Annotated in this window: 91 protein-coding genes, 7 tRNA genes, 2 pseudogenes and 1 riboswitch (2 of these 101 only partly in view); of the genes and pseudogenes, 38 read left to right on the plus strand and 62 right to left on the minus strand. The window is 67.4% G+C overall.

Going from position 1 to position 115,343, the window contains the following annotated elements; genetic code table 11:
• The 4 genes and pseudogenes from GXK59_RS09450 to GXK59_RS09470 all read right to left on the minus strand — a co-directional run.
• Positions 1-4,039 carry the 5' portion of a hypothetical protein gene (locus tag GXK59_RS09450; RefSeq protein ID WP_160666254.1) on the minus strand. Its footprint begins 371 nt before the window's first position, so 4,039 of the gene's 4,410 nt are visible here — the first part of the coding sequence; its start codon is at positions 4,037-4,039; the stop codon falls past the left edge of the window.
• A 123-nt stretch (positions 4,040-4,162) separates the two neighbouring features.
• The gene (locus GXK59_RS09455) at positions 4,163-7,519 is read right to left on the minus strand and encodes a hypothetical protein (protein ID WP_160666256.1); all 3,357 of its coding nucleotides are present in this window, start codon (positions 7,517-7,519) and stop codon (positions 4,163-4,165) included.
• Between the two features lie 4 nt (positions 7,520-7,523).
• Complete coding sequence (locus tag GXK59_RS09460) at positions 7,524-10,613, minus strand: DUF6603 domain-containing protein (RefSeq protein ID WP_160666258.1); 3,090 nt, start codon at positions 10,611-10,613, stop codon at positions 7,524-7,526.
• Between the two features lie 676 nt (positions 10,614-11,289).
• Positions 11,290-12,324: pseudogene (locus GXK59_RS09470) on the minus strand (IS256 family transposase); the annotation flags it as partial.
• A gap of 220 nt (positions 12,325-12,544) precedes the next feature.
• On the opposite strand from GXK59_RS09470, the gene GXK59_RS09475 reads away from it, so the two are divergent.
• From GXK59_RS09475 to GXK59_RS09485, 3 genes are read left to right on the plus strand one after another with little or no spacing between them, the layout of a single operon-like run.
• A complete protein-coding gene (locus tag GXK59_RS09475) occupies positions 12,545-13,096 on the plus strand; it encodes a hypothetical protein (protein WP_160666260.1) in 552 nt (183 codons plus the stop codon).
• Positions 13,093-14,124: a tyrosine-type recombinase/integrase gene (locus tag GXK59_RS09480; protein ID WP_160666262.1), complete on the plus strand. Its 1,032-nt coding sequence runs from the start codon at positions 13,093-13,095 to the stop codon at positions 14,122-14,124. Before GXK59_RS09475 ends, GXK59_RS09480 begins: the two co-directional genes overlap by 4 nt.
• A gap of 29 nt (positions 14,125-14,153) precedes the next feature.
• Positions 14,154-14,693 (plus strand): DUF6262 family protein, encoded by a 540-nt coding sequence (locus GXK59_RS09485; RefSeq protein ID WP_237393849.1) that lies wholly within the window; start codon positions 14,154-14,156, stop codon positions 14,691-14,693.
• 88 nt (positions 14,694-14,781) lie between these two features.
• On the opposite strand, the gene ctaD is transcribed toward GXK59_RS09485, so the two are convergent.
• The 4 genes from ctaD to GXK59_RS20455 form a co-directional block, all read right to left on the minus strand.
• Positions 14,782-16,527, minus strand: a complete 1,746-nt coding sequence (gene ctaD, locus GXK59_RS09490; protein ID WP_160666266.1) for an aa3-type cytochrome oxidase subunit I — start codon at positions 16,525-16,527, stop codon at positions 14,782-14,784.
• 226 nt (positions 16,528-16,753) lie between these two features.
• Positions 16,754-17,002: a hypothetical protein gene (locus tag GXK59_RS09495; RefSeq protein WP_160666268.1), complete on the minus strand. Its 249-nt coding sequence runs from the start codon at positions 17,000-17,002 to the stop codon at positions 16,754-16,756.
• A 130-nt stretch (positions 17,003-17,132) separates the two neighbouring features.
• Positions 17,133-17,429 carry a ZIP family metal transporter gene (locus GXK59_RS20450; protein WP_202129099.1) on the minus strand — a complete coding sequence of 99 codons (297 nt, stop codon included), beginning with the start codon at positions 17,427-17,429 and terminating at the stop codon, positions 17,133-17,135.
• Positions 17,405-17,761 (minus strand): ZIP family metal transporter, encoded by a 357-nt coding sequence (locus GXK59_RS20455; RefSeq protein WP_202129100.1) that lies wholly within the window; start codon positions 17,759-17,761, stop codon positions 17,405-17,407. The genes GXK59_RS20450 and GXK59_RS20455 overlap by 25 nt, the downstream gene beginning before the upstream one ends.
• A 204-nt stretch (positions 17,762-17,965) precedes the next feature.
• Here GXK59_RS20455 and GXK59_RS09505 point away from each other — a divergent pair, with 204 nt between their 5' ends.
• Positions 17,966-18,229 carry a hypothetical protein gene (locus GXK59_RS09505; RefSeq protein WP_160666270.1) on the plus strand — a complete coding sequence of 88 codons (264 nt, stop codon included), beginning with the start codon at positions 17,966-17,968 and terminating at the stop codon, positions 18,227-18,229.
• A 789-nt stretch (positions 18,230-19,018) separates the two neighbouring features.
• Here the strand turns inward: GXK59_RS09505 and GXK59_RS09515 are convergent.
• Together GXK59_RS09515 and GXK59_RS09520 are read right to left on the minus strand one after the other, a co-directional pair.
• The gene (locus GXK59_RS09515) at positions 19,019-19,300 is read right to left on the minus strand and encodes a hypothetical protein (protein WP_160666274.1); all 282 of its coding nucleotides are present in this window, start codon (positions 19,298-19,300) and stop codon (positions 19,019-19,021) included.
• Positions 19,301-19,718: 418 nt separating this feature from the next.
• A complete protein-coding gene (locus tag GXK59_RS09520; RefSeq protein WP_160666276.1) occupies positions 19,719-21,020 on the minus strand; it encodes a hemolysin family protein in 1,302 nt (433 codons plus the stop codon).
• 197 nt (positions 21,021-21,217) lie between these two features.
• Between GXK59_RS09520 and GXK59_RS09525 the strand changes: the two genes are divergently transcribed.
• On the plus strand, positions 21,218-23,908 hold the full coding sequence (locus GXK59_RS09525; RefSeq protein ID WP_160666278.1) for a cation-translocating P-type ATPase: 2,691 nt from the start codon (positions 21,218-21,220) through the stop codon (positions 23,906-23,908).
• Entirely contained in the window at positions 23,905-24,384 is a 480-nt protein-coding gene (locus tag GXK59_RS21030) for a hypothetical protein (protein WP_443094276.1), read from the plus strand. Before GXK59_RS09525 ends, GXK59_RS21030 begins: the two co-directional genes overlap by 4 nt.
• A gap of 1,827 nt (positions 24,385-26,211) precedes the next feature.
• On the opposite strand, the gene GXK59_RS09535 is transcribed toward GXK59_RS21030, so the two are convergent.
• Positions 26,212-26,430 (minus strand): hypothetical protein, encoded by a 219-nt coding sequence (locus GXK59_RS09535; RefSeq protein WP_160666280.1) that lies wholly within the window; start codon positions 26,428-26,430, stop codon positions 26,212-26,214.
• Positions 26,418-28,832, minus strand: coding sequence for a LuxR C-terminal-related transcriptional regulator (locus tag GXK59_RS09540; protein WP_202129101.1), 2,415 nt, complete (start codon positions 28,830-28,832; stop codon positions 26,418-26,420). Before GXK59_RS09540 ends, GXK59_RS09535 begins: the two co-directional genes overlap by 13 nt.
• 241 nt (positions 28,833-29,073) lie before the next feature.
• On the opposite strand from GXK59_RS09540, the gene GXK59_RS09545 reads away from it, so the two are divergent.
• From GXK59_RS09545 to GXK59_RS09560, 4 genes are all read left to right on the plus strand, one after another.
• Complete coding sequence (locus GXK59_RS09545; RefSeq protein ID WP_160666282.1) at positions 29,074-30,756, plus strand: flavin-containing monooxygenase; 1,683 nt, start codon at positions 29,074-29,076, stop codon at positions 30,754-30,756.
• Positions 30,757-30,798: 42 nt separating this feature from the next.
• Entirely contained in the window at positions 30,799-31,743 is a 945-nt protein-coding gene (locus GXK59_RS09550; protein ID WP_160666284.1) for an alpha/beta hydrolase, read from the plus strand.
• Between the two features lie 150 nt (positions 31,744-31,893).
• Positions 31,894-32,664, plus strand: a complete 771-nt coding sequence (locus tag GXK59_RS09555; RefSeq protein WP_160666286.1) for an alpha/beta fold hydrolase — start codon at positions 31,894-31,896, stop codon at positions 32,662-32,664.
• An 11-nt stretch (positions 32,665-32,675) separates the two neighbouring features.
• Positions 32,676-32,954: a YciI family protein gene (locus tag GXK59_RS09560; RefSeq protein WP_160666288.1), complete on the plus strand. Its 279-nt coding sequence runs from the start codon at positions 32,676-32,678 to the stop codon at positions 32,952-32,954.
• 120 nt (positions 32,955-33,074) lie between these two features.
• Here the strand turns inward: GXK59_RS09560 and GXK59_RS09565 are convergent.
• A pseudogene (locus GXK59_RS09565) lies at positions 33,075-33,321 on the minus strand (DMP19 family protein); the annotation flags it as partial.
• A gap of 40 nt (positions 33,322-33,361) precedes the next feature.
• Here GXK59_RS09565 and GXK59_RS09570 point away from each other — a divergent pair.
• Entirely contained in the window at positions 33,362-33,751 is a 390-nt protein-coding gene (locus GXK59_RS09570; RefSeq protein WP_160666290.1) for a hypothetical protein, read from the plus strand.
• A 238-nt stretch (positions 33,752-33,989) separates the two neighbouring features.
• On the opposite strand, the gene GXK59_RS09575 is transcribed toward GXK59_RS09570, so the two are convergent.
• A tRNA-Leu gene (locus tag GXK59_RS09575) sits at positions 33,990-34,071 on the minus strand.
• Positions 34,072-34,277: 206 nt separating this feature from the next.
• On the opposite strand from GXK59_RS09575, the gene GXK59_RS09580 reads away from it, so the two are divergent.
• Positions 34,278-34,883, plus strand: a complete 606-nt coding sequence (locus GXK59_RS09580) for an ANTAR domain-containing response regulator (protein WP_024368455.1) — start codon at positions 34,278-34,280, stop codon at positions 34,881-34,883.
• A 90-nt stretch (positions 34,884-34,973) separates the two neighbouring features.
• Here GXK59_RS09580 and pyk read toward each other — a convergent pair whose 3' ends face one another.
• The 11 genes from pyk to hisI all read right to left on the minus strand — a co-directional run bounded on the left by pyk (position 34,974) and on the right by hisI (position 50,503).
• Positions 34,974-36,473, minus strand: coding sequence for a pyruvate kinase (pyk, locus tag GXK59_RS09585; RefSeq protein ID WP_029705114.1), 1,500 nt, complete (start codon positions 36,471-36,473; stop codon positions 34,974-34,976).
• An 81-nt stretch (positions 36,474-36,554) separates the two neighbouring features.
• Positions 36,555-38,012 (minus strand): glutamate synthase subunit beta, encoded by a 1,458-nt coding sequence (locus tag GXK59_RS09590; RefSeq protein WP_160666292.1) that lies wholly within the window; start codon positions 38,010-38,012, stop codon positions 36,555-36,557.
• The gene (gltB, locus tag GXK59_RS09595) at positions 38,005-42,615 is read right to left on the minus strand and encodes a glutamate synthase large subunit (protein WP_160666294.1); all 4,611 of its coding nucleotides are present in this window, start codon (positions 42,613-42,615) and stop codon (positions 38,005-38,007) included. Before gltB ends, GXK59_RS09590 begins: the two co-directional genes overlap by 8 nt.
• Positions 42,616-42,881: 266 nt before the next feature.
• Complete coding sequence (gene lgt, locus GXK59_RS09600) at positions 42,882-44,231, minus strand: prolipoprotein diacylglyceryl transferase (protein WP_160666296.1); 1,350 nt, start codon at positions 44,229-44,231, stop codon at positions 42,882-42,884.
• Between the two features lie 4 nt (positions 44,232-44,235).
• Complete coding sequence (trpA, locus tag GXK59_RS09605; protein ID WP_237393851.1) at positions 44,236-45,069, minus strand: tryptophan synthase subunit alpha; 834 nt, start codon at positions 45,067-45,069, stop codon at positions 44,236-44,238.
• Positions 45,066-46,400 carry a tryptophan synthase subunit beta gene (trpB, locus tag GXK59_RS09610; RefSeq protein ID WP_160666298.1) on the minus strand — a complete coding sequence of 445 codons (1,335 nt, stop codon included), beginning with the start codon at positions 46,398-46,400 and terminating at the stop codon, positions 45,066-45,068. Before trpB ends, trpA begins: the two co-directional genes overlap by 4 nt.
• A gap of 94 nt (positions 46,401-46,494) precedes the next feature.
• Complete coding sequence (trpC, locus tag GXK59_RS09615; RefSeq protein ID WP_160666300.1) at positions 46,495-47,313, minus strand: indole-3-glycerol phosphate synthase TrpC; 819 nt, start codon at positions 47,311-47,313, stop codon at positions 46,495-46,497.
• Positions 47,314-47,315: 2 nt separating this feature from the next.
• Complete coding sequence (locus GXK59_RS09620) at positions 47,316-47,606, minus strand: HGxxPAAW family protein (protein ID WP_160666302.1); 291 nt, start codon at positions 47,604-47,606, stop codon at positions 47,316-47,318.
• A 126-nt stretch (positions 47,607-47,732) separates the two neighbouring features.
• Positions 47,733-48,368, minus strand: coding sequence for a Trp biosynthesis-associated membrane protein (locus GXK59_RS09625; protein WP_160666304.1), 636 nt, complete (start codon positions 48,366-48,368; stop codon positions 47,733-47,735).
• The gene (locus GXK59_RS09630; protein WP_160666306.1) at positions 48,365-49,930 is read right to left on the minus strand and encodes an anthranilate synthase component I; all 1,566 of its coding nucleotides are present in this window, start codon (positions 49,928-49,930) and stop codon (positions 48,365-48,367) included. The genes GXK59_RS09625 and GXK59_RS09630 overlap by 4 nt, the downstream gene beginning before the upstream one ends.
• Positions 49,931-50,044: 114 nt before the next feature.
• Positions 50,045-50,503 (minus strand): phosphoribosyl-AMP cyclohydrolase, encoded by a 459-nt coding sequence (gene hisI, locus GXK59_RS09635; protein WP_160666308.1) that lies wholly within the window; start codon positions 50,501-50,503, stop codon positions 50,045-50,047.
• Between the two features lie 155 nt (positions 50,504-50,658).
• Here hisI and GXK59_RS09640 point away from each other — a divergent pair, with 155 nt between their 5' ends.
• Positions 50,659-51,303, plus strand: coding sequence for a TIGR03085 family metal-binding protein (locus GXK59_RS09640; RefSeq protein ID WP_160666310.1), 645 nt, complete (start codon positions 50,659-50,661; stop codon positions 51,301-51,303).
• 92 nt (positions 51,304-51,395) lie between these two features.
• On the opposite strand, the gene hisF is transcribed toward GXK59_RS09640, so the two are convergent.
• The 12 genes from hisF to def all read right to left on the minus strand — a co-directional run bounded on the left by hisF (position 51,396) and on the right by def (position 61,751).
• A complete protein-coding gene (gene hisF / locus GXK59_RS09645) occupies positions 51,396-52,172 on the minus strand; it encodes an imidazole glycerol phosphate synthase subunit HisF (RefSeq protein ID WP_160666311.1) in 777 nt (258 codons plus the stop codon).
• Positions 52,173-52,216: 44 nt separating this feature from the next.
• Positions 52,217-53,059 carry an ATP phosphoribosyltransferase gene (gene hisG, locus GXK59_RS09650; protein WP_160666313.1) on the minus strand — a complete coding sequence of 281 codons (843 nt, stop codon included), beginning with the start codon at positions 53,057-53,059 and terminating at the stop codon, positions 52,217-52,219.
• Between the two features lie 134 nt (positions 53,060-53,193).
• Positions 53,194-53,457 (minus strand): phosphoribosyl-ATP diphosphatase, encoded by a 264-nt coding sequence (locus GXK59_RS09655; protein WP_160666315.1) that lies wholly within the window; start codon positions 53,455-53,457, stop codon positions 53,194-53,196.
• 135 nt (positions 53,458-53,592) lie between these two features.
• Entirely contained in the window at positions 53,593-54,078 is a 486-nt protein-coding gene (gene ribH / locus GXK59_RS09660) for a 6,7-dimethyl-8-ribityllumazine synthase (RefSeq protein ID WP_160666317.1), read from the minus strand.
• Positions 54,079-54,157: 79 nt separating this feature from the next.
• Positions 54,158-54,856 (minus strand): GTP cyclohydrolase II, encoded by a 699-nt coding sequence (gene ribA / locus GXK59_RS09665; RefSeq protein WP_160666319.1) that lies wholly within the window; start codon positions 54,854-54,856, stop codon positions 54,158-54,160.
• A gap of 13 nt (positions 54,857-54,869) precedes the next feature.
• On the minus strand, positions 54,870-55,547 hold the full coding sequence (gene ribB, locus GXK59_RS09670) for a 3,4-dihydroxy-2-butanone-4-phosphate synthase (protein ID WP_160669082.1): 678 nt from the start codon (positions 55,545-55,547) through the stop codon (positions 54,870-54,872).
• A gap of 59 nt (positions 55,548-55,606) precedes the next feature.
• The gene (locus tag GXK59_RS09675; RefSeq protein WP_160666321.1) at positions 55,607-56,263 is read right to left on the minus strand and encodes a riboflavin synthase; all 657 of its coding nucleotides are present in this window, start codon (positions 56,261-56,263) and stop codon (positions 55,607-55,609) included.
• Positions 56,263-57,375, minus strand: coding sequence for a bifunctional diaminohydroxyphosphoribosylaminopyrimidine deaminase/5-amino-6-(5-phosphoribosylamino)uracil reductase RibD (gene ribD, locus GXK59_RS09680; protein ID WP_237393990.1), 1,113 nt, complete (start codon positions 57,373-57,375; stop codon positions 56,263-56,265). The genes GXK59_RS09675 and ribD overlap by 1 nt, the downstream gene beginning before the upstream one ends.
• Positions 57,376-57,618: 243 nt before the next feature.
• Positions 57,619-57,769, minus strand: a riboswitch (FMN riboswitch).
• A gap of 115 nt (positions 57,770-57,884) precedes the next feature.
• Positions 57,885-58,541 (minus strand): ribulose-phosphate 3-epimerase, encoded by a 657-nt coding sequence (gene rpe / locus GXK59_RS09685; protein ID WP_160666325.1) that lies wholly within the window; start codon positions 58,539-58,541, stop codon positions 57,885-57,887.
• A gap of 92 nt (positions 58,542-58,633) precedes the next feature.
• Entirely contained in the window at positions 58,634-60,241 is a 1,608-nt protein-coding gene (locus GXK59_RS09690) for an RsmB/NOP family class I SAM-dependent RNA methyltransferase (RefSeq protein WP_160666327.1), read from the minus strand.
• The gene (gene fmt, locus GXK59_RS09695) at positions 60,238-61,158 is read right to left on the minus strand and encodes a methionyl-tRNA formyltransferase (RefSeq protein WP_160666329.1); all 921 of its coding nucleotides are present in this window, start codon (positions 61,156-61,158) and stop codon (positions 60,238-60,240) included. Before fmt ends, GXK59_RS09690 begins: the two co-directional genes overlap by 4 nt.
• Positions 61,155-61,751, minus strand: coding sequence for a peptide deformylase (def, locus tag GXK59_RS09700; protein ID WP_160666331.1), 597 nt, complete (start codon positions 61,749-61,751; stop codon positions 61,155-61,157). The genes fmt and def overlap by 4 nt, the downstream gene beginning before the upstream one ends.
• A gap of 157 nt (positions 61,752-61,908) precedes the next feature.
• Here def and GXK59_RS09705 point away from each other — a divergent pair, with 157 nt between their 5' ends.
• Positions 61,909-63,522 carry an HNH endonuclease gene (locus GXK59_RS09705; protein WP_160666333.1) on the plus strand — a complete coding sequence of 538 codons (1,614 nt, stop codon included), beginning with the start codon at positions 61,909-61,911 and terminating at the stop codon, positions 63,520-63,522.
• Between the two features lie 81 nt (positions 63,523-63,603).
• Here GXK59_RS09705 and GXK59_RS09710 read toward each other — a convergent pair whose 3' ends face one another.
• Both GXK59_RS09710 and GXK59_RS09715 read right to left on the minus strand, forming a co-directional pair.
• Positions 63,604-64,452 (minus strand): cytochrome, encoded by an 849-nt coding sequence (locus GXK59_RS09710; protein ID WP_160666335.1) that lies wholly within the window; start codon positions 64,450-64,452, stop codon positions 63,604-63,606.
• An 87-nt stretch (positions 64,453-64,539) separates the two neighbouring features.
• A tRNA-Val gene (locus tag GXK59_RS09715) sits at positions 64,540-64,611 on the minus strand.
• Between the two features lie 316 nt (positions 64,612-64,927).
• Here GXK59_RS09715 and GXK59_RS09720 point away from each other — a divergent pair.
• The 6 genes from GXK59_RS09720 to GXK59_RS09745 all read left to right on the plus strand — a co-directional run bounded on the left by GXK59_RS09720 (position 64,928) and on the right by GXK59_RS09745 (position 65,918).
• Positions 64,928-65,000 (plus strand) — tRNA-Gly (locus GXK59_RS09720).
• A 45-nt stretch (positions 65,001-65,045) separates the two neighbouring features.
• Positions 65,046-65,116: transfer RNA gene (locus GXK59_RS09725), tRNA-Cys, on the plus strand.
• Positions 65,117-65,155: 39 nt separating this feature from the next.
• Positions 65,156-65,230 (plus strand) — tRNA-Val (locus tag GXK59_RS09730).
• Between the two features lie 56 nt (positions 65,231-65,286).
• A tRNA-Gly gene (locus GXK59_RS09735) sits at positions 65,287-65,359 on the plus strand.
• 39 nt (positions 65,360-65,398) lie between these two features.
• Positions 65,399-65,473: transfer RNA gene (locus GXK59_RS09740), tRNA-Val, on the plus strand.
• Between the two features lie 175 nt (positions 65,474-65,648).
• A complete protein-coding gene (locus tag GXK59_RS09745; protein WP_202129103.1) occupies positions 65,649-65,918 on the plus strand; it encodes an antitoxin in 270 nt (89 codons plus the stop codon).
• Positions 65,919-66,115: 197 nt separating this feature from the next.
• On the opposite strand, the gene zapE is transcribed toward GXK59_RS09745, so the two are convergent.
• The gene (gene zapE / locus GXK59_RS09750) at positions 66,116-67,153 is read right to left on the minus strand and encodes a cell division protein ZapE (RefSeq protein ID WP_160666337.1); all 1,038 of its coding nucleotides are present in this window, start codon (positions 67,151-67,153) and stop codon (positions 66,116-66,118) included.
• Positions 67,154-67,383: 230 nt separating this feature from the next.
• Here zapE and GXK59_RS09755 point away from each other — a divergent pair, with 230 nt between their 5' ends.
• The 3 genes from GXK59_RS09755 to ybaK all read left to right on the plus strand — a co-directional run bounded on the left by GXK59_RS09755 (position 67,384) and on the right by ybaK (position 69,352).
• Entirely contained in the window at positions 67,384-68,301 is a 918-nt protein-coding gene (locus GXK59_RS09755; protein ID WP_160666339.1) for a sulfurtransferase, read from the plus strand.
• Between the two features lie 61 nt (positions 68,302-68,362).
• Positions 68,363-68,821 carry a SufE family protein gene (locus GXK59_RS09760; RefSeq protein WP_202129104.1) on the plus strand — a complete coding sequence of 153 codons (459 nt, stop codon included), beginning with the start codon at positions 68,363-68,365 and terminating at the stop codon, positions 68,819-68,821.
• A 33-nt stretch (positions 68,822-68,854) separates the two neighbouring features.
• On the plus strand, positions 68,855-69,352 hold the full coding sequence (ybaK, locus tag GXK59_RS09765; RefSeq protein ID WP_160666343.1) for a Cys-tRNA(Pro) deacylase: 498 nt from the start codon (positions 68,855-68,857) through the stop codon (positions 69,350-69,352).
• On the opposite strand, the gene GXK59_RS09770 is transcribed toward ybaK, so the two are convergent.
• A complete protein-coding gene (locus tag GXK59_RS09770) occupies positions 69,349-70,662 on the minus strand; it encodes an alpha/beta hydrolase family protein (protein WP_160666345.1) in 1,314 nt (437 codons plus the stop codon). The two genes, ybaK and GXK59_RS09770, sit on opposite strands and share 4 nt — an antisense overlap.
• Positions 70,663-70,780: 118 nt before the next feature.
• On the opposite strand from GXK59_RS09770, the gene GXK59_RS09775 reads away from it, so the two are divergent.
• From GXK59_RS09775 to GXK59_RS09815, 9 genes are all read left to right on the plus strand, one after another.
• Complete coding sequence (locus GXK59_RS09775) at positions 70,781-71,269, plus strand: hypothetical protein (protein ID WP_160666347.1); 489 nt, start codon at positions 70,781-70,783, stop codon at positions 71,267-71,269.
• Positions 71,270-71,283: 14 nt separating this feature from the next.
• Positions 71,284-71,784: a peptide-methionine (R)-S-oxide reductase MsrB gene (gene msrB, locus GXK59_RS09780; RefSeq protein WP_160666349.1), complete on the plus strand. Its 501-nt coding sequence runs from the start codon at positions 71,284-71,286 to the stop codon at positions 71,782-71,784.
• Between the two features lie 295 nt (positions 71,785-72,079).
• Positions 72,080-73,477: a DUF6421 family protein gene (locus GXK59_RS09785; RefSeq protein WP_160666351.1), complete on the plus strand. Its 1,398-nt coding sequence runs from the start codon at positions 72,080-72,082 to the stop codon at positions 73,475-73,477.
• Entirely contained in the window at positions 73,474-74,247 is a 774-nt protein-coding gene (locus GXK59_RS09790; RefSeq protein WP_160666353.1) for an SDR family oxidoreductase, read from the plus strand. Before GXK59_RS09785 ends, GXK59_RS09790 begins: the two co-directional genes overlap by 4 nt.
• A gap of 63 nt (positions 74,248-74,310) precedes the next feature.
• Complete coding sequence (locus GXK59_RS09795; protein WP_160669083.1) at positions 74,311-75,399, plus strand: threonine aldolase family protein; 1,089 nt, start codon at positions 74,311-74,313, stop codon at positions 75,397-75,399.
• Positions 75,400-75,496: 97 nt separating this feature from the next.
• The gene (locus GXK59_RS09800; RefSeq protein ID WP_160669084.1) at positions 75,497-76,147 is read left to right on the plus strand and encodes a DUF3000 domain-containing protein; all 651 of its coding nucleotides are present in this window, start codon (positions 75,497-75,499) and stop codon (positions 76,145-76,147) included.
• Positions 76,148-76,245: 98 nt separating this feature from the next.
• Positions 76,246-77,604, plus strand: coding sequence for an HRDC domain-containing protein (locus GXK59_RS09805; protein ID WP_160666355.1), 1,359 nt, complete (start codon positions 76,246-76,248; stop codon positions 77,602-77,604).
• 151 nt (positions 77,605-77,755) lie between these two features.
• The gene (locus GXK59_RS09810; protein WP_160666357.1) at positions 77,756-79,033 is read left to right on the plus strand and encodes a thiolase family protein; all 1,278 of its coding nucleotides are present in this window, start codon (positions 77,756-77,758) and stop codon (positions 79,031-79,033) included.
• Positions 79,030-81,195, plus strand: a complete 2,166-nt coding sequence (locus tag GXK59_RS09815; RefSeq protein WP_160666359.1) for a 3-hydroxyacyl-CoA dehydrogenase NAD-binding domain-containing protein — start codon at positions 79,030-79,032, stop codon at positions 81,193-81,195. Before GXK59_RS09810 ends, GXK59_RS09815 begins: the two co-directional genes overlap by 4 nt.
• Before the next feature lie 72 nt (positions 81,196-81,267).
• Here the strand turns inward: GXK59_RS09815 and GXK59_RS09820 are convergent, their stop codons facing one another.
• The 8 genes from GXK59_RS09820 to GXK59_RS09855 form a co-directional block, all read right to left on the minus strand.
• Positions 81,268-82,299 carry a nucleoside hydrolase gene (locus GXK59_RS09820; RefSeq protein ID WP_160666361.1) on the minus strand — a complete coding sequence of 344 codons (1,032 nt, stop codon included), beginning with the start codon at positions 82,297-82,299 and terminating at the stop codon, positions 81,268-81,270.
• A gap of 72 nt (positions 82,300-82,371) precedes the next feature.
• Positions 82,372-83,349 carry an aldo/keto reductase gene (locus GXK59_RS09825; RefSeq protein WP_160666363.1) on the minus strand — a complete coding sequence of 326 codons (978 nt, stop codon included), beginning with the start codon at positions 83,347-83,349 and terminating at the stop codon, positions 82,372-82,374.
• An 82-nt stretch (positions 83,350-83,431) separates the two neighbouring features.
• Positions 83,432-83,650 (minus strand): hypothetical protein, encoded by a 219-nt coding sequence (locus GXK59_RS09830; RefSeq protein ID WP_056431439.1) that lies wholly within the window; start codon positions 83,648-83,650, stop codon positions 83,432-83,434.
• A gap of 67 nt (positions 83,651-83,717) precedes the next feature.
• Complete coding sequence (locus tag GXK59_RS09835) at positions 83,718-84,275, minus strand: hypothetical protein (protein WP_160666365.1); 558 nt, start codon at positions 84,273-84,275, stop codon at positions 83,718-83,720.
• Positions 84,276-84,369: 94 nt separating this feature from the next.
• Positions 84,370-86,343, minus strand: a complete 1,974-nt coding sequence (gene dxs / locus GXK59_RS09840; protein WP_160666367.1) for a 1-deoxy-D-xylulose-5-phosphate synthase — start codon at positions 86,341-86,343, stop codon at positions 84,370-84,372.
• Between the two features lie 142 nt (positions 86,344-86,485).
• Complete coding sequence (locus tag GXK59_RS09845) at positions 86,486-89,299, minus strand: aconitate hydratase (RefSeq protein WP_160666369.1); 2,814 nt, start codon at positions 89,297-89,299, stop codon at positions 86,486-86,488.
• A 172-nt stretch (positions 89,300-89,471) separates the two neighbouring features.
• Positions 89,472-90,818 carry a class I SAM-dependent RNA methyltransferase gene (locus tag GXK59_RS09850; protein WP_160666371.1) on the minus strand — a complete coding sequence of 449 codons (1,347 nt, stop codon included), beginning with the start codon at positions 90,816-90,818 and terminating at the stop codon, positions 89,472-89,474.
• A complete protein-coding gene (locus GXK59_RS09855; RefSeq protein WP_160669085.1) occupies positions 90,815-92,758 on the minus strand; it encodes an APC family permease in 1,944 nt (647 codons plus the stop codon). Before GXK59_RS09855 ends, GXK59_RS09850 begins: the two co-directional genes overlap by 4 nt.
• Before the next feature lie 200 nt (positions 92,759-92,958).
• On the opposite strand from GXK59_RS09855, the gene GXK59_RS09860 reads away from it, so the two are divergent.
• Both GXK59_RS09860 and GXK59_RS09865 read left to right on the plus strand, forming a co-directional pair.
• Positions 92,959-93,630 (plus strand): potassium channel family protein, encoded by a 672-nt coding sequence (locus GXK59_RS09860; protein WP_160666373.1) that lies wholly within the window; start codon positions 92,959-92,961, stop codon positions 93,628-93,630.
• Positions 93,631-94,356 carry a potassium channel family protein gene (locus tag GXK59_RS09865; RefSeq protein ID WP_160666375.1) on the plus strand — a complete coding sequence of 242 codons (726 nt, stop codon included), beginning with the start codon at positions 93,631-93,633 and terminating at the stop codon, positions 94,354-94,356.
• A gap of 18 nt (positions 94,357-94,374) precedes the next feature.
• Here GXK59_RS09865 and GXK59_RS09870 read toward each other — a convergent pair whose 3' ends face one another.
• From GXK59_RS09870 to dut, 4 genes are all read right to left on the minus strand, one after another.
• Positions 94,375-95,118 carry a DUF3159 domain-containing protein gene (locus tag GXK59_RS09870; RefSeq protein WP_160666377.1) on the minus strand — a complete coding sequence of 248 codons (744 nt, stop codon included), beginning with the start codon at positions 95,116-95,118 and terminating at the stop codon, positions 94,375-94,377.
• Positions 95,115-95,534, minus strand: coding sequence for a hypothetical protein (locus GXK59_RS09875; RefSeq protein ID WP_160666379.1), 420 nt, complete (start codon positions 95,532-95,534; stop codon positions 95,115-95,117). The genes GXK59_RS09870 and GXK59_RS09875 overlap by 4 nt, the downstream gene beginning before the upstream one ends.
• Positions 95,527-96,249: a DUF3710 domain-containing protein gene (locus tag GXK59_RS09880; RefSeq protein WP_160666381.1), complete on the minus strand. Its 723-nt coding sequence runs from the start codon at positions 96,247-96,249 to the stop codon at positions 95,527-95,529. Before GXK59_RS09880 ends, GXK59_RS09875 begins: the two co-directional genes overlap by 8 nt.
• Positions 96,250-96,439: 190 nt before the next feature.
• The gene (gene dut / locus GXK59_RS09885) at positions 96,440-96,979 is read right to left on the minus strand and encodes a dUTP diphosphatase (protein ID WP_443094277.1); all 540 of its coding nucleotides are present in this window, start codon (positions 96,977-96,979) and stop codon (positions 96,440-96,442) included.
• Between the two features lie 120 nt (positions 96,980-97,099).
• Between dut and GXK59_RS09890 the strand changes: the two genes are divergently transcribed.
• Complete coding sequence (locus tag GXK59_RS09890) at positions 97,100-97,585, plus strand: DUF3093 domain-containing protein (protein ID WP_160666382.1); 486 nt, start codon at positions 97,100-97,102, stop codon at positions 97,583-97,585.
• Here the strand turns inward: GXK59_RS09890 and GXK59_RS09895 are convergent.
• Entirely contained in the window at positions 97,582-97,881 is a 300-nt protein-coding gene (locus GXK59_RS09895) for a DUF4193 domain-containing protein (RefSeq protein WP_160666384.1), read from the minus strand. The two genes, GXK59_RS09890 and GXK59_RS09895, sit on opposite strands and share 4 nt — an antisense overlap.
• Before the next feature lie 356 nt (positions 97,882-98,237).
• On the opposite strand from GXK59_RS09895, the gene sepH reads away from it, so the two are divergent.
• Positions 98,238-99,590: a septation protein SepH gene (gene sepH / locus GXK59_RS09900; protein WP_160666385.1), complete on the plus strand. Its 1,353-nt coding sequence runs from the start codon at positions 98,238-98,240 to the stop codon at positions 99,588-99,590.
• Between the two features lie 52 nt (positions 99,591-99,642).
• On the opposite strand, the gene GXK59_RS09905 is transcribed toward sepH, so the two are convergent.
• The 3 genes from GXK59_RS09905 to GXK59_RS09915 form a co-directional block, all read right to left on the minus strand.
• Positions 99,643-100,869, minus strand: a complete 1,227-nt coding sequence (locus GXK59_RS09905) for an alkaline phosphatase family protein (RefSeq protein WP_160669087.1) — start codon at positions 100,867-100,869, stop codon at positions 99,643-99,645.
• A 1-nt stretch (position 100,870) separates the two neighbouring features.
• The gene (locus tag GXK59_RS09910; RefSeq protein WP_160666387.1) at positions 100,871-101,614 is read right to left on the minus strand and encodes a DUF5998 family protein; all 744 of its coding nucleotides are present in this window, start codon (positions 101,612-101,614) and stop codon (positions 100,871-100,873) included.
• 108 nt (positions 101,615-101,722) lie between these two features.
• Positions 101,723-104,413, minus strand: a complete 2,691-nt coding sequence (locus GXK59_RS09915; protein WP_160666389.1) for a bifunctional acetate--CoA ligase family protein/GNAT family N-acetyltransferase — start codon at positions 104,411-104,413, stop codon at positions 101,723-101,725.
• 67 nt (positions 104,414-104,480) lie between these two features.
• On the opposite strand from GXK59_RS09915, the gene GXK59_RS09920 reads away from it, so the two are divergent.
• Positions 104,481-107,000: a DNA gyrase/topoisomerase IV subunit A gene (locus GXK59_RS09920; RefSeq protein ID WP_160666391.1), complete on the plus strand. Its 2,520-nt coding sequence runs from the start codon at positions 104,481-104,483 to the stop codon at positions 106,998-107,000.
• Between the two features lie 395 nt (positions 107,001-107,395).
• Here GXK59_RS09920 and GXK59_RS09925 read toward each other — a convergent pair whose 3' ends face one another.
• Positions 107,396-107,890 (minus strand): hypothetical protein, encoded by a 495-nt coding sequence (locus GXK59_RS09925; protein WP_160666393.1) that lies wholly within the window; start codon positions 107,888-107,890, stop codon positions 107,396-107,398.
• A gap of 151 nt (positions 107,891-108,041) precedes the next feature.
• Here GXK59_RS09925 and GXK59_RS09930 point away from each other — a divergent pair, with 151 nt between their 5' ends.
• Positions 108,042-108,560, plus strand: coding sequence for a DinB family protein (locus tag GXK59_RS09930; protein ID WP_160666395.1), 519 nt, complete (start codon positions 108,042-108,044; stop codon positions 108,558-108,560).
• A 45-nt stretch (positions 108,561-108,605) separates the two neighbouring features.
• On the opposite strand, the gene GXK59_RS09935 is transcribed toward GXK59_RS09930, so the two are convergent.
• The 4 genes in view from GXK59_RS09935 to GXK59_RS09950 are tightly spaced (at most 28 nt apart) and all read right to left on the minus strand, a layout consistent with a single transcriptional unit that may run on beyond the window.
• On the minus strand, positions 108,606-109,598 hold the full coding sequence (locus GXK59_RS09935) for a GNAT family N-acetyltransferase (protein WP_160666397.1): 993 nt from the start codon (positions 109,596-109,598) through the stop codon (positions 108,606-108,608).
• A gap of 21 nt (positions 109,599-109,619) precedes the next feature.
• Positions 109,620-113,141, minus strand: coding sequence for a thiol reductant ABC exporter subunit CydD (gene cydD, locus GXK59_RS09940; protein WP_160666399.1), 3,522 nt, complete (start codon positions 113,139-113,141; stop codon positions 109,620-109,622).
• Between the two features lie 6 nt (positions 113,142-113,147).
• Positions 113,148-114,197, minus strand: a complete 1,050-nt coding sequence (cydB, locus tag GXK59_RS09945) for a cytochrome d ubiquinol oxidase subunit II (RefSeq protein ID WP_160666401.1) — start codon at positions 114,195-114,197, stop codon at positions 113,148-113,150.
• Positions 114,198-114,225: 28 nt separating this feature from the next.
• Positions 114,226-115,343 carry the 3' portion of a cytochrome ubiquinol oxidase subunit I gene (locus GXK59_RS09950; protein ID WP_160666403.1) on the minus strand. It continues 484 nt past the right edge of the window, so 1,118 of the gene's 1,602 nt are visible here — the last part of the coding sequence; the start codon falls outside the window, past its right edge; it ends in the stop codon at positions 114,226-114,228.

Consider the following 115,343-nt stretch of genomic DNA (forward strand, 5'->3'; position numbering starts at 1 on the left):
ACGGCAGGGTCTCGGACCAGCCGTCAATTGCGAGTCCGGCGAATGAGCCGGCGAAGTCGTCATGGCCGCCGACGAGTTCGACGACCAGGTGGCTCGCGGATGCCGCCGGCCAGGGGATGTCGTCGGGCAGTGGTCCGGCCAGCCAGCGCTCCGTGCCCGCAGCCGGGTTTCCGGTGACGTCGTCGTGCTCGGTGAGCTGCACGATGCGCAGCGGGATAGGGATGCCGAGGGCCCCACCGAGCAGCTGCGCCTCGGCGAGGCGCCCGACCCCTGCCCGAACTGTGGCGTGATCACGCACGAAGGCGTTGAGGTGGGCACGCGTCGGCTGCTTCGTCATCGCCGGCATGGTGATGGCTGTGTGGAACGAGTCGATGCCGGCGGGCTTCGCCAGCAGGGGCAGGAGCAGGAAACCGTCGCCGAGAATCCCCTCGGCCACGGCGCGGCAGGCATCGACGATCTCGCCGGTGGTGGCCGGGGTTTCGCGCGCCGGGTCGCGCAGGGCGACGAGCGTCGCCCGTGCCTGCCCCAACCGTGCGAACGCCGCCTGCCACGCGCCGACGGCCCAGGCGACGTTCGCCGGAATCGCGGCATCCGGAACCAAGGGGACGCCGAAGGCCGCGAGCCCGCGCACGGCGTCGATGACGTCAGCCACGGCATCCTCCTCGACGGCCAGGCTGTCGGAGTCGATGGCGGCGATGACCGCCTGGCCGGAGGCGAGCACAGTGGCGAGGGCGTCGAGCACGGCACCGACGCGCGCGAGGAGTTCGTCGGTGTCGATCCGGCGTTCCGGGGCAACGCCGGTGCGCACGAGGGAGTCGGGGCCGAGCGGGGTTCCTCCGGCTGCGAGCGAGCGGAGGCTCCCGGCGAGAGCGGCGGCGCGCAGCAGTCCGGCGGCCAGCGGGGAGTCGTCCAGTGCGGGTATGGCCGCGCGCAGCTCACGGTCGAGTGATGCCGCATCGTCCGCGAAGACCAGGTCGAGGGCAGCCCAGCCGGCCTCGGCGAGGGTGTGACGGTTGGGGGTGTCCGTCACCGCGATGTCGGCGGGATCACCGAGGCGACGCGCCGCCCAGGCTTCCAGCCGTGGTTCGGCGAGGGCACGGGGGCGGGTGTTCGACCAGCCGGTCGCATCGGCTGGGATGGCCGCGAACACGCCGTGGGTGAGGATGCGTCCGGTCTGGCGTACGCCGAGGACGCCCAGGTCGGGGTCGACGGCGGCGCCGCTGGCCATGGCATCCATCGCAGCGGAGGCGCGGGACGGGTTGCCCGAGGAGTACTGCAGGACGCTCTCACTCAGAAGGGCGTCCGAGACGGCGTCGAGTGTGGCCGCGGCTCCGCGCATGGCCGCGGCCAGGAGGTCCCACTCCGCGTTCGACACGGGGTCCCAATTCTCGACGAATGCGTTGTCGGGCTTGAGGGTGAGCCGGGCGCGCAGCGGCGGGTTGGCCGCGGTGAGCGTGTCGAGCGGGAACAGCCGCAGCAGTTCTGCGCCGTCGACGACATCGGCGGCGGCGACGCGTGCTGCCGCGACCTCCTGCGCCTCGTCGTTGCCGAGTTGGTCGGTGGCGGCGGGCGCGATCTGCCGCAGGCTCAGCTGGAACCGGGCCGCCGAGGTTCCGGCGAGGCCGCGTTCGATCTGGTAACCGAGCAGGGCGCCGATCGACTGTCCGGCCGCGACTCCCTCGAGCACGCGCCGGAGTTCGACGCCGCGCCGACTGGACAGGTCGATGGCGAACGGCTGCTTCCCGGGCAGTGCGCCGATGTTGGAGCGGTGGGCGCTCGCCAGGACGCCGGCGGCGACGGCGTGCGAGCTGCTGGGCGCGTGGATCCAGCCATCCGGATCGCTCCGGGCCACTCCGAGGCGGATCTGCTCGACGTAGCCGAATGCGCCAATGGTCATTCCGACGGGGGCGGTTGCCGCGAGGCTGGCACGGCGTGCAGTCGCGACGCCCGTCGCCCACGCGTCGATTCGGTGGGATGCAAGATCCAGCGCAGAGGCGACGGCGATGCGGCGCTCGTCGAGCGGGGCCGCCGCGAGCGCGATCATGGCGGCTCGCACCTCGCCGCCCACGCCGAAGGCGTAGAGCAGTTCGGTGATGGCGCTGCTGCCCAGCCACCTCGCCTGCGCGGTGTCGCCGAGGTCAAGCGCCACCTGCGCCAGAGAGGTGCGGGCCTCGGCCACCGGTTCGATGGCGGCGATGCTCACACGCTCGGTCGGCTGGCCGTCGAAGTGCTGCACGGCGGCAACCCTCTCGGCGGCGGCGAAGAAGCGCTCAGGGGCGGTATCGTCGACGGCGGCATCGGCGGATGCCGCCATCGTGACGACCCTCCTGATCTCGGGGTCGAGCTGCACGAAGTCGAGCAGTGGGCCAACGAACTCCTGGGGCGCGGCGCGGAACCGCAGTCGCTTGGCGCTGTCCCATGCGATGTCGAGCAGGGCCTGAAGTACGCTGTCGACCTTCGGCGTCGTCCCGGCCAGAATCTCGGCCACGACCTCGGCGTCGCGCTCTGAAACGAGGGGCAGGCCGATGGTGCGGGAGTCATCGTGCGGCGCCGGAGTCGACAGGATCTTGGCCGCGTCGACCGAGAACTGCGCTAGTACGGCCGTTCGCAGGTGAGCCTCGGCCAGCAGCTGGGCGGGATCCGCTCCGGTCGCGGCGGCGAATGCGGCGAGCTGCGGGCCATCGACCGCCGGTCGGGCGCGCACGCCGGTGGCCACGGGGCTGGTGCCGAGCATGTCGAGCAGGTCCTGGTCATCGAGCTGTCCGCCGGGACGCACATGGGGAACGACGGGTGATCGGCTCACCCAGCGGGCGAGCGTGCGCCGGATAAGCGGCACGAGCTGGGCCGTGGTCTCGCCGGAGCGCGGTCGCCAGGCATCGAGATCCGTGACCGGCAACACGCCGTAGGGCTGGGCGCCGATGCGCAGCGCGGGGGCAGACCCCGCTCCGCGCACGTGGTCGCGGTGCAGGCGCCGGGCAGACTCGATGCTTCCCGGGGTGACCGCGGGGATGGCGAGGTCATCGAGGCGTTCGAGCACAGGCTCCCAGGTGGCGAACCAGAGTGCGGTATTGGCGGCGGCCTGAGCCTCGTCCTGGGTCGAGACCGGTCCGGCGGGGATGAGATGCTCGACGGATGCGGCGTCGAGGCCGAGGGCTGCCGCGAGCCGGCTGGCGTCCCGCGACGGCGTGCGCGATTCCACAGGCGGGGCGCCCGCGCTCGCGGCCGGGCGATAGGGCGAGCGTTCGGCATCCGCATTGTTGGTGGCGGTTCCGGCGGCCAGCAGCGAGACGCCGTCGCTGAACCTGTGGCTGGTGAGGAGGTCGACGAAGTCGGCGGCGTTGGCCTCTTCCGACACCGAGTTGCGCGTTCCGACCACCACGATGCGGTCGATGAGAGTGGTGCCGCCGGGCAGCTGCACCTCCACCCCCAGGCCCGCGCTCTGTGCCGCCTCGAAGTCGACTGTCCACTCCGAGCCGACCGGCACGGTCAGGCCGGCCACCTGATTCAGTGCGTCGTCGCCGAACGCGATCGGCGACAGCGGCACGTCGGTCGCCACCGGCGAGCCGGTCACCGTGATCGGCGCTGCTCCGTTCGGGAACACCCGCACCACGAACTGGTCGGGAAGGCAACGGGCGACGGTGCCGTGGGCCACCTCCTCCGGCAATGCCGGGAAGGTCGGGACGCCCTGTCCTCGGATGGCGAGGTTGGTGGGCGTCGTGGCCTCGGCCACCCACCCGGCGCGGCGTTCCCCGACGGCCGCGTTGAGTGCCGGCCAGGCGACCGCATCGGCGTCGTCGATCCAGACGGCCGACCAGTAGGCCACGCCGGCGGCGACCTCGGCATCCGTCACCGCGCGCAGCAGGCTGTCGATGTGTGCCTCGTCGGGCGAGATGCGCACCCGAAGCGTCGACGTTCCCGGAGTCAGCTTGCTCTCGATGCGTACGGGCAGCAGCACAAGGGGCACCTCGGGAGATGCATCGCATGGGTCGAGGCGATCCCGCAGCCCGCCGATGATCTCGCGCAGGTCGTCGTCGAGCACGAGAATCTCGCCGCGGCGCCCGTGGTCGGCCGGCCGGCGGATGAGCGTTCGGCGCTTCTCGGCCAGGATGGCGATGCGCTCGCGAACTCTGGCCAGTACGGCTGGGGTCTCGACGGGCATGGTCTACGCCTCTCTCACGATCAGGTCCGTCGCCTGGAACGCGACCCGCACCGGACGGTGCAGGTGCTTCTCGGCATAGGCTGCGGAATGCGGTGCTGTGTCGGTGAGGTGCTTCTGGCCGGCCGGCAGCTGGGTATCGGCCGGTCGCTGGAATCGGGTAGCGCTCGGATGCTCGGCGATGGTGATCCACCACTGCTCCCCGTCGAGTTCGTCGACGGAGAGGTCGACGCCCACGAGCGCGATGTCGGGATCGAGCACCTCGGAGAACAGCACGCTGGCGGTCTGCTGCGGCGAGCCGACCTTCTCGAAAACCGGATCGCGCACGGTGCCCTGGTTCTTCACCGCCTGGATGATGAGATCGGGGAAACGGCGCACAAGCTCGCTCTTGACCACGATCACGGCGCGGCCGTCGCCGCCGCCGAGGAAGATCTGCGACGCCAGGGGCGTCGCCGGAAACAGGTGGATGGGCGTCGCCAGCTCGTCGACTGTTGGGTTCCAGAAGCGGTGGAAGTAGGTGCCGCGCTGATCGGTCGGGTAGCCCCGCCAGAGCAGCTCCCGCCCCATCTCGTCGCTCAGGCCGACGAAGAATGCCGCCATGAACTCACTGTTGGTGGAGAGCACCGTGACGAAGTCGGCGGCCGGCAGCAGGCCGAGCCCGGGAACGAGCCACTCCCGGTCGTACTCCTCGAGTGCGCGGTACATCGGACGGTCGAAACGCGGCGCCGCCATGATCGGCGCGATACGCGGTTGGGCGAACCAGCGATCGGCGAGGCCGGCACTGAGGTGCAGTCGACCGGCGAGGGACGCGCGCACAGTGTGCCGTGGATCGATCGCCGCGGCGATGGCGGCGGATGCGACGGCCAGGGCGTCGCGGTGCGGCACGGCGTCGATCGTGAGCAGGGCCCCGGGATCGATGAGCGACGTCATCTCGGCGCGCAGCACGTCGAGCGGAAGCTCGTTGATGCGGTCGAGGGCGGGGGTGAGCTTCACCTCGGCCAGCTCTGCGAACTGCGCTAGCCCGGCGTCGAGTTCGGCCGCGTCCCTCATGTCGCCGAGCTTCTTGAGGTGCTGCGCGTCGATGACCCTGAGGCCTCGCCAGCCGATGAGCACGTGGCCTTCGACCGGGACGCGACGGAATTCGCCTCCGCCGAGGGGAACCCGCACCGCGCCACCGCCCTGCGGGAGGCGGCCCACCGCGCCGCCGATGGGCGATCGCCTGATGATCGGCGCGCGGGGGTTGAACGGTGCGACGACAGGGCCGACGCCGATGGGGCGCACGTCGACGACGCCAAGGTCGACCAGCACCTGGTCGTTCAGCATCACGGCCGTACCCTTCAGGCGCTCGCGCAGAGGGCCAGCGATCGTCGCCTTCGAGAGCGAGAGTTCGGCGGCGAGCGGGCCGATGCGCTGGGCGCGGATGGACTCGACCGCGGGAACGGATGACGCGCGCAGCAGCCGCTCGCTCCACCGGGTGGCGATGTCCGCGCCCAGGTCGAAGCCGGTGTCGACCGCCTTCCAGCGGCTCGGCTCGGTGAGGTAGGTGGCGAAGCCACCGTTGCCCTCGACGCGTGCGTTCGCCTCCGTCAACAGGCCGCCGATCGTGTCGACCGGAGCGCCGATCGCCGCGCCGACGAGCTTCAGGTCGAGGTGGGCGACGACGTCGGCCGTCAGCCGCCCGATGCCCTCGGGGTTCGTGTACACCCGGGTGAAGTCGCGGAGCCCCGCGTCGGTTCCCACGACGTTGCCGGCGCGTCGGCGGGAGGCGGCATCCGTTCTCCTAATCATCGGTCCGGCCGGGCGGGTGACCCGCCGAAAGGCGCTCCTGGTCGCTGCGACCGGGGTCGCACTCAGAACCACATCGGCGAACAGAGTGCTGCCCGCGGCGACCGAGATACGGGTGGCGAGAGGAGCGGCGACCTGGAGCAGGTGCCCGGCCTGCAGCTCACTGAGCCTGCCGTGAAGCCTGGTGGCGAGCAGTTCTGCCAGCTGTGCCAGCCGGATGGCGCGATTCGCCGCCTCCACCTCGCCGAGCTGGGCCCACGCCGACTGCATCAGCCGCTCCTGGTCCCGCTGCACCACGCGGGTGCCGAGCCCACCCACGATGCGCTTCACCGGAGCGAGATTCAGCTCGGCGAACCAGTCTGAGCCCTCGATGACGGCGCTGCCGCGGTGCAGCTTGGCGTAGATACGCGGGCCGATGATGGGCAGGTCAGGCACGCCATCCGTCTGCTTCTGCGTGCCCTCGATGGCGGCCGGCAGATCGAGTTCGGCGTGCAGGTCGTCGACCATGGCGTCGGGCCAGACAGCCGTCTCCGCGATCTGCTGCTGCGGAGTTGACGGCGCGCTCGGCGAGAACAGGGCGCAGCGCAGCACCTGCTTGCGCCCGACCTCATCGGCGCCGAGGGCCCGCAGCGGCTTGCCGGGCTGCGACGTGTCGATGAACTTGCGCCCGACCTCATAGGGTGCCGCGATGCCCTGCAGCTTGTTCGCGAGCGAGCGGAAGTCGCCGTCGGGACCGGTGCGGAACTCCCAGCTGTCGTAGACCGGGAGGCGCATCGGGTCGGGCGAGGAACTGGTCCATGCAGGGTCGAGGCTGCCGCCGGTGAGGCCGAGGCCTCCGCGCACGCCCACGTCGGTCGTCGGCACGAGGGCCGCGATGTAGTCGGTGTCCTGCTTCAGGATGCGCGGCGAGATGACCCGCGACAGGTTGACGGGAGCGTGGGCAGGTGAGAACCGGGCGGAGAGATCCTGCCCCGTCGTCGTGGCCGGCGCCTGGGCATGCGCCCAGAGGTCGGCGCGGGTGAGCGTCGGCAGTTGCGCGAGCGCCACCTGGAAAACGGGGAGCAGTGCGGTGGACGCCGGTTCGCGTGTGACGGCCGAGCGCTCGAGCACGACGAGGGTGAGCCAGGGGCGCATGACCGGAGTCTGCTTGGCGGCGCTGAATGCCCACGGCAGCTCGGGGCGGTCGAACTCGATGTGGGCCAGCACGGTCTCCTCGGCTGTGCGGGCACCCGGGGCGGGGAAGCGACGCACGATCTGCGCCGGGTCGATGCCGCGCACGTCGCCCGGACCATACAGGGTCACCGAGAGGGCTGCGGATGCCGCTCCTCCGGCGCTGTCGGCCAGTGGCACCTCCACCCGGGAGCTGGAACGCACGCTACCGGCGGGCGGAGCGCTCGCTGCTGCGGCGAGACCGCCGACGACCGTCGACGCGAACTCGAGCGACTCGATCGCCACGGCGCTCTCGTCGAATTCGTCCTCCGGAGCGATCGCCAGGGCGAAGGCGTCGCGCACCACATGGGTGGCTGTACGGGCGAGCGGCGCGACGACGCTCGCTGCGATGGCATCCAGGTCGGCCATCAGGTCACCCCTTCACGATCATGCGCGTCGCTGTTGCGGCGCTCTCGGTGTTGACGGCGGTTGTCACGAGCGCGGCCTGCGTGGCGCTCAGTTCGCCGAGGCCGGCGAGCAGGGCCACACCGGTGGCGGCATCCGCGATCCTCGACGTGCCCTTGTCGGAGACCGTGACTGCGGCATTCGGCGGTGCCGGTTGCACGTACGGATTCCCGACCTCGCTCACAGCCCTGCCCACGTTGGTCTTCGTGGCGTAAGAGCCGGCGAGGGTGGCGAACGTCCCCGCGAACTCGATCATCGCCGACGGCTCGTCTGGGTTGCGCACGTAGGTCTGGTACGCCACCGTCGCCGAGGTCTGGGCGCCGACTTTCGGGGTGGTGGCAGCAGCGATGCGGCACCCGCCGGTCATCTCCTCAAAGCCCGAGCGGGCGAGCAGCGACTCGTCCTCGAGCGCGAAGAACTGCCCGGGCGCGAACGCCGTCTTGAGCTCGCTGACAGCACCGACGAGCCCGGAGTCGGGGGTCGCCGTCGGCGTGCCGATGGCCACCATGTCGGCCTTGACCGCTGCCGAGCCGATGCGCGCGATCTTGACGCCCAGGGGCACCTGGGTCTGCGACACCTCGACGCCGGCCAGCGGATGCGCGATTCGGCCCTGGATGTCGTCGACCTCGACCAGGGTGACGAGTTGCGCGGCGTGGTCGGGCAGCTGCACCTTCCAGGCGTCGGGCTCGTTCATCGCCGCTGCGGCGATCTGGAGGGCATCGACCGTGGCGAGGATCGGCGGCGGCTTCTCACCCCACTCGACGGGCCCGAGGTCCTCGTCGAAGGTGGGGAGGAACCAGACGTCGACCTTGATGTGGCCCGCCAGGCGGAACGGTTTGGTCCCCTCGAGCGAGCCGCGGAAGACGATGGAGCAGAGCGTGAAGCCGAGCAGCTCCACCTCGACGCCAACCTCGATGGTGATCTTGAAGGCGAAGCGCGGCGCCCAGATGAAGATCATGTCGAGTGTGAGCCAGGCCTTCGCCACGATGACTGAGAAGTCCGCGTTGAGGCGCCCGTCGACGCCGAGCATGACCGAGCCGGCCGTGATGGCGAAGTAGGCCTTGATGACGAAGCTGATCGCCTTGGACGGCGAGAGGTCGATGGTGACCCTGTCCATGTCGCCGAGCTTCGGCTTGCCGCCCGTCAGCTTCTCGTACTCGGGGTGAAAGCCGCCGACCGAGAACTCGAACGCTCCGTTGCCCGACCACTGGATGTAGAGGCCGAGGTCACCCGAGATCTTGATGCCGGCCACGGTGGAGTCGCGCATGCTCGCGAACAGCAGCAGGTAGTCGGGGGTGATTGCCACGAAGACGTCAGCGCGGATGTCGGTTATCGGCGCCTCCTTCGTCGGCACTCGCACCCGCAGGGAGCCGAGGATGACGATCATCGGATCGGGAAGCGCGAGCACCACGCCGAGCTTCATCTCCACGAACTTCGCCTGCGAGCCCCAGCCGAGTTCGACGATCGGGCCGAAGACGAAGCCGCCGTCCTTCGGCGGGAACACGTGCGCCACCTTGTCGAGCAGCTTGGGCGCCTCGGCGACAGGGTTGTCGGGGAACAGCATCTTGTCGAGGATGTGCTCCTTCATTCCGGAGCGCAGCTCTTCGAGGTCGAGACCGCGGTTGAGTGCCAGGATGCCGCCGATTCCGTTCAGCGTGAATCCCATGCTGAGGTCGATGGCCACGGGGAAGCGCACGCCGATGACGAGCACGATGGAGAACGGGTCGGGCGAGAGGATGACGATGGCCGACAGGCCGAACTTGAGGATCTGCAACTGGACGACCCCGCCGAACTCGACCCGCTTCACGTCCTGCCCACCGACCTTGTAGGTGCGTTCGACGCGTTGGATGAACCCGCCGCCCGTGACGGGGCCGGCCTTCACTCGCAGGCCGATCGCATCCGGCCAGCGTGGGGAGACGGGGAGGTTGAAGACGGCCTGTTGCTCGGCCACGCCCTCGGGAGTCACGACGAAACCGGAGCCGACGATCTGCAGCCCGATGACAGCGCCCAGCTTCGCTGCGATTGACGTGGTCAGTTCGAATCCAGTGACCTCACGAGCCGGGTTGCGCACCAGCCCGAACGCCACCTCGCGCAGTTCGACCCCGGGGAACGAGAACCGCGTGGGCAGGACCGCCTTCTCATTGCCACGGCCGTCACCGATGTAGAACCCCTGTCCGGTGTCGAGCGAGACCGTCGTGAGGGTCGTCGCCTTCGGATCTTCGGAGCCCGGCATGACCTTCGCCAACAAGGGATCGCTCGTGAGGCCGGGCTGCAGGATGGTGCGGAAGCGCAGACCGAGGATCGCCACGTCGCCGATGAACCACTTGCCGTCGCGCTCCAACAGGCCGGTCTTCTCCTCCGCCGTCGGGTTCACGATCTCGCGGTCGCTGAACTGCAGGAACGCCTCGAACGTCACCTGGTCGAGCGTCATCGCGCCGAGCTTCACCTGGCCGGAGCGGAGGAACGTGGCAGCCAGGATGAACTTTCCGTCGGTGCGGTCCAGGGCGAGGTTGCCGCCGAGTTTCTTCACCAGGTCATCGACGCCGAGCACGTTCTTCCCGAAGCTGTTCAGGAGCTTGCCGGAACCGGCGCCGAGATTCTTGAACGGCTGCGCCCACGGGTTCCAGAAGTCCATCAGGCCGGAACGGATGGCCTCGTCGACGGAGCCGTCCGCCTTCTTGGCCAGCTCCTTGGCGACGATGTTGAACGCCTCGTCCATGGCGGCGAGGGCCATGCCGATGCGCACGGCGACTCGAGCCGCGGTGTCGACGTTGAAGTCGTCCTTGTCGATGTCATCTGCCGACTCCTTCACCATCTTGGCGATGAGCTCGGTCTGCTTCTTGATCTTGTCGGCAATCGGTTTGACCAGGTCAACGGCGGCCTTAATGTCGGCCTTGAGCTTCTCGAAGGTCGGCTTTACGTCGCCGACGACGCCGAAGGTGACAATCGACTCGAGGAACGGCACCGTGTCCTTGAAGGAGGTGCCGCTCATGTCGCCGAGGCGTGAATTGGCGAAGGCTTCGATCCCGTTGAGGAATCCGGTTCCGATGTCCGTCATTGTGTCCCACTTTGTCTTCAGGAACAGAGCTGGCCTGCAACTATGGCCTGTTATCCCAACAGAGAAGTACTAAGGATTTACGATGTAGAAAATCGAAAAATCTGCACCATCCCAATTGAAACGAGCTTCCTTTTCACCCTGTGTATGCTCGCCGCCCCAAACAACCCAGCTGCCCAAGTAGTCGTCGTCATCCCATAGCCCCGAGTCCTGATCGTAAAGGGACAGACGAAGGCTGTTTCTAAAGGGGACGCCCGGTACTTGGGTTAACGGTTCTTAGGCGCCATCGTTCATACTCTGGGAGCCCCACACCTTCCGGCCACCGATTAGAAGATAGGACTCATCAGGGCCTGTCCAATCCTCAGTTCCGTGACATTGAATCGACTGCAGTTGAAGAGTCGGCATTTTGTCTCCTTGGATTGCCGGCTGGGTGAGTAATTTTGCTAGCGCGACACTGGCTACGGCTCAGTGAACCAATAGGAGCGTTACTGTGGCGTTACTGTGGCGTTACTGCGGGTCAACTGCACGGATAGTGACATCTGATCTGGCTTGCCGGAAGGCTGGCCTGGAAGGATGCTGGCCATGCCGTGCGAAATGTTTCTGGTGATCTGTACCTGGTCAAGTCCATTTGCGTGGTGTAGCAGGGTAGCTGCGCGATTCTTGGGACGGGTTGGGCGCTGAGCACCAGTTCTGGGTTGGTGTCCTCCTGTTCTGCAGTAGCTGGGGTGGCGCCGACGGTCTGTGATTGTTGGATGAGGTCCAAACCGAGGTAGCGGCGGGATTCGATCCATTCATCAAGCTGTTCGGCCAGCACGGCGCCGGCGAGCCGGATCACCGCGGCGCGGTCGGGGAAGATCCCGACGACATCGGTGCAGCGGCGGATTTCCCGGTTAAGGCGTTCCTGCGGGTTGTTGGATCAGGCCCGACGCCAGAGTCCTTTGGGAAAGGGCGTGAACGCGAGGATGTCGTCCCGGGCGGCTTCGAGGTGGTCCGCGACGCCGGGCAGCTTCTGGGCCAGGGCATCGAGGACGCGGTCGAACTGGGCCTGGACGCCGGCGGCGTCGGGCTGGTCGTAGACCGAGTGCAGGAGGGTTTTCACCCACGGCCAGGACGCCTTCAGGGTAGCCGCCATGAGGTTCGCCGCGTAGTGCGTTCGGCAGCGCTGCCAGGCGGCCCCGGGCAGGGTCCCGCCGATCGCGGCGACCAGCCCGGCGTGCGCGTCGGAGGTTACCAGCTTCACGCCGGTCAGGCCGCGGGCGGTCGGGTCCCGGAAGAAGCCCAGCCAGCCGGCCCCGTCCTCCGCGGAGGAGGCCTGGATGCCCAGGACTTCGCGGTGGCCGTCGGCGTTGACGCCGGTGGCGACCATGGCATGGACGTTGACCACGCGCCCGCCTTCCCGGACTTTCAGGACGAGGGCGTCGGCGGCGACGAATGCGTAGGGACCGGCGTCCAGCGGGCGGGTGCGGAACGCTTCGACCTGGGCGTCCAGGTCCTGCGCCATGACCGAGACCTGGGACTTCGAGAGCCGGGTAATGCCGAGGGTTTCGACGCGTTTTTCCATCCGCCGGGTGGAGACCCCGAGGAGGTAGCAGGTTGCGACCACCGTGGTCAGGGCGGCCTCGGCGCGGCAGCGGCGCTCCAGCAGCCAGTCCGGGAAATACGAGCCCTGGCGGAGCTTGGGGATGGCGACGTCCAGGGTGCCGGTGCGGGTGTTGAGCAGTCCGCACCGGTCCGCCGTCTCGATCAGGCCGGTGAGGTCGGCCAAGGGACGGATCCTCCGTTCCGTAAACGCCTGGTCAATGTTCCGGGTGGTTCGCGCAAGACTGCTGGAACGCTACGTGCCATGGTCCACCCGGGGGGATCTGCTCCAGTCGGACCTCATCCCCTTCGGGCTGCTGACGACCTCGTCGAACAGGCGCGCGTCCGCGCGATCCATGTCTACTCTCGATTTCCGGCCGATCCCGCTGGACTGGGCCCGGCACATGACCAAGCTCTGGATCCTGGAGCGGTCCACCACCGAGACCTCCCCGACGACGCTCATCACCCACACCGCACGGCTGTGCACCGACTTCATCGTCCAATGCGCGGCGCGGCAGCTTTCCCCGCCGACCAGCGCATCCGACCTGACCCGCGAACACGGAAAGGTGCTCGCACAGGCCCTCGCCGGCATGACACGCCTCGACGGGAAACCCCTGGCCAACTCCTACAAACGGTTCCTCGGGTCGACCGTGACAGGCATGATCGACTACGCCCGGAAGAACTCGGACCTGTTCGAAAACACCACCCTGTCCTTCTCCCTGGACTACGACCTGCGGATTCCCTCGAAGACGCCCCGGGCACAGACGCAGACGACGAGACAGGACGGGCAATCCCCGAACCGGTCATCGAGTACCTCTTCGAACAGTTGCCCACGGCGCGAATCACCAGCCCGGCCTCGGCCGCGGCCCCCAATGACGTCTACAAGGCAGCGTTCAGCTGCTATATGACCCTCCTTCGCGACGCCGGAAGGCGGCCCAATGAGACGGCCGGGCTCACCCGTGAATGCCTCAGCTACGACAGCGCCGGCCAAGCCACCCTGCTGTGGAACAACGACAAAGGCAGACGCAGAGGCCGGCGCCTGCCCATCTGGGCAGAAACGGCCCAGGCACTGGAGTCGTGGTTCACCATCCGGGACCGGCATATCGCGGAGATGCCGGCCGGACAGCAGGAATGGCTCTTTCCCACCTTCCGCCCCCGGTCCCGGGACAAACACCTCAAAACAGCCTGGTTCAACCACCGTCTCCGTGACTGGATCGACAACAGACTCCCTGACCTTCCCGGACCGGACAACGGCCCCGGAGCCGGGATCCCGTTCACCAAATCCGCCGTATTCGCCTACGCGTTCCGTCACTCCTACTGCCAGCGGCTGGCCGACGCCGGCGTCGCCCAGGAAACCCTCCGCCGCCTCATGGACCACCGATCCGCGGACACCACCGCCAAGTACTACACCGTGACCAACGCACGAAAACGCAAAGCCATCGAATCCGTCAAAAGGCTCTCCTTCGACACACACGGCAACCACGCCCCCGTCGGTGAAGACCTGTACTCCATGGCCGCCGTCGCCGTGCCGTTCGGCAACTGCACCGAACCAACGAACATCAAAGCAGGAGGCAAGGCCTGCCCCGCCCGCTTCCAATGCGGCGGATGCACGTTCTTCAGATCGGACCCCTCCCACCTGCCGGACCTCACGGCACATCTGGAACGCATGAAAGAAGACCTCGCCTGGCAGATCGCCCAAAACCTGTGCCCCTCGCTGATTACGGACACACAGAATGAAATCGAGGCCTTCACAACCCTCGTTCAGGCACAGGAATCGCGCCTTGCCGACCTCCCCGCCAACGAACAGGACTCCCTCCGGGAAGCCTCCGCCGTACTCCGCAGGCTCCGCACCGGGATACCGACCGCCATCGAAAAACCCTTCATCCCGGTCGGAAGCCTGAGGATCCGACCAGAAACCAACGAGGACGGCACATGAGTTCCACTCGGCTAACCAAGGCAGCGGCAATGGTCCAACAACGAAGGAACGACAGCAAAGTAAAGCGACAAGCCGTCCTCGCCGCAATCGACGCAATGACGCGCACAGGAACTCCCATCACGGTCGCGGAAGTCGCCCGCCGCGCCCGCGTCAGCCCATGGCTGGTGCGGCAGGAACCTCTGATCTCGGAGATCCGGAAAGCCCAAGCCAGCGTCGCAGAGCAAACCACGTCATACGGAGCCGCAAAACACTCGACCGCTTCGGTTCAGGTGGAACGCGATCTCCTGCGCCAGGAAAACCAGCGGCTCCGCCACGAGATCAGACGAAGCCAGCACCGGATCTCCGAACTGCTCGGGGACCAGGTCGACGGCACCGACGCCCACTCACAGTCCATCCGCGTCCAGGAGCTGACAACCCAGAACACCGCCCTGTCACGGCAGGCAAGCGACGCACTCCACAACCTCCACCAAATGGAACAGAAAGTCACCTCACTCACCGAGGACCTCCAAGCCGCACACACTGTGAACCGGGCACTGATGGCCCAACTCAACCGGCCAGGATCCCGATAACGCTCCCCGGCCGTTGCCCCCGACCCATCAGGGCAGATGGCGCCGGTGTCCGTGTAGAACCAAATTCGGGCGGCCCGGAGCCGGGATCTCAGTCGTTGGGATCCGGCGACCGCAGATCCCGTTCGCCGATGTCTGCTGCGCCGAGTCCTGCGGCGGCCGGGCTGTGTGACTCGTCATGGGAGCGGAGGGCCAGTTCCGGGTGGTGCAGGTCCAGGGCGGGACGCTCCGAGCGGATCCGTGGCAGTGAGGTGAAGTTGTGGCGCGGCGGCGGGCAGGACGTTGCCCATTCCAGCGAGGCGCCGAAGCCCCACGGGTCATCCACTTCGACCCGCTCGTTGCTGCGCCAGGTGATGTAGACATTCCAGAAGAACGGGATCATGGAGGCGCCCAGCAGGAAGGAAGAGTAGGTGGAGAACTGGTTCATCCACATGAAATTGTCTTGCGGCATGTAGTCCGCGTAGCGCCGGGGCATCCCCTCGACACCCAGCCAGTGCTGGATCAGGAACGTGCCGTGGAAACCAAGGAACAGCATCCAGAAGTGGATCTTGCCGAGCCGTTCGTTGAGCATCTTGCCGGTGAATTTCGGCCACCAGAAGTAGAAGCCGGCGAACATCGCAAATACCACGGTGCCGAAGACGACGTAGTGGAAGTGGGCCACCACGAAGTAGGAGTCGGTGACGTGGAAGTCCAGCGGCGGGGAGGCCAGGATGACACCGGTCAGACCGCCGAAGAGGAACGTCGCCAGGAAGCCGATGCTCCAGAGCATGGGTGTTTCAAAGGTGATCGATCCGCCCCACATCGTACCGATCCAGTTGAAGAACTTCACCCCGGTGGGCACCGCGATCATCATCGTCATGAAGGAAAAGAACGGCAGCATGACCGAGCCTGTGACGTACATGTGGTGCGCCCACACGGTCACGGACAGCGCGGCGATCGCAATGGTTGCGTAGACCAGGCCCTTGTAGCCGAAGATCGGCTTGCGGCTGAAGACCGGGAAAATTTCGGAGACGATGCCGAAGAACGGCAACGCGATGATGTACACCTCGGGGTGTCCGAAGAACCAGAACAGGTGCTGCCAGAGGACGGCGCCGCCGTTCTCCGGGTCGAAGATATGCGCTCCGAATCTCCGGTCCGCTCCGAGGGCGAGCAGGGCGGCGGCCAGCGGCGGGAACGCCATGAGCACCAGGATCGCGGTGACCAGGGTGTTCCAGGTGAAGATCGGCATCCGCCACATGGTCAATCCGGGGGCGCGCATGCAGATGATCGTGGTGATGAAGTTGACCGCGCCAAGGATGGTGCCGAAGCCGGAGAGCGCCAGGCCGAAGACCCAGAGGTCACCGCCCACGCCGGGGCTGAACGTGGTGTTGGACAGCGGCGCGTATCCGGTCCATCCGAAGGATGCGGCGCCCTGCGGCGTGATGAAGCCGGAGACGGCGATGGTGGAGCCGAACAGGAAGAACCAGAAGGCCAGCGCGTTCAGCCGCGGGAAGGCAACGTCGGGGGCCCCGATCTGGAGCGGCATGATGACGTTGGCGAAGCCGGCGAACAGCGGGGTCGCGAACATCAGCAGCATCACGGTGCCGTGCATGGTGAACAGCTGGTTGTACTGCTCCTTGGTCTGCAGGATCTGCATCCCGGGCTCGAACAGCTCGGCCCGGATAGCCAGTGCCATGACTCCGCCCAGGCAGAAAAAGGTAAAGGAGGCTATCAGATACATGTAGCCGATGATCTTGTGGTCGGTCGAGGTGATCCAGGTGACAACAAGCCGGCCCTTGGACCGGGGCACCGGCGGTGAACCGGCGATCGTAGCAACGTCGATGTGGTTCACAGCCATGACGATCTCCTGACGGCCCGGATGCGGCGGTTAGAGCAGTACTGAAATACACACGAGGGCACCCTTTTCGACCATATTGACGACAGGCGCACGGCACTAGGGCCTTAACACCCTGCCCGCACCGGCACTCCTCTGGACAGTAGGGTCCGGCCCCGAAGGGGAGCAACGGAACGTCACGCAATTTCGCCAGCCGGCGCTTGTCCTTCCTCCTGAGGAGTTGCCGTGTTCAGCGCGGACGCCGGGGGCCGGCTGCCATCCATCCGGCGACGCCGCCGAGCACGGTGAGGCCGGGAACGAGATTCCAGGACAGACCCTGCAGCTCCCGGAGCAGCCCGGGGCTGGCTTCCAGCACCGGGGTGATCAACAGGTACGCGACGGATGCCAGCACGAAGCCGGCGGCGGCCCCGCCGAGCGCTCCCCACAGCCTCCGACGATGTTCCCGCCGGCCCGGCGCCGGGGACTGTGGCTGCTTCATGGCGCTCCTGGGTTGGTTTTCGTTTACGCAAAAGTGACAGCGAGCAGAAACAGCCCGCCGAGGCCCAGAACAAAGCTGAGGGTATGGGCGAGCTTGGCTGCGGCACTTTCGTCGGCGGTGAACTGTGGGATCAGGTCTGCTGCCGCAATGTAGATGAAATGCCGGCAGCGAAAGGGACAAGGAATGCCACATTCACGCTGCCGGAGAGCCCGTAGGCCGCGACACCGCCGATCAGGAACGTCAAGGCCGAGGCGACGTTGAACATCAGTGCGTGACGCCGGCTCCACCCGCTGTGGACGAGGAGCCCGAAATCGCCAAGTTCCTGGGGTATCTCGTGTGCGGCCGCGACGAGCCACGTGATGATCCCGAGCCTGATATCCAGGACGAACGCACTGCCAACCGCTAAGCCCCCGATGAAGTTATGCACCCATCGGCCATGAGAATCAGATATCCGACCGGACGGTGTGCACTTTTGCTGCGGTGGCAGTGATGCCAGTGCAGGAACTGCTCCAACACCAGAAACGACACGAACCCCAGAGCGAGCGACCCGTAGACGGCCAGGACATTCCCTAAAGCCTCCACCGCTTCCGGGAGCATATGGAACAGCGCGCCGCCGAGCAGGGAGCCGGCGGCCAACGCCACCAACGGAAGAACAACCCGCCCAAAATACTTCTCAGGCAGCAGGAGCGTCACACTGCCAACAAGAGCAATGGCACTCATCAGCACACCGCTGAGCACAATCCAGGCCAGGGTCGGCACGATCGCTCTCCTGCCGCAGAGGGGTGAAACTGCCCCCAGTATTGCACGCACCACGGATACAGCTTCGGGCAGCCGTCCGCAGCGGCCGGCCGTCAATAAACCTGCCTCCCAACAACCTCGGAGCGGGATACTGAAGCCTCTTGCTCCGGCCACGGAGCCGATGTAGAACGTAGGCATCCGCCCAGCAACAAAAGGAGACCAGCCATGTCCTGCCATCACCGCCACGGCCCATGGTGCTGCGACGACTACTACTACGCACCCGCGGGATATGCCACGCAAAGCTACGCCGCTCCGCCCCTCCCGTACCCGCCACCGGGCTACGCTCCAATGCCTCCGGCATCCCGCCGCCCCAACCGCCGCAGGGACCAGGAGGACCTCAGCACCTACCTCGAGTTCCTCGAAGGCGAACTCGCGCAAGTACGCGAACAAATCGCCGCCATGAATCCCGACGCCGAAACGAAAAACTAAGTCCTCAACGAATGCCGGTGGTCCACCGGAAAAGCCTTCGCCCACGGACCCGCCCACGCCAACCATGTCGCACTCGGGAAACCTGGACCCTGCAATGGCTTTGCCCTGGTCAACGGACGTTCCGTTGACGAGTAGCCCGAAGCGCGGATCGTGCTGGCCCGCCAGCAAAGCAGTAGGTGGCAGTACGAGCTCCTTCAGCTAGGCTTCGTGTTTCTTGTCCTCCACCCAGGTGTGGCCCTGCGCGTCGCGTTCCACTTCCATGTCAGCGATTTGTTCGTCCGACGCAGCTTCCGCATCGTCGTGCCTGTGAACCACAGGCGTACCTGGGTCGCTCCTGTCGGCCGGCCCGAACACGGCCCTGAAACGGCTCGTCGCATGCATGAATTTATCGACGAACCGTGGCTTACTCACCATTCAAAAACACCTCCATGTCAATGTCACTCAGATCTCAGTGAGCGTATGGTGGCCCGGCAACATCTGCATAGAGTCCAACGACCGTCCCGGCAACTACACCCAAGGCAAAATCGAACGGGACACTCTTCATACCGCTGCCGGAGCGCGAAGACGCCAAACCAGTACGCGGCGGCACTAACCCAGTTCCATATGTGGGCCACGCGCAGTGATCTGATCAGTGAGAAGACGGCCACGGGTTTCTACGAGACCAGAATCGCCTACGGCTATTCCGGTGACGGACTCCTGCCGGGCCAAATGGTGAGGTCCCGGGCCGTGCGGGTGAAGGACGTTGAGGAAGCCCCAAAACGGGGAGTTCCGAGACGACCCGGCCGAGCGTCAAGACGCGTGTCGTGCACTCATCTCGGTAAGTTCCTGGATGTGGCGGTCGGCAAGTTCCCGATGCTGAGCCAGGTGCCGCGCGCTCATGGCGGCTCTGTCGGTCCCACCGATCTCCTCGCCAGTGGAGAAGGTGCGGTGCTCGGTCAGATTCCGCTCACTGAGTTCGGAATGTTCAACCATATGGCGGTCTGCGAGTTGCTTGTGCTCCTTCATGTGGCGAAGGACCAAGCTCTCATGCTCAGCAAGATCGCTGTCCGGAACGTGCGGATCTGTTGACATGACTTCAAAATATCAGGAATGGATGAGAACGACAGTCCCCTTTGGCCCTACTGTTTTCGCATCAGCAGAGCGTGACGCGCGGGCAACCGACCGACCTCGCCACGCGGCGCTCGGAGTGCCATACGCCGCCCGAGTACCTCGCATACTCTCGGTAAGCCCTTGGAAAAACTGGACAGACTGGTTCCGGCCAGCATCAACAGACATGTCTCGGCCCGCCTGCCACTCCGGCAAGCGCTGCAGTCCACCAAGGGTGGGGTCGATGCTGCAGGGCCGGCGGAATGTGAAGTGCCGTCGGCGGCTGTACACACCCCTCAGACCCTGGCCTGATCGACACCGGGATCCTCACCGTCGCTCGGGACTCTTGTCGTGGGATCCAGCCGGCGGCGATGCCGGTGGGATTGGCGCTGCCTGGAGAAGCTCAAGGTTCCTCCAGGTGGTCGTTCACGGGCGTCACCCGGATCCGTGCAATGCGCAAGCCGTCCATCGCGATTACTCTCAGCACGTGGCCTGGAACTTCCACCCGGTCCCCGATCCGGGGCAGGCGGCCGAGACGGTCCATAACGAATCCGGCGACTGTTTCGTAGTGCCCGTCGGGCAGTGCTATGCCGGTCACTGACCCGAACTCCTGCAGAATCAGGCCGCCGTCGACGTCGACGGAGCCGTTGGCTACGCTAACGCGGTCCTCGTGGTCGGCCCCGGTGTCGTATTCGTCGCAGATTTCACCGACCAGCTCCTCGACCAGATCCTCCAGGGTGACGATGCCGTCCGTGCCCCCATACTCGTCAACCACCAGCGCTATGTGGTGACCCAGTTTGCGCATTCTGGCCAGCGAAGGCAGCACCCTGTTCGTTCCCGGCAAAGGCAGGATCTCACGAACAATTTCCTTCACAGCCATCTCGTCATACTCCGCGTCCCGGGGCATCAGGTCACGAATGTGGATGTAACCGAGGACGTCATCCGCGGTCCGGCCAATCACGGAAAAGCGCGAGAACGGGCCCTCCCTGACCATGCCGCGGGCGGCCGCAATACTCAGGGCGCCGTCGATGAAAGCAACCTCAGTGCGGGGGCGCATGACTTCCTGCAGCGAACGGTCTCCCGCCCCAAACACGTCACTCAGGATGTCTCGGCTGTGTTCCTCCAGCATGTCGCTCTCCGCGATCATGTCCCAAAGCTCCTCGGAACTGACGCTCTGCTGTTTGGCGTGGGGATCGCCGCCCAATAGCTTGACCAATGCATTGGTTGAGACGGACAGCATCCAGATGACAGGTCGCATGATTTCCGAAAGGATGATCAGCGGAGGGGCCAGAACCTTCGTGAAGCCGACCGCGTTCTGCATCGCCAACCGTTTGGGCACCAGTTCCCCCAGCATCAGGGATAGATAGGCGACCAGGAAGGTCATGCCGATGAAGGACACCGGCTCTGCCGCGGGGCCCAACCCCAGATCTTCGAGGAGGGGTTCTATATCGGGTGCGATCGTGGACGCACCATAGGCGGCTGAGAAAAAGCCGGAAAGGGTCACACCAATCTGGACAGTTGAGAGGAACCGGTTCGGATTCCGGGCCAAAGCGGCAGCCTTGGCCCCGCCCTTCCCCGCCTTCTCTATCTGACGCACCTGGCTCTCGCGGAGGGACACCAACGCCATTTCCGTACCGGCGAAGACCCCTCCCAACAGCACAAAAAAGAGAACCAACAAGAAATTAACCAACGTGCCGCTGTCCATGAACCGACACTACCGAACCCCCGCAGTTAACTGGCCGGGAGCCGGATGCGCAAACCAGGAGGGAGTGCCTTGGTAGCGCTGGGCTCGGCGCCGGGCGGCCTGCCGGGAGTGGGGACAGTCCCGGCCACAGCGTGGACGGCAGTTTCCTTTCTCCGAGGTTCCTTGCCCGAACGCCCGTGCAAGTGAAGAGTGGGGCTATGGCAGCCCCTGTGACGACATCCGCCTCGAGTCCAGAGAATCCTACTCTTTGGCACGCTCTGAGTACCGTGGCCGTCTTCGCCGGGTTGTCGTCGGGTCCGGGGGGACTCAGCGGCGCGGAGGCTGCCCGGCGGCTGGCGGACGCCGGCCCGAATGAGCTGAGTATCGCCGGCGCGACTCCCTGGTGGCGGGTGCTACTGCGGCAGTTCATCAGCCCGCTGATCGGGATCCTTCTCGTGGCCGCCGTGGTGACCCTGGTCCAGCAGCACTGGGTGGACGCCGCCGCGATCTTCCTTATCCTGTGCATCAATGCCGCCCTGGGCTTCTTTCAGGAGCGCAAGGCGGAGGCGGCCGTGCTTGCCCTCCAATCGCTCTCCACCCCGTCGTGCCGGGTGCTGCGGGACGGCACCGAACAGGTGGTTCCGGGACGCGACGTCGTCCCGGGCGACGTGGTGCTGCTGGAGAGCGGTGAACGGGTGCCGGCGGATCTGCGGCTTTTCGAAGCCAACGCCCTGCAGGTGGACGAGTCGATGCTGACGGGCGAATCTTTCGCCGCGTCCAAACACACCGCTCCCCTGCCGGAAGACGTTGGCGATGCCGATAAGGCGAACGTGGCGTTCAGCGGAACATTTGTCGGCAGCGGCCGCGGCAGTGGTGTTGTGATTGCGACCGGCGCCGGCACTGCCCTGGGGGAAATCAATGCCCTCGTCCAGGGGCCGGCCGGGAAATCACCGCTGCAGCTGCTCACCCACACCCTGGAACGGCGCATCGGCCTGATCGTCCTCGCCGCCATCGTCTTCATCTTCATTGCCGGGCTGGTTCTCGGCCATGACGTCTCCCTCATGTTCCGCACCGCCGTGGGCCTGGCGGTGGCCGCCATTCCCGAATCGCTCCCGATCGTCCTGACGGTCGCGCTGAGCCTGGGGGTGTCCCGGATGGCCCGGCGGAACGCGATCGTCCGCACCCTGCCCGCGGTCGAGACGCTGGGGTCCACCAACGTCATTGGCTCGGACAAGACCGGGACGCTGACCGAGAACCGGCTTACCGTGGAGAGAATCTGGACCACCGCAGGGACGCTGGACATTGCCGACGGGGACGACGACAGCGGCGCAACGGACCCGCCGCTGGTCCGCGCGGTCCTGCGCGCCGGCGCGCTGACCAACGAGGCAACCCTCTCCGCCGAGGACGAGGACCTGGCGTACTCCGGCGACGCGGTCGACGCCGCGATGGCCAAGACCGCCGTCGTCCGGGCCGCCATCAGCGAAGCCGAACGCACGGCCGAACCACTGGCCCATCAACCCTATGAACCCCACGTGCGCTATTCGCAGACCATCCAACAGGACGCCGGCGGGCGCCGGACCCTGTACGTCAAGGGGTCCCCGGAAGCGGTGCTGGCTGCCGCCGTGGACATGGCGGGCCCCGGCAGGACCCTGCCCCTGGACGAGGCGCGGATCCACGCCGCCAACGAGGCGATGGGCCGGGACGGGCTGCGGGTCATTGCCGCCGGGTCCCGGATACTGGCCGAGAACGAGGAACTTCGCTCACCGCTGCCGCCGCCGTCGGGCCTGACGTTCCTGGGTATGGAAGGCATGACCGATCCTCCGCGGGCCGGAGTAGCCGACGCCATCGCGGACTGCAGGCGGGCCGGGATCAAGGTCATGATGATCACCCGAGACCATCCGGTGACCGCGACGGCCATCGCCGGCCGGCTCGGCCTCTCGACGAACAAACCCGCACTGACCGGCGCCGAAATGGCGGACCTCGATGACCATATGCTCACCGCCCGCCTCGAACAGACGTCCGTCGCGGCACGGGTCTCCCCGGTCGAGAAGCTCCGGATCGTGCACGCACTGCAGGCCGCGGGGAAAATCGTCGCCGTCACCGGTGACGGTGTCAACGACGCCCCGGCCCTCAAGGCGGCCGCGATCGGCGTGGCGATGGGTAGATCCGGGACGGATGTCGCCCGCGAATCCTCCGATGTTGTGCTGACCGATGACAATTTCGTCACCATCGTGCACGCCGTGGAAGAAGGCCGGGTCACGTTCTCCGCCGTCCGCAAGACCACCTACTTCCTGCTCTCCACCGGGGCGGCCGCCCTGGTGGCCGTGACCTTGAGCGTCTTCGCCGAGACGCCCTTGCTGTTCCTGCCCGTGCAGATGCTGTGGATGAACGTGGTGACCAACGGGGTCCAGGACATCGCCCTGACCTTCGAACCGGCGGAAGGCGATGAACTCAGCCGCCCGCCGCGCCCGCCCTCCGAGGGCATCCTCTCGCGTACGCTGTGGTTCCGGGCCGGAATCACCGGGGCCTGGATGGCCCTGGCCGTGATCCTGAGCTTCATCGTGGCCCTGCACAACGGCTACCCCGAAACCCACGCACGGACGCTGGCGCTGACGATGTTCGTCATGCTCAGTTTCTTCCAGGTCTTCAGCTCCCGGGCCGAGAACAAATCCCTCTTCCAGCTCCGACTGCTCGCCAACCAGCCGCTGCTCTACACCTCACTGGCTGCCTTGGCCCTGCACTGGGCCGTGATGACCTGGCCGGTCTCCGCAGACCTGCTGGGGCTCACGCCCCTGCGTCCGTGGGAGTGGCTTCTCTGCATCGCCGTCGGCTCAACGGTGCTGATCATCGTCGAGGCCGAAAGGGCCGTCCGGCGCTGGGCACACCGCAACGACGTCCCGGCGGCATGACCAGCGCTCCGAACCCCGGCGAGGCTGTTCCCGGGATTCCGGCGTCCGGCCTCGACTCCACACCTTCCGGGTGGGCCGGCGCCGAGTCCGGCAGCAGCCCGTGGCTGCTGGGCTACGACGGCTATGATCCGGCGGTCGAAGGCCTGCGCGAGGCCCTCTGCACGCTCGGCAATGGCGATTGGGCCACCCGGGGAGCCGCGCCCGAAGCCGACGCGGACGTCGTGCACTACCCGGGAACTTACCTGGCCGGCGTCTACAACCGGGTGCGCCAGCTCTGCCACGGTGTCCCTTTTGCCCAGCCGGGGGAAGACCGTCGTAAGTTTGGGCGGCTAAGTACAGCTCGATCAGCTGGTGTTGATAGTCCGCAGAGCCTTGATTCGTGCGGCTCTGAACCTGTCCTTGGGCTTGCCCGAGGAGATCGGTGTAGCCGGTGGGGAGGGCGAGGTCGCACGGTTCACTCATGGCTTCCATCTTAAGGAGCGGCCACGGCTTGGTACGCTGGCGGCAGGGTTCTTAGCCGAAGATTCCGGCTCCAGGTAGGACGTGCGGCAGCATTGCCTTCTACGCCGCACTGGTCCCGGGTCGAGTGGGCCGAGCAGCTGCTACCCGCTTACACACGCAGCAGCACCAGACACTCCCCCCGTCCTGACCGCCACCGCCTTCATCAATTGGTGGAAAGGCCATGGCAGCAAAGCCCAGCAGCTCCTGGAACTCGCACTCGAGGCCACCGCCTACCGACTGGCCAGGCTCAGCAAGCTCATGATCAGCTCCGGGTCAGTGGCCATGTCATGCCGTTCCCCCGCAGTCCTGCATGAACAGGTATCAGAGCGAAAAATCCGGACCAGCCGCAACCCCAGGTCAATCAAAAAGACTAATGAGCGAATCATGTTGTACGCGGTTCTAGCCACCATGAAGAGGTGAACGCGAAAACCCAACGGAAGGAATAACAAGGATGAACACCCAGAAGAGGCTTCGCAGGGCGGTACGCGGTCCGCCGTAGGCAGCCGCTCCCCCACACACAACCGAATAGGCCGTTTCCGGGACCCCACACACCCGGAACATCAGATCAGAGGCGAGAGTGTGGACACTGTCCACACGAAGAAACACCAAAAAGCCCCTGACCTGGGAAAACACGTGCCCGAGGTGGGACTCGAACCGGGTTCCAGCCCTTGAATTTCCGCCACTCCCCCGAAAACATCCACAATCCGGGCCAGTCTGGCCCCGGTACGGCCCGATCCGAAGCCCAGGGTGTGCACATTGTGCACACCCACTTTCTCGCGCACTTCGCCGCCCCCAACCACGCTGCTTAAACGGCCGTTTGGGCGTGGCGGTTGTGTATTGCGCGCGATTTCGCTCCGATAAGAAAAGCAGCCCTCCGGAGCCGGACCGGCTGCAAACAAGCACCGCGCAACAGGGCGGCGCTCATGCTGGAAATCAACGAACATCAGGGCGGCGGTTCCTCCTCTCCGAACATCTCATGGAGAAACGAACCGCAAACTAAATGACAAACCGACAGGTCGGCCCTCCACGAAGTGGGCACGGACCACGAACGGCGCAGCCGAGCCCGCCTCCAAGACCACAAGTGAGCGCCCTCGGAGGGGGACCACCCTCAGCAGATGTAACCAACATGCTTGGCTGGGTACAGCTAGCGCGCCCGTTGTACTAGGACTCCTCGGGGCGCCCGCCAAAGATCATCGAGGCCAGCGCCATTACCCCGCTGACGGTGAATACTGCCGGCCACGCGCCGATCTTCTTCGCCAGGGGGTGGGACGCGCCAAAGGCCGCAACATACGTGCCCGTGAGGGCGGCAGCCCGGCCCGCGCCGGCGTCGTTTTTCCAAACCGCGAAGCGGGGGCAGCTTGGGTTGACATAGTCATTGGAATGTCATTGTTCTTCTTGAGGCCCAATAGCGAGGACCTAAACTAGGCTCCATACAACAAGATCACTCTTTCTGTTGCAGCGACGCGGCACATTGAATCTCGATTTAGCTAGAAGGTCCCAACCCCACGGAATCCATCCCTCCCAACAGCGTCGTTGCCGGCGGTCCGGACGGGTCACCGCACGACCAGATCAGACGCTAGGAAAAATTCGAACATTGGCGGAGCTGTTACGGCAGCGCCATTGACGCTCCCGGTCGGCTGGAAAAACAGAAAAGCTAGTGCGACCGGGTTTCAATCCAACAGCCCTGAGCCTCGACGGTCAGGGAGGCACTTCGGATCCTCTTGGCCGCCCGGCGCCCGGTGGAGACCAGCGGGCCCTCGATCTGGGAATCGACGCACGCTCGCCGCTGACTCCTGCCCAAGTCATGACAGCCCGGGCTGGCGGGCCAGGGACGGCGACGGCGCAGCCGCCGCTGTCGCACGCGCCGAGGCACGCCGGCTCGCATCCGCCGTCATATCGCCCTCCGCGCGGAGCTGGAGGCCAACCAGCGGGCCTTGGCTGAGCATGTTGACCGCATGGCCCCGGGAGCCCTGGACATCCACGGGGTCGGCGCGGGTGACCGCGGCGATCATCCTCGCCACGTACGCGCACCATGGCCGGTTTCATTCGGAGCGGCGCCCGTCAGATGCCTGCTGCCGGGCTGTGAGCTGGCGACCGGTTCAGGCCTGCCGGAAGTCCCCTGCTCGTTTGCCATCCAAGCCACAATCTGGACGCGCGAGGTGAACCCCAGCTTGGCGAGAATGCTCTCGACATGACCTCCGACAGTTCGGGTGGAGATTACCAGCGACTCCGCGATGGCGCGGTTACTGAGCCCCTTGGACACCTGCTCGGCAATTTCTTGCTCGCGTCTGGTGAGCGGCGACGTTTTCGCCGCTGCAACCGGGCGCGAATTTGAGCCTAGCGCCAAGGCTATGGCCTCATCCTTGCCTAAATCTCCTTGTTCGGCGGCCAGTTGCATAAAACGCTGCCTGCCAAGCTCGCTCACAACAGTTTCGTTGGAGTGCTCAGAGTCCCACCGGATGTGCGGGCCGAAGGCTCCCACTTTAGTGCCCAGACCAGCCCAGACTGAGCCCGCGGCGTTGGCTAACTCCGCGGCCCTTTCAAACTGAAGTGTGGAAGCTGCGATCCAGGACATGAGTTCGATGCTCAGGGCAGTGCAAATACTGTCTTTGAACTCCCGCTGTATCTTCAAGGCTTCGGTCGCCGCTTTCTTGGCCGCGACCATCTCGCCCAGATGCCACCGGCACAGTCCGGTAATCCACAGCGAATATGCATGAGTCCACCGTTCGCCGTGGGTGCTGCTCAGTTGCAGCACGTGGCTGCACGTGTCCAAGGCGGCCTCGAGCTGACCGTCATAGGCTTGTGCCATCGCCAACTGGAAGAGCCCGGTGAGCGCTGAAGCGGTGTCTCCGGCCTTCATTTGAACGCCGATAGATTGGCGGTAAAGCTCCATTGCCTCACGCGGATTTCCCGAGAAAAGCTGGTGGAGTGCGGACCCGTGGGCTGCGTGCGCTTCCAGAATGCGATCACCAAGCGCCTCGGCCATCTCATGGCACGCCGTGAGATAGACGGCTGCCGCCTCACGATCGCCCTGAATAAGGCATACCCAAGCCGCGACCCACAGCGCACCCCCGTGTTCAGGTCCGGGCCCGTCCTGCAGGTCCAAAATTCGATCCAGCCAGCGCCGACCGTCGCTAAGGAATCCCCCTGCAATCCAGTGATAGCGCAGCAGCGAGGCCAGTTCGGCTGCGGCGTGGACTTCCCCAGGCGTGTTCACCGACCATTCCAGCGCCGAGAGCAGGTTGGCGTGATCCGCCCGCATGGCGGCGAGTGATACCGCCTGCCCTGGGCCACACCAGCGGTCCACCATACCGGCGGCCCGGCTGAGATAGTGGTCTCGGTGACGCGCCTTAAGCACCCCGTGTTCCCCCACTTTTTCCAGCAGCTGGACCCCGTACTCGCGCACCGTCATCAACTGCCGGTAGCGGACCTGTTCGCCGGACCGCTCCGTCAGGATGATGGATTTGGCCACCAGACGGTCCAACAGATCGACAATTTGGTCTGCCTCCAGCTCGCCGAAACCGCATACATCCTCGGCAGCGGTGAGGTCGAAGCTACCGGGGAACACCGAAAGTCTGGCCCACAGCAGTTGCTCGGCGACCGTGCACAGTTCATAGCTCCAATCAATCAGCGCGCGCAAGGTCTGCTGCCTTGGGAGCGCAACCCGGTTGCCACGGGTGAGTAACTCGAAACGGTGGTCCAGCCGTGCCCCGATCTGCGTGACGGAAAGCGCCCGCATCCGGGTGGCCGCCAGCTCAATCGCCAGCGGAATGCCGTCGAGCCTGGAGCAGAGTTGAATCACTGCATCACGGTTCTCATCAGTTACTGAGAAGTCCGGGACGATGCTCCGCGCACGGTCAATCAGCAGGCGGACCGCCTCAAAATGGTCTAGCCCCTGCGTTTCGTAAACCCCGTCGGTCGACGGTGTAGACAGGGGCGGAATCAGGCAAATATGTTCACCGGAAATGCCCAACGGCTCACGGCTCGTGGCAAGGATCCGCAGCCCCGGCGCCTTGTCGAGCAGCTCCGCGACGAGTTTTGCTGCCCCGTCCAGCAGATGCTCGCAGTTGTCGACAACCAGCAGCGCCTGCCGGGGCCGCAGAAAGTTGACCAGCTGATCCGTCGCCGAACGGTTGGACTGGTCGGGAACTGCCAGAGCAGACGCAATGGTCGAGGCCAAACCGGATTCGTCCTCCAGGCTAGCGAGCTCGGCCACCCAGACGCCGTCGCGGAAAGCCTTGCGGGATCTGTCGGCAAGCTCGACGGCGAGTCTGGTTTTGCCCACGCCTCCGGGACCCGCAAGGGTGACGAGGCGGGACTCTGTCATCCGCCTTTTCGCCTCATCAAGTTCCCTGCGTCGTCCCACGAAACTTGTCAGCGAATAATGCGCGGCAACGGTGGCGCGCATTTGCGTTTCACTCATGTGGCAACAGTCCGTTCTAGGGGCGGGCAAGGCCAAAGCCTCTGCTTGCACTATCCGCTCCCGAGGGTCCACTTTACGTGATGTGCGCCACAACACGGGTACACGGTCAGGTAATTATCCCCGTGCCTGGGACCAGCGGGGTGAGCCATGCTCGGTAGCACCAAGCTGGCTGCTGACGGAACTGAAGGCACGCCCAGCCGGGACATGCGATGAACCGCTATAGGAACAAGAGGAGCACCCTATGCCGAATTCAAAGACAAACAGCACGGTTGACGGCAGCCGACAATTCGAGCGGGAAGAATACGACGCGATCGTCATTGGTGCCGGCTTTGCCGGCCTTTACGCAGTCCATAAGCTGCGGGACCAGTTGGGACTGTCCGTGCGTGCCTTCGACGTCGCGTCCGACGTCGGCGGCACCTGGTTCTGGAACCGTTACCCGGGCGCCCGGTGCGATATTGAGAGCTTTCACTACTCCTACTCGTTCTCCGAGGAGCTCCAGCAAGAATGGAAATGGAGCGAACGCTTCGCGGGGCAACCGGAAATCCTGAAGTACCTCAACCATGTGGCCGACCGCTTCGATCTGCGCCGGAACATCCAGTTCAACGCGCACATCGTCTCGGCCGTTTTCGATGAGACCGCCAGCAGATGGGACGTCACCACGGATACCGGCGTCCAGGCCAGGGCCCAGTTCATCATCTCCGGTGCCGGCAACCTTTCCGTCGCCAAGGACCTCGAGTTCCCCGGGCGCGAAACCTTCACCGGCGAGGTGCACTCCACCGGCGCATGGCCCCATGAGGGATTGGATTTCACCGGTAAGCGCGTCGGAGTCATCGGCACCGGTGCCAGCGGCATCCAGGTGATCCCCGAAATCGCCAAGCAGGCAGCGCACCTCACCGTGTTCCAGCGCACGCCCAACTACGCCACCCCAATTGGCAACGCGCCTATGGACGACGAGTTCGAGCACGAGGTCAAGAGCAATTACCGGGAATACCGAACCCGCTCCCGGAACCATTTCCTAGGAGTTCCCTACAACGACGTCCAGCCCTCTGCCCTGGCCGTTTCCGAGGAGGACCGCCGCCGCACATACGAGGAGCGTTGGAAGCAGGGCGGCTTCCGCCTGTTCACAGACAGCTTCGGCGACCTCCTGGTCAACAAGGACGCCAACGACACCGTCGCCGAGTTCGTCCGAATGAAGATCCACGAGCGGGTCCGCGATCCGAAGGTCGCAGACCTGCTGGCGCCGAAGGACTACCCCTACGGCACCAAACGACCTCCCCTGGAGACGGACTACTACGAGGCGTACAACCGGGACAACGTCACCCTCGTGGACATCAAGGGTTCCCCCATCACGGAGATCACCCCAACAGGGATCAAGACCGCTGACGGCGGAGCCTTCGAGCTGGACGTCATCGTGTTGGCTGTGGGCTTTGATGCCATGACCGGGCCCTTGCTGAACATGGGCATCGTGGGACGCAAGGGGCTGAAGCTCACCGACAAATGGGAAGACGGCCCGCTTACCTACCTCGGCCTGACCATCAACGGCTTTCCCAATCTATTCCTGATCACCGGGCCGCAGAGCCCTTCCGTGCTCTACAACATGCCCCTGGCCATCGAGGACCATGTGGATTTCTCCACGGACGCGATCAGGTACATGCGCGAGCGCGGCATGGAAACCATCGAACCGACGGCTGAGGCTGAACAGGCGTGGGTGGAAGGTTCGAACGCCATCGCCGAGGCCACCCTTTTGCCCGGCACCGATTCCTGGTACATGGGAGCAAATATCCCCGGGAAGCCACGCAAGTGCCTGGTCTACCTCGGCGGCGCACCCACGTACCGCGGAATTTGCGACGAGGTCGTCGCGAAGGATTACGACGGATTCGTGCTAGCTGGCGCCGAATCGAACACGCCGCTTCCCGTCGCCTAGGCGAATCCCCCACCACCTACACACTATTCAAGGAGAAATTGCATGACCGTAGACGCAGCAGTACAGGGAATCATCGACGCTCTGGACGCACAGGGCCTGAAGTCTTTCGAACAGATGAGCATCGAGGAAGCACGTGGGGTTGTGGATTCCTTCGTCGGCCTCCAGAAGCCGCGCCGTGAAGTGGCCAAGGTCATCGACACCGCATACCAGGGACCCGCCGGGCCGCAGGACGTTCGAATCTATATCCCGGACGAAGAAACAGAAGGGCCGTTGCCTGTCGTGGTTTACTTCCACGGCGGAGGCTTTATCGGGGGCGGGCTGTCGGTTGCCGAGGAACCCAACCGTGCAGTAGCGAACGACGCGGGGGTGATCGTAGTGGCTGCCAGTTACCGCTTGGCTCCGGAGCATAAGTTCCCGGCGGCAACCGACGACACTTTCGCCGCGCTGAAGTGGGCCGCAGAGCATATCGCCGACTACGGCGGAGACCCCTCCCGGATCGCCGTGATGGGTGACAGCGCCGGGGGCTCGCTGGCCGCCGTCGCGGCCCAGCGGGCCCGAAATGAGGGCGGCCCGAAGCTGCGGGGCCAGGTTCTGGTTTACCCCGTGATCGACTCAACGGCTGAGCTGCCGTCGAAGTCAGAATTCAAGGAGGGCTACATCATTACCTCCGCGGGGCTGGACTGGTTCTGGGAACAGTATCTCTCGTCGCCCGCGGACGCGGAGAATCCCTTGGCCTCGCCATCCAAAGCCGCTTCCCTGGCGGGGTTGCCGCCGGCACTGGTCGTCAGTATGGAGTACGAAGCCGCCCGTGACGAGGCTGAGGCCTACGGAAAGCAGCTGGCCGACGCCGGCGTCGAGACCGTGGCAACACGGTTCGACGGCTTGGTCCACGGCACGTACTGGATGTCTGGCGCCGTTCCCCGCAGTGCGGAGATCCACGACGCCGTCGTGAACTTCCTCCGTGAGCGGCTGGCAGTAGAGCAGTAAACGCCAAAGTTCTAAAAGGCCAGCCATTGGCCGTCGACCTGATCCGCGCGAACGGCGGCCCGAGAAGGGTCGCCGTTCGTCCGGAGCTAACAGCAGAGGACCGGAAGAACGGGATCTGCCAAGCGCATCTCGCAGATTTAGGAGTACGAAGTGAATAATTTTGCCGCGGTTGAGGGTTCAGGATCCCATAAAGTCCTCGCGCTACACGGCTGGGCCCTTGACAGCTCCGTCTGGCTCGCCACACGGGCCCTAAGCAACCAGAGAGAGCTAACGTATGCCTACTACGACTTCCCGGGCTACGGCGTAAACCAAAACGAACCGCCTGCCAGCGGGATGGAGGGAATGGTGAAGGCCGCCATGGACGCGGTCGGCAGTCTGGGCTGGGAAAGGTTCTCTGTCCTAGGCCATTCAATGGGCGGGGCGGCAGCGCTCCGCCTCGCGACGCTGATGCCGGATCAGGTGCTTTCCGTGGCAGCCCTTACACCCGTTTCGCCCGCGGGCACAGCACTGAACGCAGAAACATATGACGCTTTCCGCCGTGCCTGGGCCGATCCCGCTGCAGCCATCAAAGGCTCATTGTCGCCGAATATCGATCCGGAAGACCTGCGCCGTCTGGTGGACCGGAACCGCGCGACCATGAACGAAGAGGTCTGGTCGGCTTACCTCGCCAACTGGACCGGACCGGACTTCATGGATGAGCTGGGCTCCCACGAGATCCCAACAACGCTGCTCTACGGAGAGTCTGATCCATTCGTAACGGCGGATTACCTGGCGGAAACGGTGGCAAAGCTGCGCAAGGGTACGATCCGGCAGCTTCCCAAGGCAGGGCACTACCCCATGATCGAAAACCCCGGTGCCTCGGTGGCGGCGTGGGAGGCCGCCCTCACCGGGACCGCAACAAGCCAGGCCCAAACCATCTAGAGGAGCATTTCATGACAACGCATGTAGTCCACTGGTCCTATACCCCCGACAAGTCAGTGATGGAGGCTTCCCGCGCTGAGCATCTCGCATACGTCAAGCAGCTGGTCTCCGACGGCAAACTTCTGGAGGCCGGGCCTTTCGAAGACGAAACCGGCGCCCTGCTGATTTTCCGGCTCGAGTCGGCCGCTGAATTGATTGAGCTGCTGCAGCGGGACCCCTATACCAGCGGCGGGGTCGTCACCGACACCCGCATCTACGACTGGCGCCCAGTGCTCGGACCCCTTTCCTGAAAGCGGAGGACGGCGTCCGCTAAAAGGCCGCAGCCGGCCTCGCCGCGGGAAGACCCGCGGCGAGGCCGGCTCCGAAGGACGATACGACTTCTGGCGAGCACACCAGTAGGACACCGAGGGCTAGGCGTAAGCCAGTTCGTCGTCAGCCTCTTCGAACTCGACGGCCGCGACGATCTTCATGGTCACCGGGTCGATCTTGAAAGCCTCGTTGTCCTCTTCCACCATGAGGAACTCGCCTTGGTCCGTGGTGAAATGCCAGGCCAGGGCGGGCTCGCCGTTGTGGTCGTAGTTGGGGTCGTCGCTGGTGATCTTCACCAGCGACCGCCTCGCACAGCTCGCGGATGATCAGCTCGAACTCCGGAGCAGAGGCCGGCCGCGCCAGATCTCACGCAGCAACCATCGCAGCCTTGACAGGCGCCCTCGCCGAACGCGGAATGTCCATCCGCGACGGGCTCCTCGTCGGAGACGATGCAGTCTCACAATACGACGGCGATCCAATGGGCGGACTCTCACTGCCCCTTACCTCGACTGAGTCCAGCCAGATCAACGCCGAGTTCGTCTACCGCGGCAGCAGCGTCGCCACCACAAACCGCATCACCCTGCCGGCTTCGACCAAAGAGACCCAGACTGCGGACGCCGTCGAAAGTTGCGTGGAATCAATGCAGAGCCTGAACGTCCGAGTTGCCATGCAGTGCCCGGACGCTGTGGACGCAAATGCTGGACGCAAAGTCCAGAAATCCCGGACCGGCCGCAACCCCAGGTCGATCCAAAAGAATAATCCGCAAATCACGTTGTAGGCGTCTCCGGCCACCATGAAGTGGTGAACGCGAAAACCCAACGGAAGGAGGAACCAGGATGAACACCGAGAAGAGGCCCCACGGGGCGGGACGCGGTCCGCCTAGAGAGCCGCTCCCCTACACAACCGAATAGGCCGATTCCGGGACCCCACACACCCGGAACATCAGATCAGAGGCGAGAGTGTGCACAATGTGCACACGAAAAACATCCAAAAGCCGCTGACCTGCGGAAACACTGTGCCCGAGGTGGGACTCGAACCCACACACCTTTCGATACCGCATTTTGAGTGCGGCGCGTCTGCCAATTCCGCCACTCGGGCGCGGAGTACACCGGTGTAATAATCTCGCCACCACAGTGCTGTGAGCAACGCGATCGCTTCCAGTGCGCGAAATTACTCTACATGCAGATAGGCTGAATTCCAGAATCGCGCCAGTGACGCCGCATCGAACATAACCGGTCCCAGTACAGCAGCGGTGACAACCTAAGACGGTCCAGTCCCCGCCGTACCCTTTCCAAGGAGTTCCCGTGTCAGAACAGACGGAGTCAAACCCCACGTCCAAGCCGGCGCGCCGCGTGGTTGTCGCCGAGGACGAGACCCTTATCCGGCTCGACATCATTGAGATCCTGCGGGGCGAAGGCTATGACGTTGTCGGCGAAGCGGACAACGGCGAGAAGGCCGTGCAGCTCGCCGAGGAACTCAAGCCTGACCTGGTCCTGATGGACGTCAAGATGCCGGTCATGGACGGCATCTCCGCCGCCGAGAAGATCGTCAAGGCCCGGATCGCCCCCGTGGTCCTGCTCACCGCGTTCAGCCAGAAGGAACTCGTCGAGCGCGCCCGCGACGCCGGCGCCATGGCCTACGTGGTCAAGCCGTTCACGCCCGCAGACCTCATCCCCGCACTGGAGATCGCGCTCTCCCGGCACGAGGAAATCAAGGCCCTCGAAAGCGAAGTGACCGACCTGCAGGAGCAGTTCGCCACCCGCAAGCTCGTGGAGCGCGCCAAGAGCCTCCTGACCACCAAGATGGGCCTGACGGAGCCCGAGGCGTTCCGCTGGATCCAGAAGACGTCCATGGACCGCCGCCTGAGCATGCGTGAGGTTGCCGAGACCATCATCAACCAGGTCAACTAGTCCGGCCGGCAAAAAAAAGACATAAAGGGTGGGTCCCCGCCGCGTTTCACACGCGGCCGGGACCCTCCCTTTATGTCTAGAGCAGCAGAACTAGATCTTGCTGTTCCGCTTCTTCCGTTCCGGCCAGGGGCCGACCTTGTCCTTGGTGACTTCGGTCCCGCCATGGCTGCCCGCGTCGGCGAGGTCGCCCACCTTGTGGACCTTCAGCATGTTCGTGGAACCGGCCTTTCCGGGAGGCGAACCGGCGGCGATGACCACCATGTCCCCGTCCTCGACGAGGTCCATGTTCAACAGGCTGCGGTCAACCTGTGCGGTCATCTCGTCGGTGTGGCCCACCATCGGGACCAGGACCGGCTGGATGCCCCAGGTCAGCGCAAGCTGGTTCCAGACGTGCTCCACCGGGGTGAAGGCGAACACGGGTCGGATCGGACGCAGCCGCGACAAACGCCGCGCTGAGTCACCGGACTGGGTGAAGGTACAGATGTACTTCGCATCCAGCTGGTCGGCGATTTCGACGGCGGCACGGGTGATGGCGCCGCCGCGGGTCTTCGGCTTGGTGCCCAGCGGGGGGACGCGCTCCAGGCCGTGGACCTCGGTGGATTCGATGATCCGAGCCATGGTCTTGACGGTCTCGATCGGGAACTTGCCCACGCTGGTCTCGCCCGAGAGCATGACTGCATCGGCGCCGTCGAGGACGGCGTTGGCGCAGTCGGAGGCCTCGGCGCGGGTCGGCCGCGGGTTGTCGATCATGGATTCGAGCACCTGGGTTGCCACGATGACCGGCTTGGCCCAGCGGCGCGCGAGTTCGACGGCGCGCTTCTGCACGATCGGCACTTCCTCGAGGGGAAGTTCCACGCCGAGGTCGCCACGGGCCACCATGATGGCGTCGAAGGCGTCGATGATTTCGGGGAGCTGCTCAACAGCCTGCGGCTTCTCGATCTTGGCGATCACCGGGACGCGGCGGCCTTCTTCGTCCATGATCTCGTGGACGCGCTTGATGTCCGAGGCGTCGCGGACGAAGGACAGGGCCACCATGTCCACACCGCGGCGCATCGCCCAGCGCAGATCGTCCTCGTCCTTTTCACTCAGTGCGGGGACGTTGACGGCAACGCCGGGCAGGTTGATGCCCTTGTTGTTCGACACGTAGCCGCCAACGATCACCTGGGCGACCACCTTGACGTCGTCGACGTCGATGGCCCGGAGGGCCACCTTGCCGTCGTCGATCAGGAGCGCGTCGCCGGGATTGACGTCCTCGGTGAGGCTCTTGAGCGTCGTGGAGCAGATGTCCTTGGTGCCCGGGACGTCCTCGGTGGTGATGGTGAACGTGTCGCCGACGGCCAGCAGGTGCGGTCCGTCGACGAACCGGCCGAGGCGGATTTTCGGCCCCTGCAGGTCGGCCATGATGGCCACGGCCTTGCCGAGCTGGCCGGCGGCCTTGCGGACGTTCTCATACGTGGCGTCGTGTACGGCGTAGTCGCCGTGGCTCATGTTCATGCGGGCAACGTCAACCCCGGCCTCCAGCACGGCGAGAGTGTTCTCAAAGCTCGCGATTGCCGGTCCGAACGTGGCCACTATTTTAGCGCGTCTCATATACCTACCCTAGTAGTCGATTGCATGGATGAAGTTGTTGGCGGTATCGGCCGGGGCCGGCCGCCGGGAAACAACTGCGACTTACAGGACGGCCATGGCCCGGTCGGTCGGGGCCACGGGGGCCGGAAGGATGGTGCTGCCCATCAGGAACTTGTCCACCGCGGCGGCGCAGGCGCGTCCCTCGGCGATGGCCCAGACGATGAGCGACTGGCCGCGGCCGGCGTCACCGGCCACGAAGATGCCTTCCGTGTTGGTCATATAGTAGCCGTCACGGGCCACGTTGCCGCGGCCGTCGAACTCGGCGCTGACCTGCTCGGTGATCCCTGCCGGCTCCGGGCCGGTGAAGCCCAGGGACAGGAAGACCAGGTCCGCCGGGATGATCCGCTCGGTGCCGGCCTTCGGGAGGCGCTTGCCATCGACGAATTCGGTTTCTGCGACCTTCACCCCGGTCAGTTTGCCGTTCTCGCCGACGAACTCCACGGTGGAGGCGAGGTAGGTGCGTTCGCCGCCTTCCTCGTGGGCGCTGGCAACTTCAAACAGGGTGGGGAACGTCGGCCACGGCTGGTGGCTGGCGCGCTCCGCCGGCGGCTGCTTGCCGATCGCGAGGGTGGTGACGGACGCAGCCTGGTGCCGGTGTGCGGTGCCGAGGCAGTCCGCGCCGGTATCGCCGCCGCCAAGGATGATCACGTGCTTGCCGGCGGCGTTGATCTGGTTTTCCACCGTCTCCCCCGCCACCACGCGGTTGGCCGGAACGAGGTAGTCCATCGCGAAGTGCACGCCCTCGAGCTCGCGACCCGGGATCGGCAGGTCACGCGGGACGGTGGCGCCGGTGGCCACCACGACGGCGTCGTACCGGCGGCGGAGCTGCTCCCACGTCACGTCGGTGCCGACGGCGACGCCGGTCCGGAAGCGGGTGCCTTCGGCCTTCATCTGCTCCAGGCGGCGGTCCACGTGCTCTTTTTCCATCTTGAAATCGGGGATCCCGTACCGCAGGAGGCCGCCGATCTTGTCATCGCGCTCGTAAACGGCGACCGTGTGGCCCACCCGGGTCAGCTGTTGGGCGACGGCGAGTCCGGCGGGACCGGAGCCGACGACGGCGACCGTCTTGCCGCTGAGGCGGGCCGGCGGCAGCGGGTTGACCCAGCCGTTCTCGAACGCCTGGTCCACGATCGAGACCTCCACCTGCTTGATGGTCACGGCAGGCTGGTTGATGCCCAGCACGCAGGACGCCTCGCAGGGTGCCGGGCAGAGCCGGCCGGTGAATTCGGGGAAGTTGTTGGTGGCGTGGAGCCGCTCCATCGCTTCCTCGCCCTTGTCCCGCCAGATGAGGTCATTCCACTCCGGGATGAGGTTGCCCAGCGGGCAGCCCTGGTGGCAGAACGGCACACCGCAGTCCATGCAGCGGCCGGCCTGGGCCTTGAGGACACCCTTTTCCTGGGCCTCATAGACTTCCTTCCAGTCCATGATGCGGACCGGAACGGGACGGCGGGGCTGGGTTTCGCGCTGACGTACTTTCAGAAATCCGCGTGGATCAGCCACCGGTCACCTCCAGGATTCGAGACCAAACTTCTTCGCCGTCGGGGTCAAGGCCCTCTTCGATGGCGTCAAGGCGGGTTTGCAGTACGGCCGCGTAGTCGCGCGGCAGCACCTTGGTTATGCGGGCTGCGGTGTCGTCGAAGTTCTCCAGAAGCCGTGCCGCAAGCAGCGATTCGGTCTCCTCGGAGTGCTTCAGCAGCAGTCCATGGACAATGTCGCGGTCCTCGGCGTCCAGTTCGCGCAGCTGCAGCTCACCGGATTCCAGGGCCTGCTTGTTGACGCGTTCGGTCTGCAGGTCCAGAACGTAGGCCGTGCCGCCGGACATGCCGGCACCGAAGTTGCGGCCGGTGCGCCCGATGATGAGCGTCTGGCCGCCGGTCATGTACTCGCAGCCGTGGTCACCGATTCCTTCGACCACCGCGGTGGCGCCGGAGTTTCGGACCATAAAGCGTTCGCCAACCTGGCCGCGCAGGTACATCTCGCCGCTCGTCGCGCCGTAGCCGATGACGTTGCCGGCAATCACGTTGCGCTCCGCCGGGAACACGTTGGTGCGGTCCGGCCGGACGATGATGCGCCCGCCGGAAAGGCCCTTGCCGACGTAGTCGTTCGAGTCACCGAACATCCGCAGGGTGATGCCTGCCGGCAGGAAGGCACCAAGCGACTGCCCGGCAGTGCCGGTCAGCGTGATGTCGATGGTGTCCGTGGCGAGCACGTCCGTGCTGAAGGTCTTGGTGACCTCGTGGCCCAGCATCGTGCCCACGGAGCGGTCCGTGTTGATGACGTCGACGGCGATCTTGACCGGGGTCCGGTCACTCAGGGCTTCCGCGGCCATCGCGATCAGGCGCTGGTCGAAGTGCTTGTCCAGCTCATGGTTCTGGCCCGTGAGGTTGCGCAGCGGGGCGTCGTCGTCGAACTCGAGCCCGTGCAGGATCGGGTCCAGGTCCAGACCCTCGGCCTTCCAGTGGTTGATCGCCTCGCGGGTGTCGAGCATCTCGGCGTGGCCGATCGCTTCCTCGATGGTGCGGAAGCCAAGTTCGGCCAGGATCTCGCGGACCTCCTCGGCAAGGAATTCGAAGAAGTTCACCACGAATTCCGGCTTGCCGCTGAACCGGGAGCGCAGCTCGGGGTTCTGCGTCGCGACGCCCACCGGACAGGTATCCAGGTGGCAGACGCGCATCATGATGCAGCCGGACACCACCAGCGGGGCGGTGGCGAAACCGAATTCCTCGCCGCCGAGCAGCGCGGCGATCACGACGTCTCGGCCGGTCTTGAGCTGGCCGTCCACCTGCACCACCACGCGGTCGCGCAGGCCGTTGAGCATCAGGGTCTGCTGGGTCTCGGCAAGGCCCAGCTCCCACGGCACACCGGCATGCTTGAGCGAGTTCAGCGGCGAGGCGCCGGTTCCGCCGTCGTGCCCGGAAACCAGGACGACGTCGGCCTTGGCCTTCGTGACGCCGGCCGCCACCGTGCCGATCCCGACCTCGGAGACCAGCTTGACGTGGACGCGCGCCGAGGGGTTTGCCCGCTTCGCATCGTAGATCAGCTGGGCGAGGTCCTCGATCGAGTAGATGTCGTGGTGCGGGGGCGGGGAGATGAGTCCGACGCCGGGCGTCGAGTGCCGTGTCCGGGCCACCCAGGGGTAGACCTTCTGCGCCATCAGCTGGCCGCCTTCGCCGGGCTTGGCACCCTGCGCCATCTTGATCTGGATGTCATCGGCGTTGGTCAGGTACAGGCTGGTCACGCCGAACCGGCCGGAAGCGATCTGCTTGACCGCCGAACGGCGGGTCGGATCGAGCAGCCGGTCCACGTCCTCGCCGCCTTCACCGGTGTTGGACTTGCCGCCCAGCCGGTTCATGGCGATCGCGAGGGTTTCGTGGGCCTCCTGCGAGATGGAGCCGTAGCTCATCGCACCGGTGGAGAACCGCTTGACGATGCTGGAGACGGACTCCACTTCCTCGAGCGGGACGGCGGGGCGCAGCCCGGCCTTGAACTTCAGGAGCCCGCGCAGGGTCATGAGGTTCTCGGACTGGTCGTCCACACCGCGCGTGTAGGCCTTGAAGATGTCGTAGCGGCGCTCACGCGTGGCGTGCTGCAGCCGGAACACGGTTTCCGGGTTGAACAGGTGCGGCTCGCCGTCGCGGCGCCACTGGTACTCGCCGCCGCCCATCAGAGCCTGGTGCGGCTGCTCGATGCCGTTCTCCGGGTACGCCATCCGGTGGCGTGCCGCGACCTCGGCCGCGATGACCTCGAGGCCGACGCCGCCCAGCTGCGAGTGCGTGCCGGAGAAGTACTCGTCCACGAGGTCCTGGCCAAGGCCAAGGGCTTCGAAGGTCTGGGCCCCGGTGTAGGAGGCCACGGTGGAGATGCCCATCTTGGACATGATCTTCAGGACACCCTTGCCGAGGCCCTTGATCAGGTTGTAGACACCGTCCTGCGCGGTCACCCCGACGACGTCGCCGGTGGAGATGAGTTGCTCCACCGATTCCATTGCCAGGTACGGGTTCACGGCGGAGGCGCCGTAGCCGATCAGCACGGCCACGTGGTGCGTCTCGCGGACATCGCCTGCCTCGACGACGAGGGCGGTCTTGGTGCGGTTGGCGCTGCGCAGCAGGTGGTGGTGCACGGCGCTGACCAGCAGCAGGGACGGGATCGGCGCCCACTGGGCGTTCGAGTCACGGTCCGAGAGCACAACGTACTGCACCCCGCGGTTGATGGCCCCGGAAACCTGCTCGCAGATTTCGGTCAGCCGTGCGCGCAGCGCGTTTTCGCCGCCTTCGGGGCGGTAGAGGCCCCGGACTTTCATGGCGACGCGGTCGCCGTCGGCGTTCTCGATGTTCGCGATCTTGGCGAGCTGGTCGTTGTTGATCACGGGGAACGGCAGCGAAACCTGCGGCTGGCGGACCTGTTTGGTGTCCAGGAGGTTGCCGTTGGGGCCGATGGCACAGGTCAGCGAGGTGACAAGTTCCTCCCGGATGGCGTCCAGCGGCGGGTTGGTGACCTGCGCGAAGGACTGCACAAAGTAGTCGAACAGCAGCCGCGGCCGCTTGGAGAGCACGGCCACGGGAGTGTCGGATCCCATGGCTCCGAGCGGCTCGGCGCCCGTGCGGGCCATCGGGCCGAGCAGGATCTTCAGTTCCTCGGTGGTGTAGCCGAAGGTGCGCTGGCGGATGTTCACCGAGGCCGCGGTGTGCACCACGTGCTCGCGTTCGGGCAGGTCCTTCAGGTCGATCAGGTTTTCCTTGACCCAATCGGCCCACGGGTTGGCTGCCGCCACCTCGGCCTTGACCTCGGCGTCGTCGATGATCCTGCCGGCGTCCGTGTCGACAAGGAACATCTTGCCGGGTGAGACGCGGCCCTTCTTGACCACCTTGGAGGGTTCGACGTCGATCACGCCGACCTCGGAGGCAAAGATGATCAGGCCGTCCTCGGTGATCCAGAACCGGCCAGGGCGCAACCCGTTGCGGTCCAGTGTGGCGCCGACGAGGTTTCCGTCGGTGAAGGAAACGGCGGCGGGGCCGTCCCACGGTTCCATCAGCATGGAGTGGTACTCGTAGAATGCGCGGCGGGCAGGATCCATCGTGGCGTGGTTTTCCCAGGCCTCGGGGATCATCATCATGATCGAGTGGGTGATCGGCCGGCCGGAGAGCCAGAGCAGTTCCGCGACCTCGTCGAAGGAGGCCGAGTCGGAAGCGCCCGGGGTGCAGATCGGGTACAGCTCCTCGGGTGAATCCCCCAGCAGCGGGTTGGCCAGCTGCGACTGGCGGGCACGCATCCAGTTGCGGTTTCCCTTGACCGTGTTGATTTCGCCGTTGTGGGCGATGGTCCGGAACGGCTGGGCCAGCGGCCAGGACGGGAAGGTGTTGGTGGAGAAGCGCGAGTGGACGATCGCGAGCTTGGTCTTGAAGCGCTTGTCCGAGAGGTCCGGGTAGAACGGCTCGAGCTGGGCCGTGGTCAGCATGCCCTTGTAGACGATGGTCCGGGAGGACAGCGACGGGAAGTACACGCCGAACTTGTTCTGCGCCCGCTTCCGGATCCGCCACGCACGGGAGTCGAGTTCGTTGCGCTCCAGCACTTCCCCGGTGCTGGAGGCAAAGAACGGCTGGGAGAAGTACGGCATGCAGGCCCGGGCCATCGCCCCGACGAGGTCAGCGACGATCGGCACCTCACGCCAGCCGAGGACCGTCATGCCCTCGTCGGCGGCAAGGCTTTCGATGCCCGCCTTGGCGGCGTCGGATTCGCGCTTCTCGGCCGGCAGGAAGGCCGTGCCCACCACGAACTGACCGGGGGCGGGAAGCTCGAAGTCGGTGACTGCACGGAAGAACTCGTCCGGGACCTGCATAAGCAGTCCCGCGCCGTCGCCGGTGCCTTCGTCGGCGCCCACGGCGCCGCGGTGCTCGAGGTTGCGCAGGGCGGTCAGGGCGGCGTCAACGATGTCATAGCCCGGCTCCCCCCGCAGCGTGGCGATAATGGCGAGGCCGCAGGCGTCCTTCTCCTGCTCGGGGTTGTAGAGCCCGGCCGCTTCGGGAAGTGCCGCGAAGCGCTTGAAAGGTGACATGGCGGCCTCTTGAGGCTCGGACCAACTGGGGCTGTGCAGGGTTTGGGTCATGGGAGACGTCCTTCCTCCTGATCGTGCGTATGGGAGGGACAACATTGGCCCGCATCGGTGCGCCGGCCGTGACGGGCACAACAAAGTGTTTTCTTATTCGAATTGTAGGTCAGCGCCGCTTCCTGCACTAACAGTTACGCGGCCGCCTGCCTGGGCTTGCGCGAAACAGCCACTGTCTGCTGTCCGCTGCCTTCCCTTTTGCCACGACGCTGTGGAAACGGACTCTGCGAGGGGTGACTCCGCGGCCCGGTTTGCCAGGGGCTGAGCTATTTGGTGCCCTCAGCATCCGGCGCGGTTCCAGTGGCCTGGTGGCCGGGTGTTCCGGCCGCCGGTGTTCCAGTGGCGGGCTTGGTGCCGCCAGTGGATTCCTTGGACGTTTCAGCTGGGGCGGAAACGTGGCCTGGACCGCTTTGGTTCTCAGGGAGATTATCACGCGATTCACTATCTGAGACAGCAGAATCCGAACGGCGGACAGTGCCGCTGTAAGCAGGGACGGTGGCCGGCACCTTGTGTTCCGCGTCGTTCCCGGCGTCGTCGCGCTCCTCAGCCGCCTCGTCATCTTCGCCTTGTGGCACGTCACGGTCGACGGCGGCGGCTGGCTTAACGTCCGTGTCCGCCGTCGTCCCAGCACTGTCAGCCTTCCCCGCGGCGGCGTCAGCGTCAGTGTCGGCGTCTGTTTCCCGGTCCGTGTCCGTGTCCGTCTCCGTGTCAGACGGCTCGCGGCCTGGCAGGTAGACGGTGTCCGGCTCCGTACGCCTGCGCAGGCCCAGGATGATGAACGCGGCCAGCGCGCCCAGCAGCACGAAGATGGACGTCCACACGTTCAGGCGGGTGGTGATGCCGAACAGGTTGATCTGCTCGGCGTCGTCGATCCGCATCGCTTCGATCCAGACCCGGCCCAGCGTGTAATAGACCGCGTACAGGCAGAAGAGCCGGCCCCGGCGGAAGCGGAACTTGCGGTCGAGCAGCAACAGAATGCCGACGCCGGCCAGGTTCCAGAGGGATTCGTAGAGGAACGTCGGGTGGAAGAGTGTGTCCGCGGCCATGCCGGGAGGGAAGTTCGGGTTGTCAGCGTCGATCTGCAGGCCCCACGGGAGTGTGGTGGGGCCACCGAACAGTTCCTGGTTGAAGTAGTTGCCCCAGCGGCCGATCGCCTGGGCCAGCAGCAGTCCGGGCGCCGCGGCGTCCATGAAGGCGCTCAGCTTGACCCCCGCCTTGCGGCAGCCGATCCACGCACCCACGGCGCCCAGCAGCACGGCGCCCCAGATCCCCAGACCCCCGCGCTGGAGCTGCGGGATCAGGGACAGGTCGCCGGTGCCGTCGAAGCCGGGGCCGAAGTACGCGTCCGGTGAGGACACCACGTGGTAGAGCCGGCCGCCGATGATACCGAACGGGATGGCCCAGATGGCGATGTCCCAGACGCTGCCCTCCGGGGCGCCGCGCTTGGCCCAACGGACGGAGGTGAGCCACAGGCCGACGATGATGCCGAGCAGGATGCACAGGGCGTAGGCGTGGATGCGCAGTGACCCCCATGGCAGCGGGATGTCGAAGCCGGACCAGTCCGGGCTCGGAATGCTCGCGGGGATCATCGCTGCCGCGTGGAGGACTGACTGCATGTGTTTAAGCTTCTTCCCTGGTGAGGCCGGTGCTGAGGTCTTTCGTCAAGGACGCTACCGCATCCACGCCGCCGTCGCCGATGGCCACGACCAGCGCGGTACCGACGATCACGCCGTCCGCGTAGGCGGCGATCTCGCGGACCTGCTCCGCGTTGGACACGCCCAGACCGACGCAAACATGTTCGGCGCCGGCGGCGCGCGCGGCGGCCACAACATCCTTGGCTGCGGAGCTGACCGAGGTACGGGCGCCGGTGACGCCCATGATCGAGACCGCATAGACGAAGCCGCGGCTCGCCTCGACGGTGCGCTTCATGCGCTCCGGCGAGGAGGACGGCGCCACGAGGAACACCCGGTCCAGGCCGTACTTGTCCGAGGCCGCCATCCATTCGGACGCTTCATCGGGGATCAGGTCCGGGGTGATGAGCCCTGCTCCCCCGGCGTCGGCGAGCTGGCGGGAGAATTCATCGACGCCCGTCCGGACAACAGGGTTCCAGTAGGTCATGACCAGCACGGCGGCGTCGGTCTTGCTCGTGATGCCGCGGACAACGTCGAAGACCTGCTTGACGTGGAAGCCCTTGGCGAGGGCCTCCGTGGTGGCGGCCTGGATAACAAGGCCGTCCATCACCGGGTCGGAGTACGGGATGCCGATTTCGATCAGGTCCGCGCCGTTTTCCGCGAGGGCGATGCCGGCCGCGATGGTGTCCTCGACGCTCGGGTAGCCGGCGGGCAGGTAGCCGATGAGGGCGGCGCGGCCCTGGGCCTTGGCGCGGTCAATGGCCGCAGCCGATTTGCTGGCGGCGGTCAGGCTGCCTCCGGCGCTGGCTTCGACGTGGTTCACAGCTGCTCCCCCTCCGTGGCGATCTCGTGCTCGGGTGAATCCTTGTCCAGCAGGTCGAACCATTCAGCGGCAGTGGCCACGTCCTTGTCGCCGCGGCCGGAGAGGTTCACGATCACGATCTTCTCTGATGCATTGCTGGAGCCTGCGGCCCCAGCTTCGGCGGCCAGCCGCTGGCCGACCTTGATGGCACCGGCCAGTGCATGCGCCGACTCGATGGCCGGGATGATGCCCTCGGTGCGGCAGAGCAGCCGAAACGCGTCCATGGCCTCGCTGTCCGTGATGGGCTCGTAGCTGACGCGTCCGATGTCCGCGAGGTAGGCGTGTTCCGGCCCGACGCCGGGGTAGTCCAGGCCTGCGGAAATGGAGTGCGATTCGATGGTCTGGCCGTCGTCGTCCTGCATCAGGTAGGAGCGGGCGCCGTGCAGCACCCCGGGCTTGCCGAGCGTGATGGTGGCGGAATGGCGTCCGGTTTCGACACCCTCGCCGCCGGCTTCGAAGCCATAGATCCTAACCGAGGGATCGTCCAGGAAGCCGTGGAAGATGCCGATGGCGTTGGAGCCGCCGCCGACGCAGGCGCAGACGGCGTCGGGCAGGCGGCCGGTCTGCTCCAGGATCTGGGCGCGGGCCTCCTCGCCAATAACCTCGTGGAAGTACCGGACCATGGCCGGGAACGGGTGCGCCCCGGCAGCGGTGCCCAGCAGGTAGTGCGTGGTGTCCACGTTGGCGACCCAGTCGCGGAGCGCCTCGTTGATGGCGTCCTTGAGCGTCTGGGAGCCGTTGGTCACCGGAATGACGGTGGCTCCGAGGAGCTCCATCCGGGCAACGTTGAGGGCCTGCCGGCGGCAGTCTTCGGCGCCCATGTAAACGACGCATTCCAGGCCCATCAGGGCGGCCGCGGTGGCGCTGGCGACACCGTGCTGCCCGGCGCCGGTTTCGGCGATGATACGGGTCTTGCCCATGCGCTTGGCCAGGAGTGCCTGGCCCAGCACGTTGTTGATCTTGTGCGACCCGGTGTGGTTCAGGTCCTCGCGCTTGAGGAAGATCCGGACCCCTCCGGCGTGCTGCGCGAAGCGGTTCGCCTCGGTCAGCAGCGAGGGCCGGCCGGAGTAGTTCTTATTCAGATCGGCGATCTGCGCGGTGAACTCGGGATCGGCTTTGGCCTTCTCGAAAGTGTCTTCGAGCTCATCCAGGGCGGCGATGAGGGACTCGGGCATCCACCGGCCGCCGTATGACCCGAAGTAGGGTCCGGGGGCATGCCGCAGGGATTCTCCACCCTGCAGGAACGCGTCCACGGCGCTTTCGTCTGAGCTGGCTGCTGGCGCATCGACCATCAGTCTCACCATCCTGTTCCACTGCTAATTAGGTCTGGGTGCTGCACGGAGGCGCCGCATGCTCCCGCCGGGCGTTGCCCGTCCGGAGCACGGGTCAGGATCGTGCGGCGATTTCTTCTGCTCCGGCGGCCATGAATTCGGCGATCCGCTCCCGCGGGGTCGCGTCGCTGACCAGGGCTTCGCCCACGAGGACGGCGTTGGCGCCGTTCGCCGCGAAGTGCCGGACGTCGTCGACGCCGCGGACGCCCGATTCGGCGACGACGAGCGCGCCGGCGGGGATGCCTCCGGCGAGTGCGGCGAAGACGGAACGGTCGACGTCGAGCGTCTTGAGGTTGCGGACGTTGACGCCGATGATCCGGGCTTCGGCAGCAACAGCCCGCTCGATTTCTTCGGCGGTGTGCGTCTCGACGAGCACGTTCATGCCGAGTTCGCGGCTGAGGGCACTGAACTCGCGCAGTTGCGCATCGGAAAGGGACGCCACGATCAGCAGGACGAGGTCGGCCCCGTGTGCCCTGGCCTCCCAGATCTGGTACTCGTCGATCATGAAGTCCTTGCGCAGCAGCGGGATGTCCACGGCTGCCCGGACGGCGTCGAAATCGGCGAGTGAACCGTTGAAGCGGCGCTGTTCAGTCAGGACGCTGATCGCGGCGGCGCCGCCGTCGGCGTACTGCACGGCGAGGGAGGCAGGGTCCGCGATGCTCGCGAGGTCCCCCTTGGACGGGCTCCGGCGCTTGATCTCGGCGACGACCTTCAGCTGCGCGCGTGTTGCCGAGGCGCCGCCGAGTGCGGTCCACGCATCGCGTGCGGGCGGGGCGGCGGCGGCGCGCTCCTTTAGCTCGGCGAGCGTCACGAGGCGCCGGCGGGACTCCATATCCTCCCTGACACCGGCATTGATGTCATCGAGAACGCTCACCCTTAGTGGCCGGAGTTCTTCAGCTTGCTGCCGCCCACACCGTATCCGGCCTTGCGCATGGCGAAGCCGATGATCAGGCCGATCGCCATAACAACGCCGCCCGCGATGAAGATCGTGGTGTTGGCGATGACAAAGGCGATGGACATGATGAGCGCGCCGACGAGCATGACCAGGACGGTGGTCCAGGCTGCCGGGCTGTTGCCGTGGCCGGTCGGTTCGCTGTGATCGACGTCGTCGTACGAGTAGCCGGTGCCGGCAGCGGGCTTGGGTGCGGAAACAGGGGCATTGCTCATTGGAATCTCCTCAGGGTGAATACTGCTTACATTCTGCCATTTATTGGCGGTGTTGTTGGCCGCGTTACCGGCGGCGTTGCCGGCAGCGTTACTGCACGTGGTGACGATCGTGTCCGCGGCATCGGCTCAGGTGGGATCGTCACCGCGTGACAACCGGTCCCAGCTGTCGATCTCATCCGGCGGTCCGGCCGGCGCCACGGATCCGCCGGCGGCGGCACCCGACGCTGCGGTGTCATATTTCGTGCGCGACTTCCAGTAACGGCCCGCGGGGATGACCAGCAGGGCGCTGAGTCCCAGCAGCGCGCCGGCGGCGACGGCGAGGGCCGGGAAGACGGTTACGTCCACCTGCACGTCGCTGCCCGTGATTCCGGTGGCGGCGGCGATGGAGCCCTGGGCTGCGGCCACCGGGTCGGCGATGACGATCGCGGCGGCGCTGACGATGCCGGCGGCGGCCAGCAGGATAAGCGCCGTGATGATCCAGCGGGCGATCCGGCCGGCGATCGAGGCGGCCAGACCGCCGGCCAGGGCAACGAGGGCAAGCGCCGTCACCGTGGTGGCGGCCTTGCTGCCCTGGACGTGCAGGCCGTCCTGGCTGTTGACGGCCGCCCCGAGCTGGGCCGGGTCGAGGTGGACGATGAGCCAGGTCTGTGTCGTGGTGCCAAAGACGGCCAGCGCCAGGGCGGCGATGGCCAGGACCAGGGTGGATTTCCGCGCCCAGCGGGGCACGACCGGGCTGGTGCTCTTGACCGTGGTGCCGCTCATGACTGCGCCCCGGCGTCGGAAATCGAATCGGCCGTGATGTTGCGCAGCGACTGGGCCGTGTGGACGGCCCGCATCGGTGCGGCAGCTTTGTTGACGGTTTCGATCGCCTCGGTGGCGTTGACGGAGTCGGCCACAATGCCGCCGCCGGCCTGCACGTAGGCGCGTCCTTCCCGCAGCAGCGCCGAGCGGATGGCGATGGCCATGTCCATGTCGCCGGCGAAGTCGAGGTAGCCCACCACTCCCCCGTAGATCCCGCGGCGGTGCGGCTCGAGCTCGTCGAGCAGGCGCAGCGCCCGCGGCTTGGGGGCCCCGGACAGCGTTCCGGCCGGGAAGGTCGCCTTCAGCACGTCGTAGGCTGTGGCGTTGGGCGCCAGTTTGCCGACCACGGTGGAGACCAGGTGCATGATGTGGCTGAAGCGCTCGACTTCCATGAACTGGGTGACGTCGACGGAGCCGGCCACGCAGACCTTTGACAGGTCGTTGCGGGACAGGTCCACCAGCATCAGGTGTTCGGCGCGTTCCTTCTCGTCGGCGAGGAGTTCCTCGGCCAGGGCTTTGTCCGCCTCGACTGTTTTGCCACGCGGCCGGGAGCCGGCGATGGGGTGGGTGATGACTTCCTCGCCGGTCACGGTCACGAGTGCTTCCGGTGAGGAACCGACGATCGAGTATTGCCGGCCGGCGGCGTCCTCGAGGCTGAAGATGTACATGTACGGGCTGGGGTTGGTGTTCCGCAGTACCCGGTAGACGTCGAGCGGGTCTGCGCCGCATTCCATTTCGAAGCGGCGGGAGATGACCACCTGGAAGACTTCGCCGTCGACGATCGCCTCCTTGCTGCGGTCCAGCGCGGCGAGGTAGTCCGTCTCGTCCCAGCGTTCCTGCACGCTGGAGGCGAAGTCGAGAGCGGCGGCGTCGAGCACGGAGACCGGCTGCTGGACGGGGGTGCTCACCTGGGCCAGCAGGGCCTTGACCCGGGCGACGGCGTCGTGCCAGGCGTCGTCGACCCGTTCGGAGCTGTTGTCGAAGTTGATCGCGTTGGCAATCAGCAGCACGGTGCCGTCCATGTTGTCATGCACGGCCATGTCCGTGACGAGGTTCAGCGCCATTTCCGGCAGCTCGAGATCGTCCTCAGGCGGGCTGGTCAGCTTTTCCCAGTGCCGGACGGTTTCCCAGCCGAGGAATCCGACCAGGCCGGAGGTGAACGGGGGCAGGCCTTCGAACCGGTCGGTGCGGAGGGCCTCGACGGTGTCGCGGATCGCGTCCACCGGGCTGCCGCCGAGCGGCACGCCCACCGGGGGTTCACCGAGCCAGTGCGCCTGCCCGTCCTTGGTGGTCAGGGTGGCCCGGGAGCGGGCGCCGATGAAGGAGTAGCGGGCCCAGGAACCGCCCACAGCCGCGGATTCCATCAGGAACGTACCCGGCTGGCCCTGGGCGAGTTTGCGGTACAGCCCGATCGGAGTTTCGGCGTCAGCGAGCACCTTCAGCCGGACGGGGATGACACGGCTGTGGCCTGCGAGTTCACGGAACTCCTCCAGGCCCGGGCTGATGATTCCAAGGTCCTGCATGGCTGTGGTTTCCGCCTGTTCTTTCAGTGGTCCAAAGGTTGGTTGGGTGGGGCGGCGCCGCGGGCGGCCGCCTGCGCGGCTGTGCGCCGCCGGCAGCTGCCGAGTGCTGCCGGGTCAGTCGGCGGGGCTGGTGACGACGTCGAGCCCGCGGCCGTCGAAGCAGGTCCGGGTCCCGGTGTGGCAGGCCGCGCCGACCTGGTCCACCCGGACCAGCAGCGCGTCGCCGTCGCAGTCCATGGCGAGGGATTTGACCCACTGCACGTGGCCGGAGGTGTCCCCCTTGCGCCAGTACTCCTGGCGGGAGCGGGAGTAGAACGTCACCCGCCCGCTGGTCATGGTCCGGTGCAGGGCCTCGTCGTCCATCCACCCCAGCATGAGCACCTCGTTGGTGTCGAATTGCTGCACGACCGCCGCGACCAGGCCGGCACTGTCCCGCTTCAGGGCTGCGGCGAGCCCCTCGGGGAGCGGGCTTGCGGGCGCGGCGGCGCCGGCGGTGCTGACAGGGTTTCCCGTGACGGGGTTTCCATCAACAGGGTTTCCATCAATTGGGGCGGGGGCGGGCTGCTCAGACATCAGCTCAAGTCTAGTGCCTTGACGCGGGGCACCGCCCAGTTGCCCGGCGCCCCGCTTAACATCGGCGTCACCACGGCGTGAATCGATTCCCGGCGGCCATAACGACGGCGATTCAGGTGCACACGCGCGGCCGTCTCGTGCTAGTTTCACAAGTGATGCATTTCGTCGATCCCTCCCGAGAAGTTCTGGCCGAAACCCTACTGGCGGCCGGTCCTGACTCCCCCACGCTCTGCAAGGGCTGGCGTACCCGGGACCTCGCCGCCCACCTGTACCTGCGCGAGCGGAAAGCCGCCGTCGGGCTCGGCCTGCTGATCAAGCGCCTGGCCAAGGCATCGGACCATGCCACCGCAGAGCTGGCGGCCAAGCTCACGACGCCGGAGGAGTACAACAAGCTGGTCAACTCCTTCCGGGCCGGTCCGTCCGCGTTCTCGCCGATGAAGATCAAGGCCCTGGACGAGAGCGCCAACCTGATCGAATACTTCGTCCACACCGAGGACGTCCGCCGTGCCGTGGACCGCTGGGCGCCCCGTGCCCTGGACGAGGAGTATTCGGACGCCCTCTGGGACGAGCTGGTGAAGCGGGCGGCCATCCTGTACCGCGGCGTGGATCTCGGGATCGTGCTGGTGCGCCCCTCCGGCCCACGGCACGTCGCCAAGCGCGCTCCGGTGTCGGTTGCGATCGTCGGTGAGCCGGGCGAACTCCTCATGCACGCCCACGGCCGCACCCGCCACGCCCTCGTAACCTTCGAAGGCCAGCCCGACGCCGTCGCGCTCCTGCAGTCCGCCGAAGTCGGCCTCTAGCACCTCCCTTAATCAAGCAACGCGGGGTCACCTACCGCCCAAAATCCCCTCCGGGATGGGCGCCAGGTGACCCCGCGTTTCTGTCTGTTCTGCTAGCGGACTTCGAAGCCTGCTTCACGGATCGCGGCCTTGACCTGGGCGATCATGTCCAGCGGACCGAAGTGGAAGACGGACGCGGCGAGCACCGCGTCGGCGCCGGCCGCCACGGCCGGCGGGAAATGCTCCGGTTTGCCGGCGCCGCCGGAGGCGATGAGGGGTACCTTAACAGCCGCCCGCGCGAGGCGGATCAGCTCCAGGTCGAAGCCGTCCTTGGTGCCGTCGGCGTCGATCGAGTTCAGCAGGATTTCCCCCACACCGCGGTCGGCCGCTTCGCGGGCCCAGGCGAGGGCGTCGATTCCGGTGCCCTGTCGTCCGCCGTGCGTGGTGACTTCGAAGCCGGACGGGGTGGGCTGCGAGCCCGGACGGGTCCGGCGTGCGTCGAGGGACAGCACCAGCACCTGGGACCCGAAGTGCCGGGTGATCTCGTCGATCACCTCGGGACGGGCGACGGCGGCGGTGTTGATGGCTGCCTTGTCCGCGCCGCAGCGCAGCAGCTTGTCCACCTCGGCCACGCCGCGGACGCCGCCGCCGACGGTCAGCGGGATGAAGATTTCCTCGGCGGTGCGCCGGACGACGTCGAAGGTGGTCTCCCGGTTGCCCGAGGAAGCCGTGACGTCGAGGAAGGTCAGCTCATCGGCGCCGCCGTTGTCGTAACGGTGCGCCAGCTCGACGGGGTCGCCGGCGTCGCGGAGGCCTTCGAAGTTGATGCCTTTGACCACGCGGCCGGCATCAACGTCCAGGCACGGGATAACGCGGACAGCTACAGCCATGACTTCTCCTGGTACTCACTCACGGAAGGAACACGCACGCCGGGTCAGATGCGGCAGGCGTGGATGGTGCTGACCAGGATGGCGCGGGCGCCCAGGTCGTAGAGCTCGTCCATGATCCGGTTGGTCTGCTTCTTCGGCACCATCGAGCGGACGGCCACCCAGTCCGAATCGCGCAGCGGCGAGACCGTGGGCGATTCCAGGCCGGGCGTGAGGGCCGCGGCCGCTTCGACGAGTTCCTTGCGGATGTCGTAGTCCATCATGACGTACTGGTGCGCCACGAGGACGCCCTGCAGCCGCCGGATCAGGACCTCGGCGGCGGGGTTCTGCTCGCCCTTGCGGCCGATCAGGACGGCTTCGGAGTGCAGGATGGGCTGGCCGAAGATCTCCATGCCGGCAGCCTTGAGGGTGTTCCCGGTTTCGACGACGTCGGCGATCGCGTCCGCGACGCCGAGGCGTACGGAGGATTCCACGGCGCCGTCGAGGCGTACGACTTTGGCCTTGATGCCGCGCTCCGCGAGGTAGCCGCGGAGCAGTCCGTCGTAGCTGGTGGCGAGGCGCTTGCCGTCGAGCTGTTCGACGGCGGTGAAGTCGCCCACCGGGCCGGCGAAGCGGAAGGTGGAGGCCGCGAAGCCCAGCGGGAGCAGTTCTTCGGCTTCAACCTCGGCGTCGAGGAGCAGGTCGCGGCCGGTAATGCCGACGTCGAGCGTTCCCTGGCCGACGTAGACGGCGATGTCGCGCGGGCGGAGGAAGAAGAATTCAATGTCGTTGTCCGGGTCCACCATGACCAGTTCGCGGGTGTCGCGGCGCTGGCGGTAACCGGCCTCGGCAAGCATGGCGGAGGCGGCTTCGGACAGGGATCCCTTGTTCGGGACGGCAACTCTCAGCATGGGGAGGTCTTTCTTGGTTGGGACGAAGTCCGTTCAGAAACGGCCCGTCCAGGAATTGTCGGTTCAGGCACAGCGGGCCACGCTATACACCGGATCCGCAGGGCAGGCCCTGGCGGGTTCCGGCGCGGACGTGGCTAGAGATGCTTGTAGACGTCTTCCAGGCTGAGTCCTTTGGCGAGCATCAGAACCTGCAGGTGATAGAGCAACTGCGAGATTTCCTCGGCGGCGGCGTCATCGGATTCGTACTCGGCAGCCATCCAGACCTCGGCTGCTTCCTCCACGACTTTCTTGCCGATGCCGTGGACTCCGGAATCCAGTTCGGCGACGGTGCGGGAGCCCTCCGGACGGACGGCTGCCTTCTCACTCAGTTCTGCGAACAGCGATTCGAAATTCTTCACGCCCTCCAGCCTACTTGCTCGCGGGCGGAGGGCGCCTGCCGGGCCGTTCCATGACGGCTGGGATGTGAGCGATTACACAGCCCATCGGGTCCGGCCGTGCGCCGTTCGGGCACGGCCGGACCCGGTGTCCAGGGCCTAGCCGAACTGCTTGAGCGTCACAGCGGTGGCGAGGGCCGCGGTGACGGCCTCGTGGCCCTTGTCCTCGGTGGAGCCCGGCAGCCCGGCACGGTCAATCCCCTGCTGTTCCGTGTCGCAGGTCAGGACGCCGAAGCCCACGGGGACACCGGTGCGGACGGAGACCTCGGTGAGGCCCAGCGTTGCCGCCTCGCAGACGTATTCGAAGTGCGGGGTTCCGCCGCGGATCACGACGCCGAGCGCCACGACGGCGTCGAAGTGCGGTGCCAGCCGGGCGGCGGCGACGGGGAGTTCGAAGGTGCCGGGGACGCGGAGGACGGTCGGGTCGCTGATGCCGGCGTCTTTCGCCGCGCGCAGGGCGCCGTCCAGGAGCCCGTCCATGATCTGGGTGTGCCAGCTCGCGGCCACGATGGCCAGTTTCAGCTGGGAGGTTTCCTCCGGCCTGAAGGTGCTGAGGTCAATCTGTGGTGCGCCGTGTCCGCTCATGTGGAAATCCTTGTTCTGCTCAGTCGTTGTGTGCGTGTCTCATCGTCGTGCGGCCCGGTGCGGACCGTCTGACGGTCGTTTAGTCTTGGTCGTGGTCGAAACCGCGCGGACCGGCAGCCGGTGCTGCCGGCTCCATGTCCAGGACCAGGCGGTGGTCCATCCGGTCCTTCTTGGTCTGCAGGTACCGGATGTTCTGCTCGCGGGAGGGAACCTCGGTGGGCACCATCTCCACGACGCGGACGCCGGCCTGGGCCAGCCGGTCCTGCTTGTCCGGGTTGTTGCTCAGCAGGCGGACCTCGTGGAGGCCCATGTCCGCGAGGATCTGGGCCGCGGCCTTGTAGCAGCGCGCGTCCACGGGAAGGCCCAGCTGTTCGTTGGCCTCCACCGTGTCGAAACCGGCCTCCTGCAGGGCGTAGGCCTTCATCTTGTTTGCCAGCCCGATCCCCCGGCCCTCCTGGCCGCGCAGGTACAGCAGCGTCCCGCCGAACTCGTTGATCATCTCGAGGGCATAGGCCAGCTGCTCACCGCAGTCGCAGCGGTAGGAGCCGAACACGTCTCCGGTGAGGCACTCCGAATGCAGGCGGACCAGCGGGGCCATCCCGTCGACCGGAGGCAGTGGGGAACTGACAGCCAGGTGCTCCGCACCGGTGGCCAGGTCGGTCCAGGCCTGGGCCACGAAGTCGCCGAAGGCGGTGGGCAGCTGCACGATCGGGCCTGCGCTTACCGGATGCGGCCGGCGTTCGGCGGCGCGCTGTTCTTGGGCTTCCGACGTCGTCATCGTTTCTCCTCCATTACACGGGGTCAGTTGCGTGACCGGCGGGCTGTCCGGCCTCAAGGTAAGCCACCAGGTCCGCAATCGAGATCAGCGGGCAGCCGTGCTCGAGGGCGAAGCCGCGAAGTCCGTCCAGCCGCATCATTTCTCCGTTGTCGTACACCACTTCTGCGATCACACCCACGGGCTCGAGTCCGGCCAGCTGGCACAATTCCACAGCAGCTTCGGTGTGGCCGGGACGTTCCCGCACTCCCCCCTTAACGGCGCGGAGCGGAAAAACATGCCCGGGACGTGTCAGTGCCGCAGGTTGGCTCCCGGGATCGGCCAAAATCCGTGCCGTCAGGGCGCGGTCCGTGGCCGAGATTCCGGTGCTCACGCCCAGTGCGGCGTCGCAGGACACCGTGTAGGCGGTGCCTTTGGCATCCTCGTTGATTTCGACCATCGGCGGCAGCGCGAGGGCATCGGCCCGGCCGCCGTCGAGCGGAACGCAGATGACGCCGGAGCTGTACCGGATGGTCCAGCCCATCAGGGCCGGGGTGGCGTGCTGCGCGGCGAAGATGATGTCGCCTTCGTTTTCGCGGTCCTCGTTGTCCACCACCAGGACGGGACGGCCGGCGGCGATGGCGCGGACGGCGTCCTCAATGAGGTCGAGCCCGGCCGGCGGAATGACGGGCGCGGAGACGAGCTCCGCGGGCAGGGCAGCGTCGGCGGAGTTGGTGAGGAGGGGCTGACGGGCAGGGATGTCCTTGACGTTGTTCACGCTGTTGCCCCCTCCGCGCCTACTGCTGCTCCCCCGGCTGCCGCACCTGAAAATGCGAGCAGGCGCTCAGTGTACTTCGCGAGGACGTCCACTTCGAGGTTTACGTGGCTGCCAAGGGCTTTCGCGCCCAGTCCGGTGTCGGCCAGTGTGGTGGGGATCAGCCCCACTTCGAACCATGGCGCCGGTTCAGGGGCCGGGCTCACGGCGGTCACGGTCAGCGATACGCCGTCGACGGCGATGGACCCCTTCTCCGCGATGTAGCGTGCCAGCCCGGCGGGAATGCCGAAGCGGAGCCGGTCCCAGTTGCCCAGCGCCTCACGCTCGAGCAGCTGCCCGACGCCGTCGACGTGGCCCTGGACGACGTGCCCGTCAAGCCGGCCGCCGGCCGGAACACAGCGTTCCAGGTTGACAGGGTCCCCGGCGGCGAGTTCGCCGATGGTGCTGCGGGTGAGGGTCTCGCCCATCACGTCGACGCTGAAGTCCTTGCCGTCGATCTCGGTGGCTGTGAGGCAGACGCCGTTGACGGCGATGGAGCCGCCGAGGGCCAGTCCCTCGGTGCTGCCGGGCGCGTGGAGCCGGACGGTGGCGCTGATGTCGCCGTTGCGTTCAACGGACAACACCTTTCCCTGCTCGGCGATAATTCCGGTAAACATCAATTGCCTCCTGCGGCGGTTTCCGCGGCTGTGCGGAGCGGGGTTGAATCGGCTGAAGTGTTGCTGGCGGCCGGCGGGCGTGTCAGGGCGGGGTGTGTCAGGGTGGGGCGCAGATGCAGCCGCAGGTCCCGGCCGAGCAGCTGGACCGCCCCGCCGGACGCGGCATCCCATTCCCACTGCTGGGCATCGGCCAGGGTGGTGATGCCGAGGTCCTCCAGTGCCGGGGTTCCGGACCCAAGCAGGGTCGGGGCGAGGTAGACGATGAGTTCGTCCACCAGCCCGGCGGCGAGGAACGCGCTCAGGATCCGGGAGCCGCCTTCGACCATGAGGTGGCGGACTCCGGCAGAGAACAGCTCCTCCAGCGCTTCCCGCGGATCACGCGTGGGCAGGTGGAGGACTTTGCCGTCGTCGCCGTTGATCGCGGCGCCTTCGGGGATCCCCCGGTAGCCCATCACGACGCGCAACGGCTGGCGGGCGGCCGGTTCGCCGTCGGCACCGCGGGCCGTGAGGCGCGGATTGTCGACCAGGACGGTCTGGGTGCCGACGAGGATGGCGTCGATCCGACCGCGCAGGGCGTGGTTGTCGGCGAGCGATTCGGGGCTGGAGATCCATTGGCTGGTGCCGTCGCTGGCTGCGATTCGGCTGTCGAGGGTCTGGGCGATATGCAGGGTGACGAAAGGCCGCGAGTCCGCAACGGCGTCGAACCAGCGCCGGTTCAGGTCCAGCGCGGCTTCGGCGCCGAGTCCGGACCGGACGCGGACTCCTGCGGCGCGCAGGGTGGCCGCGCCGCCGGCCGCCGGATCGTGCGGATCGTGCGGATCGTCAACCGCGTAGACGACGTCCGCAATGCCGGCCTCGATGATCGCCTGCGCGCAGGGACCCGTGCGTCCACAGTGGTTGCACGGTTCCAGCGTGACCACCATGGTGGTGCCGTTGAGGTCCTGGCCGGCGGCCCTGGCCTGGTCAATGGCGTCGGCTTCCGCGTGGGCGGTGCCGGCTCCGCGGTGGAAGCCCGTGATGATCGGGGTGCCGTGAGCGTCGATGACGACGGCGCCAACCAGCGGGTTCGCGCCGCGCGGCCCCTGCAGGGCTGCTGCGAGGGCGGAGTCCATGGCGGCGACCTCGGCTGTGCTGAAACCGGCCGCTGTCAGGGCTGCGGCGTCATCTGCCGTCGCGTGGGGGGAGTGTCTGAGGCTCATCAACCTGCCACCGGGCTTTCGAAGACCGTGGTGGTGGTGAAGAGCCATCGCAGAGAGTTCATGTGTGTGTCGTTCCTTCCCTCAAAAGCCGCGATGGCTCCGGGGGTATACGACAGCGAACTTCCGCGGCGCCGTAAGGGCGCCGCAGTAACAGCTGTACGTGCTTCTCTCATCCAGACTTTAACTGTCGGTACCGGAGTTCCACCGGTTCAACCGTCTGCCGGCATTCTTCCCGAGGGAAGCGCCGGCGCGCGGGTCGCGGACTATAACCGCCGGTTCGGACTTACACCGACCCCGGAGCACGTATGTGTCTTGCTATTCTGGCACAACCGCCGGGTAGCTTTGGCTATTCCCGGGGGCTGGATGTTACGGAGTGCGTCATTTTCGCCCTGCCGTGCCGGCCGCCCGGCCCTCCAGCGCGACTAGCGCTGGCCGGCCGCGCGAAGCCGTTCGATGGCCTCGGCCGGATCCTCCGCACCGTAGACGGCGGACCCGGCCACGAAGACGTTGGCCCCGGCGTCGGCGGCACGCCAGATGGTGTCCTCGGTGATGCCGCCGTCGACCTGCAGTGCCACGTCCAGCCCGGAGGCGTCGATAGCGGCGCGGGCCCGGCGGATCTTGGGAAGCGTGAGGTCGAGGAATTCCTGGCCGCCGAAGCCCGGCTCCACCGTCATGATCAGCAACATGTCGATCTCGCCGAGCATGTCCAGGAAGGGTTCCACGCCGCTGCCCGGCCGCAGCGCCAGCCCCGCTTTGGCCCCGAGTGCGCGCAGCTCGCGCGCGAGCTTGATCGGCGCGATCGATGCCTCGGCGTGGAACGTCACGGAGGCCAAACCCGCCTCGGCGTAGGCCGGCGCCCACCGGTCCGCGTGCTCGATCATCAGGTGGGCGTCCAACGGCACCGGGCTGATCTCCTGCAGCCGTGCGACGACCGGCAGCCCCAGCGAGAGGTTGGGGACGAAGTGGTTGTCCATGACGTCGACGTGGACCGCATCGGCGGTGCTGATTCTTTGCAGTTCGGCTTCGAGGTTGGCGAAGTCGGCGGAGAGAATGCTCGGGTTGATACAGCACTTGGCCATGTGGAATTCCTTGTCGTTCTGCTGAGATGTCCTGTTGAAGGCACAGTCTTCTTGGAGGCTCGGGCGTCCAGTGACCCAGTATTCCCTGCTGGTCAGGCCTTTTTGTGGATGAGCGCCAGGAACATGGCGTCTGTGCGGTGAACATGCGGCCAGAGCTGGGCGGTGAGTTCGTGTCCCGCGTCGAGGTGGCCGGTGAGGCTGACACTGTCCAGCACCGCACCGGCGTCGAGCAGCTCAAGGTCGTCGCGCTTGCGCAGCACATCGCTCACGACGGCGGTTGTCTCCGCCGGGTGCGGCGAGCAGGTCACGTAGGCCACCACGCCGCCGGGCTTGACGGCTGCCAGCGCGGACTTGAGCAACTCGCGCTGGAGCGGGCCGAGGTCCGTGAGGTCCTTGGGGGTGCGGCGCCAGCGTGACTCCGGACGGCGGCGCAGGGCGCCGAGCCCGGTGCACGGCGCATCGACGAGAACCCGGTCGAAACTCTCCGGCATCTCGGTGCCCACCTCGCGGCCGTCGCCGGTCCGCACATGCCAGACCTCGTGCGGCACCGCGGCGAGGGCCTGCCGGACAAGTTTGGCGCGGTGCGGTGCTGGTTCGTTGGCCAGCAGGGTGGCGCCGTGTTCCCGGGCGAGGGCTCCGAGCAGGGCCGCCTTGCCGCCGGGGCCGGCGCACATATCCAGCCAGCGTTCGGCTGCCTGTTCCTTGCCGCTGACGCCGCCAGTCACCTTAGTGCCGCCGCCAAGGTCGACGGCGGCCAGGGCACGGGCGACGAGCTGGGAGCCGACGTCCTGGACGCGGGTGGTGCCTTCGCGGACGGAAGCGAGCCGGCCGAGGTCACCGCCGCTGGAGAGTGCCGAGCCTTCGACGAGTTCGCCGGGCGTGGCACCGCCTTCCAGGGCCTCGTCCAGGCTGCCAAGCCCGGGCAGGGCCACGAGGTTGACCACGGGTGCGGCGTTGTCCGCTTCGAGGAGGTCACTGATTTCGCTGACCGGACGCCCGTGGGCCACGAGGGACTGCCGGAGGGCTCGGACAATCCACTCAGGGTGGGCGTAGCGGATGGCGGCTTTTTTGGTTTCGTCGGTCTCGTCGCTGAGCAGGAGTTCCAGCCACTCCTCGAGGGTGCGGGCGGACACCTTGCGCAGCACGGCGTTGATGAGCGTGGACGGCCCGGCGCCAATCACGGCCCGGGCCAGGCCGACGGTCTGGTCCAGGGCGGCGTGGGCGGGGACGCGCATGGCCAGTAACTGGTGGGCGCCGATTCTCAGCGCGTCGAGGATGGCCGGGTCGAGCTGGTCCAGGGGCCGGTCCACGCAGCGGGCCAGGATCGCGTCGTAGGTGCCCTGGCCGCGCAGTGCCCCGTAGCTGAGCTCCGTGGCGAAGCCGGCGTCGCGCTTGTCCAGGCCGTGGTGGCGGATCCGGGCGGGCAGGACGAGGTTGGCGTACGCGTCCTCGGCCGCGACGGCGCGCAGGACTTCGAAAGCAACGAGACGGGCAGGGTCGGCCCGACGGGTGCGCTGGGAAGGCGCGTTCTCGGTGAAACCGCGCTGCGGCCCGCGGTTGCGCTCCCGGCCCTGCGCGTTCCGGTTGCTTCCGTCCCGGCCGCGGCCACTCTGGCTGCCGCCCTGTCCGGCGCCGCGCTGGCCGCCTGATCCGCCGCGCTGGGGGCCGTTGCCCCGGCCGCTCGTCCCGGACTCACTCATTCGAATACCACGCTTTCAAGTGTTGCCTGTCCGCGCGCCCAGTCGGCGGCGGTCATCATTTTTTTGCCCGAAGGCTGGATCCGGGTGAGTTCGACCGGGTGTGAGCCGGTTCCCGCCAGCACGCTCTTGCCCTCCAGTGCCACGTGACCGGGGGGCAGCGCCGGTCCCCCGGGCCGCAGGATCACCGGTTCCAGCTTGATCCGCTGGCCGTCAAGGGTGGTCCAGGCGCCGGGCTCGGGGGTGACCCCGCGGGCCCGCCGCCCAATTGCCAGGGCGGGCTGCTGCCAGTCGAGCCGGCCGTCCTCGAGGGTGAGTTTGGGGGCAATGCTGACATCGCCCTGCTGCGGTACGGCGGCGGCCCGGCCGGCGTCGACCGCGGACAGGGTCTGGGTCAGGAGGAGGGCGCCGCTGTGCGACAGCCGCTCGAGCAGGGCACCGGCGGTGTCATCGGGCCGGACGGCCTCGGTCAGGGTGCCGAACACCGGGCCGGTGTCCAGTCCCTCCTCGAGCAGGAAGGTGACAGCCCCGGTGACGTCGTCGCCGGCGATCAGGGACCGTTGCACGGGCGCCGCGCCGCGCCAGGCCGGCAGCAGCGAGAAGTGCAGGTTGATCCAGCCATGGCGGGGAACGTCCAGGGCCGGCCGGGGAATGAGCCCGCCGTACGCCACGATTGCGGCGACGTCGGGGGCGGCGGCCGCGATCTGCTCTGTCACCGAGGCATCCACCTTGGAGGCGTGGATGACGTTGATGCCCAGTTCCTCGGCGCGGGCAGCAACGGGCGACGGTGTCAGCACTCGTTTGCGTCCGAGCGGCGCGTCCGGTCGGGTAAGGACGGCGACGACGTCGAATCCTGCCGCCACGAGCGCGTCGAGCGACGGCACTGCTACAGCCGGCGTTCCTGCGAAGAGAACCCTCACTGGGAGTTACCGAAGGAGCCGAAGCTTCCCGAACCTGCGCTGCCGGAACCGAAACTGGTGCCGACCGTCCGGGCGCGCTTCGCCGTCGTCTGCTCGGTAATGGAGCCGTAATTGGCGTTCCGGATGGCGCGCAGCGCGGTCTTCCGGTCGTCGCCTTCCAGCCGGTCGGTGAAAAGGATGCCGTCGAGGTGGTCGGTCTCGTGCTGGAAGGCCCGCGCCAGCATGCCCTCGCCCTCTACCTCTACGGGGTTGCCGTGCAGGTCGACGCCGGTGACGCGGGTGCGCCGGTGCCGGCGGACCGGGAAGCCGAGGCCGGGGATGGAGAGGCAGCCCTCGACTTCGTCGGGCTGGAAGTCCTCGCTGTTCTCCAGCACAGGGTTGATGATGTGTCCCTCGATGCCGCCGATCCTGTACGTGAAGACGCGCTGGCTGACGCCGACCTGGGGTGCGGCCAGGCCTGCCCCGTCCACGTCCTCCATGGTTTCGGTCATGTCGGCAACGAGCTTCGCCAGCTCAGGCCCGAATTCCGTCACGGGATCGGCAACTGTGCGCAGCACAGGATCCCCGATGATGCGGATATTCAAAATGGCCATGTGCAATCGGTCCTTACAGTGGGCGGCGACGGGATCCAGTCCAGTTTAGTTGCACACCGGACCCGGGGCCGGACGGTTTCGGATTCCCGTGCCGGGGCCGGGGCGGAGGGAGTCCGGCCGTGCGTTTAATGTCGTAGCCGGTCACTAGTGTGGGTTTATGGAAACCGTCAGGGATTTCATTGCTTTCCAGGACACAGACCGGGGCGTTGCGCCGGCCGGGCGGTCTGGTGTGGATGATGCTCTGGCCGCGCTCCGGGAGGTGGCTTTGACGGCGGCCGGGGACGCCGCACTCTGGGGATTCCGGGAGGCCTCGGATTTCGCCGGCACGGTGGAGGAGTTCTCGCGGATCGCGGAGTATCTGCAGCTCGTCGCGGCCGGCGCCGTGGACCGGACCCGGAAGCAGGCCACGGCCGCCGGCCCGAAGGCGGGCACCTCGTGGACCACGGGCTGGCGGGAGAACCCCGGCGGCACTGACGACCCGGCCGCTGCGGATGAGCCTGCTGGTGCTGTTGATGACGGGTACCGGAACACTCCGGAGTTCCTGCGGGCGCGGCTGCGGATCGGCTCCGCGGAGGCCCGGCGCCGGTTGTCCCTCGCTGAAGGCCTGCTGCCCCGCCGGGGATTCACCGGAGAAGAGTTGCCTGCCGTGCACGGGGAGCTGGGGGCCGCCGTTGCCTCCGGCGCGGTCGGGTCCCGGTCCGCGACCATCGTCAGCCTCGCCCTGGACCGTGTCCGGCACGTCTGCGACACCGAGACCGCCGCAAGGATGGAGCACGCCCTGACCCGCACCGCCGCGGAGAACGACCCGGACTTCCTGGCCCGGGTGGCCCGGAGCTGGACCGACGCGATCGACCAGGACGGGGCCGAGCCCTCCGAAGAGCTCCTGCGCCAGCTCCAGGGCGCGTTCCTCCGCAAGCCCCGGCACGGGCTGCAGCACCTGGAGATCTTCGCGACCGCCGAACAGTTCGAACACCTCCTGACCGTTATGAACACCGCCACCAACCCCCGCACGCCAGCCCCGGACGCCGGGGTGGACGCTGCCGCCAGCCCCGATTCCGCAGCGGACGGTTCCGAGGCGGGCGTGGACGTCCCGCTGGACCTGCGCTCGCGGCCGCAGAAACTCCTCGACGGCCTCATCGGTGCCTGCAAAGCAGCCCTCGCCGCCGGGACCCTGCCCGTTACGGGAGGGCTGCGCCCGCAGGTCATGGTCACCATCGACTACCGCGCCCTCCTCGCCCGGCTCAACACGCCCGGCGGAAGCCGCGACGCTCACGACGGCGCCCGGGAATGGGGTTCCGGAGATTCCTTCCACCGCGGGCAGGTCACGGCGCAGACCGGGTCGCTGCTGTTCACCGGCCCCGTCACGGCCTCGACGGTCCGGAAGATCGCCTGCGACGCGGACATCATCCCGGTCCTCCTCGGCAGCGCAGGCCAGGTCCTGGACATCGGCCGGGCCACCCGGGTCTTCCCGCCCCACATCCGCAAAGCCCTCAGCGCCCGGGACGGCGGCTGCGCGTTTCCCGGCTGCACCATCCCCGCGCCCTGGTGCGAAGCCCACCACATCACCTACTGGTCCCGCGGCGGAACAACGGGCACGGACAACGGTGTGCTGCTCTGTTCACACCATCACCACGTGATCCACAAGGAACACTGGACCATCCAGGTCCATACCGGCATCCCGTGGTTCATCCCGCCACCACACCTTGACCCCCGCCAAAAACCCCGACGCAACCACTACTTCCGCCCCGCCAACCTCGACACCCCCGGCTGACTTTGGGCCGAAAAGTCGCAAGCGTGCGGGGACCCGCATGACAGGCGAGAGGTGCGTCGCTGATCCCGGCCAGTGTTGGGGCTACCGCGTGAGTGGCGGCGGGAGGAGCGGGAGCAGGGCCGTTCCGGCTGCCGTGGTGTCGGCGGACATCTCCCAGACGCGGCGCAGCGCGCAGAACTTCCACCAGTGGTGCTTCAGGACCTCGGGGTTGGCACGCAGCGGACGGACTTCCGTCTGCCCGATCGCGACCGCCAGCAGGATCGGGGATTCGCCGTGCTGCCAGGCTTCCCACTCCCCTGCCACCGGATCCACCAGGCTTTCCTCCGCCTTCATGCCGGCCACGAGCTGCATGACCACCTTGTCATCCAGCGGTTTGACGGTGCCATCACGGCTGGTGCCCTTGGTCTTGTAGTCGATGAGGCAGGTCCGGCCGTTGATCCTGGCGACGAGGTCCAGGGTGCCGGCGTAGCCGACGGTCTTGTTCCAGACCGTGATTTCCGGGGCGATCGGCTCCACCTGGAAGAGTTCCCACCACTCGTCGAACCGTGCCGCAAAGCCTTCTTCACCATTGGCGGCGAGGGCCTCGCGGGTTTCCTTCATCTGGTGCGGACGGCCCAGAGCCCGCAGGGCCACCTGCTCGCAGTAGTTGTGCACCCGGTCCCCGCGCTTCGCAGCGTCGTCGCGGTAGGTCTCCGCCGCCTTGGCAGCACGGCTCACCGCCTGGCGCATCTTGGCCGGACTGCCGAGGATGCCTGGCAGGGTGGGGTCCTGGGCGAGGCTGTTGGCGCCCATGTACCCGAACCAGCCGTCCAGGCCGTGGGGCTGCTGGCCAATAACGGTGGTGATAGAGGGCACGGAGAACTGCTCCGAGGTGGAGCGTGCATACATCCGGCCGTAATCCGTGGCGTGGGCAAGAAGTGGGGCGGTCATGGCAAGACTCTTTCACGGGGGTGTGACAGTGGGCATCAACAAGAAAGGTCCGCCCCGCTGTGTGAGCGGAACGGACCATTCATTGGGTGGGCGATACTGGGTTCGAACCAGTGACCTCTTCGGTGTGAACGAAGCGCGCTACCACTGCGCCAATCGCCCCAATGCCATTGAATGCTAGCCCACCCCGGCGGAATTCAGAAATCGGCCGGCCTGGATGCGCTCGAGACCCTCAATACGTCGTCCGCGGCGGCCCCGCCGAAGTCCGGCCGCGCACGGGGCCGCCGGGGCGGCGTTGTGAAAACGGCGCCTAATTACATGGCTGTAATTAGTAAAAACCCCTGGAACACAAGGATGCAGCGGTCCCGGCGTCCGCCGTCGTCGTCCCGATTTGTAAGTTCCCTGAACCTCCTATAGAGTTCTTACTCGTTGGAACGCGAGGAAATGCCGATTGCGGCAGGGAATTGCAGACTAAAATGCGGACGTAGCTCAGCTGGTAGAGCACCACCTTGCCAAGGTGGATGTCGCGAGTTCGAATCTCGTCGTCCGCTCGCAGGACACTGTCACGGTAAGGTTCTTCGGAATCCTATCTACACGGTGGGTTGGCCGAGAGGCGAGGCAGCGGCCTGCAAAGCCGTATACACGGGTTCGAATCCCGTACCCACCTCGGTGAAAACCCTGGTTTCCGGTTTAGATCGGATGCAAGGGGCGATTGGCGCAGCGGTAGCGCGCTTCCCTGACACGGAAGAGGTCACTGGTTCGATCCCAGTATCGCCCACCAAAGCAAGGCAACTTGCTTGATGCAGTACCACCGGCCCAGCCGGCATGGAATAAAATGCGGACGTAGCTCAGCTGGTAGAGCACCACCTTGCCAAGGTGGATGTCGCGAGTTCGAATCTCGTCGTCCGCTCTCTTCATTACAACTCCACTCCGGATCCTTCCGGGTTGCGGGCGATTGGCGCAGCGGTAGCGCGCTTCCCTGACACGGAAGAGGTCACTGGTTCGATCCCAGTATCGCCCACCACAAGAGCAGCTCCCCCGGGGCTGCTCTTTTTTCGTGCACTGCAGGTCCTTCTACCCTGTGCACCTGGTCCTCCAGTCTTTACTCTGTGGGCGGACACCCTTGGCACCCCCGCGGCCTCCCGCTAGGGTAGAAAACGCAAGGAGCGATCTGGCTCCGCGACCGAAGGGAGGTGCCCGTGGGTTTACTTGACGATCTAAAGGGCAAGGCTCAGCACATTATTGGTGGCAACGAACAAGCCATCAAGGACGGCATCGAAAAGGCCGGCGATTTCGTCGACTCAAAGACCGGCGGAAAGCACGCCGACAAGATTGATGCCGTGCAGCGGGGCGCTTCCGACTTCGTGGACAAGGCGAACGACCAGCCGAACACGGCCCCGGCCGCCGATCAGGCTCCCGTAGCCGGTGAACCCCCCGCAGCCGGGGAACCCCGCCAGCCAGGCCTCTGACCCCAGATACGTCAGCGAGGTGCCGGTCCCGCCGAGAGGCGGCGCCGGCACCTCCGGCATTTAAGGGCACCAACGCTCCCTTGGCGCCGCCTCGCTTGAGGGTTTTTAACGAAGAAACGCGGGGTCCCTTGCGGCCCGTCCGGTGCATCCGGATGGGCTGTAGGTGACCCCGCGTTGCTGTGGTTGGTGCGGGACCGCTAGGAGGGTTCGTGGTTCTGGCCCTCGCGGGCCAGCGCGGTGAGCCTCGAAACAGCCCGGAAGTACTTTTTCGTGTATCCGCCGGTCATCATTTCCTCGGTGAAGAGCTGGTCGAACGGCACGCCGCTGGCCAGGATGGGCACATCCTTGTCGTACAGCCGGTCCGCGAGCACCACGAAGCGCAGCGCCACTGCCTGCTCCGTGATGGTGTGGACGTTCTTCCAGACCACGCCCTCTATCCCGTCCAGCAACTGCCGGTAGCGGCTCGGGTGGACGCCGGCCAGGTGGTTGATCAGCGTGCTGAACTCATCGCGCGCCACCGTCTTGCCGTGGAACTCATTCTGCATGTGGTGGGTCAACTGATCGTTCGGCAGCGGCTGCGGCGCGGCGGGCAGACCGCGGTGGCGGAAGTCCTCGCCGTCGATCCGTACGACGTCGAACTGGTCCGCCAGCACCTGGATCTCCCGGGCGAAGTCGACGGCGGCAAAGCGGCCGTCGCCCAGGGAACCCGGCAGGGTGTTGGAGGTGGCCGCAAGCTTGACGCCGGCGTCGGCCAGTTCGCGCATGAGCCGGGACATCAGCACGGTGTCGCCCGGATCATCGAGCTCGAATTCGTCAATGCAGACCAGCTTGTAGTGGCTCAGGGCCTCGACGGTCTTGCGGAAGGAGAGAGCCCCGACCAGGTTGGTGTATTCGACGAAGGTGCCGAACGCCTTCGGACCGGGCGCGGCGTGCCAGAGCGAGGCGAGCAGGTGGGTTTTGCCGACGCCGAAGCCGCCGTCGAGATAGATCCCTGCGCGGGACATGTCCTTCTTGCCGAAGAGGCGCTTGAAGAGCCCGTCGCCATCGCGTGCGCCGACGTTGGCCGCAAAACCTTCCAGCGCCCTGACCGCGGCGGCCTGGCTGGGCTGGGCCGGATCCGGCCGGTAGCTGGAAAACGAAACCTCGCCAAAGCGCGGCGACGGATAAAACCCGTTCAGGAGTTCATCCACTGAAACTGCCGGGGTGCGGGCGGCGAGCTGTTCGATCTGTACCAAGGTGGTCCGTTCTGCTGGTCTCTTGTCCCCAGAAAGAATACCGGCAAAGCGTCGGCCCTCTGGCGGCACACGGGCCAGGGGCGGACAGCACGTGACGAAGGCCATATTTCCGAGTGCGAACCGGGAGGGGCAATCCCGCCCGGTCGTGGCTAGTGTTGAAGGAGGCCCGGCGCCGCGTTCGATCCTTCCATGGCCCGGCCTCCTGACCGTTTCAGTGAAAGGCCATCCCCATGCCCTACCCCGTTGAGCAGAACGAGAAGTTCGCCGCGTACGCCCACCCCGAGCGCCTCGTGTCCACCGAATGGCTGGCCGCCGCGATCGACTCCGGCGCCCTCACCGACGGCAAGCTCGTGGTGGTGGAATCCGACGAGGACGTGCTGCTCTACGAGGTCGGCCACATCCCGGGCGCAGTGAAGGTCGACTGGCACACCGACCTGAATGACGAGGTCACCCGCGACTACGTCGACGGCGCAGCGTTCGCCGCCCTCGCCGCGGCCAAGGGAATCTCCCGCGACAGCACCGTGGTCATCTACGGCGACAAGTCCAATTGGTGGGCAACGTACGCCCTGTGGGTCTTTGAACTCTTCGGCCACGAGGACGTCCGGCTGCTCGACGGCGGCCGGGACAAGTGGATCGCCGAGGGCCGTGCCATCACCACGGACAAGCCCGCCATCACCCCCGGCGAGTACCCCGTCGTCGAACGTAACGACGCCCCGATCCGCGCCTTCAAAGAAGACGTCCTGGCCCACTTCGGCAAGCCGCTGATCGACGTCCGCTCCACCGAGGAGTACACCGGCCAGCGCACCCACATGCCCGCCTACCCCGAGGAAGGCGCCCTGCGCGGCGGGCACATCCCCACCGCGGCCTCCATCCCCTGGGCCCGGGCGGCTGCCGAGGACGGCACCTACCGGACCCGCCCCGAACTCGAGGCGCTGTACCTCGGCGAGGCCGGCCTCAAGGAGGGCGACGACGTCGTCGCGTACTGCCGCATCGGCGAACGTTCCAGCCACACCTGGTTCGCGCTCAAGTATCTGTTGGGCTTCGACTCGGTCCGCAACTACGACGGATCCTGGACCGAATGGGGCAACGCCGTCCGCGTCCCGATCGTCAAGGGTGCCGACCGCGGCACGGTACCGGCCGCCAGGTAGGCCAGCGCGTCAGCGGACGCCGATCGGGACACAAGCGGCGCGCGTGCGTAAGCTGGAAGAGATGAATACTCCTGCCCTCCCCACCGCACTGGCGGAAATTGTTGATGACTTCCAGGCCGTCACCGAGCCCGAACGGCTCCAGCTGCTGCTTGAGTTCTCCCGGGAGCTCCCGGAGCTCCCGGACCGGCTCAAGGACCACCCTGAACTGATGGAGCAGGTGGTGGAGTGCCAGTCACCGCTGTTCCTGACCATTGAAACGGAACAGTCCGACGGCGGCACGGCCGACACCGTCCGGCTCTTCTTCAAGGCACCCCCCGAAGCCCCCACCACCCGCGGCTTCGCGGGCGTGCTGCACGAGGGCCTCGACGGTCTGAGCCCGGCCGAAATCCTGGCCGTCCCGGACGACATGCCGGAGCTGCTGGGCCTCACCCGGGCCATCACCCCGCTCCGGATGCGCGGGATGACCGCCATGCTGGGCCGGATCAAACGCAAGGTTGCCGCCCTCCCCCAGCAGCCCTGACAGGCGCCCGGACACCCCGAGTATCGGAACAGAATGGCACGCAAGCAGGCGTCACAGGGAACCCCGGCCACCGCAGCACTGGCGGCCGCCGGGGTTCCCTTCGTCGCGCACCCCTACAGCCATGACCCGGCGGCCGCCAGCTACGGGCTGGAAGCTGCGGAGGTGCTCGGCATCGATCCGGCCCGGGTGTTCAAAACCCTGATGGTCGACGTCGACGGCCGGCTTGCCGTCGGCGTCGTGCCGGTGAGCGGCAACCTGGACCTCAAGGCGATGGCGGCGGCGCTGGGGGGCAAAAAGGCGGCGATGGCGGACCCGGCGGTGGCACAGCGCCGCACCGGCTATGTGCTTGGTGGCATCTCACCGCTCGGGCAGCGCCAGCCCTCCCCCACGGTTGTGGATGACAGCGCACTGGGCCTGGACACGATTCTGGTGTCGGGCGGGCGGCGCGGCCTGGACCTCGAGCTGAGCCCGGCCGAACTGATCCGGCTCACCGACGCCCGCACGGCACGGATCGGCACCGGCAGGAACTAGACGGGCTCCGGATTCGGCTGGCCCGGGTTCGGGCGGGGCGCGAGCTGCTGCCCCAGCCAGGCCGTGACCAGCCGCTCCCAGCGCTCTGGATCCACGTTCCATTCCTTGGTGTGCCGGGCGCGGCCGAAGGTCTCGAAGGTGACCATCTCCGGGTTCTTCTCGGCCAGGGCAGCGGACGGGCCGTAGGGGACATATTCGTCGTCCACGCTGTGGATGATCAGCGTCGGCGTCCGCAGCTCCACCGCGCGGGAAACCCAGTCCATCGCTTTCAGGTCCACCGGCGCGGCGAGGCCGGTCAGCCGGCGCCCCAGCTTGTGGCTCATCATCAGCTGCCCGTACCGGCCCACCGCGGAGGGGATCCGGTTGAGTTCGGCGTGGTGTGCCAGCACGTTCACCCAGTTGATGACCGGGGCGTCCAGCACCATGGCCCGGATCAGGGGGTGGTAGCGGGACAAGTCCGCGGTCTGGAGGCAGATGGCCCCGCCCATGGACCAGCCAAGAAGCACCACTTCGCGGGCGCCGTGTTCCAGGGCAAAGCCGATGGCCGCCTCGACGTCGAGCCACTCGGTGGAGCCCAGGCCGTAACGCCCGTCCTGTGCCGAGGGGGCCATGCCGTCATTGCGGTAGGAGATCAGCAGGCTGGACATGCCCAGTTCCAGGGAGGTCCGGACCGCCCGGAGGCATTCCTGCCGGCTCGCTCCCCTGCCGTGCACCATGATGGCCCAGATGCCCGACTCCTGCGGGGCCCGGACCAGCCACGCTGGAGCGGTCCCGCCGTCGACGTCGATGTCCACGTCTTCCGCGGGCAGGCCGATGCTGGCCGGGTCCGGGTAGGCGGCGCCGCTCCAGTAGCCCCGGCGCGCCGTGCTGAGGTCGCCGCTGTAGACGGCCTCGACCTCCCGCTGCACGGTGCGCTCCGCCGGCGAATACGACACGATCCGGCCGATCCGGGCGTGTCCCCGGCCGCCGTCGAAGAACAATCCATAGACGCCCTCGACCGTGGCCTCCGGTGTGGCGGCCAGGATGACCTCCAGCCCGTGCCCGCCCCGGATGACGGCGAGGACTTCCTGGTCCTCCTCCTTGACCCGGGCGGGAGTAATCACGCGGCGCGCGAAATACAGGGCCAGGGCAGAGGAACCGGCAGCCAGCAGGCCGGCCGCAGCACTGCCGCCAATGATGCCGCCGAGCGCCCATTTGGCGCCGCCCTTGACCGAAACTTCGGCCGCGGGAGCAGCCGCGGCAAGGGCGGCCTGTCCACGGGCGGTGGAGATCCGGCGCGGGTCCGGCAGGAGGCGGGGGGAGGAAGCCATGGCACCATTCTTACCGAACTCCCCGCCCACCGTGGCATCCGTGGTTCAGCACGGCATCCGGGAAGCGCACGGGGACCCAAACCGTGCGGGTGTGCCGGCGCGCGACTAGGCTGGGGGCATGAGTGATCCAATCGTCATTTTGACAGAAGAGCCCCTCGGCGCGGACGACCGCGTCAACATCGAAACCCTGCTTGCCGGAGGTGATGTACCCCTGGTGGTCCTGGTTCCGGCCAGCACCGAGCGGCACCTGCTGGTGGATTTCCTGGAGAACCTCTCCTTGCTGGAAATCTCCAAGGCCTTCCGTGAACTGACGGCACACTCCGATCCCGCGGAGGAACGCGCCGAAGCCGCCGAAACCCTGTCCGTCTCGCTCGCGGCCCTGGCCGGGCTTGGCAGCGGCGTGACCGGCGAAATCGTCGAGGGCAGGGCCGTCGACGGAATGGTCGCCCGGGTCAAGGAACTCGGCGCCGGGCAGGCTGTGGTGATCACCCGCCCGCACGCCGTCGCGGACACCTTCCACACCGACTGGGCCACCAAGGCGCAGGACAAACTCGGGCTCCCGGTCCTGCATCTTTACGCCGGATCGGGATTTATCGGGGACTCCTGAGCGTTATTGAGGCTATGAGCATCTTTAGTAACAGGCCAAAAGTCTCGCCCGTCACCGCCCCTGCGGCCGCAAGCGCGGCCGGGTCCGGTGCCGGGAGCGTCAACCCGCCCGTTGAAAAATCCGACGAGCAGTGGCGCCAGGAACTGACGCCGGAGGAGTACCGTGTGCTCCGCCAGGCCGGGACCGAGCGTCCCTACACCGGCGAGTACTGGGACACTCACACCGCAGGCGTCTACCAGTGCCGTGCCTGCGGCACGGAGCTCTTCACCAGCCAGGAGAAGTTCGATTCGCACTGCGGCTGGCCCTCGTTCTGGGCCCCGCTGGCGGACGGCACGGTGAGATACATCCACGACCGGACGCTTGGCATGGAACGCGTCGAGGTCCGCTGCGCCCACTGTGATTCACACCTCGGCCATGTGTTCGAGGGTGAAGGCTACGGAACCCCGACTGACCAGCGCTTCTGCATCAATTCCGTCTCCCTCAAGCTGGTATCCGCGGACGACGCCGGCCAGTAGCCCGAGCCCGACCCAGCTACGCAGAGGACCCCCGCCAGGCGCCGCAACAGCGGTGCAGACCGGGGGTCCTCTGCCGTTCCCGGAACGCCGCGCACCCGGCGGTCCCTCCGGCGCCGCGGGCAACTGGGGGGCCAGCCCCGCCGCCGCTGGAGCTGGCCCGGGCAGGGCGGCCGACTTGCCCCAGACTTTCTTATGCTCAAGCCAATTTTGCGTTAGGGATTCTGTTTTGCTTGCTACGCTCGTCTTAGCTACTGACGAGCGACGCTCCCAGCAAATAGAAAGGCGCCTGCTGACGATGACTACCACCGCTATCACCACCACTGCCCCGATCTCGGCCGACTCCCCGGAGTGGCTGCAGCTCAAGGCTGCCGCCACCGCTTTGCAGGCACTCCAGGCCCAGGACGGGTCCGTTCCGGAGGCCGCCAACCACGAGGCAGCCGCCGGGCATGTCCGCACGATCGCTGCGGCCATCCAGGCCCTGGCACCGTCCTTTCCGCACGACGCCGACTACCTCGCCCTCCTTGTAACCGACTTCGGCCGCTGGGCCGACGGCGGCTTCGGTGTGCCCGACTTCCTGGACTCCCTGCAAGCATTCCAGCCGCAGCGGCAACGGGTGAACGGCCGCAAGCACCTCGTCGTGTTCCCGATGTACACGCAGAACGGCAGCAGCAACCGCCTCGTCGAGGCCGTGCTGATCGAGGTCATCTGGCCCGAGTTCGTCGCCGGCCTCGAGGAAGGCGAATACTCCAACAAGCTCTTCGTCCCGATCCGTTTCCTCGACTTCACCCCGGGCTACAACACCAACTCCGCGGTGCTGTTCCCGGAGACCGTCGCCGTCCGCGAAACCCCCACCTTCACGTGGGGCGCCATCTTCGCCGACCGTGAGGCGGCCCGCTTCCGCCGGGTGCTCCGCGCCGCCGCGGACATCACCTCGCTGCACCTGCCCGAAGACGCGGCCGCGTTGCTGGAGGACCAGGAGCTGACCCAGGAAACCTTCGTGATGTGGGACCTCATCCACGACCGCACCCACATGCGCGGCGACCTGCCCTTCGACCCGTTTATGATCAAGCAGCGCATGCCGTTCTTCCTTTACTCCCTCGAGGAACTGCGCTGCGACCTGACCGCCTTCCGCGAATCCGTGAAGATCGAAAAGGACGAGGACGCCGATCCCGAGGCACGCCGGCACGCCAAGCTGGTCCAGTACGCCGTCATCTTCGACCGGATCTTCCGCTTCGCCATCACCGGCAGCCGCGTCCGCAACTACGACGGCCTCGGCGGCCAGCTGCTCTTTGCATGGATGCACCAGCACCACGTCCTGCACTGGACCGACAGCAAACTCAGCATCGACTGGGACCAGGTTGCCGACGTCGTGGTTGAACTCGGCGCCAGGATCGAGGAACTGTACTGGCGCTCGATCGACCGTCCCAAGATGGCACACTGGCTTGCCGCGTACGAGCTGATCTCCGGCACCGTCACGCCCAACCCGGCCTCCGTGTGGGCCAAGGGACCGGATGCGCTGCCGCTGGCCGGCCCGCCGCGCGGCCTCACCGACCAGGTGCTCGACGACGAGTTCCCGTTGTCCATGTTCTACGAGGCCCTCGAGAAGAAAATGCGCCCCGTCATCGAATCCACGGCCGGCATCACGGGAACGTCTGATACCGGGACAGCCATCAGTCCCATGAACGCCGGATGAACGCCGCCCGCTCCCTGAACGTGCTGGTCACGGGCGGCAGCGGCCCTTCGGGGATCGCCGCCGCCCGCGCCCTGCACAACGCCGGGCACACCGTCTTCACCGTCGGCTCGGACCGGCCCCGGATTGAGGCGGCCGCCGCGGAAGCCGGCAGCGGCATCACGCCGCTGGTGTGCGACCTCGCGGACCTCGCGGAGGTCCGGAATCTGCACGCCGCCGTGCGGGCGGCGCTGGCCGGAACCGGCGGGGCCATCGACGGGGTCATCCACCTGGTCGGCGGCTGGCGCGGCGCCAAAGGCATCACCGACCAGAGCGATGAGGACTGGGAGTTCCTGGAACGCGGCGCCATCACCACGCTGCGGAACGTCACACGGGTCTTCTACGACGACCTCGCGGCCTCCGACGCCGGGCGCTTCGCCATGGTCTCCTCCACAGCCGTGAGCAAGCCGACGGCGGGCGGCGCCAGCTATGTGGCCGCCAAAGCCGCCGCCGAAGCCTGGACCCTGGCCGTCGCCGACGGCTTCCACCGCGGGCAATCGGGGGCCGCCGGCCCCGGCAGTGACGCCGTCCCCGTGGAACACCGCAGCGCCGCGGTGATCTTTGTGGTGAAGGCCCTCGTGGACGCGGGCATGCGGGCGAGGTCCCCGGAACGCACCTTCCCGGGCTTCACCGACGTCGAGGACCTGGCCGCTGCCACCGTCGGGCTCTTCACCTCCCCCGCGGCGGACCTGAACGGCCAGCGGCTGCTCCTGGGCGCCGGTCCCAGACCCTGACCCGCAGCCCTGGACTTAGCCCCGGGGCCCGGACCTCCCTAGACTGAAAGCGTGAGCAAATCGATGACAAGCACAGTTGAAACTGCCCCTGCCAGCACTGCGGTGCGGCTCCACGATCCCTCTGTCCGCGGCTTTGCCTCGGACAACTACTCGGGCGTCCATCCCGAGGTCCTGGCCGCCCTGGCCGCTGCCAACGAGGGCCATCAGGTCTCCTACGGCGAGGACGACTACACCGCCCGGCTGCAGCAGCTGATGGAGGAGCACTTCGGCGAAGGCATCGAGTGCTTCCCGGTCTTCAACGGCACCGGCGCGAACGTGCTGTCGCTGCAGTCCCTGCTCCCGCGCTGGGGCGCCGTCATTTGCGCATCCACCGCGCACATCAACATGGACGAGAACGGCGCCCCGGAACGTATCGGCGGCATCAAGCTGCTCCAGGTCCCCACGGAGGACGGCAAACTCACCCCCGAGCTGATCGACAAGGAAGCCTGGGGCTGGGGCGACGAGCACCGCGCGCAGCCGCTGGCCGTGTCCATCACGCAGACCACCGAACTCGGCACCTGCTACACGCCGGACGAAGTGCGGAGAATCGCTGAGCATGTCCACTCCAAGGGCATGAAGCTGCACATGGACGGCGCCCGGCTGGCCAATGCCGCGGCCCACCTGAACGTGCCGCTGCGGGCCTTCACCCGCGACGCCGGCGTGGACATCCTCTCCTTCGGCGGCACCAAGAACGGCCTGCTCTTCGGCGAGGTGGTCATCGCGCTGAACCCCGCCGCTGCCCAGGGCCTGATCTACCTGCGCAAGATGAACATGCAACTGGCCTCCAAGATGCGGTTCATGTCCGCGCAGTTCATCGCACTGCTCGAGGGTGACCTGTGGCTGCGCTCCGCCTCGCACGCCAACGCCATGGCCACCCGGCTTCGTGCCGGCGTCGAGTCCATCCCCGGCGTCGAGCTGAGCCAGAAGACGGAGTCCAACGGCGTGTTCGCGATCCTGCCGGCAGGAGTGGCGGACCGGCTGCGCAGGTCCTTCCGTTTCTACGACTGGAACGAGGCAGCCCGCGAGGTCCGCTGGATGTGTTCCTTCGACACCACCGAGGACGACGTTGATTCCTTCATCGCTGCCATCAAGCGCGAACTCGCTGCCGGCTGATCCAGCCGGCAGGTCCGCCTCCGTCGCCCGCCGAAACCCGGACCGGGCAGCGGCGGCGAGCCTGCCGGGCTTGGGAGCGCCCCTTGCATAATCTTCCATTGTGAACGCACTCGATCAGGTTCCGGCAGATTTTGTCTTTGCCCTGGGAACCCTTCGGCAGGCACGAACCCGGAGTGAACTGCGCCTGGAGGAGATCCCGGCGCCCGCGCGGCTGGCGCCGTTCGCCGTCGCGCTCGGCGCGGACGTTCTCGCCCCCGGCGAACCGGTGCCCTCGGGGGCCGTGCACGGCCCTGCGGCCGCGGCCCTGGCACGTGCCTCCGGGAGCGATGACGTCGAACTCGCCACCGGCCGCTTCATCCTGCTGCACGATCCCAACGGCTCCGCGGTCTGGGAAGGCGAATTCCGGATCGTCACCTACATCCGCGCCCAGCTGGAACCGGAAATGGGCAACGACGAAATGCTCGGCTCCGTCGCCTGGGCTTGGCTCGTCGAGGCACTGGAAACCCACGCCGCGCCGTACCGCTCAGCCGGCGGGACCGCGACGCGGGTGCTGTCCGAAAGCTTCGGAACCCTTGCGGACCGGCCCAATTCGATCGACATTGAACTCCGGGCATCCTGGACTCCGGCCAGCCCTGACATCTCCTCGCACCTCGAGGCGTGGTCCGACATGGTCTGCACCTTCGCGGGCCTTCCCCCACTGCCCGAAGGCGTCACGCCGCTGCCGCGCCGGCGCCGCGGACAGGCCTGAAATGGGAGCTGGTTTGGGATCGCGACAGGTGGGCACACCGCTCCGTTTTGGCGGATGCGCGGCCCGCAGCACTGTGTTGTCGCTAAACTGAAGTCATCATGACCCCTCATATTCCGGAAATCACCGCCGCGGGCGCGGCCACCAACACAGCTCAAAATAAGACAGAGGCCGCTGACACCACAGCCCACATCGCGGTGGACGGCTTCGACAGCCTGGTTCCCGAGGTGATCGACCTCGATGCCCCCCGCGACGGTGTGCCGCTCGTCATTGAAACCCGGTCCGGCCTGGAACGCTGCGCCGCGGCCCTCGCCACAGGCCACGGCCCCGCGGGGGTGGACGCCGAACGCGCCTCCGGTTTCCGCTACGGCCAGCGCGCGTTCCTGGTCCAGATCCGCCGTGAGGGCTCCGGCACCTGGCTGATCGATCCGGAACCCTTCGGGGACCTGGGCATCATCAACGACGCCCTGCGCGGTGTCGAATGGATCCTGCACGCCGCCAGCCAGGACCTGCCCTGCCTGTCCGAACTCGGCATGTGGCCGGACAAACTCTTTGACACCGAACTCGCCGCCCGCCTCGCCGGGCTCCCCCGCGTGGGCCTCGCCGCCGTGATCGAACAGCTCCTGGGCTTTGGCCTCGCGAAGGAACACTCCGCGGCCGACTGGTCCACCCGCCCGCTGCCGGAGCCCTGGCTGCGCTACGCCGCCCTCGACGTCGAGGTCCTCACGGAACTGCGCGAGGAACTCATCGAACTGCTCGTCGCCGACGGGAAGCTGGACTTCGCCGAACAGGAATTCGCCGCCATCCTGGAGGCCGGACAAGCGCCGCCGCGTGTCGACCCGTGGCGCAAGACGTCCGGACTGCACCAGGTCCGCGACCGGCGCCAGCTGGCCGCGGTCCGCGAACTGTGGCTTGAGCGCGACTCGCTGGCCCAGAAGCGCGACGTCGCTCCCGGCCGGTTGATCCCCGACTCGGCCCTCGTCGCGGCCGCCAAGGCCATGCCCACCACCGTGCCGCAGCTGCTGGGAACCAAGGGCTTCCACGGCCGCGCGGCCCAGCGCGAGGCACCGCGGTGGCTGCGCTGCATCAGCACGGCCCGGACCCTCGAGGACCTCCCTCCCCTACACCTGCCGACCAACGCTCCCCCGCCCCCGCGGGTGTGGGCCGACCGGGACCCGGAAGCAGCCGCCAGGCTCGCCACCGCCCGGCCGCTGTTGCAGGTCAAGGCCGAGGAACTGAACATGCCGGTGGAGAACCTGCTGACGCCGGACTACCTCCGCCGCGTCGCCTGGCGTCCGCCGGTGGAGACCAGCGAGGAAGGCATCGCCGAGGAACTGGCGAACCTTGGCGCCCGCCAGTGGCAGATTGAACTTGTCACTCCGCTCATTGCCGAGGCCTTCCGGAATCCGCAGCCGCTCCCGGTCAAGGAAGCCAAAGCGGCCCCGGACGCGGCACCCTAGGCCAGCCCGCCCGGACTTCCGCCGCCGCACTCCTTGCCAGCTATGTTACTGACGAGTAACATGTTGTGTGATGTCGCCTGGATCACTGTTGCCCTTGGCTTTTGCGCCCGGGCTGCGTATCCGGCACCCAGGTCCCGATGAGGAGTAGCACGTGAGCCAGCACCCGAGCAGCGGAACACACAGCGTTGGAAGAAACAGGACCATTCGCGAGGTCGTCTTCGTCGACGGCGTCCGCACCCCGTTCGGCCGCGCCGGCGAGAAGGGCATCTACACCGGCACGCGGGCCGACGACCTCGTGGTCAAGTGCATCCGCGAACTGATGCGCCGGAACCCGTCCCTGCCGGCCGAACGGATCGACGAAGTGGCCATCGCGGCGACGACGCAGACCGGCGACCAGGGACTGACGATCGGCCGCACCGCGGCCCTGCTCGCCGGACTGCCGCGGACCGTCCCGGGATTCGCGATCGACCGGATGTGCGCAGGCGCCATGACCGCCGTGACCACGACTGCGAGCGGCATCGGCTTCGGCGCCTACGACGTCGTGATCGCCGGCGGCGTGGAACACATGGGCAACCACCCGATGGGCGCCGGCGCGGATCCCAACCCGCGATTTATGTCCGAACGGATCGTGGACCCGGCAGCCCTCAACATGGGAAACACGGCCGAGAACCTGCACGACCGCTTCCCCGCGATCACCAAGGACCGCACTGACGCCTACGCCGTCGCCTCCCAGGACAAGCTGGCGGCGGCCTACGGCAAGGGGCAGATCCAGCCGGACCTGGTCCCCGTCGCGACGATGAAGCCGGGCCAGGGCTGGACCGTGAACACGGTGGACGAGCCGCCGCGCCCGGGGACCTCCGTGGAGGACCTTGCCTCGCTCAAGACCCCGTTCCGCGCGCACGGCCGGGTCACTGCCGGCAACGCCGCCGGCCTCAACGACGGCGCCACCGCCGCCCTGCTGGCCTCCGCCGAGGCCGCCGAGGAACTGGGCCTGCCGGTCAAGATGCGCCTGGTCAGTTACGCCTTCGCCGGCGTTGAGCCCGAGGTCATGGGCATCGGCCCGGTCCCGGCCACCGAAAAGGCCCTCAGGAATGCCGGTCTCGGCATCGGGGACATCGGCCTGTTCGAAATCAACGAGGCCTTCGCCGTCCAGGTGCTCAGCTTCCTGGACCACTTCGGCATCGCCGACGACGACTCCCGGGTCAACCGCTATGGCGGGGCGATCGCCGTCGGGCATCCCCTTGCGTCCTCCGGCGTCCGGCTGATGAACCAGCTGGCCCGCCAGTTCGAGGAGGACCCTACGGTCCGCTTCGGCATGACCACCATGTGCATCGGCCTCGGCATGGGCGCCACCGTCATCTGGGAAAACCCGCACCACGCCGGCTACGGCACCGATTACACCACCACCGAGACTGGAGCCGCAGCATGAGCGCCGCCGATTTCCGCAAACTTGCCGAACTGTTTCCGAACGAATCGGTCACCCACTCCTACGTCCAGGACATCGAGCTCCCCGCCGTCAACGGCACGAGCCCCGGCACGTTCGCCCTGGTCACGCTGGATAACGGCCTGGACCACTCCAAGCCCACCACCCTGGGTCCCAACACCCTGATCGAGCTCGGCACCGTCCTGGAAGGACTCAAGGAGCGCGCCGCCCGCGGCGAGATCGTGGGCGTGGGCGTCACCGGCAAGCCCTACTTCCTGGTCGCCGGAGCAGACCTGTCCACCGTCAAGTCCATCAGCGGCCGCGAACACGGTCTCTGGATGGCCCAGCTCGGCCACGACGTCTACAGCACCCTGGCCAACCTGGGTGTCCCCAGCTTTGCCTTCATCAACGGCGTGGCCCTTGGCGGCGGGCTGGAGATTGCCCTGCAGTCCACCTACCGCACCGTGTCCACCGGCGCCGGGGCGCTGGCCCTCCCGGAGGCCTTCATCGGCCTCATCCCGGGCTGGGGCGGCGTCTACATCCTGCCGCGCCTGATCGGCCCGGAAAACGCCGTCAAGGTGATGATCGAGAACCCGCTCAGCAACAACCGAACCCTCACCGGCCCGCAGGCCTTCAGCCTCGGCGTCGCGGACGCCATGTTCGAGCCCGCGGACTTCGTGGAGCAGTCCGTCGCCTGGGCCGCGCAGGTCATCGCGGGCGCCGTGGCCCCGGAACGTGCCAACGCCGTCGACCCCGCCGCCCCGGAGGTTGCCGCCCGCTGGGCCGGCGCCATCGCCGCCGGCCGGTCGCTCGTGGAGGCCCGGACCTCCAACGCCTCCCCGGCGCCGGCCAAGGTCCTCGAGGTCATGGAAGCCAACCGGACGCTGACGCAGGCCCAGTCCGCGGAGCTGGAATGCGAGACCCTCGCGGACCTCATGCAGACGGACGAGTTCCGCTCCACCGTCTATGCGTTCCTGGACCTGGTGCAGCGCCGCTCCAAGCGCCCCGCCGGCGCGCCGGACCGCAAGCTCGCCCGCCCCGTGACGAAGATCGGCGTTGTGGGAGCCGGCCTGATGGCCAGCCAGCTCGCCCTGCTCTTCGCCCGCCAGCTCAAAGTGCCTGTCGTGATGACGGACATCGACCAGGCCCGGGTGGACAAGGGCGTCGGCTACGTCCACGCCGAGGTGGACAAACTGCAGCAGAAGGGCCGGATCAGCACAGACGCCGCCAACCGAACCCGGGCGCTCGTCACGGGATCGGTGTCCAAGGACGCCTTCGCCGACGCCGACTTCGTGATCGAGGCTGTCTTCGAGGAGCTCAACGTCAAGAAGCAGGTCTTCAAGGAGTTCGAGGCGATCGTCTCTCCCGAGTGCATCCTTGCGACCAACACCTCCTCACTGTCCGTCACCGCCATGGCCGAGGACCTGGAGCACCCGGAGCGACTGATCGGCTTCCACTTCTTCAACCCCGTCGCGGTGATGCCGCTGCTGGAAATCGTCCGCGCGCCGAAGACCGACGACGCCGTGCTGGCCACCGCGTTCGAGCTCGCCAAGGGGCTCAAGAAGTCCGCCGTGCTCGTCAAGGACGCCCCGGCGTTCGTGGTGAACCGCATCCTGCTGCGCCTCATGGGCGAAGTGACGGCCGCCTTCGACGAAGGCACCCCCGCGGAGGTCGCGGATAACGCGCTGCGCCCGATGGGCCTGCCGATGACGCCGTTCGTCCTCGGGGCCATGGTAGGCCTGCCGGTCGCGCAGCACGTCCAGGAATCCCTGCACGCAGCGTTCCCGGAGCGCTTCACGGTGTCGGAAAACCTGCAGAAGCTGATCGACAACGGGGTGACGTCCATCTGGGCTCCGGAGAAGGGCGCGGACGGCAATCCGTTCATCCCGGCCGGGACGCTCGCGCTGATGTCCTTTGGCAACACCCCGTCCACCGGCGAGGAGGTGCTGCGCCGCACGCAGGACGCCCTGGCCGAGGAAATCGGGCTGATGCTGGCCGAGGGCGTCGTCGCCGGCCCGGAGGACATCGACCTCTGCATGATCCTCGGGGCGCGCTGGCCGATGTTCCTCGGCGGCATCACCCCGTACCTGGACCGGGTGGGCGCCTCCGAGCGGGTCAACGGCCGGAAGTTCCTGGCGCCCGGCGTGGCGTCGGAACCGGCAGCCTGAACAACCCGGCTAACCGTCGTCCCCCAGCGGCGGCGGGCAACAGATGTCCTGAAGCCCGCCGCAGCTCCCAACCTAACCAGCGGCGGGCGGACCGTAGGACATGCTCCGCCGTGCCAGCGCCCCCACCGAGGAAATCAGCTCCTCGAAGCACCGCTCCGGGTCGTTGGAGGAGACGATCCGGGCGTTGGGCGGCAGGCCCCACAGCCCGCGGAAATCCGCCACCGTGGTGCCGGCCAGCAGGGGTGAGCCGGTTTCGACGTCGACCGTGGCCAGCCGGGTGGTGAACGGGGTGCGTCCGACGGCGGCGCAGGCCGCGAAGGCGTCGTGCATGTGCGCCACGTAACCCTGCTCGTAGAGCCGGTGGAATTCCATGTAGAACCGGATCGCGTCCGAGAGGCAGGCTACGATCGGGTTGGCCGAGGAGCTGCGGAGGCCCTCAGCCTGCTCCGGCAGGACCAGTTCCGGCCCGGCCCCGGCGGCTTCGCCGAGGCGGCGGAGGTGTTCCGGCACCATCTCGATGCGCTCCGTCGTTTCCAGCGCGCACACCACCGGCAGTTTGTCCTCCGGAAGTCCGCGGTACGCGGCGAAGACTTCCCGGGCCGCGTGCGGGTCCACCGAGACGTTCCACTCCGCTGTCGGCGTGGTGTTGCCCTGGTAGTAGAAGCTGCCGCCCATGATGACGAGGCCCTTGAGCAGCCGCGGCAGTTCCGGTTCGCGGCGCAGGGCGAGGGCGAAGTTGGTCAGCGGTCCGGTGATCAGCCCGGTGATCTCCCCCGGGTGCGCCCGCACGTCCTCCACCCAGACATCGACGGCGTGGCGCGGGGAGATCTCCTGGGCGGGCGCCGGCAGTTCGGCGTAGCCGATGCCTTGCGGCCCGTGGGTCTCCTCGGTGGTGACCAGTGGAATTTCCAGCGGCGCCTCGGCACCGATGGCCACCTCGACGCCCTGCCGCCCGCACAGCTCCAGCAGCGCCAGGCTGTTCAGCGCAACCTGGCGGGCACCGACGTTCCCGGCCGTGCACGTGATGGCCTGGAGGTGGACCTCCGGCCGGGACAGCAGGTAGACGAGGGCCAGGGCGTCGTCGATTCCGGTGTCGACGTCCATCAGGATTCTCTGCGTTGGAGCGGGGATCCCGGGCAGGGGGCTGCCCGTGGTCCCAGGCGAAACGGGCTCCATCTAGAACAGTGCGACCTTCGGGGTGCGCGGGAAGAGGTCGTTGAGTTCGGCACGGTCCGCGGCGCTGGGGATCCAGGCCACGGCGGCGGCGTTCTGCCGGACCTGCTCGGGCCGGGTGGCTCCGGCGATGACGCTGCTGACCGAGGGCTGGGCAGCGAGCCAGGAGAAGGCGACCTGGATCTCGGTCAGGTCCCGCTCGGCCGCGAAGGCGCTGAAGGCAGCCAGCTGTTCCCAGTCGGCGTCGTGGACCAGGTTGGTGCGGGTGTGGCTGAGGCGCGATCCCTCGGGCGCGGTGTCCTTGGCGTACTTGCCGGTGAGCAGGCCGTTGGCCAGAGGGAAGTACGGCAGCACACCCAGCCCGTACGCTTCGGCTGCCGGCGTGACCTCGAGCTCGGCACGGCGGTCCAGCAGGTTGTAGTGGTTCTGGCTGGAGATGAAGCGTGCTCCGCCGCGGGCGCGGGCCGTGAATTCGGCCTCGGCGATCTGCCAGCCGGCGCGGTTGGAGTGGCCGATGTAGCGGACCTTACCGCTGGTGACGAGCTCGTCGAGGGCGGCGAGGGTCTCCTCGATCGGGGTCAGCGGGTCGGGCGTGTGGAACTGGTAGAGGTCGATCCAGTCCGTGCCGAGCCGGCGCAGCGAGGCCTCCGCGGCCTTGATGATGTAGCGGCGGGAGCCGCGGGCACCGAAGTCGTTGCCGTTGGCACCGCCCATGTCCATGCCGAACTTGGTGCCGATGACGGCGTCGTCGCGGCGGCCCTGCAGGGCCTTGCCCAGCATCGTCTCGCTGAGGCCAGGCTCCCGGCCGTAAGTGTCAGCGACGTCGAAGAAGGTGATTCCGGCGTCCAGGGCCGCATGCACGACGGCGTCAGTCCCCTCCTGCGACTCGGTCGCCGTATTGGCCCGGCCCAGGTTGTTGCAGCCAAGTCCTACGACGGAGACGGTCAGTCCGGATTTTCCTACGCGGCGGTATTCAGTCATGGGATTCAGCCTACAACGGCCGGGAGCGGCTCCGGGGCAGGGCCGGCCGCGGGCGGTTGGCCGGCGGCAGGGCTCCCCCGGGTCAACCAGCGGGCAGTTCCAGCCCTCGTTCGTCCAGGGCATCCTCGAGCTGGGCAAGGGTCCGCGGGCAGATTCCGTGCATCCCGGCAAGCCGACGCCGGCCGAGCTGCACGAGGTGCTCGAGGGTCTCGACGCCCGCGTGCGCGAGCGACTTGCGTGCCGGCGCCGCCAGCCCCGCCGGGAGCGGGGTGCTGCCTGGTTGAGAGGATTTGCGCGTCATGGCGTTGCCTTTCAGTCGGTTGCCCCCAAACTGATGCGAGCCGTGCCCGGCCCCTTGCAGGTGTTACCTAGAGCGTGAAGCTGTTGGCCGGCTTCGGCGAGTACTTGAGCTTGAAGGAGGTCTCGCCGAAGGCTGCGGCGCCGATGCTCAGCTTGGTGAAGTCGAGGTCCTCGCCCCGGATGCAGACCTTGATGGCGTTGACGGCCTTGTTGACATCCGGGGTGAGGATGAAGATGTTGAGCTTGGCATCGGAAAATTCCGAGCGGTCCACGATTCCGAGTCCCCGCCACGCCAGGTGGCTGATGAGCGCGTCCTTGGCCTTTTCCTCAAGGTAGCGGTCGCGGTCCGTGCCGTCCTTGGTCTTGAGGGCGTACTGGGCCACGACCCAGGACTGCTCGTCCTCGGGAATTTCCGCAAAACCGTCTTCGGCGCACTGCACAGCAAAGGCGTCCATCAGGCCCTCGGCGGCAGCGGCGTCCGCGACGTCGGTCTCCTCCGTCTTGCTCTGGTGCCCGACGACGCCGTGGTTCATCACGAACTGGCTGTAGTCCTCGTCGAACCAGGCCTCCCTGAATTCGAGGACCCCTTCGTCGTTGCGTTTGTAAACCCGGATAATCCCGCTCATGCCCGTCCTCTCCTGAACCATTCGCGGTCTGTGCCGTCGAAGGGTGGCTGTTGTGCCTTGACGGCCTGGTAAAGCTGGTCCGATGCCTGGTGCATCACAGAATCGGCAGGCTGCCGGTGCTGGGGTGTTCCTGGCCCGGGAGGGGACGCGCGAACGGCACCTTGGTCCCCAGGACCTGGGCCACGACGTCGTGGGTGATCTGCTGGGCGGTCAAGCCGACCCGTTCGAGCACCTGGCTGCGGGTTCCGTGGTCCAGGAACTCCACCGGGAGGCCGACCTCGTTCAGGGCGGTGTCCACTCCGGCGGCACGCATTTCCTGCCGGATCCGGGACCCGACACCGCCGGCGCGGACCCCGTCCTCGATGCAGATGACGAGGCGGTGGTGGGAGGCGAGGGCGACGATGGATTTCCGGACCGGAAGCAGCCAGCGGGGATCCACGACCGTGGAGCTGATGCCCTGCGCGCCGAGCCGGTTCGAGACGTCCAGGGCGAGTTCGGACATCGCACCGACGCTGACGATCAGCACGTCGTTTTCGCTGGAGCCGGCGGGGCGGCGTGCCAGCACGTCCACACCGTCGCTGAGCCGTTCGACGGCCTCAACCTCGGCACCCACGGTGCCCTTGGAATAGCGGATGACGCTGGGGGCGTCCTCGATGGCGACGGCTTCGCGGAGTTCCTCGCGCAGCCGGCTGGCGTCGCGGGGCGCGGCCAGGTGCAGTCCGGGAACAATCTGGACCATGGCCATGTCCCACATGCCGTGGTGGCTGGCGCCGTCGGGCCCGGTGACGCCGGCCCGGTCCAGGACGATGGTGACACCGGCTTTGTGCAGGGCAACGTCCATCAGGAGCTGGTCGAAGGCGCGGTTCAGGAAGGTCGCGTAGACCGCGACGACGGGGTGCAGTCCCCCGAATGCCATGCCGGCGGCGGAGGTGAGGGCGTGCTGCTCGGCGATGCCGACGTCGAACACCCGCTCCGGGTGCCGCGCGGCGAACTTGTGCAGCCCGACGGGGATCAGCATGGCGCCGGTGATGCCGACGATGTCCTTGCGCTCGTCCGCGATGTCGGCGATCTCGTCGGCGAAGACGGCAGTCCAGGACTTCGCGCCGCCAACCTCGGTGGGTTCGCCGGTCTCCGGGTCGATGATCCCGACGGCGTGGAACTGGTCCGCTTCATGGGCGCGGGCGGGTGCGTAGCCGTGGCCCTTTTCGGTCATGGCATGCACGATCACGGGACCGGCGTAATTCTTGGCGGTGGACAGGGCGATCTCCATGGCCTGGAGGTCGTGGCCGTCCACGGGGCCGATGTATTTCATCCCGAGGTCCTCGAACATGCCCTGCGGGGCCCACCAGTCCTTGACGCCCTTCTTCATGGCATGCAGGCTGCGGTAGGTGAACTGGCCCGCGGGTCCGCCGTTCTGGAGTTTCCGCCGCCACCAGTCCAGGGTGCCTTCGTAGGCGGGTGCGGCGCGGAAGGAATCAATGGTGGGGCGCAGCGAGGCGAGGTAGTCCGCGAAGCCGCCCACGGTCGGGGCGTAGGAGCGGCCGTTGTCGTTCACGACGATCACGACGCGGCGCTTTTTGTCCGCGGCAATGTTGTTGATGGCCTCCCAGGCCATGCCGCCGGTGAGTGCGCCGTCACCGACGACGGCGATGACGTAACGGTCGCCGTCGCCGGTCAGCTGCCGGGCCCGGGAGATCCCGTCCGCCCAGGAGAGCGAGGAAGACGCGTGGGAGCTTTCGACGATGTCGTGTTCGGATTCGGCGCGGTCCGGGTAGCCGGACAGGCCGCCCTGCTGGCGCAGGGTGCTGAAGTCCTGGCGTCCGGTGAGGAGCTTGTGCACGTACGACTGGTGGCCGGTGTCGAAGACGATGCTGTCGCGGGGGGAATCGAAGATCCGGTGCACCGCGATGGTGAGTTCCACGACGCCGAGGTTCGGGCCCAGGTGCCCGCCCGTCTGGGAGACGTTGCCGATCAGGAATTCCCTGACTTCGGCTGCGAGCTGATCCAGCTGCGCCTCGGACAACTTACTCAGGTCCTGCGGATTCCGGATGGTCTCCAAGATTCCCAACGGCCCCTCCTTCGGGTGGTAGACATGCCTTTTAACTCTAACGCCTCCGGGGAAGCCCTGGTGCCGGACGGATGCCGGAACGGGAAAGCCCCGGTCCGTCGGTGACGGGCCGGGGCTTTCGCGTTGGACTGCTGGGTCTGCGCTAGTTCGCGGAGATCTGGCGCAGCACGTACTGCAGGATGCCGCCGTTACGGTAGTAGTCGGCCTCGCCCGGGGTGTCGATGCGCAGGACCGCATCGAAGGACGTGACGGTGCCGTCTTCGGCCGTGGCCGTGACCTTGAGCGTCTTCGGCGTGGTGCCTTCGTTGAGGGCGGTGACGCCCTCAACCGCGAAGGTTTCCGTGCCGGTCAGCCCGAGGCTGGCAGCGTTCTGGCCGGCCGGGTACTGCAGGGGCAGGACCCCCATGCCGATCAGGTTGGAGCGGTGGATGCGCTCGTAGCTTTCGGCCACGACAGCCTTGACGCCCAGGAGTGCGGTGCCCTTGGCTGCCCAGTCACGCGACGAGCCGGAGCCGTATTCCTTGCCTGCCAGGACCACCAGCGGGATGCCGGCGGCCTCGTAGTTCTGCGCGGCGTCGTAGACATAGGCCTGCGGGCCGTCGGCCTGGGTGAAGTCGCGGGTGAAGCCACCCTCGACGCCGTCCAGGATCTGGTTCTTGATCCGGATGTTCGCGAACGTTCCGCGGATCATGACCTCGTGGTTGCCACGGCGTGAGCCATAGGAGTTGAAGTCCTTGCGCTCCACACCGTTGGCCAGCAGGTACTGGCCGGCCGGGGTGTCCGACTTGAAGGAACCGGCCGGTGAGATGTGGTCCGTGGTGACGGAATCGCCGAGCTTGAGCAGCACACGGGCGCCGGTGATGTCCTTGACGGGCTCCGGCTGTGCCTTCATGCCGTCGAAGTACGGGGGCTTCCGGACGTACGTGGACTTGGGGTCCCAGGCGAAGGTGTCGCCGGCCGGGGTGGAGAGTGCCTTCCAGCGGTCGTCGCCTTCGAAGACGCCCTCGTAGCCGCGGGCGAACATTTCCTTGTCGATCGAGGAATCGATGACCTGCTGGACCTCGACCGGGTTGGGCCAGATGTCCTTCAGGAAGATGTCGTTGCCGGCCTCGTCCTGGCCCAGGGCGTCGGCGTCGAAGTCGAAGTCCATGGTTCCAGCCAGGGCGTATGCGATGACCAGCGGCGGGGAGGCCAGGTAGTTCATCTTCACGTCCGGGTTGATCCGGCCTTCGAAGTTGCGGTTACCGGACAGCACGGCGGTGACGGAAAGGTCGTTGGCCTGGATGGCCTCGGAGATTTCGGCGTCGAGCGGGCCGGAGTTGCCGATGCAGGTCGCGCAGCCGTAACCGACGATGTAGAAGCCAAGCTTCTCCAGGTACGGGGTCAGGCCCGACTTGTTGTAGTAGTCGGTGACAACCTTGGAACCGGGGGCCACGGAGGTCTTGACCCACGGCTTCGAGGTCAGGCCCTTGTCGACGGCGTTGCGGGCCAGCAGTGCGGCGGCGAGCATCACGGACGGGTTGGACGTGTTGGTGCAGGACGTGATCGAGGCGATCGACACCGCGCCGTGGTCCAGTTCGAACTCGCGGCCGTCTGCGGTCTTGACGCTGACCTTGTTGGACGGGCGGCCGTCGGACGTGGGGCCGTGCGCGTGCGGAGCCTCGTCGGTCAGGTGCGTTCCGGAAGCAGTGAACGACGGCGCATCCGAGGCGGGGAAGCTCTCGTCAATCGCCTCGTCCAGGCTTCCGCCGGCCAGTTCTTCCTTCACGTAGTTGCGCAGGTCCTGGCGGAACTGGTCCTTGGACTCGGTGAGGATGATGCGGTCCTGCGGGCGCTTCGGGCCGGAGATCGACGGGACAACCGTCGACAGGTCCAGTTCGAGGTACTCGGAGAATTTGATCTCCTTGGAAGGATCGTGCCAGAGGCCCTGTTCCTTCGCATAGGACTCCACGAGGGCAACGTTCTCGTCCGAGCGGCCGGTGAGGCGCAGGTAGTCGAGGGTGACGTCGTCGATCGGGAACATGGCGGCCGTGGAGCCGAACTCCGGGCTCATGTTGCCGATGGTGGCGCGGTTGGCCAGCGGCACAGCCGCGACGCCTTCGCCGTAGAACTCCACGAACTTGCCGACCACACCGTGCTTGCGCAGCTGCTCGGTGATGGTCAGGACGACGTCGGTGGCGGTCGCGCCGGCCGGGATGGACCCGGTCAGCTTGAAGCCCACGACGCGCGGGATCAGCATGGAGACGGGCTGGCCCAGCATGGCCGCCTCGGCTTCGATGCCGCCAACGCCCCAGCCCAGCACACCGAGGCCGTTGACCATGGTGGTGTGTGAGTCGGTGCCGACGCAGGTGTCCGGGTAGGCCCGGACAACGCCGTCAACTTCGCGGGTCATGACGGTGCGGGCCAGGTACTCGATGTTGACCTGGTGCACGATGCCGGTTCCCGGCGGGACGACCTTGAAGTCGTCGAACGCGGTCTGGCCCCACCGGAGGAACTGGTACCGCTCGCCGTTGCGCTGGTACTCGATCTCCATGTTGCGCTCCAGTGCGCCGGAGTTGCCGAAGGCGTCGATCTGCACGGAGTGGTCGATCACCATTTCGGCAGGTGCCAGCGGGTTGACCCGCTTGGGGTCACCGCCAAGTTCCTTGACTGCCTCACGCATGGTGGCAAGGTCCACAACGCAGGGCACACCAGTGAAGTCCTGCATGATCACGCGCGCCGGCGTGAACTGGATTTCAGTGTCGGGCTCGGCGCTGGGGTCCCAGCCGGCCAGTGCTCGGACGTGATCGGCCGTAATGTTGGCGCCGTCCTCGGTCCTCAACAGGTTTTCAAGCAATACCTTGAGGCTGAACGGAAGGTTTTCTGCACCTTCAACGGAGTTCAACCGGAAAATTTCGTATTCGGTACCGGCTACATTAAGTTTGCCTTTTGAACCGAAGCTGTCCACAATGCTCATCGCAGGACTCCTCTCGCAACAGTTTCATCTTTGTCGCGCCGCAGACCCCTTGCTAGTTAGGTGATCCTAACTAGTGCTCGGCCTTGTTCTCACAAGGATGGGTACTTAGGTGCAGGAGGTCAGCCGTGATTACGGAGCGCGACGTCGGACTACTCCGCCCATCCTAGTGGCCTCAGCCCCGGGGAGTCAGTAGCGCCACAGTCTCCATGTGATGAGTGTGCGGGTACAGGTCAAAGGCCCGCAGGCCCGCCAGTTCCCAGCCCGACTGCTGGAAGTAGCCCACATCGCGGGCAAACGACGCCGGATCGCAGGACACATAGGCAACCGCCCGGGGCCGGGCCCCGACCAGCTGGTTCACAACGGCCTTGCCGGCACCCGCCCGGGGCGGGTCCAGCAGGATGGCGTCAAAGCTGCGTGATTTCTCGCGCAGGACCCGTTCCACCCGGCCCTGGACGATCTCAACCTGGGATGCGCCATGGAGGTTCTTGCGGGCGTCACGGCTGGTGCCGGGTGATCCTTCCACGGACAGCACGGACCCGGTGGCTCCCACGGCGTCCGCGAGCGGCGCGGTGAACAGCCCCGCCCCGGCGTAGAGGTCCGCCACCACGGCGCCCGGTTCCAGGAAGCCGCCGTCGTGCAGGAAACCGGTCACGGCACCGACGAGGGTGTCCGGGGCGTCCCGGTGGATCTGCCAGAAACCGTCGCCGGTGACACGGTAGTCGTGGCCGGACGCGGTCTCCTGCACGTAGGTGCGTCCGCGCAGCCGCAGCACCTCACCCTTGACCGGATCAAAGCTGGCCACCGAGATATCCTCGGGCAGCTGGGCCAGGACCGCGCTGAGCCGCTTGGCCCGGGTCCCCGCGGCCGGGACGAGGAGCACCAGCGGGCGGGAGCCGTTCGCCGGGGCGGCGACCTCGACGCGTTCGATGCCCTGCAGGTCGATGTCCCAGAGCCGGAGGGCGTTGATGGCGTCCACGGCCAGGGGCATCTCCCGGACCGGGAGGATTATGTCGGAGCGGTGCGCGTGCATGCCGAGCTTTCCGGCCGGGGTCACGGCGAAACCTGCACGGGTGCGCCAGCCAAGGCCGGCCGCCGCCGGCGTTCCCGGCTCCCCCACGGCTTCCACCGTTACCGGGCCCTCGACGCCGGCCAGGCGGTGCAGCTGCTCGGCCAGCACCTCGGCCTTGAGGCGGCGCTGGCGTTTGAGGGAGATGTGGCCGAGTTCGGCGCCGCCCACGGGCGGGTGGCGGTGCGACCAGGACCGCGCGGAATCCGCCAGGTCCCAGAAATGCTCCACCCGGTCGGGGGATGCCGCCAGGACTTCGACAACGTCGCCGCGCCAGAACTTGGCGTCCGGGCCGGACTCGGTCAGGCGGACCCGGACCTTCTCGCCGGGGATGCCGTGGCGGACGAAGACCACGCGTCCCTCGTGCCGGGCCACGCAGTGCCCGCCGTGGGCGACCGGCCCGACGTCGACAATCAGTTCGGTGTGGGCTTGCGTCTGGGTATCGGAGCTCATTGGATGTCCTGCAGTCTCTTGGCTTCTTCGGAGGATTTCAGCTGCCACGGCACGCTGGCCACCATCACGCCCGGCTCGAAATGCAGCCGGGTCTTGATGCGCAGGGCGGTCTGGTTGTGGACCAGTTGCTCCCACCACTTACCCACGACGTACTCGGGGATGTAGACGACAATCAGGTCGCGGGGCGAATCGCGCCGCATGTTCTTGATGTACTCCATGATGGGGGTGACCGTTTCGCGGAACGGGCTGGCCAGCACCGTCAACGGTACCGGGATTTCCAGCTTCTCCCAGTCCGCGACCGTCTGTTCGGTCTCTTCGCTGCTGATGTCCACCGTGATGGCGTCCAGCCGGGACGGCCGTGACGCGCGGGCGTAGGCAAGCGCGCGCAGCACCGGCTTGCGGACGTGCGAGACGAGCAGCACGGCGTGCACGCGGGTGGGCAGGGCCCGCGGCGAGGAGTCCTCGTCCACGGCCAGTTCCTTGGCCACGTTGTCGTAGTGCGCCCGGATGCTCCACATGATCAGGAAGAGCGCGAACATGGCCAGCAGCGCAATCCAGGCGCCCTGCTCGAACTTGGTGATCAGCACAATCACCAGGACCAGCGCGGTCATCCCGAAGCCGATCGTGTTGATGGTGCGCGACTTGAGCATGCGCAGCTTGACGGCGGGGTCTTTCTCGAGCTTCAGTTCCCGGCCCCAGTGCCGGATCATGCCGAGCTGGCTCAGGGTGAACGAGATGAAGACGCCCACGATGTAGAGCTGGATGAGTTTGGTGACGTCGGCGTCGAACGCGATGATCAGCACGAGGGCGCCGGCGGCCAGCGCCAGGACGCCGTTGCTGAACGCGAGCCGGTCACCGCGGGTCCGCAGCTGGCGGGGCAGGTAGCCGTCCTGGGCCAGGATCGAGCCGAGGACCGGGAAACCGTTGAAGGCTGTGTTGGAGGCGAACACCAGGATCACGCCGGTGGCGGCGACCACAATGTAGAAGGGGATGGAGCCCGCGCCGAAGACGGTCTGGGCGATCTGGCTGATGGCCGGGTTCTGGATGTAGTCCTCGGGGAGCGGTTTGCCGTCCAGCAGGAATTCCTTGGCCGGGTCCAGCACGATGTGCACCTTGGTGGCATTGGCCAGGTAGATGATCCCGGCCAGCATGGAGGCCGCGATCACGCCCAGCAGCAGCAGCGTGGTGGCCGCGTTCTTGGACTTGGGCTTCTGGAAGTTCGGCACGCCGTTGCTGATGGCTTCGACGCCGGTCAGGGCGGCGGCGCCCGAGGAGAAGGCGCGCAGCAGCAGGAACGCGCCGGCGAGTCCGACCAGTCCCTCGTCGAAGCCCGCTGCGGGAACGATCGTGAAGGCTGCCGAGGGGGCCTCCCCCAGCTGGCCGGTGGCGGCCTGGAAGATGCCGATGGCGGTCATGCCGAGGATGGAGGCCATAAAGATGTAGGTGGGGACGGCGAAAACGCTGCCGGCTTCCTTGATCCCGCGCAGGTTCACGAGGGCCAGGATCACGACGCCGATCACCGCGATGGCCGCCTGCTGCCCGTGCAGCGAGGGAACGGCCGTCGTGAGGTAGGCGGCGGCCGAGGACATCGACACGGCAACAGTGAGCACGTAGTCGACCAGCAGCGCGGAGGCGACGGTGAGTCCGGCATATTTGCCCAGGTTCTCGTTCGCGATCTCGTAGTCGCCGCCGCCGGAGGGGTAGGCGTGGACGTTCTGCCGGTAGGAGGCGACAACGGTCAGCAGCACCACCATGACGGCCAGCCCGACCCAGGGCGAGAACGCCACGGCGCTGACGCCGGCCAGGGCCAGGGTCAGGAGGATTTCATCGGGGGCATAGGCCACGGAGGACAGGGCGTCGGAGGCGAAGATGGGAAGCGCGATCCGCTTCGGAAGCAGGGTGTGGGCCAGGCTGTCGTTCCGGAAGGGCTTGCCTACCATCACCCGCTTCACGGCATTGAATATTGTCGGCACTCCACAAAGCTAGTCGCATTCGGACGCGATGTCATGACGGCGGCCGGCCGCAGCCCCACGGCGGCTCCCGGGCGCCCCGCACCGGCCGCGGCGGGGCTGGCTCCGCGCGGCGCTGTGGCCGGTAGAGTTTTACGCAGCAGCAGACACAAAAGCTTGAGGAGGCACGGTTGGCGCACTTCGTGATTATGGGTTGTGGCCGCGTGGGGGCAACCCTCGCGCACACGCTCGAGGATGCGGGCCACTCCGTGGCCATCATCGACCAGGACGACCGCGCCTTCCGGCGGCTCCGCACGGGCTTCACCGGCCGCAAGGTCACCGGCGTCGGCTTTGACCGCGAGACCCTCAAGCAGGCCGGTGTCGCGGATGCCTATGCCTTTGCGGCCGTCTCCAGCGGCGACAACTCCAACATCCTGGCCACCCGCGTGGCCCGCGAGACCTTCCATGTCCCCCACGTTGTCGCCAGGATCTATGACCCGGGCCGCGCGGAGATCTACCAGCGCCTTGGCATCCCCACTGTCGCCGCCGTGCGCTGGAGCGCGGACCAGGTGCTTCGGAGGATCCTGCCCGAACAGCACCTGGCGGGCGACTACCGGGACCCCTCGGGCCGGCTCGTGCTCGCCGAGGTGGACCTGAACACGGAGTGGATCGGCCACCCGGTCACCTCGATAGAGAAGGCCGCCGGGATCCGCGTCGCCTACCTGACACGGTTCGGCGAGGGCATGCTGCCCGTCGCCGGCACGCTGTACCAGGACGGGGACACCGTGCACGCCATGCTCGGTGTGGACCGCAGCAGCGAAGTCGCCCATATTCTTGCCAAGTCCCCCGCCAAGGAGTCCTAAGTGAAAGTCGTTATTGTCGGGGCGGGAAGCGTCGGTTCCTCGATCGCGCGCGAACTGCTGGCCCACAAACACGAGATCCTGCTGATCGACCTCAAGCCTGAGGTGATCGGGCGCAGCGGCCTGCGCGGCGCGCACTGGCTGGTGGGCGATGCCTGCGAGCTGAGCACCCTCCAGGACGCGAAACTCGAGGACGCCGACGTCGTGGTTTCCGCTACGGGTGATGACAAGGTCAACCTGGTGGTCTCGCTGCTGGCGAAGACCGAATTCGGCGTCGGACGCACGGTGGGCCGGGTCAACAACCCCAAGAACGACTGGATGTTCGACGACTCCTGGGGCGTCGACGTCGCGGTTAACACCCCGCAGCTTATGACCGCCCTGGTCGAGGAGGCGGTGGAGATCGGCGACCTCGTCCGCCTGCTGACGCTGCAGACCGGCGTGTCATCGCTGGTCGAGTTTACGGTCCCGCACGATTCGCACGTGGTGGGCCTGACCGTGGGCGACATTGAGTGGCCCGAGGATTCGACCCTCGTGGCGATCCTGCGGGACCAGGCGCCGATCACGCCGAGCCGTGATGACGTCATCGACGGCGGGGACGAGCTGTTCTTCGTGACCACGATCGCGGCTGAGGACGAGCTGCGCGCCCTGCTCTCGCCGGAGTCGCAGGGCGAGGACGAGCACGCCGACGGGCAGCAGCCCGTCACCTCGGACGACGGTTTCGACGGCTAGCCAGGTTGAGCAGACAGCTTAGGCGGGCGTTTCGTCCGTTTCGGCGGGAGCTGGCCGGGTCAGCAGCCACGCGACCCAGATGCCCAGGATGTACAGCGGAGCACCCATCAGCAGCCGGGTCGTGGCGAGGGCAGCGAAGCCGGGCTCGCCCATGAAGTACAGCGGAACCTGGACCAGAAGCCGCAGCGCCAGCACTCCGATGATCACCCAGGTGCCGATCTGGTAGGCCTTGACCCGGGCCGGTTTCTTCCGCCAGTCCAGGCCTTCGTTCCGGACGAAGCCGAAGATCAGGCCGGCAAAGGGCCAGCGGACGGCAATCGAGACCGCCATCGCCACGATGTAGGCGGCGTTGGTGAAGAACCCCGGGACGTAGAAGTCCTCAGCTTTGCCTGTGGTGTTGGCCAGCCAGGCGGAAACCCCGACGCCGGCAATCCCCGCCAGTGCCTGGGTCAGCGGTTTGCGCTGGACCAGCCGGGCGACGGTGAACGCCGCGGCCACGGCCAGTGACGAGACCAGGGCCAGGGGCAGTTCGCGGGTGATCGTAAAAGCGACCAGGAAGACCAGGCCGGGGAGGATGCTCTCGGCAATGCCCTGGATCCCGCCGGCGCTCTTAAGCACGTCGATGTTGCCGTTGCCGGAACGGTGCAGTCCGGCCTTGGCCGCATAGCCTTCCGCCAGCTGCGCGACCGTTGGCTGGTCAGCTGCTGGCTGCACTGCCGTCGGATGGACTGCGGCGGGCTCGGGCTTCTCGGGCACGGTCATTGCTCCTCCTGGCGGGAGAGTATTTCGTAGCGGGGATTGAACATGGTGGGCAGGCCGTCGCGCACGGTGACCATGCCCTGCAGGCGGAGTTCCGTGCCGGCGTCGACCCCGGGAATGCGGCGGCGTCCGAGCCACACCACCCGGAGCCGGTCCTTCGGAACGGAGGGCCGCTGGCGCCGCGGGCCTGCCTCGGGCGTGGCGGCAGGCGTGTCGGATCCGGCTGGAAGTGCCGCAGCCACGCTCTTCCCGGCCGGCGGCGCATTATGGTCGACAACAATCGCGGTGAAGGCCGCGACGTGGCCTGCCGGAGCGTAGGTGACCGCCTCGATGTAGCCGTGGCACAACACGCGGCCACGGTCCGGCAACCCCCTCACGGAGACGGAGGAGGCCGGTTCCTGGCGGGGGGCATCAGCCAATCTGGGTAATCTCCGGTCCGCGTTCCGGCTGCTCCAGGTCCGGGGCGGACTGCGGTGCGGGCACGGCGTTGTCCTTGGGCAGGCGGAGCTGCAGCAGGTCGCGGGGCGGCATGGGGCTTTCGCCGCGCACCACCACGAGCTGCCGGAACAGCCCCTCAAGCCCGGCGGCCGCGTCGCGGTCAACAGCGGCCTCGCCGCCGAACACGCCGCGGAGGAACCAGCGCGGACCGTCGACGCCGATGAACCGGGCGACCCGGTAGCCGTGGCTTCCGTCGGCGCCGCTGGCCGGGAGCTTGGCGAGCAGTTCGGTGCCGAAACTGCCCTGGACCTCCTCGACCTGGCCGCCCTGGCTGCCAACGGATTGGCCGATCTGCTCACGGATTTCGTCCCACAGGCCTTCGGAGCGGGGCGCAGCGAAAGCCTGGAGCTGGAGGCTCGAGCCGTTCAGGTCCATGGTGACGGCGACGACGCGCTGGGTGGCTTCCTCGACCTCGAGCCGGAGCTGCAGGCCTTCGGCGGGAGCGATCAGGAGCGCGCCCAGGTCAACGTAGCCGTCCTGGTCCTCGATTTCCGAGACGTCGAAGGGACCCGTGGCACCGCGAACGGGGGCAGCCCCGGACGAGTCCTCGGCGGACGCGTCAGCAACTGCCTCCCGGGTTTCCCCGGGGTCTGTCAGCTGGTCCTGCTTGGCTTTCCTGCCACGCCCAAAAACCATGGGGTCGTCTCCTTAGTTGCGATCGTGTGCCGCAGTTGTGATCCTGTGCCGCTTGTCGTCCCGCGTCCGCGGGGCGCCTGCTGTCTCATGCTGCTTCATGCAGCCGGCTGATCCGTCCTGCAAACGGGTCCTGTTGATAAGCACCTGGTAAATACTGCTGGCAAATACTGCGGGTCCCGCAGGTTTCCGGTCAGACCGGCTCGCCGAAACCGCCAGTGGATCCGAAGCCTCCGCCGCCGCGAACGGAACCGCCGAGTTCCCGGACCGGCAGGAACCGGGCGTACTCCACACGCTGAATAACCATTTGTGCAATTCTATCGCCGCGTTTGAGTTCAATCGCCTGGTGGCGATCTGTATTCAACAGTGTCACCGCAATTTCTCCGCGGTAGCCGGCGTCGACGGTCCCGGGGGCATTCACCACGGTGAGTCCGTGCTTGGTCGCGAGCCCGGACCGCGGGTGGATCAGGGCCACAAAGCCGTCGGGGAGGGCAATGGAAACGCCAGTGGGGACCAGCCGGCGCTCCCCCGGTTCCAGCACAACATCCTCGCGGGCGCGCAGGTCCGCTCCGGCGTCGCCGGGGTGCGCATACGACGGCGGTTCCAGGCCGTCGTCGAGCATCTTCAGCTCAACCGTGAGGGTGGGGGTTCCGTACTCTGCCGCTGGAGGGGCTTCCGGCATGCCTTCCGGCGTTACGTCGGCGGCGTCCACTGCAGTCGTTTCTTCAGTCACAGTCCCTCACTCTAACGCCAGCGGGGAAGATCGGCCTAGCCGCGGCCGTCGGGCGGGGAAGCCCGCACCCGCTGCGGCCGCCAAGGTGAAATAGCCCGGGAAAAGTGGAAAGCTGGGCTTATGCCCGAATCCAGTGCAGCCGTGCCTGCCCCCCACAGCACCCCCAGCGACGCCACCGTTGTGTACAACGAGAAGCTCTGGCCGAACTTCTGGATCTGGCTGGTGTCGGCGGGTCTGTCGGGCGCCGGGATCCTCGTGTTCGCCCCCATCAGCATGACGGCCGGGCTCACCGCGGTCGTGGTCCTGTTTGCGATCATCACCGTGCTGCTGGTCCTCTCGACCCCCGCCATCACGGTCACCGGCTCCACCTTGCGCGTCGGCCGGGCCACCATCGAACGCCGTTTTGTGGGCGCCGTATCCGAGTTCCGCGGCAAGGAGGCGACGGCCGAACGCGGCACCCGCCTCAACGGCCTGGCCTTCCTGTGCATCCGCGGTTGGATCGATCCCGTGGTCCGCGTCGAGATCACCGATCCCTCCGACCGCACTCCGTACTGGCTCACCTCCACCCGCCACCCGGACGAGTTGCTGGCCGCCCTGAATTCCTAGCCCTCGCAGTCCTTGCAGTACTTGCGGCCATCCTTTTCGCGCGCAATCTGCGACCGGTGGCGGACCAGGAAACAGGAGGCGCAGGTGAATTCGTCGGCCTGGGCCGGCAGGACCCTGACCAGCAGTTCCTCCCCGGACAAGTCCGCGCCGGGGAGTTCGTAGCCTTCCGCGAGGTCGGTTTCGTCTTCGTCGACCACCGCGGAAGGCTTCTCCGTACGCCGCGCCTTCAGCGCCTCAAGGGAGTCCTCACTGAGGTCCTCCTCGGTCTTGCGCGGCGCATCGTAGTCTGTCGCCATTGGTTCTTGTTCACACTCCGCAGTTGTTCGGTGGGATTGCCCGGCCCGGGTAAACCCCAGCGGCGGTAGCCCTGGGCCCCGGGAGCGGTTCTCCGGTGTCAACGCCGGCCACGCGGTTTTTGTGCCCGATGTCGGGTCATTTTTGCTTAAGCCTCCGGTGAAAACCAGAGGCCTCTGGTCCGCAGCGCCGGGCTCCGGCCGCGGGCTCCCGGACCCGGCCGGCACCAATCCCTGAGACGGCCCGAAAAGTCGCGTAAATTCGCGGAAAGTGACGGCGCGCCCTCCGTCCTCACCCGATTTGGCCCGCATCGGTGGCAGAGTTTCGATTGATAGTAATGCCAGGGTGGAGGATTTGTATGCAGGATCTACGGCTTGTAGGCGTCCACGACGACGGGGAGCATCTCCTGTTGAGCGGCACCGGCGGCGAGATGTTCCAGCTGCCAATCGATGAAGCACTTCGGGTGGCAGCCAGCCGGACGTCGGCCAAGGCCGGCGCGGTCGCCGCGCCCATTGCCATGTCTCCGCGCGATATCCAGGCGCGGATCCGCAGCGGCTCGACGGCGGAAGAGGTGGCGGAGCTCTCCGGAATTCCGCTCGCGAAAGTCCAGCGCTACGAGGGTCCGGTGCTCGCCGAGCGCGAGCACGTCGCCCAGCAGGCCCGCAAGGTGGAGGTCGCCGCGCCCGCCCCCGGCCACGACGTTTACCGTTCCGTGTTCGGTGACCACCCGGCGTCACTCGGCGACATGGTGGCCCACCGGCTCAGCGCTCACGGCATTGAAGCCTCCACCGTGGAATGGGACTCGTGGCGGCGCCCGGACGGCAGCTGGAACGTGGTGGCGCGCTTCGAGGCGAAGCCCGGCGGCACGGTGGGCATCGGCGAGGAACCGCCGGCCATGTGGACGTTCAGCCCGGCCCGGAAATCCCTGCAGAATGCGAACCGCTGGGCGCAGCAGCTCAGCGAACTCGAGCCCCTCGACGGTCCCGTCCCGGCCCGCCGGCTCACCGCTGTCTCCGACCGGCCCTTTGATTTCGAAACCGACGCCGACGCAGCCGCGCGGACCGCAACCTCCCAGCTCCAGGTCGTCCAGCAGCTGAAGCTGCAGCAGGAACAGGAAGCCGACGGGTTGCTGGACATGCTGCGCTCCCGGCGCGGGCAGCGCCTCGGCGTGGACGAAGACGCCGACGACGCCCTCGCTCAGCTCCTGACCAACGGCGTCCCCGCGGCCCACCCGCGGCCCTCCGAAGTCCTTGCGGAGGTACCGGCCGATCCGGAACCGGCCGATTCCGGAGCCGGAACCCCGGAGCCTGAGGCAACCGAGGCCGCGGAGCCCGAACCCCGTCCTGCCGCCGATCCCTGGGAACGCCGCCGCGACGGCCGGCCCTCGATCATGTCCAGGCTCACGCTGGCTCCCCGTCATCAGGAGGAACCGGACGACGCCCTGAAACTGCATGACGGCGTCAGTACCGAAACCCGGGAAATCACCATCGTCGCGTCGCAGTTGCGGCCCGTCGCCAAGCCGGGACCGACGTCCAGCCCGGGCCTCGACGAGCTCCTCGGCGGCGCAACGTCACGGCGCCAGCACCGTGAACCACCTGCGGCGGCCCCGGATGACCGCGATGCGGAGCAGCCGGAGCGCCAGCCCGCGAAGCCAAAGCGCTCCAGCATTCCGAGCTGGGACGAAATCGTCTTCGGAGCCCGCGGGGACTAGCGCTTGACCGGGAGGCCAGGTTCTCCCGCGTTTCAGGGCCCTTCGCGCGCAGTCAGGCGCGGGGGGCTCTTTTTCCGTCGGCCTGGAAACACAGCAGCGGGACTTCGCGTTCGGCTTTTGTCAGCGAGCCGTGCTGGCCCACCACGTCAAGGGCCGTCGGCCGGACCCGCCTCGTGTCATAGAAGGCCAAGGCATCCCTGGCCGCGATCATCACGTCACCGATCCGCGGAGCGACCTCAGCCCGGACCTCGCCGAAGAGCCCCGCCGCGATGGCTTCCTCCCGGGTGAAGGCCCAAATCCGGTCGCCGAAGCGGGCCCGCCAGGCCTCCAGCAGCCGTACCCGCCCGGCGTCGCCTTCCGTCTCCTCCAGGTACAGGTGGAGCATTCGCGGCTCACCCGCGGTGTGACGGACCCCGGCCACGAGGGCCGGGTCCGCGGAATAGTCAATCCGCTGGGATGGCGGCACGTCAAGCATGCCGTGGTCCGCCGTAAGCAGGATGGTGGTGCCTGCCGGCAGGGTGGCGCTGAGCCGTTTGACGGTGGCGTCGAGTTCCTCGAGCTGGTGCTCCCACTGCGGTGACTGGCAGCCGTGGCGGTGCCCCGCCTTGTCCAGTTCGTTGACGTAGAAGTACATGAGCGACCCCCCGGCACCGGCCATCGCCTCCGCGGCGGCCGCGGTCCTGGCGTGCGAGGTGGTGGCCGTGACGTATTGGCCGCCCCTGAGCGCGGCCCGGGTCATGGCGGAGTCGCTGAACTGAGGAAGACTGACGGTTGTGACCTGAACATGCTCCGCGGCCCGCTGGAAGACGGTCGGGAAGGGCTGCCACCGTTCCGGATCGACGCCCGCGTCCCAGCCGCCCAGCATATTGACCACCCGGTCCTGGTCCGGGTCCAGCACGTCGTAGCCGACCATGCCGTGCTGCCCGGCCCCGAGGCCGGTGCCGAAGCTGGCCAGGGACGCTGCAGTGGTGGACGGGAATGCCGAGTCCAGGGAGACGGGCACCTGGCCCTGGCCGGACTGCATCACAGCGCGCAGGAACGGCGTGTGCGCCGACTTCTGTTTGAGCAGGTTACGGCCCAGCCCGTCGGCGAGGACGACGCAAATGCGCTTGGCCGCGGGGAGCTTGAGGCGGTTCTCGAAGCCCGGCACCCCCACGCTGGCAGCAGCGCTCGTGAGCACCTCGGCGATGGAGCGGTCACCGAAGGCCGGTGCTGCCGGCAGGTTCTGGGGAAGGGCCTGGGGGGAGGACAGGGCCTGGGGCACGCGGACCGGCGCCATCTCAGCGCTGGTGGCCGCGGCTGATGCGGCTTCCGAAGACACCCATCCGCGGGCGCGGCGGAAGTCCCGGGCCGGTGTGCGGCGCCGGGGCGGAGGAACCGGTGTTCACCGCGCGGAGGGCGCGGGCGAACAGCTTGGCGTCCTGGACGGCCTGCAGGCCGTCGGCCTCGGCGCTGATCCGGAGCACAATGTCCTCCTGGGCGATGGTGCCGCTGTAGCCATGGTCGGCGTCGCACTGCGGGTCGCCGCAGCTCGCCGGGCCCATGTCGAGGCGCTGGCCGCCGGACCAGGCGATGGACAGGGTCAGTTCGCGGACCGGATCCGACGGTTTGTAGTCCTGGGGCTGGGCGTACACGTAGCTGAGCACCACGGAGCGGATCTGCGTCACAGGCACGGATTCCGTGGAGACCTGCGCGACGATCTGCTCGCCTGCGTCGTCGAGCTGCTGGTCGTCCACGTGGGTGATGACCAGCATGTCCTCGGTCAGGACCAGCACGGTGATGTGGCGGCGGACCTCGGCGCGGTCGAAGTGCGTCTCAAGATGCACCAGGTGCGCCACGCAGTCGCGCCCGTCGAGGGCGTCGGCGACGACGTCGGCCACGAGCGGTGGATAGAAACCGGCCTGCTGGAGGGCCCCCTTCAGGCTTTGACCCTGCGCACTGTGGTCATGCAGGCCTTGGTGGTGCGCGCCCGGGCGCCCGGAGACGGCCGCCTGGTGCTTGGGTGTTGGAGACTGAAAGCTCATGGTCTCCATTTTCACAGATCGGCTGGGGACATGCTAACCGTTGCTGCCTGCGGGGTGCCCCCGCCGCTCCCCCGGCCCCTGCCGCTGTTCCGCCGCTGTCCCGCAGAGTCAGCTGCGCATGGCGCGGCGGGCGCTGTCGGTGCGCTGGGCGGCGTTGGCGATCCGGACGTCGGCCGCGAGGATGGCGGCCCCCTCCGGCCCGGCGAGGACGGGGTTGAAGTCGACGAGCGCGATTTCCGGGTGGTTGTCCTTGAGCCGGGCCAGCCGGGCAGCAAGGTCCTCGAGGGCGCGGGCGTCCACGGCCGGGAGCCCCTGGTAGCCGAAGAGCTTCCGTGAGGCACGGGGCGCCCGGATGAAGTCATGCAGGTCCGAGCCGGAGAGCGGCGGCACCCGGTGGGCCCAGTCGTCCAGCAGGTTCACGGCGTCGCCGGCCAGGCCGAAGGAGACTACCGGGCCCAGCAGCGGATCCTCGATGGCGCGGAACGTGCAGGCCTGCCCCACCGGGGCCATGGTCTGCACCTCGAGGGACGGCGAGCCGTAGCGCTCCAGCGACTTGCGCATTTCCAGGACGTTCCGGCGCAGCGAGTCCGCGTCCTGGATGTCCAGGCGCACCCCGCCGAGGTCCAGTCGGTGCCGCAGCGCGGGGTCGGTGGTCTTCAAGGCCACCGGCCAGCCGAGCCTGTCCGCGGCCGCGACGGCCTGGTCGGCCGTTTCGAAGCCGACGGACGGGACCACCCGGATGCCGTAACGGGCCAGCAGGCTCGCGGCCGTGTCCGGGTCCAGCCGGACCAGATGCTCGCCGCCGACCTTGTCCAGCAGGCGTTCCAGCTCGTCGTGGGTGCCGTCGGGGTCGCAGCCCTCGGGTTCCACGAAGAGTCCCTGGTCCCGGTCCAGCCACTGGGCGTAGCGGACCACGGCAGCCAACGCCGCGACTGCCGCGCCGGGGTTGGAGTAGCAGGGAACCACAGTGGCGCCCGCTTCGTCGCCGACCATCCCCTCCACGTAGATGGACGGGTCCAGGAGCCCGCTGAATGCCGCGACCACGGGCTTGCCCGCCGCCACCGAACATTCGGCCAGCACCCCGGCGATCTTCTCCACGGTGAGGCCGTGGGCCGGCAGCAGCGCGACCACCACGGCGTGGACGGTGTCCGCCGTGAGGACTTCCTGCAGGCTGTGCCGCAGCGCGGGAAGTGCAACCGACATTCCGGCGTCGAGGTCGACGTCGGTAACGATGCGATCCACACCCAGTCCCTGCGCCGCCGCGCTGTCCGCGACGACCTTCCCAAGCGCCCGGGAGTTGCTGAAGACGGCGATTCCCGGCCCCTTCGGCAGGGGCTGGCTTGAGACGATCTGGGCGACGTCCATAAGCTGTTCGATGGTTTCGACCCGGATCACGCCGGCCTGGCGCATCATCGCGTCGACGGCCTCCGGCGGGGCCTGGGTGGTGCGGACGGCGTGGCCGGGAGGCAGCCCCAGGCCCATCGCGTCGGACTTCGCCACGATGACGGGTTTGGTCCGGGCCAGTCGCCGGGCCAGCCGGGAAAACTTGCGCGGGTTGCCGATCGATTCAAGATAGAGCCCGACGGCGGTCGTGTCGGCGTCGTCCTCCCAGAACTGCATCATGTCGTTGCCGGAGACGTCGGCGCGGTTGCCGGCCGAGAGGAACGTGGAGATCCCGACGCGGCGCCGGCTGGAGGCGGCGTAGAGGGAGACACCGATCGCTGCCGACTGGCTGAACAGGCCCAGGCCGCCGCGGCGGGCCAGCGCGGGCGCCATTGAGGCGTTCAGCGACACGGCGGGGTTGGTGTTCATGATGCCCAGCGAGGCGGGGCCGATCACGCGCATGCCGTTGGCGCGGGCCTGCCGGACGAGTTCGCGCTGCCGGGCGAGGCCGCGTTCGCCGTCGTCCGCGTACCCGGCGGTGGCCACCACGATCCCCTTGACCCCGGCGGCGCCGCATTCCTGAACGACCTTGGGCACCTCGGCGTACGGGACGGCGATGATGGCGAGCTTGACGGGGCCGGGCACCTCGGAGAGCCGGGCGAAGGAGAGCATGCCGGCAAGCTCGAAGGCTTCCGGGTTGATCGCGTAGACCGGGCCGGTGAAGCCGCCTTCGATGATGTGCTCCAGCAGCTGGTAGCCCACGGTGCCCCATTTGCGGCTGGCGCCGATCACCGCGACGGAGGACGGGGCGAGGAGTTCCTGGATGCTGCGGGCCTCGGCCCGGTGTTCGCGGGATTCCATCACGGCGCGTGACTTGTCCGTGGGGTCGATATTGAATTCGAGGCTGACCACACCGTCGTCGAAGTGGCGTTTGACGTCGTAGCCGGCGTCGGAGAAGACCATGAGCATCTTGCGGTTTTCCGGGAGCACCTCGGCGCTGAATTTCCGGATCCCGTTCTCCCGGGCGGCGGCGGCGAGGTGTTCGAGCAGGATGGACCCGATCCCGCGGCCCTGGTGCGCGTCGGAGATGTTGAACGCGACTTCCGCTTCCTCGGGATCATCGAGCCGGTCGTAGCGGCCGATGCCCATGATCTCCCCGCCGATGGTGATCACGAGGGCCACCCGGTCCTTGTAGTCCACCTCGGTGAACCGTTTGAGTTCCTTGGCGGAGAGTTTGGACTTGAACGCGAAGAAGCGCATGTAGATGGACTTCTGCGACTGTCCCACGTGGAAAGCCTGGACGGCGTCCGCGTCGGAGGGGTGGATCGGGCGCAGATGGGCCGTCCCGCCGTCGCGCAGGACAACATCAGCTTCCCAATATTCCGGATATACGCCGTCCGCGGGCTGATCCACCATAGGCTTAGCCTAGTCATAAACTTACGCAGCTTTCGTTCTGCACCGCTCAGAAGGACCCACCAGCCTCATGGCACGCCGCCAAAGCCCGCCCCCGGCAGGGGAAGCAAGCCAGGATTTCGTAGAGAACATCGTCGACATCGACGTCACGTCGGAGATGGAAGGATCCTTCCTCGAGTACGCCTATTCGGTGATCTACTCGCGGGCCCTTCCGGACGCCCGCGACGGCCTCAAACCTGTGCAGCGGCGCATCCTGTACATGATGAGCGAGATGGGCCTCCGGCCGGACCGCGGCCACGTCAAGAGCGCCCGCGTGGTGGGCGAGGTCATGGGCAAGCTGCACCCGCACGGCGACACCGCGATCTACGACGCGATGGTGCGGATGGCGCAGGACTTCTCGCTGCGGCTGCCCCTGATCGACGGCCATGGCAACTTCGGTTCGCTTGACGACGGCCCGGCGGCTCCCCGGTACACCGAGGCCCGCCTGGCAGCGGCGGCCCTGACGCTGACGGACCACCTCGATGAGGACGTCGTCGACTTCGTCCCCAACTATGACAACCAGCTGACCCAGCCGGATGTGCTGCCTGCGGCGTTCCCGAACCTGCTGGTCAACGGCGCCACTGGCATCGCCGTCGGCATGGCCACGAACATGGCCCCGCACAACCTGGTGGAAGTGATCGCCGCTGCCCGGCACCTGATCGAGCACCCGGACGCCACCCTCGAGGACATCATGAAGTTCGTCCCCGGCCCGGACCTGCCCACCGGCGGCCGGATCGTGGGCCTGGACGGCATCCGCGACGCGTACGCGACCGGCCGCGGCTCGTTCAAGACCCGCGCCAAGGTGGAGATCGAGCAGCTCTCGGCCCGCCGCACCGGGCTGGTGGTCACGGAACTGCCGTACATGGTGGGGCCGGAAAAGGTGATCGAGAAGATCAAGGACGCCGTCAACGGCAAGAAGCTCACCGGCATCAGCGACATCGTGGACCTCACGGACCGCAAACACGGCCTGCGCCTCGTGATCGAGCTGAAGAACGGCTTCAACCCGAACGCCGTGCTCCAGCAGCTGTACCGCTACTCGCCGATGGAGGATTCCTTCGGCATCAACAACGTCACGCTCGTGGACGGCCAGCCGCAGACCCTCGGGCTGCTCCAGCTGCTCTCCGTGTACGTGGAGCACCGCATCAACGTAGTGCGCCGCCGCACCGCCTTCCGCCTCGGCAAGAAGAAGGACCGCCTGCACCTGGTCGAGGGGCTCCTGGTCGCGATCGTGGACATCGACGAGGTCATCCAGATCATCCGCTCCTCGGATGAGGCGGCCGCGGCCAGGACCCGGCTGATGTCCATCTACGACCTCTCGGAGATCCAGGCCAACTACATCCTGGAGCTCCGGCTCCGGCAGCTGACCAAGTACTCGCGGATCGAGCTCGAGAAGGAGCAGGAGGAGCTGCGCCGCGAGATTGCCGAGCTCGAAGCCATCCTCGGCTCGAGCGAACGGCTCCGCGCCCTCGTGTCCTCCGAGCTGGCCGAAATCGCCGAGAAATACGGCACGCCGCGCCGGACCGTGCTGCTCGAATCCGAGGCCGTCTCCCCCACCGTCGCCGCCCTGGCCGCCGCGACGGGCGCCAAAGGCAAGGCCACGCCCCTGGCCCTCGAGATCGCGGACGATCCCTGCTGGGCGATCCTGACCGCTTCGGGCCAGATCGCGCGCACCGCCAACCAGGACAGCCTCGCCGAGTCGGGCCCGCGGACGCGGCACGATGTGTTCACCTCGGTGCTGAAGACGTCTGCGCGCGGAGAGATTGCCGCCATCACATCTCAGGGCCGCATGCTCCGGCTCCTGGTGATGGACATGCCCGTGCTGCCGCCGACCTCGGGAACCCCGAACATGGCGGGTGGAGTCCCGGCCAAGGACTTCATTACGTTGCTCAAGGGCGAGTCGCTGGTGGCGTTCGCGCCGCTGGATGAGGTGCTGGCGATCGGTACGGCCCAAGGCGTGGTCAAGCGCGTCCAGCCCGATTACCCGCTGAACCGCGAGGACTGGGAGGTCATCGCGCTCAAGGACAAGGACACCGTGGTGGGTGTGGCCCCCGCCGGCTCCGACGACGTCGACCTCGTCTTTGTGACCCGGCAGTCCCAGCTGCTGCGCTTTGCCGCCTCCGCCGTCCGTCCGCAGGGCCGGACGGCCGGCGGCATGGCCGGGATCAAGCTGGCCGCCGGGGACCGGGTCATGTTCTTCGGCGCCGCGGGCCCGGACGACACCGCCGCCGTCGTCGTGACTATCGCGGGCACGGAGGGGGCGCTCCCGGGCACCGCTCCGGGGGCCGCCAAAGTCACCGCCCTCTCCGAATACCCCGCCAAGGGCCGCGCCACCGCCGGGGTCCGGGCGCACCGTTTCCTCAAGGGTGAAGACACCCTGTTGCTCGCATGGGCAGGCCACGGCCCGGCAAAGGCTTCCTCGCTGGCCGGGGTGGCCCGTTCCCTTCCCGGGGAACACGGCCGCCGCGACGGCTCCGGCATTCCGCTCTCCCAGGCCATCGACGCGATTGGTCCGAGCATGTCCTGGGAGCCGGCACCCGGGGCGGACGCCTAGACTCCCGGGTCTGTGGGGGCGGGCGCCGGCGTCCGGCGGCGCCGGCGTCCGGCGGCGCCGGGTCCCGCGTCTCCGGCAATTCACGCCGGCAGGGCGCGTTGGGGTGCCGAGTTCACTTGTCTCGGGGAACGGCGCCTGGGCCCGGGGCACCCACTCGCCACAAATGGCCGCTAAGGGGCTCGGCGGTTTCCAGTGGTCGTTGCAACAAATGGCCCCTAAATGGCCCTCATGGCGACCATTTGTGGCGAATGGCCGACCCTGGACCGACGACTGCAGGTGCGGGTGCAGACCTAGAGCCGGACAACGACGTGGGGACCAGGGGGAACGTGGCCAGCAAGATCGCCTTCACGGCTTGGGTGCACCGGGGTGAGATAAGTCGGTAAGCCGACCAGTTTTCAAAACACCGCCAGATGCATGGAGTCTCGCGACGTCGCAACGTAAGGGACGACGCTACAGAAGGGATACCAGCCATGGCGGACCAGACACGCGAGCTCCCGAACAGGTGTCGAATGCACTACGACCCAACGGTCAAAGGGGTCTGGATTGGATTCGGCGTCGACCTGAACCCCCTGTGCGGCCAAAGCGAGTACATCGGGGTCACTAGCGTCACTGAAGCGGTGGACTGCCAGAAGTGTGCTCGCATGATGGATCAGTCGTCGGATCAGTCGTCTACCTGACTGAGGATTCCGCTGAACAGATGTGCCAAGAGCGCTGGTCTGGACACGGATTCGCAAGCCATCGATCTGCGCGCACTCGACGTCGCTCACGGTTTTCAGCGGTCCCTTCACGAACGGGCCCGGACGGATGCACTCGGTTTTGTGCAGGCCGATGATCGACTCCATGAGGCAGTTGTCGTAGGCGTCCGCGACCGAGCGGATCGAGGAGGGCATGCCTCCAGTGCCAGGTGTTTGGCGAAGGCGATGTTGCTGTGTCCTCATCGGCTGCTCGGGCAAAGTAGATGTTGGCGCGCCGGCGCAGGCCGGCGGCCGACCGCGTCCGGCCCTCGACTGCTGCCGGGAGAAATGCGCTTAGACTGCTCGCATGCCTATCATCCCGGATATCAAGGACTGGACCTGGGTCCTGCAGCGGCCCTGCCCCGAGTGCGGGTTCGATGCGTCGGCCGCGACGCCCGCCACGGCGCCGAGGATCGTGGAAAGTATGCTCCCCCGCTGGCGTGCGGCGCTGCGGCGTCCAGACGTGGCGGAACGCCCGGACGGAAACACGTGGTCGCTGCTGGAGTACGCCTGCCATGTCCGGGACGTCTTCAGCGTCTTTGACTACCGGCTGGACCTCATGCTGCGCGAGGAGGACGCCCGGTTCCCGGACTGGGACCAGGACCTCACCGCGGTCGAGAAGGACTATGCCAACGCGGACCCGGCCAAGGTCAGCGCGGAGCTCACCACGGAGGGTGAGCAGATCGCGGCTTCCTTTAGCCGGGTCCCGGAGGACCAGTGGGGCTGCAAGGGAACCCGCAGCAACGGCTCGGAGTTCACCGTCCTGACGTTCTCGCAGTACTTCCTGCACGACGTCGTCCATCACCTCCACGATGTGGACGGATAGCGCGGGGACGGCTGGCGTGTGGACGGCCAGCCCGGGGACGGCTGGCTACAGTTCCTTGTCCCAGGCCATGCTGCTGTTGACGGCGGCGTAGCCCATCTTGGCGTAGAGGGCCAGGGCGCCGGTGGGGTTCTCCGAGTCGACGTCGAGGGATGCCGTGTCCATCCCGGCCGCGGCGAATCGGCGCATCGCGTCAGCCAGGAGGGCCTGTGCCACTCCGCGGCCGCGGAACTCCCGCCGCACGCCCAGCAGGTCCGTGTAGCCCTCTTTGTAGCCCCGCACCTCCGCGCTGACCGTGTCATGGCTGGCAAGCTGGTATCCGGCAACCCTGCCGGTGGACTGTTCCACAATCACGGCGCTCAGGTCAGGCCGGGCCAACGGATCGCTGACGACGAAGCCCCAGGCTTCCTCGTCGCGGGGCTCGCTGCCCCAGTGGTCCCGGAAGGCGTCGTTGTGGGCCAGCCGCACGGGCTCGTGCAACTCGGGACCGAATCCCACGAGGTCCAGGCCCTCGTCCAGCACCACTGCGGGGAGGCCGTCCTGGAGCGGCCGGTGCATCTCGTTGTAGTAGCGGACTATCCGGTAGCCGGCGTCCGCGAACAGCGCCGCCTGGTGCGTATGCTGCTGTTCCATATGGAGCCGCAACCTGGGGGTGGCCCCCGGCACGGCGTCCTCGGCAAAGCGTTGCCGGGTCCTCGCCTCCATCCAGCCCAGCAACCCGGTGCCGATCCCGTTTCCCTGCCATCCGGGATCGACGCCGCCGTACCCGATCGCCTTATCCCCCTCCGGGTTCTTGGTGATGCGGCCATAAGCCCTGGCCACGCCCTGCGCGTCGAAGCCGAGGATGGTGTCCGCGGCGGCCGGGTTCTTCTTCGATTCGAGGACCTGTTCCAGGTCGGCGCGGCGCTCGTACCAGACTGGCCGTTCGACGGCGGCCGTCCGTGCGATCAGCGCCGCCCAGCCGTCCATGTCCGCGGTCCCGGCGGCCCGCCACTGCAGGCGGGGGTCCAGGCTGGCGTGGGGCTCGGCGCGTCCGTTCATGGCAACAGGCTAACGTCCGGCCTACCCCCGCGCCAGCAACGGCGTTGACTCCCGGGAAAGTGCTGCGTGGCGGGCCGCCGCGCGGTCCAGGTCCAGGCGGGTGTCGTCCGCGGCGATGTCCTCCGGATTGTGCGTCACGAGGACCACCGTGCGCTCACGCAGGCCAAGCCGGAGCTCGGCCAGCATCGCCCGGCCGGACTCAGCATCCAGGTGCGCGGTGGGTTCGTCCAGCAGGATCACGTCGGCTCCGGTCAGGAGGGTGCGGGCCACGGCGAGGCGCTGCCGTTCGCCTCCGCTGAGGAAGGCCCCGCCGGGTCCGATCCGGGTATCCAGGCCGTGTTCCAGCCGCCCGATCAGCGGCCCGAGGCCCACGGCGGCCAGGGCGTCCTGCAGCCGCGGCTCCGGCGCATCCGCGCGCTGGCCCTCCGGAACTCCCAGCAGCAGGTTGCCGCGGATCGTGGAGTCGAAGAGGTGTGCCTCCTGCGGGCACCAGGCCGCGCGCCCGCCCAGCAGGATGTGCCCCCCTGCGGCAGGGAGGAAGCCGAGGACGACGGCGAGCAGGGTGGACTTCCCGGAGCCTGAGGCCCCGGTGACGGCGAGCCAGCGCCCGGGTTCGGCGGTGGCGGTGAGTCCGGTGAAGACCGGGGGCCCGCCGGGCCAGGCGGCGGCGAGGTTCCGCAGTTCGATCCCGGGCCTGCCTCCGGTCCTGCCGGCCACGGGGACAAGCCCGCCGGAGGCCTCGGCGGTGTCGTCGTCCAGGACGCCCGCTTCGCCGATGCGTTCAAGGACGGCCCGCAGCGCAGGGTACTGGCGGACCGCCGTCGTGATGGCGGCGTAGGGCTCCACAAGCGCGAGCTGGAGCAGCACCACGACGGCGACCGTCGAGGCTTCGACCGCTCCGCTGAGGGCCAGTGGAGCGGCCAGCACGGCGCTGGCGAGGGCGGCGGTCCCGCAGCCCAGCACCGTCAGCCCCTGGCCGAGTCCTTCGGCCCAGGCCGAGCGCTGTGAGGCGGCCGTGGCGGAGCGGTCGGCGCTGGTGATGGCGGCGAGCACCGGCGCGGAGACGCTGTTGGCGTGGAGTTCGGCGCGGGCATCGAGGGCTGCCGCCACCTGGCGGAGGACGCCGGAGCGCAGCCGTTGCTCGGTGCCGGCGGACATCCGGTCGGCTGCGAGGGCCAGGGCCGGGGCGGCCACGAGGCTCAGCAGGGCCGCGGCAATCACGGCAGGGAGCGCCGCCGGCAGGAGAAGGGCGATGCCGGTGACGGCGGCGGCCGCAACGGCCACGGCGGTCAGCGGCGGCAGGACCACCCGGGGCAGCAGCTCCCGGACCGTGTCGACGTCGTCCACCACGGTGCCCAGGACGTTGCCGCCCTGCAGCAGCCGGCGCAGCGAGAGGGCCCGCCGGCTCAGCGACTCCCAGAGCCGGCCGCGGAGCCGGGTCAGGGCGGCAAAGACGGCGTCGTGCAGCAGGAGGCGTTCAAGGTAGCGCAACGCGGCCCGGCCGATGCCGAAGAAGCGCACGCCCACGATCGCGGTGAGCAGGTAGAGGATGGGCGGCTGCTCGCTGGCGCGGATGATCAGCCAGCCCGACAGTCCCGAGAGGGCGACGGCGAACAGGGCCGCCAGCGTACCGACGGCGCCCGCTGCGGCGAACTTGACCCGGACCGGTGCGAGCAGCCGGCGGAGCCGGGCTGCCGTCGCACCGCGGGCGGCAGGTGCGGCGGCACCGGCCTGCGGCGTACGGGGTTCACTGTCATCGACCAGCGGGCGTTCAGCAGGCAGTCGCCCGGCTGCCAGGAAATCGGAAGCCTGGGTTTCGTCAGGCCGGGACTCCGTATACCCGGTTTCCGGCGCCCCGGCGGCGGACGGTTCGACACCCGGCGCCGTCGCTGCGCCGGGAGCCACGGCCACCAGCTCATCGGCAAGTTCCCGGGTCTGCCGGTCGTGGGCCACCAGCAGGACGGTGACCCTGCCACGCAGCCCGACGATGGCGCCGCTGACGGCGGTGGCGGATTCCCGGTCCAGGTGGGCGGTGGGTTCATCGAGGAGCAGCACCGTGGCGCCGGCCTCGATCCGGGCCAGGCCGCGGGCCAGTGCGACACGGCGCAGCTCCCCCGGGCTGAGTTCGGCGGGGTGCTTCGCGGCGAGGTGCTCCGCGGCGCAGGCGGCCAGGCAGCGCAGGGCCGCGGCCCCGCCAGCGTCGGACCCAGCGCCGACCGAGTCACCGCCCGCTGCGGCTCCCAGATAGAGCAAGACCTCCTCCAGCACGGTCGGGGCGACCATCACGGGATGCTGCGGCACCCAGGCGAGGTCCGCCGTCGTGAACCCCTCGAGCCGGCCGGTGACTGTTGTTTGCCGGTCAGGCCGGTCAGCGCCGCCGCCGGTCCCGATGGTGCCGGCCAGCACCCCGAGGACGGTGCTCTTCCCGGCGCCGCTGGGGCCGTCGAGGGCGGTGATCCGGCCCGGGGCGGCGGTGAAACTGAGCGGCCCGACGGCGGCGTCCGTCCGGCCGCCGTAGCGGACAGTCAGCCCGGCCACGCGCAGCGCGGGCGGATGCGCGGCTACGCCCGCCCCGGCAGCGACCAGGCCATCGGGTCGTAGCGGCGTGGGCTCGGGGGCTTCGAGGACGGCGGTGGTTTCGGCAAGAGCGGCGCGGCCGTCGTCGCTGGCATGGTGGGCGGTACCGAGTTCCCGGAGCGGGAGGTAGCAGTCGGGGGCGAGGATCAGGGCCAGCAGACCCGCTTCCAGTGCCATGTCGCCGTGGACCAGGCGGACGCCGATGAAGACGGCGACGACGGCCACGGAGATGGTGGCGATGAGTTCCAGCGCGAGGGCGGAGAGGAAGGCGGTCCGCAGGGTCCCCATCGTCCGGTGGCGGTACTCCTCGGAGAGGTCCTCGAGGGCCTTGCGCTGGGCGGTGGCACGGCCCAGCCCCACAAGGACGGGCAATCCTTTGGCGAGCTCCAGCATGTGGCCCGACAGCCGGGACAGGGTTGATTGGGCTTCCCGGACGCGGTCATCGGTGTAGCGTCCGATCAGGATCATGAAGAGCGGCACCAGCGGCACCGTCAGCACAATGACGACGGCGCTGATCCAGTCGGCGGAGAGGATGCGCGCGCCCAGCAGCAGCGGGATCGCCGCGCAGTTCACCAGGGCCGGCAGGAACTGCGTGTAGTAGTTGTCCAGGGCGTCCAGTCCGCGGGTCGCGAGAATGGCGAGGCCGCCGTCGGAGGGCCCGGCGGACCGGGTGCCGTTGCGCAGCGCGCGCTCGAGCAGCTGCGCGCGCAGTTCCTCCTTCACACCCAGCGCCGCCCGGCGCGAGGCGACAGCCTGTGCCCAGACGGTCAGGGACCGCAGCACGACGCCGGCAGCTCCCCAGTACAGCTGCCCGCCCCAGGCTGGATCTCCGGCCATCAGCCCCGCCAGCATGGACGCGACCGCCTGCCCGATCAGCACGAGGGACAGGGCCTTCAGGGCCGCGAGCAGGCCGAGCAGGTAGAGGGCGGCGCGGTTGGCGGGGCCTGTGGGGAACTGCGGTCTCATCAGGTGCTAGTCCTTGGGTGCCAGGGCTTTGGCGGCGATGGCCGGGAGGAAGCTGTGGGCTTCCGGGATGTGCGCGTCGCTGACCCGGCGCCGGAACACCCAGTACGTCCACGCCTGGTAGACGAGGACCAGCGGCAGCCCGATGCAGGCGACGATCGTCATCAGCCCGAGGGTGTAGTCCGAGGAGGACGCGTTGGAGATGGTCAGGTTGAAGTCCGGGTTCAGCGTGGACGGCAGCACCACGGGGAAGGCGGCGCCGAAGATCGAGGCGCTGCCCAGCAGCAGGAACGCGCCCAGGGACAGGAACGCGCGGCCCTCGGCGCCCCTGCGGGCGAAGTTCCAGGCCAGGACGGCGGCCACGACGGCGGCGACGACGGCCAGCACGGTCCAGATCTCGCCGCTGAGCAGCTGCAGGCTCACCGCCCAGCCGGCGATCGGCAGCAGGAGCACGGGCAGGAGGCGGACGAACCACTGGCGTGCGCGGTGCCGGACGTCGCCGTCGGTCTTCAGGGCCAGGAAGGCGAGGCCGTGCAGGAGCGAGAACCCGACGACGGCGAGGCCGCCCAGCACGGCGTAGGCGCTGAACCACGCGAACGGGCCGCCTTCACGGTCGCCGTTGGCGTTCAGGGGCAGCCCGGTGGTGGTCAGTGCCAGGGCTGCTCCGACGCCGAAGGCCGCCACGAGGGAGCCGAGCGAGATGGCCCAGTCCCAGCGGGCACGCCACCGCGGGTTGTCGACTTTGCCGCGGTATTCGAAGGCCACGGCGCGGAAGATGAGGGCCACAAGGACCAGGAGCAGCGGCAGGTAGAGCGCGGAGAACAGGGAGGCATACCAGAGCGGGAAAGCCGCGAAGGTGGCACCGCCGGCCGTCAGGAGCCAGACCTCGTTGCCGTCCCAGACCGGGCCGACCGTGTTGAGCAGCACGCGGCGTTCGGTGTCGTTCCGGGCAAAGCCCTTGAACAGCATCCCGACGCCGAGGTCGAAGCCCTCGAGAAAGAGATAGCCCGTCCACAGCACCGCGATGGCGATGAACCAGATGGTGGGAAGCAGTTCCATGCTGAGTATCCTCTGCGTTTCGTGGGGCTTAGTAGGCGAAGGCCAGGACGTCGTCGGCGTCCCCGGGCTTGCCGGGACCGCCGTCCTTGGGTGTGGCGTCCTCGTTCCCGTCGGTGGGGACGCGGGCGAGTTCCGGCATGGCTGCGACCACCCCGCCGCGGATGTACTTGACTAACAGCTTGACCTCGACCACCAGCAGCACTGCGTACACGCTGGTCAGCAAGATGAGGGAGGTCAGGAGCTCGCCGGCCGAGACGCCGGGCGAGACGGCTGCGGCGGTGAACATAAAGACCTGGTCGATCCCGCTGGGATCCGGGTTGGGGGCGACGACGAACGGCTGCCGGCCCATCTCGGTGAAGATCCAGCCGGCAGCGTTGGCTCCGAAGGGTGCCAGGATCCCGAACACGGCCAGCCGCATGAGGCCGCGGGAGGCGGGGACGGTTCCCTTCCGGGTCAGCCAGAGCGCGACCAGCGCGGCGGCTGCCGCCACTGCGCCAAAGCCGATCATCATCCGGAAGCCCCAGTAGGTGACTTCCATGACCGGAACGTACTGGATCTCCTGGCCGGCGCGTTCCCCGTAGATCGGGTTGTCGGGCAGGTGGGTGCCGTAGTCGGCCTTGTACTGGTCCAGCAGGCCATTGACGCCCTTGACCTCGGTGGTGAAGTCCCCCTTGGCGAGGAAAGACAGGATTCCGGGGACCTCGATGACGGCGACGATTTCATCGCAGTTCTTGGAGCCGAGGTTGCCGACGCTCAGGATGGAGAAGCCGGTGCCGTCGTGGCAGGCCGCTTCGGCCGCCGCCATCTTCATGGGCTGCTGTTCGAACATGAGCTTGCCCTGCAGGTCTCCGGTGATGGCGGTGCCGGCGAAGGAAATCATGGCGACGACGGCGCCGATCCGGAGTGAGCGGATCCAGACGGCGTGGTCGGTGCGGTCCCGGCCCGGGATGGCGGCCTCGCCGGGAATGACCCTGCCGTCCGCGCCGATGGTGTCGATCCCGTCGTGGCGGCGGCGCCACAGGTGGTACCAGGCAATGCCCAGCAGGAAGGCGCCGGCGACGGCGAGGGCGCCGAAGAGGGTGTGCGGGACGGCGACGAGGGCGGTGTTGTTGGTGAAGACCGCCCAGGCATCGGTCATCACGGGAC

It is taken from the genome of Pseudarthrobacter sp. ATCC 49987 (assembly GCF_009928425.1).
Taxonomy (GTDB): Bacteria; Actinomycetota; Actinomycetes; order Actinomycetales; family Micrococcaceae; genus Arthrobacter.

What these genes read in the sequence shown, in the direction of transcription:
- GXK59_RS09455 (WP_160666256.1), bottom strand. Translation starts at nt 7,519, where the DNA reads ATGGCCGACCTGGATGCCATCGCAGCGAGCGTCGTCGCGCCGCTCGCC.
- GXK59_RS09460 (WP_160666258.1), bottom strand. Translation starts at nt 10,613, where the DNA reads ATGACGGACATCGGAACCGGATTCCTCAACGGGATCGAAGCCTTCGCC.
- GXK59_RS09475 (WP_160666260.1), top strand. Translation starts at nt 12,545, where the DNA reads ATGTCTACTCTCGATTTCCGGCCGATCCCGCTGGACTGGGCCCGGCAC.
- GXK59_RS09480 (WP_160666262.1), top strand. Translation starts at nt 13,093, where the DNA reads ATGACCCTCCTTCGCGACGCCGGAAGGCGGCCCAATGAGACGGCCGGG.
- GXK59_RS09485 (WP_237393849.1), top strand. Translation starts at nt 14,154, where the DNA reads ATGGTCCAACAACGAAGGAACGACAGCAAAGTAAAGCGACAAGCCGTC.
- ctaD (WP_160666266.1), bottom strand. Translation starts at nt 16,527, where the DNA reads ATGGCTGTGAACCACATCGACGTTGCTACGATCGCCGGTTCACCGCCG.
- GXK59_RS09495 (WP_160666268.1), bottom strand. Translation starts at nt 17,002, where the DNA reads ATGAAGCAGCCACAGTCCCCGGCGCCGGGCCGGCGGGAACATCGTCGG.
- GXK59_RS09505 (WP_160666270.1), top strand. Translation starts at nt 17,966, where the DNA reads ATGTCCTGCCATCACCGCCACGGCCCATGGTGCTGCGACGACTACTAC.
- GXK59_RS09515 (WP_160666274.1), bottom strand. Translation starts at nt 19,300, where the DNA reads ATGTCAACAGATCCGCACGTTCCGGACAGCGATCTTGCTGAGCATGAG.
- GXK59_RS09520 (WP_160666276.1), bottom strand. Translation starts at nt 21,020, where the DNA reads ATGGACAGCGGCACGTTGGTTAATTTCTTGTTGGTTCTCTTTTTTGTG.
- GXK59_RS09525 (WP_160666278.1), top strand. Translation starts at nt 21,218, where the DNA reads ATGGCAGCCCCTGTGACGACATCCGCCTCGAGTCCAGAGAATCCTACT.
- GXK59_RS21030 (WP_443094276.1), top strand. Translation starts at nt 23,905, where the DNA reads ATGACCAGCGCTCCGAACCCCGGCGAGGCTGTTCCCGGGATTCCGGCG.
- GXK59_RS09540 (WP_202129101.1), bottom strand. Translation starts at nt 28,832, where the DNA reads ATGAGTGAAACGCAAATGCGCGCCACCGTTGCCGCGCATTATTCGCTG.
- GXK59_RS09545 (WP_160666282.1), top strand. Translation starts at nt 29,074, where the DNA reads ATGCCGAATTCAAAGACAAACAGCACGGTTGACGGCAGCCGACAATTC.
- GXK59_RS09550 (WP_160666284.1), top strand. Translation starts at nt 30,799, where the DNA reads ATGACCGTAGACGCAGCAGTACAGGGAATCATCGACGCTCTGGACGCA.
- GXK59_RS09560 (WP_160666288.1), top strand. Translation starts at nt 32,676, where the DNA reads ATGACAACGCATGTAGTCCACTGGTCCTATACCCCCGACAAGTCAGTG.
- pyk (WP_029705114.1), bottom strand. Translation starts at nt 36,473, where the DNA reads ATGAGACGCGCTAAAATAGTGGCCACGTTCGGACCGGCAATCGCGAGC.
- gltB (WP_160666294.1), bottom strand. Translation starts at nt 42,615, where the DNA reads ATGACCCAAACCCTGCACAGCCCCAGTTGGTCCGAGCCTCAAGAGGCC.
- lgt (WP_160666296.1), bottom strand. Translation starts at nt 44,231, where the DNA reads ATGCAGTCAGTCCTCCACGCGGCAGCGATGATCCCCGCGAGCATTCCG.
- trpB (WP_160666298.1), bottom strand. Translation starts at nt 46,400, where the DNA reads ATGGTCGATGCGCCAGCAGCCAGCTCAGACGAAAGCGCCGTGGACGCG.
- GXK59_RS09620 (WP_160666302.1), bottom strand. Translation starts at nt 47,606, where the DNA reads ATGAGCAATGCCCCTGTTTCCGCACCCAAGCCCGCTGCCGGCACCGGC.
- GXK59_RS09625 (WP_160666304.1), bottom strand. Translation starts at nt 48,368, where the DNA reads ATGAGCGGCACCACGGTCAAGAGCACCAGCCCGGTCGTGCCCCGCTGG.
- GXK59_RS09630 (WP_160666306.1), bottom strand. Translation starts at nt 49,930, where the DNA reads ATGCAGGACCTTGGAATCATCAGCCCGGGCCTGGAGGAGTTCCGTGAA.
- hisI (WP_160666308.1), bottom strand. Translation starts at nt 50,503, where the DNA reads ATGTCTGAGCAGCCCGCCCCCGCCCCAATTGATGGAAACCCTGTTGAT.
- GXK59_RS09640 (WP_160666310.1), top strand. Translation starts at nt 50,659, where the DNA reads ATGCATTTCGTCGATCCCTCCCGAGAAGTTCTGGCCGAAACCCTACTG.
- hisF (WP_160666311.1), bottom strand. Translation starts at nt 52,172, where the DNA reads ATGGCTGTAGCTGTCCGCGTTATCCCGTGCCTGGACGTTGATGCCGGC.
- hisG (WP_160666313.1), bottom strand. Translation starts at nt 53,059, where the DNA reads ATGCTGAGAGTTGCCGTCCCGAACAAGGGATCCCTGTCCGAAGCCGCC.
- ribH (WP_160666317.1), bottom strand. Translation starts at nt 54,078, where the DNA reads ATGAGCGGACACGGCGCACCACAGATTGACCTCAGCACCTTCAGGCCG.
- ribA (WP_160666319.1), bottom strand. Translation starts at nt 54,856, where the DNA reads ATGACGACGTCGGAAGCCCAAGAACAGCGCGCCGCCGAACGCCGGCCG.
- GXK59_RS09675 (WP_160666321.1), bottom strand. Translation starts at nt 56,263, where the DNA reads ATGTTTACCGGAATTATCGCCGAGCAGGGAAAGGTGTTGTCCGTTGAA.
- ribD (WP_237393990.1), bottom strand. Translation starts at nt 57,375, where the DNA reads ATGGACTCCGCCCTCGCAGCAGCCCTGCAGGGGCCGCGCGGCGCGAAC.
- rpe (WP_160666325.1), bottom strand. Translation starts at nt 58,541, where the DNA reads ATGGCCAAGTGCTGTATCAACCCGAGCATTCTCTCCGCCGACTTCGCC.
- GXK59_RS09690 (WP_160666327.1), bottom strand. Translation starts at nt 60,241, where the DNA reads ATGAGTGAGTCCGGGACGAGCGGCCGGGGCAACGGCCCCCAGCGCGGC.
- def (WP_160666331.1), bottom strand. Translation starts at nt 61,751, where the DNA reads ATGGCCATTTTGAATATCCGCATCATCGGGGATCCTGTGCTGCGCACA.
- GXK59_RS09705 (WP_160666333.1), top strand. Translation starts at nt 61,909, where the DNA reads ATGGAAACCGTCAGGGATTTCATTGCTTTCCAGGACACAGACCGGGGC.
- GXK59_RS09710 (WP_160666335.1), bottom strand. Translation starts at nt 64,452, where the DNA reads ATGACCGCCCCACTTCTTGCCCACGCCACGGATTACGGCCGGATGTAT.
- GXK59_RS09755 (WP_160666339.1), top strand. Translation starts at nt 67,384, where the DNA reads ATGCCCTACCCCGTTGAGCAGAACGAGAAGTTCGCCGCGTACGCCCAC.
- GXK59_RS09760 (WP_202129104.1), top strand. Translation starts at nt 68,363, where the DNA reads ATGAATACTCCTGCCCTCCCCACCGCACTGGCGGAAATTGTTGATGAC.
- ybaK (WP_160666343.1), top strand. Translation starts at nt 68,855, where the DNA reads ATGGCACGCAAGCAGGCGTCACAGGGAACCCCGGCCACCGCAGCACTG.
- GXK59_RS09770 (WP_160666345.1), bottom strand. Translation starts at nt 70,662, where the DNA reads ATGGCTTCCTCCCCCCGCCTCCTGCCGGACCCGCGCCGGATCTCCACC.
- GXK59_RS09775 (WP_160666347.1), top strand. Translation starts at nt 70,781, where the DNA reads ATGAGTGATCCAATCGTCATTTTGACAGAAGAGCCCCTCGGCGCGGAC.
- msrB (WP_160666349.1), top strand. Translation starts at nt 71,284, where the DNA reads ATGAGCATCTTTAGTAACAGGCCAAAAGTCTCGCCCGTCACCGCCCCT.
- GXK59_RS09785 (WP_160666351.1), top strand. Translation starts at nt 72,080, where the DNA reads ATGACTACCACCGCTATCACCACCACTGCCCCGATCTCGGCCGACTCC.
- GXK59_RS09790 (WP_160666353.1), top strand. Translation starts at nt 73,474, where the DNA reads ATGAACGCCGCCCGCTCCCTGAACGTGCTGGTCACGGGCGGCAGCGGC.
- GXK59_RS09795 (WP_160669083.1), top strand. Translation starts at nt 74,311, where the DNA reads ATGACAAGCACAGTTGAAACTGCCCCTGCCAGCACTGCGGTGCGGCTC.
- GXK59_RS09805 (WP_160666355.1), top strand. Translation starts at nt 76,246, where the DNA reads ATGACCCCTCATATTCCGGAAATCACCGCCGCGGGCGCGGCCACCAAC.
- GXK59_RS09815 (WP_160666359.1), top strand. Translation starts at nt 79,030, where the DNA reads ATGAGCGCCGCCGATTTCCGCAAACTTGCCGAACTGTTTCCGAACGAA.
- GXK59_RS09820 (WP_160666361.1), bottom strand. Translation starts at nt 82,299, where the DNA reads ATGGACGTCGACACCGGAATCGACGACGCCCTGGCCCTCGTCTACCTG.
- GXK59_RS09825 (WP_160666363.1), bottom strand. Translation starts at nt 83,349, where the DNA reads ATGACTGAATACCGCCGCGTAGGAAAATCCGGACTGACCGTCTCCGTC.
- GXK59_RS09830 (WP_056431439.1), bottom strand. Translation starts at nt 83,650, where the DNA reads ATGACGCGCAAATCCTCTCAACCAGGCAGCACCCCGCTCCCGGCGGGG.
- GXK59_RS09835 (WP_160666365.1), bottom strand. Translation starts at nt 84,275, where the DNA reads ATGAGCGGGATTATCCGGGTTTACAAACGCAACGACGAAGGGGTCCTC.
- GXK59_RS09845 (WP_160666369.1), bottom strand. Translation starts at nt 89,299, where the DNA reads ATGAGCATTGTGGACAGCTTCGGTTCAAAAGGCAAACTTAATGTAGCC.
- GXK59_RS09850 (WP_160666371.1), bottom strand. Translation starts at nt 90,818, where the DNA reads ATGAGCTCCGATACCCAGACGCAAGCCCACACCGAACTGATTGTCGAC.
- GXK59_RS09855 (WP_160669085.1), bottom strand. Translation starts at nt 92,758, where the DNA reads ATGGTAGGCAAGCCCTTCCGGAACGACAGCCTGGCCCACACCCTGCTT.
- GXK59_RS09870 (WP_160666377.1), bottom strand. Translation starts at nt 95,118, where the DNA reads ATGACCGTGCCCGAGAAGCCCGAGCCCGCCGCAGTCCATCCGACGGCA.
- GXK59_RS09880 (WP_160666381.1), bottom strand. Translation starts at nt 96,249, where the DNA reads ATGGTTTTTGGGCGTGGCAGGAAAGCCAAGCAGGACCAGCTGACAGAC.
- GXK59_RS09890 (WP_160666382.1), top strand. Translation starts at nt 97,100, where the DNA reads ATGCCCGAATCCAGTGCAGCCGTGCCTGCCCCCCACAGCACCCCCAGC.
- GXK59_RS09895 (WP_160666384.1), bottom strand. Translation starts at nt 97,881, where the DNA reads ATGGCGACAGACTACGATGCGCCGCGCAAGACCGAGGAGGACCTCAGT.
- sepH (WP_160666385.1), top strand. Translation starts at nt 98,238, where the DNA reads ATGCAGGATCTACGGCTTGTAGGCGTCCACGACGACGGGGAGCATCTC.
- GXK59_RS09905 (WP_160669087.1), bottom strand. Translation starts at nt 100,869, where the DNA reads ATGGCGCCGGTCCGCGTGCCCCAGGCCCTGTCCTCCCCCCAGGCCCTT.
- GXK59_RS09910 (WP_160666387.1), bottom strand. Translation starts at nt 101,614, where the DNA reads ATGAGCTTTCAGTCTCCAACACCCAAGCACCAGGCGGCCGTCTCCGGG.
- GXK59_RS09915 (WP_160666389.1), bottom strand. Translation starts at nt 104,413, where the DNA reads ATGGTGGATCAGCCCGCGGACGGCGTATATCCGGAATATTGGGAAGCT.
- GXK59_RS09920 (WP_160666391.1), top strand. Translation starts at nt 104,481, where the DNA reads ATGGCACGCCGCCAAAGCCCGCCCCCGGCAGGGGAAGCAAGCCAGGAT.
- GXK59_RS09925 (WP_160666393.1), bottom strand. Translation starts at nt 107,890, where the DNA reads ATGCCCTCCTCGATCCGCTCGGTCGCGGACGCCTACGACAACTGCCTC.
- GXK59_RS09930 (WP_160666395.1), top strand. Translation starts at nt 108,042, where the DNA reads ATGCCTATCATCCCGGATATCAAGGACTGGACCTGGGTCCTGCAGCGG.
- GXK59_RS09935 (WP_160666397.1), bottom strand. Translation starts at nt 109,598, where the DNA reads ATGAACGGACGCGCCGAGCCCCACGCCAGCCTGGACCCCCGCCTGCAG.
- cydD (WP_160666399.1), bottom strand. Translation starts at nt 113,141, where the DNA reads ATGAGACCGCAGTTCCCCACAGGCCCCGCCAACCGCGCCGCCCTCTAC.
- cydB (WP_160666401.1), bottom strand. Translation starts at nt 114,197, where the DNA reads ATGGAACTGCTTCCCACCATCTGGTTCATCGCCATCGCGGTGCTGTGG.